Source organism: Duganella sp. 1224, from assembly GCF_013408245.1.
In the GTDB taxonomy this organism is placed as follows: domain Bacteria; phylum Pseudomonadota; class Gammaproteobacteria; order Burkholderiales; family Burkholderiaceae_D; genus Rugamonas.
The window spans coordinates 169520-282130 of the sequence record NZ_JACBYS010000004.1 but is presented as its reverse complement, the minus strand read 5'-3'; the positions used below and the strand labels follow the sequence as shown (position 1 = coordinate 282130).

General features: G+C 65.5%; 99 protein-coding genes, 2 tRNA genes and 1 riboswitch (2 of these 102 only partly in view). Of the genes, 34 read left to right on the top strand and 67 right to left on the bottom strand.

Annotation, left to right across the window (positions count from 1 at the left end; all coding sequences use genetic code 11):
* The 5 genes in view from FHW58_RS19860 to FHW58_RS19840 are tightly spaced (at most 28 nt apart) and all read left to right on the top strand, a layout consistent with a single transcriptional unit that may run on beyond the window.
* A protein-coding gene (locus tag FHW58_RS19860) for an epoxide hydrolase family protein (protein WP_179674901.1) crosses the window boundary here: on the top strand, window positions 1-920 show its 3' portion. It extends 319 nt beyond the left edge of the window; the window shows 920 of its 1239 coding nt (coding positions 320-1239); its start codon lies off the left edge, out of view; it ends in the stop codon at window positions 918-920.
* Window positions 921-931: 11 nt separating this feature from the next.
* A complete protein-coding gene (locus tag FHW58_RS19855; RefSeq protein WP_179674900.1) occupies window positions 932-1939 on the top strand; it encodes a zinc-binding dehydrogenase in 1008 nt (335 codons plus the stop codon).
* 28 nt (window positions 1940-1967) lie between these two features.
* Window positions 1968-2663, top strand: coding sequence for a pirin family protein (locus FHW58_RS19850; protein ID WP_179674899.1), 696 nt, complete (start codon window positions 1968-1970; stop codon window positions 2661-2663).
* The gene (locus tag FHW58_RS19845) at window positions 2660-4711 is read left to right on the top strand and encodes a M13 family metallopeptidase (protein WP_373996709.1); all 2052 of its coding nucleotides are present in this window, start codon (window positions 2660-2662) and stop codon (window positions 4709-4711) included. Before FHW58_RS19850 ends, FHW58_RS19845 begins: the two co-directional genes overlap by 4 nt.
* Window positions 4712-4714: 3 nt before the next feature.
* Window positions 4715-5416 carry a heavy metal response regulator transcription factor gene (locus FHW58_RS19840; protein WP_179674898.1) on the top strand — a complete coding sequence of 234 codons (702 nt, stop codon included), beginning with the start codon at window positions 4715-4717 and terminating at the stop codon, window positions 5414-5416.
* On the opposite strand, the gene FHW58_RS19835 is transcribed toward FHW58_RS19840, so the two are convergent.
* Both FHW58_RS19835 and FHW58_RS19830 read right to left on the bottom strand, forming a co-directional pair.
* Window positions 5385-6779 (bottom strand): heavy metal sensor histidine kinase, encoded by a 1395-nt coding sequence (locus FHW58_RS19835; protein ID WP_179674897.1) that lies wholly within the window; start codon window positions 6777-6779, stop codon window positions 5385-5387. The two genes, FHW58_RS19840 and FHW58_RS19835, sit on opposite strands and share 32 nt — an antisense overlap.
* Window positions 6776-7450, bottom strand: coding sequence for a heavy metal response regulator transcription factor (locus tag FHW58_RS19830; RefSeq protein WP_179674896.1), 675 nt, complete (start codon window positions 7448-7450; stop codon window positions 6776-6778). Before FHW58_RS19830 ends, FHW58_RS19835 begins: the two co-directional genes overlap by 4 nt.
* A gap of 203 nt (window positions 7451-7653) precedes the next feature.
* Here FHW58_RS19830 and FHW58_RS19825 point away from each other — a divergent pair, with 203 nt between their 5' ends.
* Window positions 7654-7971 (top strand): CzcE family metal-binding protein, encoded by a 318-nt coding sequence (locus FHW58_RS19825; RefSeq protein ID WP_179674895.1) that lies wholly within the window; start codon window positions 7654-7656, stop codon window positions 7969-7971.
* 12 nt (window positions 7972-7983) lie between these two features.
* Window positions 7984-9066, top strand: a complete 1083-nt coding sequence (locus FHW58_RS19820) for a porin (protein WP_179674894.1) — start codon at window positions 7984-7986, stop codon at window positions 9064-9066.
* Here the strand turns inward: FHW58_RS19820 and FHW58_RS19815 are convergent, their stop codons facing one another.
* The 3 genes from FHW58_RS19815 to FHW58_RS19805 all read right to left on the bottom strand — a co-directional run bounded on the left by FHW58_RS19815 (window position 9067) and on the right by FHW58_RS19805 (window position 11434).
* Window positions 9067-9849 (bottom strand): 3-hydroxybutyrate dehydrogenase, encoded by a 783-nt coding sequence (locus FHW58_RS19815; protein ID WP_179674949.1) that lies wholly within the window; start codon window positions 9847-9849, stop codon window positions 9067-9069.
* A gap of 66 nt (window positions 9850-9915) precedes the next feature.
* Window positions 9916-10482, bottom strand: a complete 567-nt coding sequence (locus FHW58_RS19810; RefSeq protein WP_179674893.1) for a carboxymuconolactone decarboxylase family protein — start codon at window positions 10480-10482, stop codon at window positions 9916-9918.
* A gap of 175 nt (window positions 10483-10657) precedes the next feature.
* Window positions 10658-11434, bottom strand: coding sequence for an SDR family NAD(P)-dependent oxidoreductase (locus tag FHW58_RS19805; RefSeq protein ID WP_179674892.1), 777 nt, complete (start codon window positions 11432-11434; stop codon window positions 10658-10660).
* A gap of 98 nt (window positions 11435-11532) precedes the next feature.
* Here FHW58_RS19805 and FHW58_RS19800 point away from each other — a divergent pair, with 98 nt between their 5' ends.
* A complete protein-coding gene (locus FHW58_RS19800) occupies window positions 11533-12435 on the top strand; it encodes a LysR family transcriptional regulator (protein WP_179674891.1) in 903 nt (300 codons plus the stop codon).
* A gap of 64 nt (window positions 12436-12499) precedes the next feature.
* Here FHW58_RS19800 and ssb read toward each other — a convergent pair whose 3' ends face one another.
* The 15 genes from ssb to FHW58_RS19725 all read right to left on the bottom strand — a co-directional run bounded on the left by ssb (window position 12500) and on the right by FHW58_RS19725 (window position 23924).
* Window positions 12500-13018, bottom strand: a complete 519-nt coding sequence (ssb, locus tag FHW58_RS19795; protein ID WP_179674890.1) for a single-stranded DNA-binding protein — start codon at window positions 13016-13018, stop codon at window positions 12500-12502.
* 87 nt (window positions 13019-13105) lie between these two features.
* Window positions 13106-13459, bottom strand: coding sequence for a ferredoxin (locus FHW58_RS19790; RefSeq protein ID WP_179674889.1), 354 nt, complete (start codon window positions 13457-13459; stop codon window positions 13106-13108).
* Window positions 13456-14433, bottom strand: coding sequence for a precorrin-3B C(17)-methyltransferase (cobJ, locus tag FHW58_RS19785; RefSeq protein ID WP_179674888.1), 978 nt, complete (start codon window positions 14431-14433; stop codon window positions 13456-13458). The genes FHW58_RS19790 and cobJ overlap by 4 nt, the downstream gene beginning before the upstream one ends.
* Window positions 14430-14837 (bottom strand): cobalamin biosynthesis protein, encoded by a 408-nt coding sequence (locus FHW58_RS19780; RefSeq protein ID WP_179674887.1) that lies wholly within the window; start codon window positions 14835-14837, stop codon window positions 14430-14432. The genes cobJ and FHW58_RS19780 overlap by 4 nt, the downstream gene beginning before the upstream one ends.
* On the bottom strand, window positions 14834-15580 hold the full coding sequence (locus FHW58_RS19775) for a cobalamin biosynthesis central domain-containing protein (RefSeq protein WP_179674886.1): 747 nt from the start codon (window positions 15578-15580) through the stop codon (window positions 14834-14836). Before FHW58_RS19775 ends, FHW58_RS19780 begins: the two co-directional genes overlap by 4 nt.
* Window positions 15577-16350: a precorrin-2 C(20)-methyltransferase gene (cobI, locus tag FHW58_RS19770; RefSeq protein ID WP_179674885.1), complete on the bottom strand. Its 774-nt coding sequence runs from the start codon at window positions 16348-16350 to the stop codon at window positions 15577-15579. The genes FHW58_RS19775 and cobI overlap by 4 nt, the downstream gene beginning before the upstream one ends.
* Complete coding sequence (cbiE, locus tag FHW58_RS19765) at window positions 16343-17647, bottom strand: precorrin-6y C5,15-methyltransferase (decarboxylating) subunit CbiE (protein ID WP_179674884.1); 1305 nt, start codon at window positions 17645-17647, stop codon at window positions 16343-16345. Before cbiE ends, cobI begins: the two co-directional genes overlap by 8 nt.
* The gene (locus tag FHW58_RS19760) at window positions 17648-18838 is read right to left on the bottom strand and encodes a cobalt-precorrin-5B (C(1))-methyltransferase (protein WP_179674883.1); all 1191 of its coding nucleotides are present in this window, start codon (window positions 18836-18838) and stop codon (window positions 17648-17650) included.
* Window positions 18835-19512 carry a precorrin-8X methylmutase gene (locus FHW58_RS19755; RefSeq protein ID WP_179674882.1) on the bottom strand — a complete coding sequence of 226 codons (678 nt, stop codon included), beginning with the start codon at window positions 19510-19512 and terminating at the stop codon, window positions 18835-18837. Before FHW58_RS19755 ends, FHW58_RS19760 begins: the two co-directional genes overlap by 4 nt.
* Window positions 19509-20519 carry a sirohydrochlorin chelatase gene (locus FHW58_RS19750; protein ID WP_179674881.1) on the bottom strand — a complete coding sequence of 337 codons (1011 nt, stop codon included), beginning with the start codon at window positions 20517-20519 and terminating at the stop codon, window positions 19509-19511. The genes FHW58_RS19755 and FHW58_RS19750 overlap by 4 nt, the downstream gene beginning before the upstream one ends.
* Window positions 20516-21301, bottom strand: coding sequence for a precorrin-4 C(11)-methyltransferase (cobM, locus tag FHW58_RS19745; protein ID WP_179674880.1), 786 nt, complete (start codon window positions 21299-21301; stop codon window positions 20516-20518). Before cobM ends, FHW58_RS19750 begins: the two co-directional genes overlap by 4 nt.
* Window positions 21298-22155 (bottom strand): ABC transporter ATP-binding protein, encoded by an 858-nt coding sequence (locus FHW58_RS19740; RefSeq protein WP_179674879.1) that lies wholly within the window; start codon window positions 22153-22155, stop codon window positions 21298-21300. Before FHW58_RS19740 ends, cobM begins: the two co-directional genes overlap by 4 nt.
* Window positions 22152-22886, bottom strand: coding sequence for a cobalt ECF transporter T component CbiQ (gene cbiQ / locus FHW58_RS19735; RefSeq protein WP_179674878.1), 735 nt, complete (start codon window positions 22884-22886; stop codon window positions 22152-22154). The genes FHW58_RS19740 and cbiQ overlap by 4 nt, the downstream gene beginning before the upstream one ends.
* Window positions 22876-23229, bottom strand: coding sequence for an energy-coupling factor ABC transporter substrate-binding protein (locus tag FHW58_RS19730; RefSeq protein WP_373996708.1), 354 nt, complete (start codon window positions 23227-23229; stop codon window positions 22876-22878). Before FHW58_RS19730 ends, cbiQ begins: the two co-directional genes overlap by 11 nt.
* An 11-nt stretch (window positions 23230-23240) precedes the next feature.
* A complete protein-coding gene (locus FHW58_RS19725; RefSeq protein ID WP_179674876.1) occupies window positions 23241-23924 on the bottom strand; it encodes an energy-coupling factor ABC transporter permease in 684 nt (227 codons plus the stop codon).
* 115 nt (window positions 23925-24039) lie between these two features.
* Window positions 24040-24233: riboswitch (cobalamin riboswitch) on the bottom strand.
* A gap of 84 nt (window positions 24234-24317) precedes the next feature.
* Between FHW58_RS19725 and cobA the strand changes: the two genes are divergently transcribed.
* The 4 genes from cobA to FHW58_RS19705 all read left to right on the top strand — a co-directional run bounded on the left by cobA (window position 24318) and on the right by FHW58_RS19705 (window position 29784).
* Window positions 24318-25037: a uroporphyrinogen-III C-methyltransferase gene (cobA, locus tag FHW58_RS19720; protein ID WP_179674875.1), complete on the top strand. Its 720-nt coding sequence runs from the start codon at window positions 24318-24320 to the stop codon at window positions 25035-25037.
* 127 nt (window positions 25038-25164) lie between these two features.
* Window positions 25165-28011 (top strand): excinuclease ABC subunit UvrA, encoded by a 2847-nt coding sequence (gene uvrA, locus FHW58_RS19715; RefSeq protein WP_179674874.1) that lies wholly within the window; start codon window positions 25165-25167, stop codon window positions 28009-28011.
* A 7-nt stretch (window positions 28012-28018) separates the two neighbouring features.
* Window positions 28019-28921 (top strand): AraC family transcriptional regulator, encoded by a 903-nt coding sequence (locus FHW58_RS19710; protein WP_179674873.1) that lies wholly within the window; start codon window positions 28019-28021, stop codon window positions 28919-28921.
* Window positions 28918-29784, top strand: coding sequence for a hypothetical protein (locus FHW58_RS19705; RefSeq protein WP_179674872.1), 867 nt, complete (start codon window positions 28918-28920; stop codon window positions 29782-29784). Before FHW58_RS19710 ends, FHW58_RS19705 begins: the two co-directional genes overlap by 4 nt.
* A 115-nt stretch (window positions 29785-29899) precedes the next feature.
* On the opposite strand, the gene FHW58_RS19700 is transcribed toward FHW58_RS19705, so the two are convergent.
* Window positions 29900-31684 (bottom strand): DUF885 family protein, encoded by a 1785-nt coding sequence (locus FHW58_RS19700; RefSeq protein WP_179674871.1) that lies wholly within the window; start codon window positions 31682-31684, stop codon window positions 29900-29902.
* A 190-nt stretch (window positions 31685-31874) separates the two neighbouring features.
* Between FHW58_RS19700 and FHW58_RS19695 the strand changes: the two genes are divergently transcribed.
* Window positions 31875-33308, top strand: coding sequence for an aldehyde dehydrogenase family protein (locus FHW58_RS19695; protein ID WP_179674870.1), 1434 nt, complete (start codon window positions 31875-31877; stop codon window positions 33306-33308).
* A 162-nt stretch (window positions 33309-33470) separates the two neighbouring features.
* On the opposite strand, the gene FHW58_RS19690 is transcribed toward FHW58_RS19695, so the two are convergent.
* Both FHW58_RS19690 and FHW58_RS19685 read right to left on the bottom strand, forming a co-directional pair.
* Complete coding sequence (locus FHW58_RS19690) at window positions 33471-34088, bottom strand: TetR/AcrR family transcriptional regulator (protein WP_179674869.1); 618 nt, start codon at window positions 34086-34088, stop codon at window positions 33471-33473.
* A gap of 105 nt (window positions 34089-34193) precedes the next feature.
* The gene (locus tag FHW58_RS19685; protein ID WP_179674868.1) at window positions 34194-36059 is read right to left on the bottom strand and encodes a phosphoenolpyruvate carboxykinase (GTP); all 1866 of its coding nucleotides are present in this window, start codon (window positions 36057-36059) and stop codon (window positions 34194-34196) included.
* 283 nt (window positions 36060-36342) lie between these two features.
* Between FHW58_RS19685 and FHW58_RS19680 the strand changes: the two genes are divergently transcribed.
* Window positions 36343-37341 (top strand): D-2-hydroxyacid dehydrogenase family protein, encoded by a 999-nt coding sequence (locus FHW58_RS19680; protein ID WP_179674867.1) that lies wholly within the window; start codon window positions 36343-36345, stop codon window positions 37339-37341.
* Here the strand turns inward: FHW58_RS19680 and FHW58_RS19675 are convergent.
* On the bottom strand, window positions 37304-38071 hold the full coding sequence (locus tag FHW58_RS19675) for an L-asparaginase (RefSeq protein WP_179674866.1): 768 nt from the start codon (window positions 38069-38071) through the stop codon (window positions 37304-37306). The two genes, FHW58_RS19680 and FHW58_RS19675, sit on opposite strands and share 38 nt — an antisense overlap.
* Before the next feature lie 104 nt (window positions 38072-38175).
* Between FHW58_RS19675 and FHW58_RS19670 the strand changes: the two genes are divergently transcribed.
* Window positions 38176-38661 (top strand): asparaginase domain-containing protein, encoded by a 486-nt coding sequence (locus FHW58_RS19670; protein WP_179674865.1) that lies wholly within the window; start codon window positions 38176-38178, stop codon window positions 38659-38661.
* A gap of 15 nt (window positions 38662-38676) precedes the next feature.
* Here the strand turns inward: FHW58_RS19670 and FHW58_RS19665 are convergent, their stop codons facing one another.
* From FHW58_RS19665 to dinB, 4 genes are all read right to left on the bottom strand, one after another.
* The gene (locus FHW58_RS19665) at window positions 38677-41103 is read right to left on the bottom strand and encodes a hypothetical protein (protein ID WP_179674864.1); all 2427 of its coding nucleotides are present in this window, start codon (window positions 41101-41103) and stop codon (window positions 38677-38679) included.
* 176 nt (window positions 41104-41279) lie between these two features.
* Window positions 41280-48008 carry an S-layer family protein gene (locus FHW58_RS19660; protein WP_179674863.1) on the bottom strand — a complete coding sequence of 2243 codons (6729 nt, stop codon included), beginning with the start codon at window positions 48006-48008 and terminating at the stop codon, window positions 41280-41282.
* A gap of 155 nt (window positions 48009-48163) precedes the next feature.
* Window positions 48164-49060 carry a recombination-associated protein RdgC gene (locus tag FHW58_RS19655; RefSeq protein ID WP_179674862.1) on the bottom strand — a complete coding sequence of 299 codons (897 nt, stop codon included), beginning with the start codon at window positions 49058-49060 and terminating at the stop codon, window positions 48164-48166.
* A gap of 73 nt (window positions 49061-49133) precedes the next feature.
* A complete protein-coding gene (gene dinB, locus FHW58_RS19650; protein WP_179674861.1) occupies window positions 49134-50282 on the bottom strand; it encodes a DNA polymerase IV in 1149 nt (382 codons plus the stop codon).
* Window positions 50283-50363: 81 nt separating this feature from the next.
* Between dinB and FHW58_RS19645 the strand changes: the two genes are divergently transcribed.
* The 5 genes from FHW58_RS19645 (at window position 50364) to FHW58_RS19625 (ending at window position 53257) form a co-directional block, all read left to right on the top strand.
* The gene (locus tag FHW58_RS19645; RefSeq protein ID WP_179674860.1) at window positions 50364-51197 is read left to right on the top strand and encodes an ABC transporter substrate-binding protein; all 834 of its coding nucleotides are present in this window, start codon (window positions 50364-50366) and stop codon (window positions 51195-51197) included.
* Between the two features lie 114 nt (window positions 51198-51311).
* A tRNA-Val gene (locus FHW58_RS19640) sits at window positions 51312-51387 on the top strand.
* Window positions 51388-51407: 20 nt separating this feature from the next.
* A tRNA-Asp gene (locus tag FHW58_RS19635) sits at window positions 51408-51484 on the top strand.
* 91 nt (window positions 51485-51575) lie between these two features.
* Entirely contained in the window at window positions 51576-52661 is a 1086-nt protein-coding gene (locus FHW58_RS19630; protein WP_179674859.1) for a hypothetical protein, read from the top strand.
* Window positions 52652-53257: an ATP-binding cassette domain-containing protein gene (locus tag FHW58_RS19625; protein ID WP_179674858.1), complete on the top strand. Its 606-nt coding sequence runs from the start codon at window positions 52652-52654 to the stop codon at window positions 53255-53257. Before FHW58_RS19630 ends, FHW58_RS19625 begins: the two co-directional genes overlap by 10 nt.
* Window positions 53258-53325: 68 nt before the next feature.
* Here FHW58_RS19625 and FHW58_RS19620 read toward each other — a convergent pair whose 3' ends face one another.
* Both FHW58_RS19620 and FHW58_RS19615 read right to left on the bottom strand, forming a co-directional pair.
* Window positions 53326-54603, bottom strand: a complete 1278-nt coding sequence (locus FHW58_RS19620) for an aminotransferase class V-fold PLP-dependent enzyme (protein WP_218892814.1) — start codon at window positions 54601-54603, stop codon at window positions 53326-53328.
* Window positions 54600-56975 (bottom strand): TonB-dependent siderophore receptor, encoded by a 2376-nt coding sequence (locus tag FHW58_RS19615; RefSeq protein ID WP_218892813.1) that lies wholly within the window; start codon window positions 56973-56975, stop codon window positions 54600-54602. The genes FHW58_RS19620 and FHW58_RS19615 overlap by 4 nt, the downstream gene beginning before the upstream one ends.
* 195 nt (window positions 56976-57170) lie before the next feature.
* Here FHW58_RS19615 and FHW58_RS19610 point away from each other — a divergent pair, with 195 nt between their 5' ends.
* Both FHW58_RS19610 and FHW58_RS19605 read left to right on the top strand, forming a co-directional pair.
* Window positions 57171-57650, top strand: a complete 480-nt coding sequence (locus FHW58_RS19610) for a cyclic nucleotide-binding domain-containing protein (protein ID WP_179674856.1) — start codon at window positions 57171-57173, stop codon at window positions 57648-57650.
* Entirely contained in the window at window positions 57647-58774 is a 1128-nt protein-coding gene (locus tag FHW58_RS19605; RefSeq protein WP_179674855.1) for an AI-2E family transporter, read from the top strand. The genes FHW58_RS19610 and FHW58_RS19605 overlap by 4 nt, the downstream gene beginning before the upstream one ends.
* A 163-nt stretch (window positions 58775-58937) precedes the next feature.
* On the opposite strand, the gene ahpF is transcribed toward FHW58_RS19605, so the two are convergent.
* The 7 genes from ahpF to FHW58_RS19570 all read right to left on the bottom strand — a co-directional run bounded on the left by ahpF (window position 58938) and on the right by FHW58_RS19570 (window position 68908).
* Complete coding sequence (ahpF, locus tag FHW58_RS19600; RefSeq protein WP_179674854.1) at window positions 58938-60536, bottom strand: alkyl hydroperoxide reductase subunit F; 1599 nt, start codon at window positions 60534-60536, stop codon at window positions 58938-58940.
* Window positions 60537-60645: 109 nt separating this feature from the next.
* Window positions 60646-61209: an alkyl hydroperoxide reductase subunit C gene (gene ahpC, locus FHW58_RS19595; protein ID WP_179674853.1), complete on the bottom strand. Its 564-nt coding sequence runs from the start codon at window positions 61207-61209 to the stop codon at window positions 60646-60648.
* 86 nt (window positions 61210-61295) lie between these two features.
* Complete coding sequence (locus tag FHW58_RS19590; protein WP_373996707.1) at window positions 61296-64103, bottom strand: EAL domain-containing protein; 2808 nt, start codon at window positions 64101-64103, stop codon at window positions 61296-61298.
* A gap of 140 nt (window positions 64104-64243) precedes the next feature.
* Entirely contained in the window at window positions 64244-65728 is a 1485-nt protein-coding gene (locus FHW58_RS19585; protein WP_179674852.1) for an RCC1 domain-containing protein, read from the bottom strand.
* A gap of 181 nt (window positions 65729-65909) precedes the next feature.
* Window positions 65910-68243 (bottom strand): YgiQ family radical SAM protein, encoded by a 2334-nt coding sequence (locus FHW58_RS19580; RefSeq protein ID WP_218892821.1) that lies wholly within the window; start codon window positions 68241-68243, stop codon window positions 65910-65912.
* 163 nt (window positions 68244-68406) lie between these two features.
* Complete coding sequence (locus FHW58_RS19575; RefSeq protein ID WP_179674850.1) at window positions 68407-68682, bottom strand: DUF4404 family protein; 276 nt, start codon at window positions 68680-68682, stop codon at window positions 68407-68409.
* Between the two features lie 13 nt (window positions 68683-68695).
* Entirely contained in the window at window positions 68696-68908 is a 213-nt protein-coding gene (locus FHW58_RS19570) for a VF530 family DNA-binding protein (RefSeq protein WP_179674849.1), read from the bottom strand.
* 123 nt (window positions 68909-69031) lie between these two features.
* Here FHW58_RS19570 and FHW58_RS19565 point away from each other — a divergent pair, with 123 nt between their 5' ends.
* The 4 genes from FHW58_RS19565 to FHW58_RS19550 all read left to right on the top strand — a co-directional run bounded on the left by FHW58_RS19565 (window position 69032) and on the right by FHW58_RS19550 (window position 72538).
* A complete protein-coding gene (locus tag FHW58_RS19565; RefSeq protein WP_179674848.1) occupies window positions 69032-69565 on the top strand; it encodes a PAAR domain-containing protein in 534 nt (177 codons plus the stop codon).
* On the top strand, window positions 69558-70760 hold the full coding sequence (locus FHW58_RS19560) for a hypothetical protein (RefSeq protein WP_179674847.1): 1203 nt from the start codon (window positions 69558-69560) through the stop codon (window positions 70758-70760). Before FHW58_RS19565 ends, FHW58_RS19560 begins: the two co-directional genes overlap by 8 nt.
* Window positions 70753-71556, top strand: coding sequence for a hypothetical protein (locus tag FHW58_RS19555; RefSeq protein WP_179674846.1), 804 nt, complete (start codon window positions 70753-70755; stop codon window positions 71554-71556). Before FHW58_RS19560 ends, FHW58_RS19555 begins: the two co-directional genes overlap by 8 nt.
* 295 nt (window positions 71557-71851) lie before the next feature.
* Complete coding sequence (locus FHW58_RS19550) at window positions 71852-72538, top strand: hypothetical protein (protein ID WP_179674845.1); 687 nt, start codon at window positions 71852-71854, stop codon at window positions 72536-72538.
* 35 nt (window positions 72539-72573) lie between these two features.
* Here the strand turns inward: FHW58_RS19550 and FHW58_RS19545 are convergent, their stop codons facing one another.
* The 3 genes from FHW58_RS19545 to FHW58_RS19535 form a co-directional block, all read right to left on the bottom strand.
* Window positions 72574-74700: a M3 family metallopeptidase gene (locus FHW58_RS19545; protein WP_179674844.1), complete on the bottom strand. Its 2127-nt coding sequence runs from the start codon at window positions 74698-74700 to the stop codon at window positions 72574-72576.
* A gap of 15 nt (window positions 74701-74715) precedes the next feature.
* Window positions 74716-76827 carry a M3 family metallopeptidase gene (locus FHW58_RS19540; RefSeq protein WP_179674946.1) on the bottom strand — a complete coding sequence of 704 codons (2112 nt, stop codon included), beginning with the start codon at window positions 76825-76827 and terminating at the stop codon, window positions 74716-74718.
* Window positions 76828-76977: 150 nt separating this feature from the next.
* Window positions 76978-77553, bottom strand: a complete 576-nt coding sequence (locus FHW58_RS19535) for a TMEM175 family protein (RefSeq protein ID WP_179674843.1) — start codon at window positions 77551-77553, stop codon at window positions 76978-76980.
* 184 nt (window positions 77554-77737) lie between these two features.
* Between FHW58_RS19535 and FHW58_RS19530 the strand changes: the two genes are divergently transcribed.
* Window positions 77738-78499, top strand: coding sequence for a M48 family metalloprotease (locus FHW58_RS19530; RefSeq protein WP_179674842.1), 762 nt, complete (start codon window positions 77738-77740; stop codon window positions 78497-78499).
* A 144-nt stretch (window positions 78500-78643) separates the two neighbouring features.
* Here the strand turns inward: FHW58_RS19530 and FHW58_RS19525 are convergent, their stop codons facing one another.
* Window positions 78644-79090 (bottom strand): SRPBCC family protein, encoded by a 447-nt coding sequence (locus FHW58_RS19525; protein WP_179674841.1) that lies wholly within the window; start codon window positions 79088-79090, stop codon window positions 78644-78646.
* A 114-nt stretch (window positions 79091-79204) separates the two neighbouring features.
* Between FHW58_RS19525 and FHW58_RS19520 the strand changes: the two genes are divergently transcribed.
* Entirely contained in the window at window positions 79205-79672 is a 468-nt protein-coding gene (locus tag FHW58_RS19520; RefSeq protein WP_179674840.1) for a heme-degrading domain-containing protein, read from the top strand.
* On the opposite strand, the gene FHW58_RS19515 is transcribed toward FHW58_RS19520, so the two are convergent.
* Both FHW58_RS19515 and FHW58_RS19510 read right to left on the bottom strand, forming a co-directional pair.
* Window positions 79673-79882, bottom strand: a complete 210-nt coding sequence (locus tag FHW58_RS19515) for a SlyX family protein (RefSeq protein WP_179674839.1) — start codon at window positions 79880-79882, stop codon at window positions 79673-79675.
* Window positions 79879-81957: a UvrD-helicase domain-containing protein gene (locus FHW58_RS19510; RefSeq protein WP_179674838.1), complete on the bottom strand. Its 2079-nt coding sequence runs from the start codon at window positions 81955-81957 to the stop codon at window positions 79879-79881. Before FHW58_RS19510 ends, FHW58_RS19515 begins: the two co-directional genes overlap by 4 nt.
* A 146-nt stretch (window positions 81958-82103) precedes the next feature.
* On the opposite strand from FHW58_RS19510, the gene FHW58_RS19505 reads away from it, so the two are divergent.
* Window positions 82104-82586 carry an SRPBCC family protein gene (locus FHW58_RS19505; RefSeq protein ID WP_179674837.1) on the top strand — a complete coding sequence of 161 codons (483 nt, stop codon included), beginning with the start codon at window positions 82104-82106 and terminating at the stop codon, window positions 82584-82586.
* Here FHW58_RS19505 and FHW58_RS19500 read toward each other — a convergent pair.
* Together FHW58_RS19500 and FHW58_RS19495 are read right to left on the bottom strand one after the other, a co-directional pair.
* On the bottom strand, window positions 82583-83716 hold the full coding sequence (locus FHW58_RS19500; RefSeq protein ID WP_229265406.1) for an HD-GYP domain-containing protein: 1134 nt from the start codon (window positions 83714-83716) through the stop codon (window positions 82583-82585). The genes FHW58_RS19505 and FHW58_RS19500 overlap by 4 nt on opposite strands.
* A gap of 90 nt (window positions 83717-83806) precedes the next feature.
* On the bottom strand, window positions 83807-85249 hold the full coding sequence (locus FHW58_RS19495) for a dihydrolipoyl dehydrogenase (protein ID WP_179674836.1): 1443 nt from the start codon (window positions 85247-85249) through the stop codon (window positions 83807-83809).
* Between the two features lie 96 nt (window positions 85250-85345).
* On the opposite strand from FHW58_RS19495, the gene FHW58_RS19490 reads away from it, so the two are divergent.
* A complete protein-coding gene (locus FHW58_RS19490; protein WP_179674835.1) occupies window positions 85346-86233 on the top strand; it encodes an ArgP/LysG family DNA-binding transcriptional regulator in 888 nt (295 codons plus the stop codon).
* Window positions 86234-86313: 80 nt separating this feature from the next.
* On the opposite strand, the gene FHW58_RS19485 is transcribed toward FHW58_RS19490, so the two are convergent.
* The gene (locus FHW58_RS19485) at window positions 86314-88329 is read right to left on the bottom strand and encodes a primosomal protein N' (RefSeq protein WP_179674834.1); all 2016 of its coding nucleotides are present in this window, start codon (window positions 88327-88329) and stop codon (window positions 86314-86316) included.
* 721 nt (window positions 88330-89050) lie between these two features.
* Entirely contained in the window at window positions 89051-90136 is a 1086-nt protein-coding gene (gene hemE / locus FHW58_RS19480) for a uroporphyrinogen decarboxylase (protein ID WP_179674833.1), read from the bottom strand.
* 199 nt (window positions 90137-90335) lie between these two features.
* Here hemE and FHW58_RS19475 point away from each other — a divergent pair, with 199 nt between their 5' ends.
* From FHW58_RS19475 to FHW58_RS19460, 4 genes are all read left to right on the top strand, one after another.
* Window positions 90336-92255 (top strand): S9 family peptidase, encoded by a 1920-nt coding sequence (locus tag FHW58_RS19475; RefSeq protein ID WP_179674832.1) that lies wholly within the window; start codon window positions 90336-90338, stop codon window positions 92253-92255.
* Complete coding sequence (locus FHW58_RS19470; RefSeq protein ID WP_179674831.1) at window positions 92252-96412, top strand: DEAD/DEAH box helicase; 4161 nt, start codon at window positions 92252-92254, stop codon at window positions 96410-96412. Before FHW58_RS19475 ends, FHW58_RS19470 begins: the two co-directional genes overlap by 4 nt.
* Window positions 96413-96484: 72 nt before the next feature.
* On the top strand, window positions 96485-96625 hold the full coding sequence (locus FHW58_RS19465; RefSeq protein ID WP_179674830.1) for a CBS domain-containing protein: 141 nt from the start codon (window positions 96485-96487) through the stop codon (window positions 96623-96625).
* A gap of 196 nt (window positions 96626-96821) precedes the next feature.
* Entirely contained in the window at window positions 96822-98756 is a 1935-nt protein-coding gene (locus tag FHW58_RS19460) for a DUF885 domain-containing protein (protein ID WP_179674944.1), read from the top strand.
* A 303-nt stretch (window positions 98757-99059) separates the two neighbouring features.
* Here the strand turns inward: FHW58_RS19460 and tatC are convergent, their stop codons facing one another.
* The 20 genes from tatC to FHW58_RS19360 all read right to left on the bottom strand — a co-directional run.
* A complete protein-coding gene (tatC, locus tag FHW58_RS19455; protein ID WP_179674829.1) occupies window positions 99060-99818 on the bottom strand; it encodes a twin-arginine translocase subunit TatC in 759 nt (252 codons plus the stop codon).
* On the bottom strand, window positions 99819-100352 hold the full coding sequence (tatB, locus tag FHW58_RS19450; RefSeq protein ID WP_179674828.1) for a Sec-independent protein translocase protein TatB: 534 nt from the start codon (window positions 100350-100352) through the stop codon (window positions 99819-99821).
* Window positions 100353-100364: 12 nt separating this feature from the next.
* Window positions 100365-100568, bottom strand: coding sequence for a Sec-independent protein translocase subunit TatA (gene tatA / locus FHW58_RS19445; RefSeq protein ID WP_179674827.1), 204 nt, complete (start codon window positions 100566-100568; stop codon window positions 100365-100367).
* Window positions 100569-100683: 115 nt separating this feature from the next.
* Window positions 100684-101052 carry a histidine triad nucleotide-binding protein gene (locus FHW58_RS19440; protein WP_179674826.1) on the bottom strand — a complete coding sequence of 123 codons (369 nt, stop codon included), beginning with the start codon at window positions 101050-101052 and terminating at the stop codon, window positions 100684-100686.
* 12 nt (window positions 101053-101064) lie between these two features.
* On the bottom strand, window positions 101065-101403 hold the full coding sequence (locus FHW58_RS19435) for a phosphoribosyl-ATP diphosphatase (protein WP_179674825.1): 339 nt from the start codon (window positions 101401-101403) through the stop codon (window positions 101065-101067).
* Window positions 101400-101825: a phosphoribosyl-AMP cyclohydrolase gene (gene hisI / locus FHW58_RS19430; protein ID WP_179674824.1), complete on the bottom strand. Its 426-nt coding sequence runs from the start codon at window positions 101823-101825 to the stop codon at window positions 101400-101402. The genes FHW58_RS19435 and hisI overlap by 4 nt, the downstream gene beginning before the upstream one ends.
* Window positions 101822-102595 carry an imidazole glycerol phosphate synthase subunit HisF gene (gene hisF / locus FHW58_RS19425; protein WP_179674823.1) on the bottom strand — a complete coding sequence of 258 codons (774 nt, stop codon included), beginning with the start codon at window positions 102593-102595 and terminating at the stop codon, window positions 101822-101824. The genes hisI and hisF overlap by 4 nt, the downstream gene beginning before the upstream one ends.
* Window position 102596: 1 nt before the next feature.
* Window positions 102597-103385 carry a 1-(5-phosphoribosyl)-5-[(5-phosphoribosylamino)methylideneamino]imidazole-4-carboxamide isomerase gene (gene hisA / locus FHW58_RS19420; RefSeq protein WP_179674822.1) on the bottom strand — a complete coding sequence of 263 codons (789 nt, stop codon included), beginning with the start codon at window positions 103383-103385 and terminating at the stop codon, window positions 102597-102599.
* A gap of 29 nt (window positions 103386-103414) precedes the next feature.
* A complete protein-coding gene (hisH, locus tag FHW58_RS19415; protein ID WP_179674821.1) occupies window positions 103415-104053 on the bottom strand; it encodes an imidazole glycerol phosphate synthase subunit HisH in 639 nt (212 codons plus the stop codon).
* A 7-nt stretch (window positions 104054-104060) separates the two neighbouring features.
* Window positions 104061-104651, bottom strand: coding sequence for an imidazoleglycerol-phosphate dehydratase HisB (gene hisB, locus FHW58_RS19410; protein ID WP_092280997.1), 591 nt, complete (start codon window positions 104649-104651; stop codon window positions 104061-104063).
* A gap of 18 nt (window positions 104652-104669) precedes the next feature.
* Entirely contained in the window at window positions 104670-105764 is a 1095-nt protein-coding gene (gene hisC / locus FHW58_RS19405) for a histidinol-phosphate transaminase (protein WP_179674820.1), read from the bottom strand.
* Window positions 105765-105777: 13 nt separating this feature from the next.
* A complete protein-coding gene (locus FHW58_RS19400) occupies window positions 105778-106572 on the bottom strand; it encodes a site-specific DNA-methyltransferase (protein WP_179674819.1) in 795 nt (264 codons plus the stop codon).
* Window positions 106569-107885 carry a histidinol dehydrogenase gene (hisD, locus tag FHW58_RS19395; RefSeq protein WP_179674818.1) on the bottom strand — a complete coding sequence of 439 codons (1317 nt, stop codon included), beginning with the start codon at window positions 107883-107885 and terminating at the stop codon, window positions 106569-106571. The genes FHW58_RS19400 and hisD overlap by 4 nt, the downstream gene beginning before the upstream one ends.
* Complete coding sequence (gene hisG, locus FHW58_RS19390) at window positions 107882-108547, bottom strand: ATP phosphoribosyltransferase (protein ID WP_090190679.1); 666 nt, start codon at window positions 108545-108547, stop codon at window positions 107882-107884. Before hisG ends, hisD begins: the two co-directional genes overlap by 4 nt.
* A gap of 112 nt (window positions 108548-108659) precedes the next feature.
* Window positions 108660-109910 carry a UDP-N-acetylglucosamine 1-carboxyvinyltransferase gene (murA, locus tag FHW58_RS19385; protein WP_179674817.1) on the bottom strand — a complete coding sequence of 417 codons (1251 nt, stop codon included), beginning with the start codon at window positions 109908-109910 and terminating at the stop codon, window positions 108660-108662.
* Window positions 109911-109912: 2 nt separating this feature from the next.
* Complete coding sequence (locus FHW58_RS19380; RefSeq protein ID WP_179674816.1) at window positions 109913-110149, bottom strand: BolA family protein; 237 nt, start codon at window positions 110147-110149, stop codon at window positions 109913-109915.
* A 13-nt stretch (window positions 110150-110162) separates the two neighbouring features.
* Window positions 110163-110930 (bottom strand): ABC transporter permease, encoded by a 768-nt coding sequence (locus FHW58_RS19375; protein WP_179674815.1) that lies wholly within the window; start codon window positions 110928-110930, stop codon window positions 110163-110165.
* Window positions 110927-111841, bottom strand: coding sequence for an ABC transporter ATP-binding protein (locus tag FHW58_RS19370; RefSeq protein ID WP_179674814.1), 915 nt, complete (start codon window positions 111839-111841; stop codon window positions 110927-110929). The genes FHW58_RS19375 and FHW58_RS19370 overlap by 4 nt, the downstream gene beginning before the upstream one ends.
* Window positions 111842-112012: 171 nt before the next feature.
* Window positions 112013-112438 (bottom strand): lipid asymmetry maintenance protein MlaB, encoded by a 426-nt coding sequence (locus FHW58_RS19365; protein WP_179674813.1) that lies wholly within the window; start codon window positions 112436-112438, stop codon window positions 112013-112015.
* Window positions 112439-112447: 9 nt separating this feature from the next.
* Window positions 112448-112611 carry the 3' portion of a phospholipid-binding protein MlaC gene (locus FHW58_RS19360; protein ID WP_179674812.1) on the bottom strand. The gene runs 478 nt beyond the window's last position, so the window shows 164 of its 642 coding nt (coding positions 479-642); its start codon lies beyond the right edge, outside the window; the stop codon is at window positions 112448-112450.

Sequence of the window (112611 nt, the reverse complement as noted above, 5' to 3'; positions counted from 1 at the left end):
GCACCGAGATCGACGGCGTCGGCATCCACTTCCTGCACGTGCGCTCGAAACACGAAAACGCGCTGCCGCTGATCCTGACCCACGGCTGGCCCGGCTCGATCTTCGAATTCCTCAAGGTGATCGGCCCGCTGACCGATCCGACCGCGCACGGCGGCAAGGCCGAGGACGCCTTCCACGTGGTGGTGCCGTCGCTGCCCGGCTTCGGCTTCTCCGACAAGCCCAGGGACAAGGGCTGGAACGTGGTGCGCATCGCCCAGGCCTGGGGCACGCTGATGGCGCGCCTCGGCTACAGCAAGTGGGTGGCGCAGGGCGGCGACTGGGGCGCCGGCGTCACCACCGCGCTCGGCCACGTCAAGCCGGCCGGCCTGGCCGGCATCCACCTGAACTGGCAGTTTGTGTTCCCGGAAAAAATGCCGGCCACGCTGTCGGCCGACGAGCAGCGCGCGGTGGACGGCGTCGGCCGCTTCCTCAGCGGCGAATACGGCTACTTCAACGAGCAGGCGACGCGGCCGCAAACCGTGGGCGAGGTGCTGAGTTCGACGCCGGTCGGCCAGGCCGCCTGGATCTACGAGAAATTCCAGGCCTGGAGCGACAACGGCGGCGACGTCGAGAATGTGCTGACGCGCGATGAAATGCTGGACGACATCTCGCTGTACTGGCTGACCAACACCTCGGCCTCCTCGGCCCGCATCTACTGGGAAAACTCGCCATCGAGTTTCTCCGGCGGCCGGCTCGACCTGCCGGTGGCGGTCAGCGTGTTCCCGAAGGAGATCTACCGCGCGCCGCGCTCGTGGGCCGAGCAGAGCTACCCGCACATGATCTACTGGAACGAGGTCGAGCGCGGTGGCCACTTCGCGGCGTTTGAACAACCGGCGCTGTTCGTGCGCGAACTGCGCGCCGGCTTCGCCAAGCTGCGCTAAGGAGACGGCCCATGCGCAGCATCATCTACCACCAGTACGGCGAGCCGGCCGAGGTCCTGCACCTGACCGAGGCGCCGGAACTGCCGCCGCCGTCGCAGGGCGAGGTGCTGATCCGCGTAACGCACCGGCCCATCCACCCCGGCGACCTGCTGGGCGTGCGCGGCCGCTACCGCGCGCCGGGCAACACCGCGCCGGTCGGCGTGGACGGCGCCCGGCCCGGTTTTGAGGGCGCCGGCGTCATCGAGGCGGTTGGCGCCGGCGTCGATCCGGCGCTGGCGCCGGGCGCGCGCGTGGCCTTCTTCCCGGCCCGCTGGGCCTGGAGCGACAAGGTGATCGCGCCGGCCCGCTTCGTCACGGTCACCCCGGACGACGTCGCCGATGCCGCCGCCGCCCAGCTGCACGTGGCGCCGCTGACCGCCGCGCTGCTGTTCCGCGCGGTGCAGGACGCCGGCGCCCGTCGCGGCGACGTGGTGGCGCTGTCGGCCGCCGGCGGCGCGGTCGCCCGCCTGACCGCCCAGCTGCTGCACGAAGCCGGCTACCGCGCGGTGGGCGTGGTGCGCTCGGCCGCGGCCGTCGCCGCGCTGCAGGAACAGGCGCCCTACATGGGCATTGTCAGCACCGACCAGGCCGACTGGAGCAAGCGCATCTACGCCGTCACCCAGGGCATGCCGCTCAGGGTGGCGCTGGACCCGGTCGGCGGCGCGGTGGCCAGCACGCTGGCGGCATTGCTGGACGGCGGCGGCACGCTGGTGTCCTACGGCGACCTGTCGGGCCAGCCGCTGAGCGTGCCGGCGCTGGCGTTTTCCACCCGCGACCTGCGCATCGGCGGCGTCTCGGTCGGCCGCTGGCCGGCGCTGCCGGATGCCCAGCGCGACGCCGACCGCGCCACCGCGCTGCGGCTGGCGCGCACCGCGCCGGCGCTGTTCCGCGTGGCCGCCGAATATCCGCTGGACGCCATCGCCGCCGCCGTCCTCCACGCCGAGCAGCCGGGCAAGGACGGCGCCGTGCTGCTGCGTTAAGTCGCTTTACCTGATCAGACAGACCATCATGCTTTTACATCGACGCGCGAAATCACTGGACCGTAACAACCTGCCCTGGCTGCGCGCCAGCTATCACTTCAAGGTGGACGCCACCGGCAACCCCGAGCATAGCCCGCTGGGCCCGCTCTACGTGTGGAACGACGACGAGGTGGCGGTTGGCGCCGGCTTCCCGATGCATGGCCACCGGGCGGTGGAAATCGTCAGCTACGTGCGGCACGGCCTACTGCAGCACCGCGACAGCCTCGGCTCGGTCGGCCAGTTGCAAGGCGGCGAGGTGCAGGTGATGAGCGCCGGCACCGGCATCCGCCACTCGGAAGCCAACCACGGCAAGGTGCCGCTGCGGCTGTACCAGATCTGGCTGCAGCCGCGCGTGCCGGACGCGCCGCCGCGCTGGGAAACCCGGCCGATTCCGCGCGCGCCGGGCGCCGGCTTCACCGTGCTGGCCAGCGGCCTGCCCGGCGACGAGCAGGCGCTGCCGATTGACGCCGACGCCCGCGTGCTGAACGCCATGCTCAAGGCCGGCGACCAGGTCAGCCATGCGCTGGGGCGCGGCCGCCAGGCCTACCTGGTGGTGGCCGCCGGCCAGATCGGCATCGACGGCGAAACCATGGCCAGCGGCGACGGCGCGGTGATCCTGAACGTCGAGACCACCCACATCACCGCGCTGGAGGATGCCGAGCTGGTCATGGTGGAAGTTGCGTGAAGCGCCGCCGCATGACGCCACGCCTGCTGCCCCTGCTGCGCCTGCTGCCCCTGGTGCCCCTGCTATTCGCCGCCGGCGCCCGCGGCGCGCCGCCGCCGACGGCCGGCATCGACCGCGCGGCCATCGATCCCGCCGTGCGCAGCCAGGACGATTTTTTCCAGCACATGAACGGCCGCTGGCTGGCCACCACCGCCATCCCGCCTGACCGGCCGAGCTGGGGCGCCTACCAGCAACTGGCCGACCAGGTGCTGCCGCAGTTGCGCACCCTGCTCGACAACGCCATCGCCCAGCCGGACGCCACACCAGACAGCCGCCGGCTGGCCGACTTTTACGCCAGCTACATGGACGAAGACCGGCTGGAGCAACTCGGCCTGACGCCGCTGCGGGAAGAACTGGCGCGGGTGGACGCGCTGTCCACCCGCCAGCAACTGCCGCAACTGATCGCCCACCTGCAACAACTCGGCATCAGCGCGCTGTACAGCGTGACGGTCGACCAGGACAGCCACCAGGCCACCCGCTACGCGCTGCTGCTGGACCAGGACGGCCTGGGCCTGCCGGACCGCGACGACTATCTGCGCCCGGACGATGCCCGCGCCGCCGACCTGCTGCAGCGCTACCAGCGGCACGTGGCGCAGATGCTGACGCTGGCCGGCGTGGCCGACGCCGACGCCAACGCGCGCGCCGTGCTGGCCTTCGAACAGCAACTGGCGCGCCTGCAATGGACGGCGGAGCAGCTGCGCGACCCGGCAGCCAGCTACAACCCGCGCACCCCGGCCCAGCTGGCCGCGCTGACGCCCAGCTACGACTGGCGCGCCTACCTGCGCGCGGCCGGCCTGCAAGACACTGTCGCGCCGCTGATCATCGGCCAGCCCGGCTATTTCCAGGGCATGGCCGCGCTGCTGGACCGCACGCCGCTGTCCACGCTGCAAGCGTACTTCAAGTGGCAGCTGCTGCACGCCTGCGCGCCCTACCTGAACCGGGCGGCGGCCGACGCCAATTTCGCGTTTTATGGCCAGGCCCTGAGCGGCACCGCGGCCCAGCCGCCGCGCTGGAAACGCGGCGTACGCCTGATCAACGACACGCTGGGCGAAGCGCTCGGCCAGCTCTATGTGCGGCAGTACTTCCCGCCCGAGCGCAAGCAGCGCATGGCGGCGCTGGTGCGCAACCTGCTCGACGCCTACCGCGCCGACATCGACCAGCTCGACTGGATGGGGCCGGACACCAAACGCGCGGCGCAGGCCAAGCTGGCCAAGCTGACGGTCAAGATCGGCTACCCGGACCGCTGGCGCGACGACAGCGCGCTGCTGGTGCGCCGCGACGACCTGCTGGGCAACGTGCTGCGCTGGCGCCAGTCCGACTACGCGCGCAGGATCGGCAAGCTGGACGGGCCGGTCGACCGCGCCGAATGGGGCCTGCCGCCGCAAACCGTCAATGCCTACTACAACCCGCAGCTGAACGAGGTGGTGTTCCCGGCCGCCATGCTGCAAGCGCCATTCTTCGACGCCGATGCCGACGACGCCGTCAACTATGGCGCCATCGGCGCCGTCATCGGCCATGAAATCAGCCATGCCTTCGACGATCACGGCGCCCGCTACGACGGCGACGGCAACCTGCGCGACTGGTGGCGCACGGCCGACCACCAGGCCTTCGAAGACCGCATCGCGCGCCTGACCGCCCAATACGACCAGTTCAGCCCGCTGCCCGGCCAGCACGTCAACGGCGCCCTGACGCGCGACGAGAACATCGCCGACAACAGCGGCCTGGCGATCGCCTACCAGGCCTGGACGCGCTCGCTGCACGGCGCGCCGGCGCCGGTCATCGACGGCCTCAGCGGCGAGCAGCGCTTCTACATGGGCTACGCGCAGTCGCGCCGCGTCAAGATGCTGGACGCCGAGCTGATCCGCCGGCTGAAGACCGACGTCCACGCGCCCGGCGCCGCCCGCACCAACATCCCGCTGCGCAACCAGCCCGACTTCTACCGCGCCTTCGACGTCCAGCCCGGCGACCGGATGTACCTGCCGCCGGCGCAGCGCGTACGCATCTGGTGACGCATGAAAATCCTGGTCATCGAAAACGACGCCAAGACCGGCGACTACCTGCACGACGGCCTGGAGGAATCCGGCTACGTGGTGGACCTGGCGCGCAACGGCCCGGATGGCCTGCACCTGGCCACCTCGCTGGAGTACGACCTGATCCTGCTCGACGTCAGCATGCCCGGCATGGACGGCTGGGAGGTGATGCGCCAGCTCGGCCCGGCGCCGGCCACGCCGGTGATCTTCCTGTCGGCGCGCGACGCGCTGGCCGACCGCCTGAAGGGCCTGGAACTGGGCGCCGAGGATTACCTCGGCAAGCCGTTCTCGTTCGCCGAGCTGCTGGCGCGCATCCGCGTGGCGCTGCGCCGCGGCCACCACGAGCGGCGCGACGACAGCCTGCGCGTGGGCGACCTGCTGATCGACGTGGCGACGCGCCGCGTGACGCGCGCCGGCCAGCGCCTGACGCTGACCAACCAGGAATTCGTGCTGCTGGAATTCTTCGTCCAGCACCAGGGCATGGCGCTGTCGCGCTCGCTGATCGCCTCGCGCGTGTGGGACATGAACTTCGACAGCGACACCAATGTCGTCGACGTCGCCGTGCGGCGCCTGCGCAAGAAGGTCGACCTGCCGTTCGCCACCCAGCTGATCCACACGGTGCACGGCGTCGGCTACCGCTGCGAGGCCGAGGTCAGCGAGGCTGCGGCGGAAAGCCCAGCGTGAAGCGGGTCAGGCCGTCGTTGCTGCTGGCCTGCCAGCGGCCCTGGTGCAGGGTCATGATGCTGCGCACGATCGACAAGCCCAGGCCGCTCGACGAGGCCGAGTCGGCGCGTGCCGGGTCGGCGCGGTAAAAGCGGTCGAAGATGCGCGCCAGGTGCTGCGGCGGGATGGTCGGGCCGCGGTTCTCGACGCTGATCTCGACCCCGGCCGTGTGCGCGGTGGCGGTCAGCACGATGACCGAGCCGGCGTCGGCGTAGCGCACCGCGTTGGCCAGCAGATTGCCCAGCGCGCGCCGCAGCAGCGTCTGGTCGGCCCAGACCTGGCCATCGCCGCTGACCGCGATGCGCACCTCGCGCTCCTCGGCCACGCCCTCGAAATAATCGACCATGCGCTGCAGCTCGTCGGCCAGCGGCAGCAGCTTGCGCTCGATGGCGTTGTCGGCGTTGTCGGCGCGCGCCAGGAACAGCATGTTGTCGGTCATCTTGGACAGCCGCTGCAGCTCCTCGAAATTCGATCCCAGCAGTTTTTCGTAGTAGGCGACGTCGCGCCGCTGGCCCAGCGCCACCTCGGTCTGGCCCAGCAGGTTGCCGATCGGCGTGCGCAGGTCGTGCGCCATGTCGGCCGACACCTGGCTCAGTTGCGTGAAGCTGCGCTCCAGCCGCTCCAGCATGCCGTTGACGCCGTCGATCAGCGGCGCCAGCTCGCGCGGCGCGCCGCGCTGCTCGATGCGGGTGGACAGGTTGCGCACGCCGATGCTGGCGGTCTGCCGCGCCAGCGCGCGCAACGGCGACAGGCCGCGGCGCGCGCCCCACCACGCCAGGAAGGCCAGCAGGCAGGCGCCGCTGGACGCCACCAGCAGGATCTCGTTGCGGTAGGCCCGCAGCACCCGGCTGCGCTCGCTCATCAGGCGGCCGGCGACGATTTCCAGGTCCTGCGGCGCGCCGGAAATCGGCGTCGTCACGGCCAGCACGGAAAACGGAATATCGCCGTGCTCGGCCGCGTGGCGCACGTCGTCCAGCCCCAGCGGCGCGTTGGTGCGCAGCGGCATGACGCGCGGTACCGGCGTGTGGCTGGGATTGACCTCGATCAGCGGCGCCTGGCCGGGAAAGCGCAGCACCAGCAGGGCTTCGCGGTTGCCCAGCATATTGGAGAACAGGCGCGGCTTCTGGTGGATCAGCGCGATCAGGTCGGTATCCTGCAGCAGCGCGCGGATCTGCTCGACGCGCGCCACCAGCGCCGCATCGTCGCGGTCGGCCAGTTGCCGCGCCAGCGACTGGTACAGCACCGCGCCCACCGCCGCCAGCACCGCGAACGACAGGCAGGCGAACAGCAGCGCCAGCCGCGCCGCCAGCGAACGCCGCGTCACGCCTCGGCCTCGCAGCGGTAGCCGACGCCGTGCACCGTGTGGATCAGGCGCGTGGCGAACGGCTCGTCGATCTTCTGCCGCAGGCGGCGCACGGCGACGTCGACCACGTTGGTGTCGCTGTCGAAGTTCATGTCCCACACGCGCGAGGCGATCAGCGAGCGCGACAGCACCTGGCCCTGGTTCTGCACGAAGAACTGCAGCAGCGCGAATTCCTTGTTGGTCAGCGTCAGGCGCTGCTCGCCGCGCTGCACGCGGCGCCGCGGCGGGTCGATTTCCAGGTCGGCGATGCGCAGCACGTCGTCCGCGCGCTGCTGGGCGCCGCGGCGCAGCGCCACGCGGATGCGCGCCAGCAGCTCGGCGAACGAGAACGGCTTGACCAGATAGTCCTCGGCGCCCAGGTCCAGTCCCTTGAGCTTGTCCTCCAGCGTGCCGCGCGCGGTCAGGAACAGCACCGGCACGCCGGCCGACTTGTCCAGCTGGCGCATGACTTCCCAGCCGTCCATATGCGGCATCATCACGTCCAGCAGGATCAGGTCGTAACGGAATTCGCTGGCCATGTGCAGGCCGTCCTTGCCATTGCGCGCCAGATCGACCACATAGCCCGATTCGGTCAGGCCGGTGCGCAGGTAGTCGCCGGCCTTGGGCTCGTCTTCCATCACTAAGATTCTCATGGCTCCATCCTTGGTAGCAGTCCAGGGCCCGACTTTAAGCCCGGCGCGGCGACAGGAATCTGACAGAGAAATGACAAAGCGGTCATTTTTTCCGGCTGACAGATTTGCGCAATGATTACGTCATGTTTTTGTAATCCCCGCGTCATGCTGGCGTCAGCGCCGGTTTTCTACACTGGCTCCATCACTCACCGAAAGGAGTCATCATGAAAACCCTGAACCACACCCTGTTTGCCCTGACCATCGCCACCGCCACGCTGGGCGCCGCCCACGCGGCCGACTTCGGCCAGACCGTCGACCAGCGCTTCAGCCAGCGCACCGTCAACCTCGACGCCGGCACCAGGTATGTCAACGTCACCGACGGCGAAACCGTGGACTTCGTCCAGAACGGCAAGCACTTCACCTTCCACTTCGACACCTACCCGAACGTGACCGAAGTCGACCTGAAGAACATCGCCCCCGCCGGTTTCGACGCTGGCGCGGTGGAAGTGTATGTGGCCAGCAACCCGCTGTACCGCGGCTGATCGCGCCACACCATGCGCAAACCACTATTGAGTGTCATGGCGCTGGGCGCCATCACCGCCGGCGCCCACGCCCAGTCGAACGTCGCGCTGTACGGCATCGTCGATGCCGGCGTGGTGGCCGAGCGCGGCGGCGCGGCCGGCAACCTGACCAAGGTCACCAGCGGCGTCGGCTCGGTGTCGCGCCTCGGCCTCAAGGGGAACGAGGATCTTGGCGGCGGACTGAGCGCGCTGTTCGTGCTGGAATCCGGCTTCAAGGTGGACAGCGGCGAATCCGATGTGGCCGGCGCCCTCTTCAACCGCCAGGCCTTCGTCGGCCTGAGCAGCCGCGACGCCGGCACGCTGACGCTGGGCCGCCAGAAGACCACGCTGTACAAGGCGCTCGCCGAGGTCGGCGACCCGTTTGGCCTCGGCTATGCCGGCAGCGCCAAGAACCTGTTCCCGATCGGCGGGTCCAACACCCGCACCAGCAACACCATCGCCTACGCCACGCCGCAGGTGGCGGGCTGGTCGGGCGAGGCCACGTATAGCCTGGGTGAACAGCCGGGCAACCAGGCCGCCGGCCGCCAGTACGGCGCCGCCGTGGCCTACCAGAACGGCGACCTCAACACGCGGCTGGTCTACAACAGCCGCAACAGCGACAACGCGCTGCCGGGCACGGCGCCGGCGTCGCACGATCTCGGCCGCAACGTGCTGTTGGTCGCCAACTACGACTTCCACGTGGTGAAAGCCTTCTTCGCCTACGGCCAGGACAAGGGCTACAACAGCGCGGTGCTGCCGGTGGCCAACGCCTACGGTGACGCCACCCCGCCCAAGCCGACCACCGACAGCCGCGACCTGCTGATCGGCGCCAGCATCCCGGTCGGCGCGCGCGGCACTGTCATGACGTCCTACCTGCACAAGGACGACCGCCAGTGGCGCCAGGACGCCAGCCAGTACGCCGTCGGCTACAGCTATGCCTGGTCACGGCGCACCAGCACCTACGCGGCCTATGCACGGATCAACAACCGCAACGGCGCCGGCTACACGGTCGGCAATGACGGCGAGGCCGGCAGCGGCAACGCCGCCTTCAACCTCGGCGTGCGGCATTCCTTCTGATTACTGCATGAACCAGCCGTGGCTGACCACGATCGACTGGCCGGTCAGGGCATTGGACGGGAAAGCGGCCAGGAACAGCGCGGTCTGCGCGACATCGTCGACGGTGGTGAACTCGCCGTCCACGGTTTCCTTCAGCATCACCTTCTTGACCACGTCCTCTTCCGAGATGCCCAGCTCCTTGGCCTGCTCGGGAATCTGCTTTTCCACCAGCGGCGTGCGCACGAAGCCGGGGCAGATGACGTTGGCGCGCACGCCATGCGCCGCGCCCTCCTTGGCCACCGTCTTGCACAGGCCGATCAGGCCATGCTTGGCGGTCACGTACGGCGCCTTCAGCACCGACGCCTCCTTCGAGTGTACCGAACCCATGTAGATGACGCTGCCGCCGCGCTTTTGCGCGTACATCAGCTTGAGGGCAGCGCGCGTGGTCAGGAAAGCGCCGTCGAGGTGGATCGCCAGCATCTTCTTCCAGTCGGCGAACGAGAACGAATCGACCGGCGCGACGATCTGGATGCCGGCATTGGACACCAGCACATCGATGCCGCCCAGCTTGTCGGCGGCGGCCTGGATGCCGGCATCCACCTGCTCCTCATTGGTGACGTCCATCGCCACCGCGATGGCGCGCTGGCCGGACGGATCGAGCTCGGTGGCGGTGGCCTGCGCCGACTGCAGGTTAAGGTCGGCGATGACGACCTTGGCGCCATTCTTGAAAAATACCGTGGCGATTTCCTTGCCGATGCCGCTGGCAGCGCCGGTCACGACTGCAACTTTGTCTTGTATGCTCATCATGGTTCCTTCAAAGTAGAGAGTTGCTAGATTACTGGATCTGGTGCGCGCGTGTAGCCAGCCACGCTACTCGCGCTCGGGCACCGGCACGTTGAAACCGTTCAGCGTGGTCGACACCAGCGCGTACAGGCCGACCAGATAAATCAGTTCGCTGGCGCCCTGCTGGCCGAAGGTGTCGACCGCCAGCCGGTACAGCGGCTCCGGCAGCACGCCGCCGCGCGCCAGCGCGTAGGAGAAATCGAAGGCGGCGTTTTCCGCCTTCGACAAATCGGTGGGCTTGAGGCCGGCCACCAGCGCCGCCACGCGCTCGGCCGACATGCCCTCCTTCTCCGCCACCGCCACGTGGGCGTACAGCTCGTAGGCAGCGTTGTAGCGGGCGCCGACCACCAGGATGGCGATCTGCCGCACGTTGTCCGGCAAGACGGCGTTGGCGGTCATGGCCAGCGTCAGATCCCAGATCGCCTTGCCGATGCCGGGCGAATGCAGCCACGGATTCCACGGCCCCATCAGGGCACCGTCCTCGCGCTCGACCTGGAAGGCGTTGAAATTGCTGGCGATGCCTTGACGCATGCTGTCGTACAGGGATTTTTGCTCGGGGGTCAATTCTGCGGGGTGGATCAGGGGCAATCGCATGGTGTCCTCGCGTAAGTGGATGAGTCCATCCAGTTTAATGATGAATTCGCCACACGGTTCACGCCCCTGACCTAAGTCCAGTATTAAATATTTACTATTTTCTTATCGGCGTCACCAAACCACCCCGAGCTGTGCATTTTTTACAACATCGAAGTGATCTGATGGCGCGCCGGCTTCAGCGCTGGCCGGGGATATTGAAGCCGCCGTCCGCCAGGATGCTCTGGCCGGTGACGAAGCGGGCGCCCTCGCCGGCCAGCCACACCGCGACGTCCGCCACGTCCTCCGGCGCGCCGATGCGCTTGAGCGGCGTGTGCGCGGCCACCGCGTCCAGCATCGCCTGCGGCATGCTCTCGGTCATCGGCGTGGCGGTCAGGCCGGGGCTGACATTGTTGATGCGGATGCCCTCGCCGCCGACCTCCACCGCCAGCGCCCGCACCATGGCGTCAAGCGCGCCCTTGCTGGCCGCATACAGCGACAAGCCGGCGGTGCCGCCGGTGGCGGCGATCGACGAGGTGTTGACGATCGCCCCGCCCTGCCCCAACGCGCGCATCGCCTGGATTTCGTGCTTGACCAGCAACCACACGCCCTTGAGATTGGTGGCGATGACGTTATCGAAATCGGCCGCGGTCAGCGACGTGACCGGACCGTACGACGAGACGCCGGCATTGTTGAAGGCGACGTCCAGCCGGCCAAAGCCATCCACGGCGGCCTTGACCAGCGCGGCCACCTCGCCCTCCTGCTGGACATCGGTCGGCACCACAATCGCGCGCCCGTCCGCCGCCAGAATCTCGTCCCGCACGGCCTCCAGCGCGGCGCGGCGGCGTCCCGCCAGCACCACCGCCGCGCCATGGGCGGCAAACGCCAGCGCGGCAGCGCGGCCGATGCCCGATCCGGCACCCGTCACCAGGGCAACCTTGCCCGACAAATTGAACGCTACAGTACGTGTTTGCATGATGCTTTCCTTTCAGAGAAAAGCCCATGGTAAATATGCGCGCCCTGCTCAACAATACCCCATAATTTGGATGACTTGATGAGCCATACTCAACTATTATGCGCGGCAATGAATACACCGAATTGCTGTCGTTTGTCGAAGTTGCCCGGCAGCGCAGCTTTCGCCAGGCGGCCGCCAAACTGGGGCTGACGCCGTCCGCCCTCAGCCACACCATCCGCGCGCTGGAGCAGCGCCTGCAAGTCAAGCTGCTGAACCGCACCACGCGCAGCGTCGCGCCCACCGAGGCCGGCAGCCTGCTGCTGGAACGGATCGCGCCGGCGTTCGAGGAAGTGTCGTCCGCCGTGCTGGCGGTGCAGGCCTTGCAGGGCCGGCCCGCCGGCAGCGTGCGCCTGAACGTGCCCAGCGTGGCGGCGCACATGGTGCTGGCGCCGCTGCTCGCGGATTTCTGCCGGCGCTATCCCGACATCCGGCTCGACATCACCGTGGAAGACAGCCTGGTCGACATCGTTGACGGCGGCTTCGACGTCGGCATCCGTCCCGGCGAGCGCCTGCACCGCGACATGGTGGCGCTGCGTCTGACGCCGGCACTGACCACCGCCGTGGTGTGCGCGCCGACCTACCTCGCGGGCCGCACACCACCGCGCACGCCGCAGGAACTCGGCGGCCATGCCTGCCTGATGTATCGCTGGCGCGGCAGCCAGCAGGTATATCCGTGGCCGTTGCGGCGCGACAGCGAAGCGGTTGACATCCAGTTCGACGGCGCCGTGTCGAGCAACGATATTGGGGTGCTGCTGTCGGCCTGCCTGAACGGCGCCGGCATCGCCTGCCTGGCGCGGGAACTGGTCGCGCCGTATCTCGCCAGCGGCGCGCTGGTCAGCCTGCTGGAAGACTGGTGCGCCACCACGCCCGGTTTCTACCTTTACTACCCCGGCCGCCAGACCTCGGCCGCCGTGCGCGTCTTCATCGACTTCATGCGCGAGCAGGCCAGCCTCGTCCCATAAGCAAAAAGCCCCATCACTGCAACAAGTGATGGGGCTTTTTCAAACCGCGTTCCGAACGAACCGCTTAGAACGGGATGTCGTCATCCATATCCGAGAAGTTCGGCGCTGGGCGTGGAGCCGGGCGTGGGGCTGGGGCCGGTGCTGCCATTTGTGGGCGCGGCGCTGGGGCCGGCCGCGGGGCCGGTGCCTCGTAGCCGCCGCCACCGCCGTAGCCGCCGTCGTCCATGCCGTCGCCGCCGCCCATGCCGGAACGGCCGCCCAGCATCTGCATGTTTTCAGCGATGATGTCGGTCGCGTATTTCTCGACGCCGTCCTTGTCGGTGTATTTACGGGTCTGCAGGCGGCCTTCGACGTAGACCGACGAGCCTTTTTTCAGGTACTGGCCGACGATTTCCGCCAGGCGGCCGAAGAACGAAATGCGGTGCCACTCGGTCTGCTCTTTCTGCTCGCCGGTGTTGCGGTCTTTCGAACGGTACGAGGTCGCCACTGCGATGTTGGCGATCGCATCACCGCTAGGCATGTAGCGAATTTCCGGATCGCGACCCAGGTTGCCGACGATGATGACTTTGTTGACTGATGCCATTTTATTAAAACTCCAATGTGTTCGACCAAACTAGAAGTTTAGCTCACTTTTGACCCGTCCCCCGACTTTCCGTGCGCACCGGCTTTGTCATGGCTCAAAATCCGTTGCGCCGGCCTGATGGAAGACCAGGTCCTCCACCGCTTTGCCCTTGCACAGGTGGCTGTCGATGATGCGGTCCATGTTTTCCGGCGTGACGTTGTAGTACCACGTGCCATCCGGCTGCACGCACATGATCGGGCCGCCCTTGCAGGCCGCGAAACAGCTGACGCGGCTGCGCTTGACGCGCAATTCGCCCTCGTTCAGCCCGGCCGCCTTGAACTTGTCGCCCAGGCTGTCGAACAGCGCCTGCGAGGCGCCGTCCTGGCTGCAGCGCGGCCCGGTGCAGATCAGGATGTGGCGGTAGTAATTGCCGATTTTTGGCTTGATCACTGGTTCAGTCATGCTTCGCTCTCCTCGCCGGCGACGGCGTCTTCTTCCACCGGCTCAGCCAGCGTATCGCGGATGTAGTCGGCCGGCAGGCGGTGGCGCGCGGCCAGCGTGTCGATGCTGTCGCCGGCCGCGTGTTCGGCCTGTAGCGTTTCCAGCCAGCCTAGCAGACCGGTGGACAGCGAACGACCCGCCTTTTCGCCCTCGCGCGTGGCGCCGCCATCTTCCATGTCGTACTTGTTGGCGTAGCCGCGCGGCGTGACCATCAAACCGTGGCGCACGAAGGTGTTGCTGTTGCCGATCAGGACGGTGCTGAGCATGCCGATGTCGGCTTCGGCCATCGCATCCAGCGTGATGAAGACGATGTTCTGGCGGCGGCGGTAGCCGCTCTTGACGATGGCGACCGGCGTGTCCGGCCGGCGGTGGCGCAGGAACAGGCGCTGCGCCTCGACGATCTGGCGCGTGCGGCGGCCGCTTTTCGGGTTGTACAGCGCGACGACGAAATCGGCCATGGCCACCGCGTCCAGCCGGCGCGCGATGGTCGGCCAGGGCGTCAGCAGGTCGGACAGCGAGATGGCGCAGAAATCGTGCGTCAGCGGCGCGCCGACCAGCGCGGCGCAGCTGTTCAGCGCCGAGGCGCCGGGGATGATTTCCACCTGCACCGCGTCGTCCGGCGTCCAGCCGGCCTGGAACAGCACCTCGTAGGTGGGGCCGGCCATGCCATACACGCCGGCGTCGCCCGACGAAATCAGCGCCACCTTCTTGCCGGCGCGCGCCGCTTCCAGCGCGCTGACGGCGCGGTCCAGTTCCTCGGTCATCGATTTGCGGATGATCTCCTTGCCCTCGATGAGGTCCGCCACCAGCTTGATGTAGGTGACGTAGCCGATCACCACATCCGATTCGGCGATGGCGTCGCGCGCCCGCTGCGTCATGTGTTCGACCGCGCCGGGGCCGATCCCGACCAGCATGATTTTTCCTGCCTCGCTCATGGTGTTTTCCTTGCGATGGAGACGGTGGCGTTGCGGCCGTCCTCTCCTTTGTGTTTATGTTTTTCGACGACCAGTGCGGTCATCGGCGTATCGGGTCCGGCGGCCAGCAGCGCCGCCGCTTCGCTGACCGACGGCGTGCCGGTGTACTTGCGCACGGTCTCGGACGGATGCGGCACCTCGACCACGGCCAGTTGCTCCGCTTCGTAGAAGTACAGCGGCCAGCCGTTTTCCTCGGCCAGCGCCAGCAGCGCGGCTTCGTCTTTTTTCAGCGTGATGCTGGCGGCGGCCACCACTTGATCGGCGCGCGCGTTCGCCGCCGCCAGCGCCGCCCGCACGGCGTCGCGCACGGTTTCCAGCGGCACGCCGCGGTCGCAGCCGAGGCCGATGGTGAATTTCCCGTTCATGATTCCTGCGGCGGGCGGTAGACCACCAGGCGCTCGTTCAAGGCGGTCCAGCGTTCTTGCGGCACGTGGGCGTGCGTCACCCACAGCATGGCGGCGTAACGGTCCATCGGCACTTCGTCAAAGCGCTTGTAGCGGTGGATGTTCTCCGGCAGCGGCGTCGGGCGTGTCCACCAATCCGGGCTGCCGGCTTCCTGCACAAAGGCGATTGGTTCGCCGTTGACCACGTGCGCGGAAACGCGCGTGATGTTGATCTTGGGCGCCTCCACCTTCCAGCCCAGGTGGCGGCCGAGGATGTCGACCGGGATCGTGCGGCCGACGTCGGACGCGGTGGTCAGCACCGGCGCGGCGCCCAGCAGGTCGGCCACGCGCTCGCTCCATTCATTGGCGCCGCCAACGTGGCCGGACAGCACCGGAATCACGTACTGGCCGGCGTCGTCCACCACGATGATGCCCGGGTCTTCGTCCTTGCTGCGCAGGTGCGGCGCGATCAGGCGCACCACGGCGCCAAGCGAGACGAAGAAGATGATCTGGTCGTAGCCTTCAAACAGCGGGCCAATTTCGTCGCGCAGCGCGCCGTCGTAGGCGCGCACGGTGTTGCCCACGTCCGCAAAGGCAGCGGCGAATTTGGCGGAGGTGCAGATCTCCGCTTCCGGCAGATCGACTGCCAGGCGCGCGGCCTGCGCGGCGCCATGCTTGGTAATGGCCACGAGGCACAGGCGCGGGGCGATGGTGGGATTGGTCATACAGTCTCCTTCTTCAGACAGCCTTTGATGCGTTCACCGCGAATGCGGTGCGCGTGTTTGATGATCAGCAGCGACAGGTAGCTCACCTTGGTGCCGCGCAGTTCCAGAATGGCGTTGCCGCTGTAGCGGCGTTCGTCCGGCGCGCCAACGCGTTCGATGAAGTGGGCGCCGGCCAGCAGGCCGCGGCGCTGCATCCAGTCGATGAGGTCATCGAGGATGGGCTTCACCTTCATCAGCACCAGCGTGTCGAAGTCCGGCAGCAGGCGGTCCACCGCGCTGACGCCGTACGCGGCCGGCACGATGGCGACCGTGTCGTCCTGCTCGGAGAACGGCACCGGCACCTGCGCGCAGGCGGCGGTGAACGAGTTGACGCCGGCGATGATCTGCACCGGCACCTCCTCGCTGATCGCCTTGACGGTGCGGGCGAGGTGGCCGAAGGTGGCGTAGGTGCTGGCGTCTCCTTCAACCAGGAACAGCACGTCGCGGCCTTCGTTCAGCCATGGCAGCACGGTTTCGGCAGCCTTGAGCCATGCGCGGCCCAGCTTTTCGCCGTCGTGCGTCATCGGGAAGAGGAGCTGCGTGTGATCGGCGGGCGGCGCCAGACCGGCCCGCTGCACGATGTCGAAGGCGTAGCTTGGTGTCTTGCCGCTGCGCGCCGGGTAGACCCAGATGGTGTCGCGGCGTTGCAACGCGTCCCAGGCGGCGCGCGTGATCAGGCCCGGGTCGCCGGGACCGAGCGAGATACCCCACAAGGTGCCCGGCTTACGCATTGCCGGCCTCCCGCCGCGCGCAGACGATCCACACCGGATTCTCGGCGGCCATGCGGTGCATGTGCAGGATAGGCTTGCTGCGCGCGGCTTGCAGTTGCAGCACGTCCCAGTTGACGCCTTCCATCGCTTGCAGCGTGGCAGTGGCGGTGGCGAGGTTTTCCAACGTGACGAAGTTCATCACCAGCGTGCCGTCGGGGCGCAGGCGCTTGATGATGCCTTCGATGAGGCCAGCCAGTTCGCCGCCGGAGCCGCCGATGAATACCGCGTCGGGATCCGGCCATGCGTCCAGTCCCTCGGGTGCCTTGCCGAGATACAGGCTATAGTTGCTGACGCCGAAGGCGGCGTGATTCTGGCCGGCGATGGCGTAGTCGACGTCGTTCTTTTCGGTGGCGTAGACGTGGCCTTGTGGGCACAGGCGCGCGGCTTCCAGACCCACCGAGCCTGAGCCGGCGCCGATGTCCCACACCACGCTGTCGGCGCGCAGCTGCATGCGCGCCAGGCTGACAGCGCGCACTTCCTGCTTGGTGATCAGGCCTTTCTCCGGCTGGCGTTGTACGAATTCGGCATCGGCCAGGCCGAAGCGCACCGGGCGCGCAGCCGGCGTCACGCGCCACAGCAGCACCACGTTGAGCGCAGCGAATGTCATCTCCGCCGCTTGCTGCGGCGTGAGTTCGGCCAGCACGCGTTCTTCCGGTTGCAGCAGGTTTTCCGCCACCGCCATCAGGAAATCGTCGCCCAGGCCTTCCGCCAGCAGCAGCCGCGCGATGCGGTCGGGCGAATTGTCCGGACTGGTGAGGATCAGCAGGCGCGCGTGCTGCCGCGTGGCTTGCGCCAGCGCGTACAGGCCATGTTCCGGCGTGGCGCCGCGTTGCCATTCGCCGGCATCCTTGGCGTGGACGGAAACGATGCGCGCGTCCTGCCATGCGAGGCCGATGCGGGCGCACGCGAGCTGCAAGGTGGACAGGTTGGGCAGAATGTCCAGCGCATCCACGCACAGGTGCTGCGCCAGGAAGGGCGCGATGCCGTGGCACAGCGGGTCGCCGGTGGCCAGCACCACGCAGGCCAGATTATCCGCGCGCGCGGCGCGTACCCATTCCGGCACTTCTTTCAGCTTGCCGGTGAGGTCATGGCGCACAGCGCCGGTTTTGAATTCGCGCTCAAACAGCGCCAGCGTGCGGGCGCCGCCGATGATGACGTCTGCATTGCGCAGCAGCGCCAGCGCGGTGCCGCTCAAGCTGGCGATGCCGTCATCGAGTACGCCGATGACGCGGCAGGGATTGGGATCTTTGATATTCATTCAGGCCTCAGGAAGATGATCGATGCCGATGCGGCCAGCACTGGCGGGACGTTCTTGCGGATCGGCCGGCGCGGACCACACGTCCGCCACCTGCACGCCGCTGAAATCGCACACCAGCACGCGCAGCTGGAACTTGCGGCCGTAGCGGTCCGGCGCGGTCAGCGTGTCGATGGCGGCTTGTGCCAGCGCGTGGTGGAAGGCGTCGCCGAGGCCGCGCTCCACCATCAGCTCGGCGCCGAAGCGTGCGGTTTCGGCGGCGGCCATGGCGGCGCAGTCTTCTTCCGTCGCGCCGATGCGGCGGCCGATGTCCGCCACCAGGTCGGTATCGACTTCGCTGCGGTTGGCGTGGGTGATGGTTTCGCCCTGCGCGATCTTGGTCAGCTTGCCGACCATAACGGCCAGCACCACGAGGCCGATGCCCTGCGCGACCACTTCATCCAGCGCGTAGCGCAGGAAGTCGCCCATCTGCACGAAGCAGGCGGCCGGCAGTTCGGGACGTTCCGCGCGCAGCGCGGTCATCGCGAAGGTTTCGGTGCGGCCGCCGGTGGTCAGCGCGACCATGTTGTGGCCCGAGGTGGCGGCGACCTGGATGCCCTGCACCACGCTGGCACGCCACGCGGCCGTCGAATACGGCTTGACGATGCCGGTGGTACCGAGGATGCTAATGCCGCCCAAAATGCCAAGGCGCGCGTTGGTGGTTTTCTTGGCCATGACCTGGCCGTCCGGCACGCTGACGGTGACTTCGATGCCATGTTGCGCCATCAGTTCCGGCGCGGCCTCGTGCAGGTTTTCAGCGATGTTCTTGCGCGGGACCGGGTTGATGGCCGGGCCGCCGACTTCCAGGCCAAGGCCCGGCATGGTGACAGTGCCGACGCCATCGCCGGCCACGTACGTGACCGTGCCGGCCTGGCCGGGCAGCAGGCGCAGGTCGACGGTCATGTGGGCGCCGTCGGTGCAATCGGGGTCGTCGCCGGCGAATTTGATCACCATGGCGTGCGCTCGTTCGCCATCGCAACTGCCGTCATGGATGGCGAACGTGATCCGGCTGCCGTTGGGCAGCAAGCTTTCGATTTCTTCCGGCACCCGTCCATGGGCGAGGCCCATCACGGCCGCGCGCGCGGCGGCGGCGGTGCAGGCGCCGGTGGTGAAACCGGTACGGGTGCCTTTTTCGGCAGCCGTTTTTTCCTTCATGGCTGGGCCTTTTGACGGGCTTCGGCCAGCGAAAGCAGCGCGTGCAGCGCGGCCACCACCAGCGTGGAGCCGCCTTTGCGGCCCCGGATGATGATCCAGGGGACTGCGTTTACTTCGGCCATCAGGTCCTTGGATTCGGCGGCGGAGACGAAGCCGACCGGCATGCCGACCACCAGCGCGGGCTTGGCGCCTTCTTCGCGGATCAGGCGTACCAGCTCGATCAATGCGGTGGGGGCGTTGCCGATGCCGACGATGGCGCCGTTCAGCAGGCCTTTGCGGTGGGCCTTGAGCATCGCTTGCACGGCGCGCGTGGTGTCTTCGGCCTTGGCGGTTTCGATGACGTCGGCGTCGCTGATGAACTGGTGGGTCTTCATGCCGAAGTGGCCCAGGCGCGGTTGCGACAGGCCGGAACAGATCATTTCGACGTCCGCTACCACGGGCGTGCCGCCTTTCAGCATGGCGGTGATGCCGGCTTCGACGGCGTCTGCATGGAAGGCGGTCAGGCCATTGAAGTCGAAGTCCGCGTTGGCGTGGATCATGCGGCGCACGATGGGCCATTGGGCGTCGGTGTAGGCGTGGGGGCCGACTTCGGCGTCGATGATGGCGAAGCTGTCGTGCTCAATCGCCTGGCCGGCGCGCGTGAGCTGCTCGGTGACGGTGTTCACGGTGCTCATGCTGGCTGGCCTTTCGCGTGCTCGTGATGGTGGCCGTGTTCATGGGCGTGCCCGTCGTGTGCGTGTGCATGCGCGTTTTCGTGTCCGTGTGCGTGCTCATGGCCGTGATCGTGGCCATGCTCATGCGCGTGGCCGTGATCGTGCGGCGCGTGGTCGTGCGTGTGCGCGTGCGAATGGCCGTGGCCCATGTCGTGAGCGATTTCGCGGTAGCTGCAACCGTCGCAAGGCAGGCGGCTATCCGGCACGCCGGCGCGGAGGTCTTCCACGCGCTGATCCATCAGCTCGAAGATCTCCTTCTCAAAGCCGAAATGCTCGCCGCAGGCAAAGCGGATCTGCGGATACTGCACGCGCAAATGCGCCACCTGGCGATGGATGCGCTGCATCAGCGTACCGGTGTACAGGTAGTACGGCAGCACCACGATCTGTCGCATGCCCAGCAGCACCTGGCGTTGCACGACTTTCTCCAGGCGCGGCCACGTAATGCCGGTGAACGCCAGATCAACCAGCTCATGGTCGCCCTCCTCCTGCAGCCAGCGCACCATCTTGGCCATCTCGCCATTGGCGCCGCGGTCGGACGAGCCGCGGCCCAGCACCACCACGCCGGTGGTGCTGGGATCCGGCATGTCCAGCGCGTTCATGGCCTTGCGCAGGCGGCGCTTCAAGATCGCCAGAATCGGATCGCAGGCCGTCAGGTGCGGCGCCAGCAGGATGTCGGTTTGCGGGCAAGCCAGGCGCGCCTGCTCGATCGCTTCCGGAATCTCCATCTTCACGTGGCCGGCCGCGTTCAGGATCAGCGGCACCACCAGCACGCGGCTGGAGGTGCGCGCGGCTTTCAGCAGGGCGGCGTTCATCTCCGGCGGCGCGAATTCGATGAAGCACAACTCGATGCGCCAGTCCGGCCGGCGCGCACGCCACTGCTCCGTGAATTCGCGGATCTCCTGGTTACCGGAGTCCTCGCGGGAACCGTGGCCGACGATCAAAATGGTGTCGAGGTGAGCTGGGTTCATGCGGTGGCCTTTCTGAAACGATGGGTAAATGTGGGGTCATACAACTTGGAGCGCGTCAGGGTTTCCCAGTGCAGCGCGCCCAGTGTGGGGCTGGCGACGATCATCGCCTGGCTTGCGATGCCGGCCTCCCGGCATTTCTGCTTGATGTCAGCCAGCGTGCCGCGAACGATTTTCTGTTCGCCCGGCCAGCTGGCCTTGTGCACCACCAGCATGGGCGAATCCTCGGCCCAGCCGGCGGCGCGCAAGGCGCTTTCCACCTTGTGCATCAGGGTGATCGACAGGAAGATGCAAATGGTGGTGCGGTGCGCTGCCAGGCTGGCGAGGTCTTCACCATCCGGCATCGGCGTGCGGCCTTCCACACGCGTGAGGATGACGGTTTGCGTCACTTCCGGCAGCGTCATGGATTCGCCGGCGGCGGCCATCGACGCCATTGCCGACGACACGCCCGGCACCACCGACCATTCGATGCCGGCGTCGGTCAGCGGACGCGCCAGTTCGATCAACGCGCCGTACAGCGCCGGGTCGCCGGTTTGCAGGCGCACCACGGTGGCGTGGCGGCTGGCCTGGTCGATCAGCCATGCTGTCATGTCTTCCAGCGTCATGTCCTTGGAGTCGCGGATGGCGCAATCGGCCGGCGCGTACAGGGTGACGGCGCGGTCCACCAGCGAGCCGGCGAACAGCACCGCGCCAGCCTGCGACAGCAGCTTCTGGCCTTTGACGGTGATGAGTTCCGGGTCGCCGGGGCCGGCGCCGACGAACCAGATTTTTCCGAAGGTGGTCATGCGGTGCTTACTCCTGATGGGTTGAGGGCGCGCAGCGTGGCGAGCAGGGCGTCGACGCTGCGTGGCGCCGGGCCTTGCGGCAGCACGCCGAGGGCGACCAGTTCCGCGTGCAGCGCCAGCGCGGCGGGCGGCTTCTGGCCGGCGGCGCGCAGCACGTCGGTCTGCGCGGCCAGTTGCTGCGCAGGGCCGGAGGCCATGCAGCGGCCTTCGGCCATCACATGGATGTCGTCGGCCCAGCGCAGGGCGAAGTCGATGTCGTGGGTGGACAGCAGCACGGTGACGCCCTGCTGCGCCAGGCGGTCCAGCAGGGCGGTCAACTCGGCTTGCATCGGCGCGTCGAGGCCGGCCATAGGTTCGTCCAGCAGCAGCACGTGCGGCTCCATGGCGAGGACGCCGGCGATGCAGACGCGCTTCTTCTGGCCAAAGCTCAGTTGGTGCACGGCGCGGCGCGCGTGGGCAAGCAGGCCGACGGCATCCAGCGCGGCCTTTACGCGGTGGCGTACTTCGTACTCGTGCAGGCCAAGGTTGAGGGGGCCGAAGGAGACGTCTTCTTCCACCAGCGCGGAGAACAGTTGGCGGTCCGGGTTCTGGAACACCAGGCCAACGCGGGTGCGCAGCGCGGTCAGGCCCTTGCGGCTGTAGTCGAACGCCTGGCCGTTGTAGCGCAGGGTGCCGGTGGTCGGGCGCAGCAAGCCGTTCAGGTGTTGCAGCACGGTGGTCTTGCCGGCGCCATTGGCGCCGAGCAGCGCGTAGCGGCGGCCGCGATGCAGCGTCAGCGTGCAGCCGTTCAGGCCTTTGCTGCCGTCCGGGTAGACGTGGCTGACGGCTTGCAGTTCCAGCAGCGGCGCGCTCACAGGCGCTCTCCGAGGGCGATGGCCAGCATCACGGCGCCGGCCAGCGCGGCGCGTGTCACCTGGCGCGCGGCTTGCGGGTAGGTGGCGGGCATGAAGCGCAAGGTGCCCTGGTAGGCGCGGGCGTCGGCGGCGGTTTGCAGTGCGGCGGCGCGTTGCCAAACCTGGACTGCCATCTGGCCCGCCAGCAGGCCGGTGGAGCGCCAGGCCTGGCGCCAGTTGCGGTAGCCGAGACGCGCGGTTTGTGCGGTGATGCTTTCGTCCCATGCCTGGCGCAGCACGAACAGCATGCGGTAGCACAGGACCATCAGATCGAGCAGCAGTTCCGGCGTGCGCAGTGTGCGCAGCAGCGCGAGCAGGTCGGGCATGGGCGTGGTCAGGACGAGGCCGAGCAGCGCGGCCAGCATCGCCAGCGAGCGCAGGGCCGTGTGCTGGATGGTGGGCAGCATGGCGGTGGTCAGGTGCCAGTGGCCATTGCTGTCCGGTCCGACCAGCATGGTGAGGCAGGAGAGCAGCAGGAATCCCAGCGGCGGCAGGGCGACGGCGAGGTAGGCGCGCAAGGGCACACGCGCGGCCAGAAGGCTGGTCAGCATCAGGATGGCGGTCAGCGCGGCCAGCGCGGCCGGGCTTTGCGCCAGCCAGGACGCAATGACACCGGCCAGCGCAAACAGCGCCTTGGCCGACGGCGCCACATCGCGCCAGCGGCTCGCGTAGGCCGACGACTCAATCAGCACGGGCAGCCTGTGACGATGTGGCCGACGCGGGCGCGGCAGCCTGGCTGTCGCGGGCGGCACGCTCGCGGGCGACGGAGAGGCCGAGCCAGTAGCCGATGAAGCCCGCGCCAATGGCCGCCTGCAGCGCAAACAGCAGCGACGCGATTTCCTCGCTGGCCGGCTCGAACACCGGCGCGAACCACGGCTTGTAGCCCGGCGCGATGTCGCCGATGGCGCGTTGCGCGCGGTCGTCGGCGCCGGCAAACAGCGCAGGCGCTTCGCCCCCCGGCGCAGCCGCCGGCGGCGCGCTCACCAGCCACAATGGCAGCACCGTCAGCGCAACGATGGCCGCACATAACAACACGGTACGCGCCTTCATGCGCCACCCTTCCGCGCGCCGAGCGCCATCACCGGCAACGCGCGCAGTTCATGCGCGTTGAAACGCACCATGGCGTTCACCACCAGCACCGTCAGCAGCCCCTCGCTGATGGCGATCGGCACCTGCGTCAGCGCGAAGATGCCGGCAAACTTGAAGAACGACACACTGAAGCCGCCCACCGCCGCCGGAAACGCCAGCGCCAGTTGCACCGACGTGGTCACATACGTCGCCAGATCGCCCAGGCACGCCGCCATGAACACCGCCACCGAACGCGAAAAGCCCAGCGCCGCCACGCCACGCAGCACGCCGTACGACACGAACGGCCCCACAATCGCCATCGAAAACACATTCGCGCCCAGCGTGGTCAGGCCGCCATGCGCCATCAACAGTGCCTGGAACAGCAGCACGACAAAGCCCACCGGCACCATCGCGGCGGGGCCGAACAAGGCCGCACCGAGGCCGATGCCGGTCGGATGCGAGCAGCTGCCCGTCACCGACGGCAGCTTCAGCGCCGACAGCAGGAACGCGAACGCCGCCGCCACGCCCAGCAGCATGCGCCGCTCGGGATGCGCCCGCAGGTCGCGGTCGATGGCGCGCAGGCCCCAGGCCAGAAAAGGTAAGGAAGCGGCTGCCCAGCCCAGCGCGTGCGCCGGCGGCAAAAAGCCTTCCATGATGTGCATTCGAAACCTCCCGTCGAATGGGCTGGATGGACACCAAGGCGGGAGCGGAAAGGACGGTCGACGGAAAGCGGGCGGCGGAGAGCCGGTCGACAGCGGCTTCCCGTAACCCCGGGGAATGGTGCTGGACTTTTTGGGCCGGTATTCTGGCTCGCCTTCATCCTTCTCCGTGTCTTCCCGCGTGTTACGGCAGTGACGTGATGACGGAGTCGTCTGGCTTACAGCAGCGGGGGCTGCACCGGATTCACACCGGTTTCCCGTTTAACGCCGTGACAAACATGCCAACGGCGCACCCAAGGATCGCATCTTACACTAGCGGCCGGAGCCGTGCCAAGCGAAACCCAAACCGCCCCGCAGCCGGTATCATTCGTCCTGACACGTTAAAAAAGGATCGCAATGTCAGCGCTGGGGAAAGTCTATTTGATCGGAGCGGGACCGGGTGCCGCCGACCTGATTACGGTGCGCGGCGCGCGGCTGCTGGCGCAGGCCGAGGTGGTGCTGTACGACGCGCTGGTCACGCCGGAGATGCTGGCCCTGTGCGCCCAGGCGAAGCTGATGTCGGTCGGCAAACGCTCCGGCCAGCGCTCGACCGCGCAGACGGTCATCAACCAGCAACTGGTGGACTGCGCCCGCCAGTACCAGATGGTGGTGCGCCTCAAGGGCGGCGATCCGATGCTGTTCGGCCGCGCCGACGAGGAGCTGCGCGCGCTGGAGGCGGAGGGCATCGAGGTCGAGGTGGTGCCCGGCATCACCACCGCGCTGGCCGCGTCCGCCGCCACCAAGCAGCCGCTGACCCGCCGCGGCGTCGCCCGCAGCGTTGCCTTCTTTACATCCAGCACCGCGCCGGACGAGCCCGATCATCCCGCATTGCCGGAAACTGATACTCTGGTGCAATACATGGGCGGGCGCGAGGCGGCCGCCACCGCCGCCCGCCTGCTGGCCGAGGGCCGCCGGCCGGATCTGCCGGTGGTGGTGGTGGAAAACTGCAGCCGCGCCGACCAGCGCATCCTGCGCCTGACGCTGGACGGCCTGGCCAACGGGCTGGACGCGGCTCAGGGACCGGTGCTGGTGATGATCGGCGAAGCGCTGCAACAACGCCCGCATCAGCCAAGTTGAACGAACGCAAGAAAATACTGGTATTATGTACAGTGTTAGCTTGCGTACGCACAAACCGACGTGCGCCCGGCGCAAGTAATCAAACCCGGCTATAGTGACGGGTTGACTCGAAAGGCCAAAAAATCCCATGGAACAGATCCGCATCCGCGGCGCACGCACGCACAACCTGAAAAACATCAATCTTGACCTGCCACGCAACAAGCTGATTGTGATTACCGGCTTGTCCGGTTCCGGCAAGTCCTCGCTGGCGTTCGATACGCTGTACGCCGAGGGCCAGCGCCGCTACGTGGAATCGCTGTCGGCCTACGCGCGCCAGTTCCTGCAGCTGATGGAAAAGCCGGATGTGGACCTGATCGAGGGCCTGTCGCCGGCCATCTCGATCGAGCAGAAAGCCACCTCGCACAACCCGCGTTCGACCGTCGGCACCGTGACCGAGATCCACGACTATCTGCGCCTGCTGTACGCGCGCGTCGGCACGCCGTACTGCATCAACCACCCGGACCAGGCGCTGGCTGCGCAGACCGTGTCGCAGATGGTGGACGCGGTGCTGGCCCTGCCGGCCGACACCAAGCTGATGATCCTGGCGCCGGTGGTGGCCAACCGCAAGGGCGAGCACTCGGACCTGTTCGAGCAGATGCAGGCGCAGGGCTTCATCCGCTTCCGCGTGCAGAGCGGCACGCACGACGCCAAGATCTACGAAGTGGACGACCTGCCGAAGCTGAAGAAAACCGAGAAGCACACCATCGACGTGGTGATCGATCGCGTCAAGGTCACCCCGGACATCAAGCAGCGCCTGGCCGAAAGCTTCGAGACCGCGCTGCGCCTGGCCGATGGCCGCGCCGTGGCGCTGGAAATGGACAGCGGCACGGAGCACGTCTACTCCAACAAGTTCGCCTGCAATATCTGCGGCTACTCGCTGCAGGAGCTGGAGCCGCGCCTGTTCTCCTTCAATAACCCGATGGGCGCCTGCCCGGAGTGCGACGGCCTCGGTCACATCGAGTTCTTCGATCCGAAGCGCATTGTCGCCTTCCCCAACCTGTCGCTGGCTTCCGGCGCGGTGAAGGGGTGGGACCGCCGCAACCAGTTCTACTTCTCGATGCTGTCCAACCTGGCGGCGTTCTACGATTTCGACCTGGATGTGCCGTTCGAGAAGCTGCCGAAGGCGGCGCAGGACGCGGTGCTGAATGGCTCGGGCAAGACCTCGATCCCGTTCACCTACATCAATGAGCGCGGCCGCACCGTGGTCAAGGAACATACGTTCGAAGGTGTGGTCAACAACCTGGCGCGCCGCTACCGCGAAACCGATTCGATGGCGGTGAAAGAGGAACTGGCGAAGTTCATCAACGAGAAGAAGTGCCCGTCCTGCGAAGGCGCGCGCCTGCGCGTGGAAGCGCGCTACGTCAAGGTCGGCACCGGCAAGCAGGAAAAGGCCATCTACGAGATCGCCGAGAAGCCGCTGCGCGAAACGCTGTCGTTCTTCGAGCAGCTGAAGCTGCGCGGCGCCAAGAAGGACATCGCCGACCGCGTCGTGAAAGAGATCATCTCGCGCCTGCAGTTCCTGAACAACGTGGGCCTCGACTATCTGTCGCTGGACCGCAGCGCCGACACGCTGTCGGGCGGCGAGGCGCAGCGTATCCGCCTGGCGTCGCAGATCGGTTCCGGCCTGACCGGCGTGATGTACGTGCTGGATGAGCCGTCGATCGGCCTGCACCAGCGCGACAACGACCGCCTGATCGACACGCTGAAGCACTTGCGCGACATCGGCAACAGCGTGCTGGTGGTGGAGCACGACGAGGACGCGATCCGCACCGCCGACTACATCGTCGACATGGGCCCGGGCGCCGGCGTGCATGGCGGCGACGTCATCGCGGCCGGTTCGCTGAAGGACATCCTCAAAAATAAAAAATCGCTGACCGCGCAGTACCTGAGCGGCACGCGCAAGATCGAAGTGCCGAAGAAGCGCCACGTGGCCGATCCGGACAAGCAGCTGGTGATCACCGGCGCCACCGGCAACAACCTGAAGAAGGTCAACCTGAAGCTGCCAGTGGGCCTGATGACCTGCGTGACCGGCGTCTCCGGCTCTGGCAAATCGACGCTGATCAACGACACGCTGTTCCCGGCGCTGTCGCGCCACCTGTATGGTTCGCAGACCGAGCCGGCGCCGCACGACACCATCTCCGGCCTGGAACACTTCGACAAGGTGATCTCGGTCGACCAGGCGCCGATCGGCCGCACGCCGCGTTCGAATCCGGCCACCTACACCGGTTTGTTCACGCCGATCCGCGACCTGTTCGCCACCGTGCCGACCGCCAAGGAACGCGGCTACAGCGCCGGCCGCTTCTCGTTCAACGTCAAGGGCGGCCGCTGCGAGGCCTGCCAGGGCGATGGCGTGATCAAGGTCGAGATGCACTTCCTGCCGGACGTGTACGTGCCGTGCGACGTCTGCCACGGCAAGCGCTATAACCGCGAAACGCTGGAAGTCCAGTACAAGGGCAAGAACATCACCGAGATCCTCGACATGACGGTGGAGGACGCGCACGAGTTCTTCAAGCCGGTGCCGCTGATCGCGCGCAAGCTGCATACGCTGCTGGACGTGGGCCTGGGCTACATCAAGCTGGGTCAGAGCGCGACCACGCTGTCCGGCGGCGAGGCACAGCGCGTCAAGCTGTCGCTGGAGCTGTCCAAGCGCGACACCGGCCGCACGCTGTACATCCTGGACGAGCCGACCACCGGCCTGCACTTCCACGATATCGACCTGCTGCTGAAGGTGATTCACCGCCTGCGCGACCAGGGCAACACCTTGGTCATCATCGAGCACAATCTCGACGTGATCAAGACCGCCGACTGGATCGTCGACCTGGGGCCGGAAGGCGGCGCCGGCGGCGGCCAGATCATCGCCAGCGGCGCGCCGGAAGACGTGGCCAAGAACCCCGCCAGCGTGACCGGCAAATACCTGGTGCCGCTGCTGAGGTAAGTACGCCATGAAGCGCGACATCGCCCTCACCCGCCTCGATCACATGATCGACATCGTCCAGCAGCACGCGGTGGACGAGCGGCAGGTGGCGACGGCGATACCGTTCCTGTCCCTGCTGCGCTCCTCGCACCCGACGCCGGTGGCGAAGGGCGTGCTCAAACCGTCGTGCTGCGTGATTCTGCAAGGCCTCAAGCGCGTGCACCTGGCCGACGACATTCTCGATTACGGCCCCGGCGAATACCTGGTAGTGACGGTCGACATGCCGGCCTCCGGCCACATCATCCGCGCCACCGCGAACGCGCCGTACCTGCTGCTGAACATCGAGCTCGATCCGCAGGAGATCGCGGCGATCGTGCTGGAAGCGAACATCGCCATCGATTCGGAGCAGCCGGTGCGCGGCGCCTTCATCGGCAAGACCGACGAGACATTGCAGGAGTCCTTGTACCAGCTGGTGCGCCTGCTGCAGGCGCCGGCGTCGGAAGCGGCGTTCCTGTCGGTGGGCCTGAAGCGTGAAATCATCTACCGCATGCTGAACGGCCCTTACGGCCGCCAGCTATACCAGAACGTGGTGCTGGACCAGCAGGACCGCGGCATCAGCAAGGCCATCGCCTGGCTCAAGGACCACTACGACCAGCCGATCAAGGTGGAGGACCTGGCGCAGGCCACCAATATGAGCGTCTCCAGCCTGCACCACCGTTTCAAGGCAGTGACCAATATCGGGCCGATGCAATACCAGAAGCAGTTGCGCCTGCAGCAGGCGCGCGCGCTGCTGCTCAACGGCGACGTGGACGCCACCACCGCCGCCTACAAGGTCGGCTACGAAAGCCCTTCGCAGTTTAGCCGCGAATACCGCCGCCTGTTCGGCGCGCCGCCCATGCAGGACATCAAGAAATTACGGATCGCACCATGAAGATCAATAAGAAGCGCCTGCTGCCGGTGGGCATAGGCCTGTTTGTGTTTGCCATGGTGGTGCTGCAGGCGGACAAGGCGTGGTCCGAGAAGCAGCAGCAACTGGACCTGATCACCGATTTCTATCGCGACCATCTGGCGCGGCCGGACAAGCGGCAACCGAGCCAGGTGCCGCCGGGCTTCTACTCCAAGGATCTGGAAGCGCTGGTGGATGCCAACATCCAGCTTTGCTACAGCCTGTCGCGCAGCGACGATGTGTGCGGCTACGGCGCCGATGGCGACGTGTTCCTCGACGCGCAGGACGTCTCGCCCAGCCTGGACTTCGACCGCTCCAGCTTCAAGATCAGCCGCGTGGATGACAACGTGGTGGAAGCCACCTTCAACGTCTATCCGGACATGGGCACGGCCTACGACCGCCAGATCCGCTATGTGCTGGTGCAGGAAGACGACGGCTGGCGCGTGAACGATATGCTGTTCTCGCAGAACCGCTCGATGCGGGTGGAGCTGCAGCAGGAGAACGACGCCATCCTGGCCCGCGCGCGCGACCTTGGCGACACCGCCGGCTGGGTGTTCAACTATCTGCGCAACGACGACATGCTGGACCGCGCGGTGCGCTTCATCGCCTTTCCGGTGCAGGTGTGCGACCAGTATGGCATCTGCACCGCCATGAAGCGCGATGATCCGCGCCTGATGCAGGCGCTGGACTACCTGGCCGACAACAAGGGCGACAACGACCAGTTGCCGCGTCCCGGCGAGGTGCAGGCCAGCGACGGCAAGGTGGTGCCCATCGGCGCGCTGGACTTCACGTTCCAGAACCGCGCCTGGTGGGTCACCAAAATAGATCTGCGGCGCCTGGCACCGTAAATAATGCCGTCGCCCCGTCATTCCGGCGCAGGCCGGAATCCATGCGTCGCATGCGTTGTGCCATGCATACGTTCTATGGGTTCCGGCCTGCGCCGGAACGACGAGGTTAAGTTAATTAGGCCTTCTTCTGCTCGGCCACCCACTGCTTGATGTGGGTCTCCAGCACATCCATCGGCAGCGCGCCGGCGCCCAGCACCTGGTCGTGGAAGGCGCGGATGTCGAAGCGCTCGCCCAGTTCCTTGCGGGCGTAGTCGCGCAGTTCGAGGATCTTCAGCTGGCCGATCTTGTAGCCCAGCGCCTGGCCCGGCCAGACGATGTAGCGGTCCGTCTCGCTCTGCACTTCCACTTCCTCGATGCCCGAGTGGGCGTGGAAGAAGTCCACCACCTGCTGGCGGTCCCAGTGCTTGTAGTGCAGGCCCGTGTCCACCACCAGGCGGATCGCGCGCAGCATCTCGTCCTGCAGGTGGCCGTAGTAGCTGTAAGGGTCCTTGTAGAAGCCCAGTTCCTCGCCCAGGCGTTCCGAGTACAGCGCCCAGCCTTCGGCGTAGGCGGTGTAATTGCCCTGCTGGCGGAAGTCCGGCAGGCCCTTGATCTCCTGCGCCACGGTCAGCTGCATGTGGTGGCCGGGCACGCCTTCGTGCAGCGCGGTGGTTTCGATGTCGATGGTGGAGCGGTGCGCGAAGTCGCCGGTGTTGACCATCACGCGGCCAGGACGCTTGCCGTCCGGGGAGCCCGGCATGTAGGCCGCGGCGGACGCGCCCTTCTCGCGGAATTCCTCCACCGGCTTGATTTCCACCTTATTCTTCGGCAGCACGCCGAACAGGTTAGGCAGCTGCACGTACATCTGGTCGGTGTATTTCTGATACAGGTCAATGATCTCCTGGCGCGATTTCGGGTGCAGCGCGGGATTGTCCGCGACCGCCTTGTTGAAGGTCTTCAGGTCGCTGTAGCCCAGCTTCTGCGCGGTGGCCAGCATCTGCGCTTCGATGCGCGCCACTTCCGACAGGCCCAGTTGGTGAATCTCTTCCGGCGTCATGTCCGTGGTGGTGGACGATTTGGCCTTGAAGGCGTAGCGCGCGGCGCCCTCCGGCAGCGACCACATGCCCACGTCCTTGCGGCCGTAAGGCAGGTATTTGGTCTTGGTGTACACCGCCAGCTTCTTGTAGGCGGGCGCCACGTCGTTCTTCACCGCCGCCAGGATCTCCTTGCTCAGGCGCGCCTTGTCGGCGGCCGAGAAGTCTTTCGGGAATTTCTTCAGCGGCTCCGCGTACGGCGAATCGGCCGGCTTCATGGCCGCCACGTCCTCGCACTGCTTGACGATTTTCGGGATCAGGAACTTTGGCGGCATCAGGTGATCGCGCACGCCTTTTTCCATCTGCACGCGGGTTTCGTCGAACAGCTTGGGCAAGGTGTGCAGGCGCTTGATGTAGTCGTCGTAGTCCTTCACCGTTTCAAAGTTCAGCGCCGAGATGATCATCGGGGTGTCGATATGCACGCCGGAGTTCTGCGCCAGCGGCATCTCCCAGTCCTTGAAGCGGGCGCCGTCGAGGTTCTGGCGCAGCTGGCGCACCATCAGCTCGCGGTTCAGCTGCTCCTGCAGCGGGAAGCCGGTGGTGTCCAGCGCTTCGAAGCGCTTGAGGAAATCGGCGCTGGCCTGGAGGTCGGCATCGATGCCGGCCTGCGAAAAGTCGGACCATTTATCGTTATAGCGCTTGTCGCCCAGCAGCGAGGCCCATTCGGGGCTGGTGCGCAGGGTGTATTGCCACTGCTCGTCGAGCAGGCTTTTGAGGGCTGCGCGGCGCGCTTCCAGGTCGGGAGCGGCGTTGTCGGCGTGGGCCACGCCCAGGATCAGGGAAAACAACAGGGCGCTGGCGGCGCCGATGCGGGTGGTGGTTGTCATGTCGGCCTATCGTGAAGAAGTTTGAGCGTGCACTGTAGTCCCGCCGCCGGCCAGGCGCTGTGCAATTGTGACGGAATGCCAAAACACCGGCATGGATTGCAGAATCAGGCAACCATGCGGCAGGAATCCCACTGATGCGGCGGCGCGCGAATTCCTAGAATGGCTCCATCAACCTAGCAAAGGAGCTGTCATGAACACCATCGATCAAATCTATATCAACGGCCAGTTCGTCACGCCTCACGGCACCGAGATGTTCGATCTTATCAATCCCACCACCGGCCAGCGGGACGGCCAGGTGCGCCTGGGCGACGTCGAGGACACGCGCCGCGCCATCGCTGCCGCCAAGGCGGCCTTCCCGGCCTTCTCGCGTACCACCAAGGCGGAACGCGGCGCCATGCTGGAACGCCTGCACGCCGCCGTGCTGGCGCGCGCCGAGGACTCGGCCATCGCCCAGGTGGAGGAATACGGCGGGCCGATGAATACCAGCGTCAACCGCGCGCGCTATACCGCCAAGATGTTTTTGGATGTGAAAAAAGTCATGGAGGACCACGCGTTCGTGAAGACCGTGAACACCTCGAAGGTGGTGCTGGAGCCGGTGGGCGTGGTCGGCATCATCACGCCGTGGAATTCGAGCGCCTGGTTCATCGCCAACAAGGTGGCCACCGCCATCGCGGCCGGCTGCGCGGTGGTGGTCAAGCCGAGCGAATTGAGCGCGCGCCAGAACCAGGTGCTGATCGAAGCCTTCCACGCGGCGCAACTGCCGGCGGGCGTGGTCAACTTCGTCAACGGCCGCGGCGACGTGGTTGGCGCGGAGCTGAGCGTGCACCCGGACATCAACAAGATTTCGTTCACCGGTTCGACGCCGGTCGGCAAGCAGATCGCCCGACTCGGCGTGGACACCATGAAGCGCGTGACGCTGGAACTGGGCGGCAAGAGCGCCAACGTGATCCTGGACGACGCCGACTTCAGCAAGGCGATCCCGAACGCGGTGGCGGCCTGCTACATGAACAACGGCCAGGCCTGCATCGCCGGTTCGCGCCTGCTGGTGCCGGCGCATCGGCTGGAGGAAGTGAAGGCGCTGGCCAAGGCGGCGGCGGAAGCCATGGTGGTCGGCGATCCGCATGATGCCACCGTGGCGCTGGGCCCCATCGTCACGCAGAAGCAGTTCGACCGTGTGCAGCATTACATCGGCGTCGGCATCGAGGAGGGCGCGGAACTGGTGACCGGCGGCCTGGGCAAGCCGGCCGGGCTGGAGGCGGGCTACTTCGTCAAGCCGACCGTGTTTGCCGGCGTCACGCCATCGATGACCATCGCCAAGGAGGAAATCTTTGGGCCGGTACTGTCGATCATGACCTACGACACCGAAGAGGAAGCCATCGCCATCGCCAACGATACACCGTACGGCCTGCAAGCCTACGTCAGCTCGACCGATCTGGCGCGCGCCAACCGCGTGGCGGACCAGTTGGTGGCCGGCCGGGTGCACATCAACGGCATCCACGACGATCTGCTGGCGCCGTTCGGCGGCTTCAAGCAGTCGGGCATCGGCCGCGAGTTTGGCCCGTATGGCCTGGAGGCATACCTGGAGCCGAAAGCCATCCTGGGCGAGCGCGCGCAATACCGTTAAAACAGGACGAAGTCGTCGTTGCGGTCCGGGAGCGACCGCAACGTGCGGCCCAGTCGCGGCCACAGCAGGCAAAGCAGGACAAGCAACATCAGCAGAAAGGTTTTCATGGTGGGCTCCGTTTCGCACAGATGTGCGAAATGTGGTCAAAAAAAGGGCGTGGCGCTATCCGATGTCGTTAAAGCTCTTGTAGGTGGAAATCAGCCGGCTGAAGGCGCGCTGCATGTGGCGCAGCGCCTGGCCGTCGTGGAGGAAACGGGTATCGTGGATCAGGCCGACGATCAGGCTGTAGATTTCGTAGACCAGTTGGCCAGGATCGGTATCCGGCCGCAGGTGGCCCAGCTCCATCGCCTGCAGAATGGTCTTGCGCAGCGAGGCGCGCCAGGCTTCGGCGCCCTGTTGCAGGCGGTCGCGCAACGGGCCGTGCTGGTCGTCGAACTCGAAGGCACCGGCGCTGTACAGGCAGGAATTGCGCAAGCCCTCGTCCGCCACGCGGCGCGACCAGGCGTCGACCTGGGCGATCAGGCGCGGCAGGCCCTTCGGCTGTTGCAGCGACGGCAGGAAAATCTCCGCGCCGAAGCGGCGGTCATATTCATCCAGCACGGCGGCCTGCAAGGCCTCCAGCGAGCCGACGCGCGAAAACACGCCGCTCTTGCTGATGCCGGTGCGCTTAGCCAGTTCGCCCAGCGACAGCTTGCCGATGCCATCCGTGGCGGCCATGTCCAGCGCCGCCTCCAGAATGGCGGCGTAAGTGGCCTCGCTTTTTGCTGTCAACGTATCCATGTGCGGAACTTTAGCACACCTGTGCGAAACAGCAAGCAAAAAAGTTCGGGGTCAGAGCCGACATTCGGACAAATGTCCGAATGTCGGCTCTGACCCCGACTTGGGTTAGCGTGCCAGACGTTTTTCCAGGTCAGCTTTCACCGCCTTGAGTTCTTCCGGCAGGCGGTAGGCCAGCTTGGTGAACAGTTCATCATGCAGCTTCAGCTCTTCGCGCCAGGCGTCCTTGTCGATCGAGGTGATCATTTCGAACTCTTCCGGCGAGAACGGGCTGCCGTCCCACTTCAGGTCGCCGAAGCGCGGGGTGGTGCCGAAGATGTTTTCGATGCCGCCCGCTTCGCCTTCGATGCGTTCCAGCATCCACTTCAGCACGCGCATGTTGTCGCCAAAGCCAGGCCAGACGAAGTGGCCCTGCTCGTCGGTGCGGAACCAGTTGACGCAGAAGATCTTCGGCAGCACGGCGCCGTCGATCTGCTGCACTTTCTTGCCCAGGTCCAGCCAGTGCTGGAAGTAGTCGCTCATGTTGTAGCCGATGAACGGCAGCATGGCGAACGGGTCGCGGCGCACCACGCCCATCTGGCCGGCGGCGGCGGCGGTGGTTTCCGAGCCCATGGTCGCGGCCATGTACACGCCTTCCACCCAGTCGCGCGCCTCGGTCACCAGCGGCACCGTGGTCGAGCGGCGGCCGCCGAAGATGAAGGCCGAGATCGGCACGCCGGCCGGATCGTCCCACGCCGGGTCGATCACCGGGTTCTGCGTGGCCGGCACGGTGAAGCGGGCGTTCGGGTGCGCAGCCTTGGTGGCCGATTCCGGCGTCCAGTCCTTGCCCTGCCAGTCGATCAGGTGGCTCGGCGCCGGCTTGCTCAGGCCTTCCCACCAGACGTCGCCGTCATCGGTCAGCGCCACGTTGGTGAAGATGGTGTTCTCGCGCAGCGAGGCCATGCAGTTGTAGTTGGTCTTTTCGTTGGTGCCCGGGGCCACGCCGAAGTAGCCGGCTTCCGGGTTGATGGCGTACAGCTTGCCATCGGCGCCCGGCTTGATCCAGGCGATGTCGTCGCCGATGGTGGTGATCTTCCAGCCGTTGAAGGTGCCCGGCGGGATCAGCATGGCGAAGTTGGTCTTGCCGCAGGCCGACGGGAAGGCCGCCGCCACGTAGTGCTTTTTGCCCTCAGGCGATTCCACGCCGAGGATCAGCATGTGCTCGGCCAACCAGCCGGGACCGCCGTTCTGCGCGTCCTGGTAGCCCATGTTGGAGGCGATGCGCAGCGCGAAGCACTTCTTGCCCAGCAGCGCGTTGCCGCCGTAGCCGGAACCGAAGGACCAGATTTCGCGGGTTTCAGGGTAGTGCACGATGTACTTGGTGGCGTTGCATGGCCAGGCCACGTCTTTCTGGCCGGCCTTCAGCGGCGCGCCGACGGTGTGCACGCATGGCACGAACTCGCCATTGGTGCCCAGCACGTCGTAGACGGCCTTGCCCATGCGGGTCATGGTGCGCATGTTGACCGCCACGTACGGCGAGTCCGACAGTTCGACGCCGATGTGGGCGATCGGCGAGCCCAGCGGGCCCATCGAGAACGGCACCACGTACATGGTGCGGCCGACCATGCAGCCGTCGAACAGCGGGTGCAGCGTGGCGCGCATTTCCGCCGGGTCCATCCAGTTGTTGGTCGGGCCTGCCTGTTCCCGGGTGGCCGAGCAGATGAAGGTGCGGTCTTCGACGCGGGCGACGTCGCTCGGGTCCGAGCAGGCCAGGTAGGAATTCGGACGCTTTTCCGGGTTGAGCTTTTTCATGGTGCCGGCGGCAACCATTTCCGCGCACAGGCGGTCGTACTCTTCCTGCGAGCCGTCGCACCAGTAGATGCGGTCCGGCTTGGTCAGGGCGGCGATTTCGGCCACCCAATTGATGAGCTTTTGCTGTTTGATGTAAGCTGGGGCGTTCAATGGTGCAACGCCACCCATCACGGGCTGATTCATGATACCTCCAATGCTAATAAAGAATTCGGTGGCGGCAGATCGTCGTCAGCTTGTGGCTAGGCGCTCAGAGGTCCATTCGAAATGGGTCGGCGGTCGTTACGGCGGTCGTGGCGCAGCCCGGATCAGGTCGCCGGGCTTGTGATTTTTGGCCGATTGTACACCCGTCAACAGGGGTTCCATACAAAAATGTAGGAGAATTGGTTGAGTAAAGTAGTAAGCTATTCGGCTGATCTCCGAGGGTGTTATTTCCCTACGAAATTTCTTAAAACATCGTTCATCTTCCATGAAAATCGCAATTCTTGACGATTACCAGAATGCAACTCCGAGCCTGAAATGCTTCGAGTTGTTGGCCGACCACGACGTCAAAGTGTTCAACAGTAGCACCCGGGGGCTGGGCCAGCTGGCGATCCGGCTGGCGCCCTACGACGCGCTGGTGCTGATCCGCGAACGCACCGCTTTCAACCGCGCGCTGCTGGCCAGATTGCCCAACCTGAAGCTGATTTCGCAGACCGGCAGGCTGTCCGGCCACGTCGACGTCGCCGCCGCCACCGAATTGGGGATCGCGATTGCCGAGGGCGTCGGCTCGCCGACCGCGCCGTCCGAGCTGACGTGGGCGTTGATCATGGCGGCCGCGCGCAAGATCGTGCCGTACGCGAACAATCTGCGGGACGGGCTGTGGCAGACGGCGTCGATCAATCCCGAACTGAACGGGCTGGGCTTCGCCCTCAAGGGCCGCACGCTGGGCATCTGGGGCTACGGCAAGATCGGCCAGACCGTGGCCGGCTACGGCCGCGCCTTCGGCATGCGGGTGCTGGCGTGGGGCAGCCAGGCCAGCCGCGACCAGGCCGTGGCCGATGGCCATCAGGCGGCGGCGTCGCGCGCGGCCTTCTTCGAGCAGGCCGATGTATTGAGCCTGCATCTGCGGCTGCACGACGCCACCCGCGGCATCGTCACGGCCGAGGATCTGGCGCGCATGCGGTCGGACGCGCTGTTCGTCAACACCAGCCGCGCCGAGCTGGTGCAGCCGGACGCGCTGGAGCAGGCCTTACAGAAGGGACGGCCGGGCCACGCGGCGCTGGACGTGTTCAGCTCGGAGCCGCTGGCGGCCGATTCGCCGCTGCTGCGCATCCCCACCGTGCTGGCGACGCCACACCTGGGCTACGTCGAGCGGGACAGCTACGAGCTGTACTTCCGCCACGCCTTCCAGAACGTGGTGGATTTCGCCAACGGCGTTGCCGCCAACCTCAATAATCCAGACTACGCTCGTCAGGCACGCCGGTGAGGTTGACGCGCGGCGTCGGCATCACGTGGACCTTGCTCCACAGGCCGGCCCAACCGGGCGGCCAGGCGAGGTCCGGGCCGGCGTAGGGCGGCAGCGAGGCGCGCACCGGGATCACCGGCACCGGCGGCATCTCGGTCAGCGGGCCGCCGTTGGGACGCTGCATGTCCAGGCTGTACATATAGCCGGGCAGCAGCGCATCGCACACGCTGGCGAACCAGGCGGTGTGATCCTCATCGCGGCCCAGCGCCTGCGCCAGCCCCTGCGGATCGAATTTCGCCAGCGCGTGGATCAGCTCCTCGGTGGTGGCGCCCGGCGTATCGCCCCAGCCCATGACCGGATTGCTGTTGTAGTCGGCGCCCGAGCCGTACCAGCCCTCGCGCCACGAGCGCTGCATCCAGTCGCGCTGGCCGGTGAACAGGTGCCAGCGCCAGTGCAGGCCGGACGGCTTGGGCCACGAATACAGATAGAGCTTCTGATAACCGGCCTGGTGCAGTTCGCGCACCACCGCCATCAGACGCGCGTGCGGCATGCGGTCGGGCGGCGCGCGGCGGAACAGGATGGCCTCGCCGTCGGCAAACTGCACCTCGTCGGTGGACAGGTTCAGATCCAGCGTGCGCGACTCGCTGCCGAAGCGGGCGGAGATCCAGCCGGTCAGCAGATTGACCGTGGTGATCACCCCGTAGCCACGGTGGCGGTGAAAAATAACAGTGCCGGGAGCGAGCGCTTTCATGATGACCTGAGCGAACAAAGAAATCAGTGTAGACATAGTCGACCCAAGTTTCCAGTCCCGCTTGAGTTATGATGCGGATCTTTTAGTTAGCTTGGATTTTTATCATGACCCTGCGTATCCTGGCCACCGGCGGCACTTTCGACAAACATTACAACGAACTGAACGGCACCCTCGGCTTCGCCGACAGCCACGTGCCGGACCTGCTGAAACGTTGCCGTCTGACCATTGATGTGGCGCTGGAGCAGCTGCCGCTGATGGATTCGCTGGACATGGTGGACGCCGACCGCCAGCGCATCCTGGCCGCGTGCCAGGCGGCCGCCGAAAACGCCATCGTCATCATCCACGGCACCGACACCATGCCGCAGACGGCGCAGGTGCTGGGTCCGGCCAACCTCGGCAAGACCATCGTGCTGACCGGCGCCATGATTCCTTACGAAATCGCCAATTCCGACGCGCTGTTCAACCTCGGCTTCGCGGCCGGCGTGGCGCAGACCCTGCCGCCTGGCGTGTACGTGGCCATGAACGGCAAGATCTTCGCCTGGGACAACGTGCAGAAGAACAAAGCGGCCGGCGTGTTCCAGCCGCTGTAATCCTGCCGTGACGCGCTAGGCGCGCGGCGCCGCCAAGTGCTGGGGCGTCTCCGGCGCGTAGATATTCAGCTGCAAGTGGCTGGCGGCCTGCTGGCGTTGCGGTTCCAGCGCGGCCGGCGCCGCCTCTCCGCCGTAGGACGCCATGGCCTGCACCAGGTCGCGCACCCGCATGCTCATCGCGGCGGCGGTGGTTTGCTGGGCGGCCCGGGCGGCGTTCAGCACCGCCAGTTGCGCCGTGCTCAGGCCGGCCATCTGCGCGGTGGTGAATACATTCGCCTGCGCCGCCGTGAACGCGCTCAATTGCGCGGTCGACAGCACTTTCAATTGCGCGCTGCCGAGCGCGTGCAAATCCTCGGTTTCCATCACCGCCAGATCTTCCGTTTCCAGCGCCGCCAGCACCGACTTGCTGAGCATGGCCACCTGGGCGGTGGTCAGCGCCACCACCTGCTCCGTGGTCAGGGCCGCCGCCTGCGCCGTGGTCAGGCTGGCGATCACCTGCGTCGACAGGCCGCCAAACTGCGCGGCGTTGAGCGCGGCCATGTCATGCGTGGACAGGCTTTGATACTGGCGCGACGTCAGCCCGGCCAGTTGCTGCGCGCTCAGCAGGGCGAACTGCTCGTCGCTGAGCGCGGCCAGCGCGTCGCTGGACAAGGCCGCCACCTGGCGCGCCCCGAGGGCCGCGAGCTGTGCGCTGCTCAGCGCGGCCACGGCGCCGTTGGACAGCGTGCCGATCACGCTGGCGTTCAACGCCGCCACGTCCTGCGTTTCCAGGCTGGCCACCATCTCGGTGTGCAGCGCGCGGAACTGCGTGCTGGTCAGCGCGGCGAACTGGGTGGTGCTCAGCGCGCGCAACTGGTCGCTGGACAGCGCCTGCATCTGGAACATGCCCAGCCCGGCCAGCGCGGCCGGTTTCAGCGCGGCGATTTCCTCCGCGCGCATCTGGCGCAGTACATCGGTGGCCAGCGCGGCGAGATGGACGCTGCCCAGTCCAGCGGCTTGGGCCGTGGTCAGGCCGAGGATCTGGTCGCTGCGCAGCACGGCAAACTGCCTGGCGCTGAGGCCGGAAATGGCAGCGCCGCTGAGGGCGCCAAAGTCCTGCGACTCCAGCGCCGCGATCACCTGCGTCGACAGGGCCGAGGCCTGGGTCGCGTTCAGCAGCGCGGCCTGGTCGGTGGTGAGCGCCAGCGCCTGGTCGGTGGTCATGCCGGACAGCGCGGCCGTGAGCAGCTGCATGATCTGGCTGCTGGTCAGCGTGCCGATGTCGTGCGCGGCGCCGCCCAGCGCGGCAAACTGCGCCGCGTTCAGCGAGGCGATCAACGACAGCGGCAGCGCGGCCAGCTGGTCGCCGTCGAGGGCGGCCAGGTTGGCGGGCGACAGGCCGCCCAGCTGGAGCGGGCTCAGGCTGGCGACCTGCGCCGTGTTGAGCGCCAGGAACTGGTCGCTGCGCAAGGCCGCCAGGCTGGCCGTGCTCAGCGCGGCGATCTGGCGCGTGGTCAGCGCGCCGATGCGTTCGCCATCCAGCAGCGCCAGCAGGCGGGTGCCGATGCCGGCGATGGCGAAGGTGCTCAGGCGCGCCAGGTCCTGCTTGTCCAGCGCGGCGAAGGTGTCGTCGGACAGCGCGTTCAGCTGGCGGGCGCTGATGCCGGCCAGCGCGGTGGTATTCAGCGCGTGCAGGCGGTTGGCGTCCAGCGCCTGGAATTGCGCCGTGCCGAGCGCGCCGATCTGGCGGCTGCCGAGCGCGTACAACTGGGTGTCGCTCAGGGCCAGCACCTGCCGCGCGTTCAGCGCGCCCAACTGGGACGCGGTCAGCGCGGCGATGTCGGCGGTTTCGATCGCCGCCAGCTCGGTGGCGCTGAGGCTGGCCACAAAAGCAGTGCTGAGCGCCGCCACCTGGCGGGTGCTGAAGGCCGCGATCTGGTCGCTGCGGAAAGCGTCGACGCCATCGGCGTGGCTCACCCGCAGATAGGGTAGTTGGGCCGGCGTCAGCGCGGCGATCTGGGCGGTGGTGAGTGTGCGCAGCTGGTCGGCGGTCAGCGCCTGCAACTGCATCTGGCGCAGCGAGGCCAGATGCTGGGTCCGCATGGCGGCCAGCGCCTGCGGCTGCAGGCCGGACAAGCCCTTGGCGCTCAGCACCAGCACCTCCGCCGCGGACAGCGACGCCACCTGGCTGGTGCTCAGCGCGGCCATGAAACGGGTGGACTGCGAGGCCACGGTCAGCGCGGCCAGGCCGAGGGCGGCGACGTCGGCCTCCTCCAGCGCGCCGATGCTGGCGTCGGACAGGGCCGACAACTGCGCGGCGTTTAGCGCGTGGGCCTGGGAGGTGGTCATGGCGACCAGATAGTCGGTAGACAGCGCGGCGAGATCGGCGGTGGTCAGGCGGCTGATCAGGCGGGTGCCGCCGGCCGCGAACTGCGCGGTGGTCATGCTGGGATCAAAGCTCATGGATTTTCCTTTTTATCGAACGCTGAGTGGATCGGCGGACGAACCCAGCCCGCCGCACTCGCGGCTAGCCGGGGGCAAAGGAAATCCGGGGTCAGGTCCTCCATTTCTACACGGCCTCTGCCGTACGCGCGCGTACGGCAGAGGCCGTGTAGAAATGGAGGACCTGACCCCGGAGTTTAGCGCGGGGCCGCCAGCAGGGCTGGCGGGGCGCTGGCGTGCAGGGCTTTGAGGCGCTGCGTGTCGTGCTCGGTGTGCACGGCGTCGCCAATGCCGAGGCCGGACGCGCCGTAGTGCTGCAACGCGTCCGCCAGCCGCGCGCTGTGCTGCGTCAGCTGGCCGCTGGCCGGGGCCGGCGTTGGCGTCGCGCTGGTGCTGTCATAGGACGAGAGCGCTTGCGCCATGCCGCTGACCTTGCCGCTCAGGCCTTGCGCGAACCAGACGTCGGCCGTGGCGTGCGTCTGGCCGTCGGCGGTGCTGTAGGTCGCGCTCATGCCGATCAGGTTGCCGTGGTCGGTGGCGTCGCCGCGCTGCGCGTCCAGCGCCAGGCGGGTGATGTGCAGCGCGTCCAGCGTCTTCAGTTCGCCGGCCTGGCTGACGCCGTCGGCGTTGGCGTCCACCCACACGCGCAGGTCGCCGAACTGGGCGTCGTGCGCGTCGATCACGCCATCGCCGTTGCTGTCCAGCGATGCCAGCGCCTGGTAGCCGTTGCCGGCCGTGCGGCCGTCGCCCAGCGCCGTCGCCGAGCCGAACAGCTCGCCGCCGTCATTGATGCGGCCGTCGTGGTTGCGGTCCAGCGCCAGCAGGCCGTCGCCCGGACCGACCCAGCCGGTGGCGCGCGAAACGCCGCTGGCGGCCAGGTCGAATTGCACGCCGGCTTCCAGCCCCAGCGTGCGGATGCCGTTGCCGTCCAGGTCCAACACCAGCGGCGTGACGAACGGCATCGCCGCTTTCTGCTCGGGCGTGAACACCGCCTGCTGCGCGGCCGACAAGGTGTTGTACTGGTTGGCGGTCATGGCGCGTGCCTGCACCACCGTCAGCTGTGACAGCTGGGTGTTGCTCAGCGCCGCCATCTGGAACGGCGTCAGCGCGCGGATCTGGCGCGTGCCGAGGCTGGCGATGTCGCCGACTTCGATCGCGCGCAGGTTGTCCGGGCTGAGGTCGGCGATCAGCGCGGTGCTCATCGCGCCGATCTGGGCGCCGGAGAAGGCGGCCATTTGCGCGGCGGTGAATTGCTGCGCGCTGTCGCGCGGCGTGATGGCGGCGATCTGTTGCAGCGTCAGCGCCGATACCTGGCGCGCCGTCAGCGCCAGCAACTGGGCGTCGCTGAGCGCGCCGATGACGCCGGTGCTGAGCGCGGCGATGTCGAGCGCTTCCACCGCCGCCAGCGATGCCGGCAGCAGGCGCGCGATGGCCGACGAGTTCAGCGCGGCGAATTGCTGCGCCGTCATCGCCTGCAGCTGGTCGGTGTTGAGCGCGGCCAGCAGGTTGCCGTCGCGCGCGGCGGCGTTCAGCAGCAGCGGGTTGATCACGGCGACGTCGTTCGGGGCGAGGTAGCGCACTTGCGAGGCCGCCAGCGCGGTCAACTGCGCGCTGGTCAGCGCGGCCACCTGGTCGGCGCTCAGCGCGGCCACCTGGTCGCTCTTCAGCGCCAGCAACTGCTCGGTCTTCAGCGTGGCCACCACCGCCGGCCTCAGCACGGCGATCTCGTCGGCGTTGAGCGCGCCCACCACGGTCAGCGGCAGCGCGCCCACCTGGGCCGCCGTCAGCGCCGCCACCTGGCCCACGGTCAGCACCGCCGCCTGCGCAGTGGTCATGGCGGCGAAGGTTTTGGTGCTCAGCGCGGCGATCTGCGCCGTGCCCAGCGCGGCGATGCCGAGGCCTTTGCCGCCCAGCACGTTCAGCTGTTCCGGCGTCAGGCTGGCAATGGCGCCGATGCTGATCGCGGCCAGCGCGTCGGTGCTCAGCGCGGCGATGTCGTCCACCGTCAGGCTGGCGAACTGGGCGGCGGTGAGCGCGTGTACCTGGGCCGCGCTCAGCGCGCCGAACTGGCTCGGCATCAGGCCGCCCAGCTGGGCGGTGCTGAGGGCCGCCACCTGCACCGTGCTGAGGCCGCCCAGCTGGGGCGCGCTCAGGCCGTGCAGGAAGGCCGGCGACACCGACTTGATCTGTGCCACGCTGAGCGCGGTGATCTGGTCGCTGGCGAAGGCGCGTAGCTGCGCCGCCGTCAGGAATTGCAGCGCGCTGGTGGTGATGGCGGCGATCTGCGCCGTGCTGAGCAGCGCGAAGGTGACCGCCTGGCCGTTGCCGTCCGTGCCGAGCACGCCAATCTGGGTGGCGTTCAGCGCCGCCACCGCCTGCGTGCTCAGCGCCACCACGTCGCTGTCCAGCGCCACCACGTCGGCTGCCGACAAGCCGGGCACCTGGCGCGCGCCCAGCGCCGCCACCTGCTCGGCGCTGAGCGCGGAGATTTGCGCCGGCAGCAGCGCGCCGACCTGGCGCGAGCTCAGGCTGGCGATCTGGCGCGTGGTGAAACTGAGGATCTGCTCGGCGCTGAGCTGCGCCAGCCCGGCCGTGTTGAGCGCGGCCACCGCGGCCGTGCCGAGCGCGGCCAGGTTGTCGCCCGAGAGGCTGGCAACGGCGGCGGCCGACAGCGCGCCGATCTGCGCACTGTTCAGCACGGCGACCTGGGCGGTCGACAGCGCGGCCAGCTGGGCTGCCGTCACCGCCGTCATCTGCGCTGACGTCAGGCCGACGATGGCGCTGGTGCGCAGTGCCGCCATGTCCTCGGCGTCCAGCTGGCCGATGGCGGCCAGCGACAGGCCCACCAGTTGCGCGCTGGTCATCACGCCGGCCTGGTCGACCGTAATGGCGGCCGCCTGGGCGCCGCTCAGGCCGCTCAGCGCGCCGCTGCCGAGGGCGGCGAACTGGCTGGTGTTGAGCACGGCGAACTGGTCGCCGCTGAGGCTGGCCAACTGGCCAGAGGTCAGGCCGCGCAGGGTGGCGGTGCGTAGCGCGGCGATGTCTTCCAGGTCAAAGGCGCCGACGTCGGCGTTGGCCAGCGCCGCCAGTTGCGCGCTGTTGAGCGCGGCTACCTGGTCGGAACGCAGCGCGGCGGCCTGCTGCACCCGCAGGCCCAGCAGCGCGGCGGTGCGCAGCGCGGCGATCTGCGCGGTGGTGAGCAGGGCGATGGCGGTGGCGTCGCTGCCGTAGGGATCGTTGCCCAGCACGCTTAGCTGCGCCGAGTTCAGCGCGGCGATCGCCGCCGTCTTTAGCGCGCCCAGCTGGTCGCTGCCGATGGCGCCGATTTCGCGCAGCGACAACCCGCCCACCTGGGCCGAACTGAGCGCGGCGATCTGCGCCGACTGCAGGTTGAGCATCTGGTCGCTGGTCAGCGCGTTCAGCTGGGCCGTGCCGAGCGCGGCGATCTGGCGCGTGGCCAGCGCCGCCACCTGGTCGGTGCTGAGCGCGGCCAGCGCGCGCGTGGCCAGGCCGGCGATGACACCGGTGTTGAGCACCGGAATATCGGCCAGTTCCAGGCCCTGCACGCCGTCCGCGCTGAGCGCCGAGAACTGCGCGGCATTCAGCGTGGCGATCTGCTGGCTGGTCAGCGCGGCCACCTGGTCGCTGCTCAGCGCCGCCGCCTGCAGCGTGCTCAGGCCGCTCAGGGTGGCGGTGCGCAGCGCCGCCAGGTCGGCCGTTTCCAGCGCCGCGATGTCGGCTGCGCTCAGCGCGCGCAGCTGCGCGCTGCTCAGCGCGGCGGCCTGCGTGGTGCTCAGCGCCACGATCTGGTCGGTGGTCAGCGCGCCCAGCGCGCGCGTGCCGAAGGCGGCGATCTGCGCGGTGGTCAGGCTGCCGAACAGGTTGCCGTTCGGGTCGGCGCCGAGCGCCGCCAGCTGGGCGGTGCTGAGTGCCTGCAACATGGCCGTGCTGAGGCCGCGCAGGCCGTCGCTGCTGAGGGCGGCAATGTCGGCGGCGGACAGGCCCGGCAGATTGCGCGTGGTCAGGCCGGCCAGCTGGCGCGTGCCCAGCCAGCCCACCTGCTCGGCGCTCAGCGCCGTCAGCTGGGCGCTGCTGAACACCGCGAATTGCTGCGAACTCAGCGTGCCCAGTTGCGCCGCGTTGAGGCTGGCGATGGTTTCGGCCGACAGCGTGGCGATGAAGGCCGGGCCAAGCGCGGCCAGGCTGTCGGTCGAGAAGCCGGCGATGGCGTCGGTCGGCAGCGCCGCCAGTTGTTGCGAGCTGAGCGCGGCAAACTGCGCGGCCGTCATCGCGGTCAGTTGGTCGCTGGTCAGCGCCAGCATCTGCGTGGTGGTCAGCGCGGCGATGGCGGCGGTGCGCAGCGCGGCGAAGTCGGCGGTTTCGAGCGCGTGGATGACGTCGGTCTGCAAGGCGCGCACCTGGGCGCTGCTGAGCGCGGCGGCCTGGCGCGTGGTCAGCGCCACCGCCTCGTCGGTGGTCAGACCCAGCAGCGCGGCGGTGCGCAGCGCGCCGATCTGCAGCGTGCTGAGCGCCTGCACATCAAGCTCCAGCGCGCCCAGTTGCTGGGCGCTGAGGGTGGCGACGGCGGCGGTGCTGAGCGCGGCCACGCCGGCGCTGCTGAGGGCGGCGAGGGCATCGGTGCCGAGGCCGCTAATCTGGCGCGAATTGAGCGCGCCGATCTGCGCCGAACGCAGGCTGGCGATCTGGTCGGTGGTGAGCGCGTTCAGCTGGGCGTTGCCCAGCACGGCCAGCTGGCGCGTGGCCAGGCCGGCCAGTTGCTCGGTGCGCAGCGCGGCCAGCGCGTCCGTACCAAGGCCGGCGACGGCGGCGGTGGCCAGCGCGCCAAGGTCGGCGCTTTGCAGGCCGGCCAGGCTGTCCAGCGTCAGCGCCGCCAGCTGGCGCGAACTGAGAACGCTGGCTTGGAGCGTGCTCAGCGCCGTCACCTGGTCGCTGCCCAGCAGCGCCAGTTGCGCGGTGCCGAGGCTGGCGACCACGCTGGTGCCGAGCGCGGCAAAGTCGGCGGTTTCCAGCGCCGCCAGCAGCGCGACCGGAATGGCCGCCACCTGGTTGCTGTTCAGCGCAGCCGCCTGGGCGGTGGTCAGCGCGAGCAGTTGGTCGTGGGTCAGCGCGCTCAGCGCGGCGCTGCGCAAGGCGGCGATTTGCGCCGTGCTCAGCGCCGCGATGGCGGCGCCATTGTCGAAGGCGCCGATGGCTGCCAGCTGGTGGCCGTTGAGCGCGGCCACCGCGCTGGTGGTCAGCGCCCGCAGCGCGCGCGTGCCGAGCGCGGCCAGGTCGTCATCGCTGAGCGCGCTGACCTGCAGCGTGCCGAGGCCGGCGATTTGCGCCGTGCCCAGCGACGCCACCTGCGACGCGTCCAGCGCCGCCACCTGGGCGGTGCCGAGCACGGCCAGCTGGCGCGAACCGAAGCCGGCCAGTTGGGTGACGCTGAGCGCCGCCAGCAATGCCGGGCTCAACTGCATGACCGCGCTGGTCGACAGCGCCGACAGCGCGGCGCTGGACAGGCCGACGATGGTGTCGCTGCTGATGGCCGCCAGCTGGCGGCTGCTCAGCGCCGAGAATTGCGCGGTGGTGAACGCACCCAATTGGTCGCTGGTCAGCGCCGCCAGTTGCTGGGTCGACAGCGCCGCCACCGCGTTGGTGCGCAGCGCGCCAAGGTCGGCGGTCGGCAGCGCCTGCACGGCCGCGGCCGACAGCACGCTGACTTGGGCGCTGCTCAACGCCGCCACCTGGCGGCTGCTCAGCGCGGCGGCCTGGGCGGCGTTCAGCGCCGCCAGCGTGGCGGTGCGCAAGGCACCGATCTGCAGCGTGGTCAGACCGGCGATGGCGCTGAAGTCGGCGCCGCCCAGCATGCTGAATTGCGCCGACGTCAGCGCGGCGATCGCCGCCGTGCTCAGCCAGGGCAGGTCGCCGGTGTCGAGCGCGGCGATATCGTCGCCGGACAGGCCGGCCACCTGGCGCGACGTCAGCGCGGCCAGCTGCGCCGTGCGCAGATTGGCGACCTGGTCGGGACTGAAGGCGGCGAACTGCGCGCTGCCGAGGGCGGCCAGTTGCTGCGTGGTCAGCGCCCTGATTTGATCGGTGTCGAGTTGCGCCAGCACGGCCGTGCCCAGCTGGGCGACGGCGGCGGTGCTCAGCGCGGCGATGTCGGCGGTCGGCAGGCCGGCCAACAGGCTGTTGCCGATGGCCGCCACCTGGCTGGTGTTGAGCGCGGCGAATTGCGCGCTGCTCATGCCGGCCAGTTGCGCGGCCGACAGCTGCGCCACCTGGCGCGTCGACAGGCCGGCGATGGCGGCAGTTTTCATGGCGCCCAGATCGGCCGCCTCCAGCGCGGCCAGGTTCGCGCTCGACAGCGCTGCCAGTTGGGCCGAGCTCCAGGCGGCGGCCTGGCGCGTGGTCAGCGCCACCGTCTGGCTGGCGGTCAGCGCGGCGATCTGCGCGCTGCCCAGCGCCGCGATGGCCTGCGTGGTCAGCAGCGCGAAACCGGTGTCGTCGATGGCCTGGATGTCGGCGCTGGAAAAGGTGGCCAGCTGGGCGCCGGTCAGCGCGCCGAACTGCGGCGCCTGCATCAGCGCGATGTCGGCCGACTGCAGCGTGGCAATGTTGGCGGTGCTCAGCGCGGCAATGTCGGCGGTTTCAAAAGAGGCGATCGCGCCCGGCGCCAGGCTGGCGAAGGCGCGCGTGCCCAGCGCCGCCACCTGGGCGGTGCTCAGCGCGGCAATCTGGTCGGCGGACAGCACTGCCATCAGCGCGGTGTTGGCACCGCCGGCGGCGTTCAGCACGGCCGGCTTGAGCGCCGGCACCTGCGCCAGCGTCAGCGCCTGGATGTCATCACTGGTCCAGGCGGCAAGCTGCTGCGAGGTCAGATTGGCGATCTGCTGGGTGGTCAGTCCGACGGGGCCGCTCATAGGAAGTTCCTCTTTTGATAAGACTTTTCACTATAGCAGAGTTTTGGTTACTTTCTCGAAAGCAACGCATAAATTTTTCGATTTTTCAACGAAAAAATGCCGCGAAATCAACGACTTCGCGGCATTCTTACTTGAAAAGCAATGGATGGCAGGGTTTACGCCTTGGCTTCGCCGCCCAGCGCTTCCACCACGTCGGCCATCAGCTTCGCCAGCTCGCCGGTCATCAGCATGAAGTCGCCGTCGAAGCGCTCGTCGTCGTTGCGCACGCCGGCATCTTTTTCGTCCAGCACGTCCAGCGGCTTGATGCCCTTGATCGCCAGCGACTCGGTCAGCACGAAGGAAATCTTGCTGTCCCAGGTCATCGCCAGGCGGGTGCACTGCTTGCCGGCCGCGATGTGGCGGCGGATCTCTTCCGGGTCCAGCGAGTGCTTGACGTAGCGCACCGCCGCCTTGCTCTCGCCGGTGGCGCGCAGCTCGGTGTCCATGTCGACCGTGAAACCGGCCGGCGCCTCGTCGGTCTGCAGCCACTCGGTCATCACGCCCACCGGCGAGCGCTGCACGCGCAGGCTTTCCAGCGGCATGCGGTCGACCGCCTTCAGCAGCAGCTTGATGACTTCGTCGGCCTTGGCCGGCGAGGCGGCATCCACCACCAGCCAGCCGTTGACCGGGTCGATCCAGGTCCACACATTGCTGCGGATCGAGAAGGCGCGCGGCAGCAGCTCGTCGGCCACGCGTTCCTTCAGTTCCTTCATCGCCTTCTTGCCCGGCGCGAAGCCCTGGGCTTCCTCCATCTCGGCGGCGCGCGCCTTGGCGACCTGGTTGATCACCGAGTTCGGCAGCAGTTTCTTCTCGGTGCCCAGCACGATCAGCATCTGCTTGTTGACCACGTGCACCAGGCCGCCGTTAGGGCGCGGCTTGTCCCAGCCCTGGCGCAGCAGTTCGTTGCTGCTGGCCGGCGTGAACGCCTGGCTGGACAGCGCTTCTTCCAGTTGTTCGGGGGTGTAGGCCCAAGGGGCCGGCAGACGGTAAATCTGTAGATTCTTGAACCACATAAAGTTGACAGGCCTTGTTTCTGAAAAGTGTGCAAAAAAGAGCGCCATTCTACACGCTGGCGACCACCCGGTCTCAGGCAAACAGCTCGCCCTGCACCGGCTGTGGCGTCCGCGCCATGGCGCCCGGCGGTTCGAGCGTGCTGGCGCGCACGCCCAGCAGGCGCAGCTTGCGTTGCAGCGGCACCCGCTTCAGGCATTCGCGCGCCGCCTGCAAAATCGCCGCCGGCTCGGCCACCGGCTGCGGCAGCGTCACGTTGCGGCTGACGATCTGGAAATCGTCATAGCGCAGCTTGATGCTGATGGTGCGGCTGACGTAGCCCTTGCGCTTGAGGTCGTCCGCCAGCCGCTCGCACAGCGTGGTCAGGATGGCGGACAGCGCGGCGCGGTCGTGGCGCGCGTGCAGGTCGCGCTCGAAGGTGGTCTCGCGCGACATCGACTTGCTCTCGCGGCTGGTGGAAATGCCGCGCTCGTCGATGCCCTGCGCCACCCGCGCCAGCCACGCCGCATAGTGCGCGCCGAAATAATCCTGCAACAGCCCCTGGTCGGCCTGCGCCAGCTGGCCCACCGTCTCGATGCCCAGCGCAGCCAGCTTGGCGGTGGCCTTGGGGCCGATGCCGTTGACCTTGCGCACCCCCAGCGGCCAGATGCGCGATGGAATGTCCTCGAAGCCCAGCACCGTCAGCCCGTTCGGCTTTTCCAGGTCCGAGCAGATTTTCGACAGCAGCTTGTTGGGCGTGATGCCGATCGAGCAGGTCAGGCCGGTGGCGTCCTGCACCGCCTGCTTGATGCGCATCCCCAGCGCGCGCGTTTCGCCGTCGACATGCGTCAGGTCGACGAAGATTTCATCGATGCCGCGGTCCTCGATGTCCGGCGCGATGCCGGCCACCGCCTCCTTGAACAGGCGCGAATAATGGCGGTAGGCGTCGAAGTTGGCCGGCAGCAGGATCGCGTCCGGCGCCAGCTTGGCCGCCTTCATCATGCCCATCGCCGAACCGACGCCGAACGCGCGCGCCTCGTAGGTGGCCGTGGTAATCACGCCACGGCCGACATAATCGCGCAGGCGCTTGAACACGTACGAGCCATCCTCCTTTTGCTCGGGCGCGTAGCCGCGGCCGCCGATCACCACCGGCTGCCCGCGCAGCTGCGGGTAGCGCAGCAGTTCGACCGACGCGAAAAACGCGTCCATGTCGATGTGGGCGATGCGGCGCGCGGTGTCGGCCATGGTGCACAAACATTACTGTAAATACATACAGTATCCATCGAAAGTCGTCGGGATGCAAGTTGCCGGTGCTACACTCGTCGCATGACCAGACATCTGCTCGCCGTGTTGTTGGCTGTGTGGCTGCCCTGCGCCAGCGTGCGGGCGGCGGCGCAGGCTTGCCCGCCGGCGCGGGTGGGCGTCAGCGATCTCGGTTACTCGTCCTATCTCGACGGCACCGTTATGCGCGGCAGCAACATCGACATGCTGACCGAAATCCAGAAGCGCAGCGGCTGCCCGCTCGCCATCCGCTGGTATCCGCGCAGCCGCCTGTACGCGATGTTCTTCAACCGCAGCCTGGAGATGACCGGCGCCTCGCTGCGATCCGAAGAGCGCGACCGCTACGGCACCTGGCTGCCCTACACCTATACCCGCTTTGAACTGGTGTTGATGGGCAAGGACGCCGCCAGCTTCCGCAGCCTGGAAGACTTTGTCGACCGCGGCACGGCGCGCCTCAACATCACGCGCGGCGTCTTCTACAGCGCCGCCACCCAGCGCCAGCTGGACCGGCTGGAACAGCGTGGCCGGCTGGAATACGTCAGCGACTTCGGCGTGGTGTTCCGCAAGATCAAGGCCGGTCGCGCCGAGGGCACGCTGGCGCCGGCCACCATCCACTTGCTGAACCAGCGCCAGTTCGGCCTGTACGGCAAGATGAGCGCGACCCCGGTGGCCGAGTCGCCGCGCATGATGGTGGGCCTGTACGTGTCCAACCAGGTGCCGCCGCACGTGCTGCAACGCTACGCCGACGCGCTGCGCTCGATCGTGGCCGACGGCACGATGGAGACCTTCTACGAACGCTACCTCGGCGCCGAGATCGCCCACCGGCTGACGGCCGACGGCACGCGCGCGCTGCTGGCGGCGCTGCCGCCGCCTCGCTGAACAATTTTCCAAATAATTTTTAAAACCCCTTGCGGAATCGAATCAGCGCCCTGTAGAATACGGCCTCGTTCAGCAGTTGCAGCAGTTAAGTGACGCAACGCTGATAAGTTTTCTGGGTGCTTAGCTCAGTTGGTAGAGCGGCGCCCTTACAAGGCGTAGGTCGGGAGTTCGACCCTCTCAGCACCCACCAGAAAATTTAAAAAACGAATTGGAGCGGTAGTTCAGTTGGTTAGAATACCGGCCTGTCACGCCGGGGGTCGCGGGTTCGAGCCCCGTCCGCTCCGCCAATATTCCGAAGAAGGCCCGATGTTCGCATCGGGCCTTTTTCATTTCCGCTTTTCATTTCGACTTCAGGATTACGATGTAAGCTGATCGGCAATGAAAAATTCCTATCTCCACTTCCGGCTCCGGCTGGCGCGGCACGCGCTGCTGCAGTTCGCCCTCAGCCTGCAAAGCTCGCTTGAATACATCCTGCTTGGATTCGCGCCAGTGCTGCTGGGGCTGCTGGCCGTGATCGCCCTGCCGGGATTGTTCGCGGCCGCGCGGCCCTGGCCCGAAGCGCTTGGCCTGTTCCTCGGACAAACGCTGCTGGCCAGCGCGCCGGTATGGCTGCTGCGCAAGCGCCTGCTGCCGGCGGCGGTGGCGCTGTGGAGCCACCCACTGCCGATCACGCCGCGCGACAAGTGGCGGGCCGACGCCGCCGTCGCCGGCCTTCTCGTCGGGCCGCTGGGCCTGGTCTACGCCGTCTCCACCGCGATCTGGCTGTACCAATGGCCGGACTGGCTGCGCCCGGTCGCGCCGCAAGCACTGCTGCTGACGGCGGCCTCGCTGCTGCTGGCCTGGCTGCTGTCGGCGCTGACGCTGCAGCATCGCGGCCGCATGCCACCGGCACGCAAGCCCGGCCGATCACGGCCCGCGCCCACGCATTACGCGCCACAACGCGGCGGCATGGCGCACTACTGGTATCGGCTGTTCTGGCTGCCATTCTGGCGCGCGGAAAACGTCATCGGTATCCAGCAGACGCTGTTGCTGTCGGGCGCGCTGCTCAGCATCGGCGCCTGGATGGCGCGGCCGCCGCTGGTGCCGCCGGCCGTGTGGGGCGCCTGCGCCGCGCTGATGATCATGCTGCTGACCGACCGCGGCGACAAGGCCGTGGCCGAACAGATCGCGCTGCTGCGGCCGGTCGCCGCCGGCTGGCCGCTGCGCGCCGAGCGCTTGTATCGCCTGGCCGCGCTGGCCACGCTGCTGCCGGCGCTGCTGGTGCTGGCCTGTTTTGCCGCGCTGACGCTGGGCCGCGACGCCGGCGGTTACAGTCACACCGTGGCCATCGTCTGGCTGTGCGCCGCCGCCCTCGCCCAACTGGCGGTGGTGGCGCTGCGCAAGCTCAGCGTGCGCGGCCGCGTCGGCCTTGTCCTCATCGCCATTGCCCTCCTCACCGCCATTGGAAGCGAATTATGGAATTAAGAATCGAGCAGCTCAGCTTTGAGTACGCCGGCCATCCGCTGTTCAGTCAGTTCAACCTGACGCTGGGTGCGGGCATCACCTGGCTGCGCGGCGAAAACGGCGCCGGCAAGACCACGCTGATGAAACTGGCCGGCGGCGCGCTGACGCCGCACAGCGGCCACATCTGGTTGAACGGGATGGAACTGCGGGCGCAGCCGCTGGCCTACCGTTTGCAGTGCTACTACTGCGGCGGCGACACGCCGGCCCTGCCGTGGCTGACGGTGCGCGAGATGCTGGATATGCACGTGTCGCTGTACACCGGCGCCGATCCGGCCTTGCTCAATGCCGAACTGGCCGCCTTCCATTTGCTGCCGGTGCTGGACCAGCCGGTCACCACCTTGTCGCTGGGGCAGCACAAGAAGATGCAGCTGGCGCTGGCCTTGGCGCTGCCGGTCGGGTTGCTGCTGATTGATGAACCGTTCAATGGCTTGGATGTGGATGCGGTGGCGTACCTGCGCCAGCAGCTGGCCGCGCCGGAACGCCTGGCGCGCCAGTGCATTCTGCTGACCAGCCACGTGGCGCCGCAACTGCCGCTGGCGCGCACCGTGGATCTCTGAACCGTCGTTCCGCCCATTGGGCGAAACGACCTCCGGCGAAAGCCGGAATGACGGGGTGGGTGGGGAGGCTAGGCCACGCGGCGTAGCGCCTCGCTGAGCTTGTCCACCTGCGCTTCCGAGGTGAAGATCGACGGCGCGGCGCGGATGCAGGCGCCGCCCGCCAGGCCGTCGCGCGGCACGGTGAACACGCCATGCTCCTTCAATAGCCGGCGCGCCAGCGCGTTGTTGTCCGCCATCGACACGCGGCCGCGCAGACGGAACGAGGCGATCGCGCTGCTCAGGCGCGGATCGTCGGACGCCAGCAGCTCCAGCCCCGGCACATCGCGCACCGCGTCCAGCCAGCGGTTGCGCAGCCGCGCCAGGCGCGCCTGCTTGTACGCCACGCCCACCTGCTCGTGCAGGTCGAGCGCCAGCGGCAGCGTGGTGTAGGCGGCAAAGTTGAGCGTGCCGGTGTGCACGCGGGTGCGCACATCGCCGCGGTCGTCCTCGCCCATGTAGGGATCGATGTCGCGCACCCGGCCGCGACGAATATAGATCGCCCCCACGCCCACCGGCGCGCCGATCCACTTGTGCAGGTTGATGCCGGCGAAGTCCGCCTTCAGGTCGGGGATGCGCATGTCCAGTTGGCCGAAGCCGTGCGCCGTGTCGACGATGGCGTCGATGCCGCGCTCGCGCGCCATGCGGCTGATCTCGGCCACCGGCAGCACCATGCCATTGCGGTGGTTGACGTGCGTGAGCAGCAGCATCTTCAGGCGCGGGGTGCGCGCCATCGCCTGCGCGTAGGCGTCGATGACCGCGTCGTGGGTGAACGGCGCCGGCATGGCGATCGACACCACCTCCACCCCGCGCCGCTGCCGCAGCCAGTGCATGGTGGTGATCATGTTGTCGTAGTCGATGTCGGCGCACAGCACGGCGTCGCCCGGCCGCAGGCGGTTGTAGCCGGCGATGAGGATCTGCAGCGCCTCGGTGGCCCCGCGCGTGAAGGCGATCTCGTCGGCCGAGACGCCCAGCGCCAGCGCCGCCCGCTGCCGCGCCGATTCAAACTCGGCCGGAAACTGCAGCCGGCCGTAGTAGGAATTGCCGTGATTGGCCTCGGCCACGCGGCGCTGATACGCTTCCATCACCGGCCGCGCCATCGAGCCCCAGTAGGCGTTGTCCATCATCGCCACATCCTGCTTGATGTCGTACTGCGCGGCCACCGACTGCCAATAGCCTTCGTCGGCCGCCAGGTCCTGCGGCGACACGGCCGGCCGCGCCGGCATCGGCGTTGCCGCCAGCGCCGCCGGTGACGCCAGCAGGGCGCCGGCCTTCAGCCAGGTGCGGCGCGTGGGGCTGCGCAGGCTCAAAATTTCACCGTATAGTCGACGTACAGGTTGCGGCCGTCAGTATCGTACGGCGCGTTGCGCGAGTAGATCAGGCCACGGCTGGCCTGGAACACGGCTTCGTCCGGATACTTGTTGAGTACGTTGTCAACACCGAAGCGCAGCGACTGTCGCGCGCTCAGCTTGTAGGTCGCCGCCAGGTCGAGGAAGCGCATGGCGCCGAAGCGCTGGAAGATGTCGCCGGTGGCGTTGCCGGTGCTGTCGGTCCAGCTGCCGTAGTAACGGGCACGGGCCAGCGCGCTCCAGCCGCCCTGGTCGTAGGTGGCGCTGAAGGTCGCCTTCTGGCGTGGCAGGCGCTCTTCAAACACCACGCGCTGGCTTTCGTTGGTGGCCACGCTGGACTTGCCGCCATCGATCCTGGTCTGGTTGTAGTTCCACGCGGCGGTCAGGTTCAGCTTGCCGGCGCCGAGGCGGCGCAGATAGCTGCCGACCACGTCGACGCCCTTGGTGGTGGTGTCGAAGTCGTTGGTGAAATAAGTGACCGAGGTGTAGCGCAGCGGATTGGGCACGCCGGCCGGCACGGCAAACGAGGCCGAGGTGCTGAAGCGGTCGCGCAGCTTGATGTCATACAGGTCCACCGAGCCGGAAAGGCCGCCGGCGTCCTTCCACGTCAGGCCCAGCGACAGGTTCTTCGACTTCTCCGGCTGCAGCGGCTTGGCGCCCAGCGCTACCGCCAGCGGATCGTTGTTGGCCAGGCGGCCGCTGGTGAACACCAGCAGCGTCTTGGTGTCCAGGCCCTGGCTGGTGCTGTTGGTGTTGAGCTGGCCCGGCGTCGGCGCGCGGAAGCCGGTCGACCAGGAGCCACGCAGCGCGAAGTCCGGCGTCAGCTCGAAGCGCGCCGACAGCTTGCCATTGACGGTGTTGCCGAACTCGGAGAAATCCTCATAGCGCACGGCCGCGCCGATGGTGGCCTGCTTGCTCAGCGGGACTTCGACGTCGGCATAGGCGGCGTAGCTGTCCTGGTCCCACTTGCCGGACTGCAAGGCGCTGAAGCCCGGCGCGCCGTTGGAGTTGGCGTCCAGGCCGGCCGCCGCGCCCGGCCCCACCGCGTAGGAGGCCGGATCGCCGGCCTTGACCGCGTAGCGCTCGTTGCGGTACTCGGCGCCAAAGGCGAGGTTGACCGGCTGCGCCAGGCCGGCCACGCGCCACTCGTAGTTGAAGTTGGCGTTGAGCAGTTTTTCTTCCTGCGTCAGGCGGCCGAGGTAGAACGCGGTCGGGCTGGCCGGACCGAGCGAGGCGTTGATCGAGTTGTGCAGGCCGTAGTCGATGCCGTTGCGGCCGTAGGACGCGCTGACGTCCCAGCCCAGCGCCGCGCTCAGGCGGCCGCGCAGGCCGGCCAGCACTTGCGCGTCGTTCTGCTTGTTGGTGTACTGCGGGCTGAAGCCGACCGGATAGATGCTGCGCACGTCCCAGCCGGGGAAGATGGTGGTCAGCTTGTAGACCGAGGTGCTGGTGTCCGGATTGCGCCAGTTGAAGTCCGAGGTGCCGTTGCTGTGCGCGAACAGGGCGTAGCTGTAGGCTTCCAGGTCGTCGCCCAGGTCCAGCGTGGCGTTGTAGCCGAGGTGCTGGCTTTCCAGGTCGGGCTGGCCCCAGCGCTGCACCGGATTCGGCACCGCCAGGTTCGGATGCGCGGCCTGGAAGGCGATCGCGTCCGGGCGCTGGCGCGTGCGCGAGGTGGGATCGGACTGCGCCGCCTCGGCAAACAGCGTCACGCGGGCGCGTTCGCCGAGCATGAAGCCATATTTGGCGTGCAGCTCGTTGGCCTTGCCGTCGCCCTCGCTGTACTGCGCGTGCTGGGCGGTCAGCTCGCCGCCGACGCTGTCGTCCAGGATGATGTTGATGACGCCGGCGATGGCGTCCGAGCCGTACTGCGCCGAGGCGCCATCACGCAGCACCTCGATGCGCTTGATGGCGCTGGTCGGGATCTGCGCCAGGTCCGGCGCCTGCGCGCCGCGCGCGCCCAGCAGCGCGCTGCGGTGGAAGCGGCGGCCGTTGACCAGCACCAGCGTCTGGTCCGGCGACAGGCCGCGCAGGGTGGCGGGGCGGACGAACACCTGGCCGTCGGCCATCGGCAGGCGCTGCACCACGTACGAGGGCACCAGCTGCGCCAGCACGTCGTTGAGGTCGTTCGATTCGACGGCGGCGATGTCCTCGCGGCTGAACACGTCGACCGGGGCCAGCGTGTCGAACTGGGTGCGGTGGCTGGCGCGGGTGCCGGTGACGATGACGGCTTGCTGGCCATCCTCGGCGGCGGCGCTGACGGTCTCGGCGGATGCGGCGCTCATCGCCTGCAGGGCGCACAGCGCGGCGGCGCCCGCGATTTGACTACGTTTCATATTCATCTCTGCTGGTTGTGGGGAAGTGGCGGGCGCCAGCATAGCGGCCGAGTATGTCAAGGGTATGACCTTGCAAGTGACGTCGGCGCGGCAAAAATGTGATTGTTTAACAACAAGCCCCTTTGGATGGAGGCAGGCGCGGCAAAACCGGCGACAATGGTTGCTGATCCGTTTTCTCCGCAGGAGTTTCACTTCATGTTTGGCCTGTTCAAGTCCCCCGCCCTGTCGCCCCGCCTGCTGCGCCTGAAGGATTCGGCGCTGTTCGACTCGCTGACGCCGCTCGAACTGAAGATCATCGACGGCCTGATGCACGAACGCCGCTACCTGGCCGACGAAATCATCTTCGACGAGGGCGAGGAAGGCCAGGCGCTGTACCTGGTGATGTCGGGCCGGGTGATCATCAGCCGCCAGTTCGGCGCCGGGCGCGAGATCGTGGCCGAGCTGTCGGCCGGCTCCTTCTTCGGCGACCTGGCGCTGCTGGACAACGCGCCGCGCAACGCCCAGACGCGGGCGCTGGACAACTGCGAGCTGGCGGTGTTCTTCCGCGCCGACTTCATGGGCCTGATGGAAACCGATCCGGTGATCGGCTACAAGATCTCGCTGGCCCTGGCGCGCCACATCGGCCGCCGCCTGCGTGACTGGATGACCGGCAAGCCGCAACTGGAGGCGCTATGAACCTGCTGCCGAGCCAGCAGCGCGGCGGGCCGGTGGTGTGGAGCGGCATCATCGCCGCCACCTGCGTGCTGCTGTTCCTGCTGCAGCAGATGCTGTTCCTGGCCGTGCCCTTCCTGCTCGGCATCGTGCTGTACTACATCCTGCAGCCGCCGACGCAGCGGCTGGTGCGCATGGGCTTCAGCCAGAACGCCGCCACCTTCCTGGTCGGCACGGTATTCCTGGCGCTGGTGGCGCTGGCGGTGATGGCGGCGGTGTACTGGAAATCGGCGCCGACCACGTCGTGGCAGGAGCAACTGGGCATCTACCTGGCCGGCGGACTGGAGTTCGTGCGCCACACGCTGGCGGCGCTGGAGCAGCAGTTCCCGCTGCTGCGGCAGGTGTCGCTGGCCGACACCGTCAACCAGCGCATGAGCGAATTCACGGGCGACTTCATCCAGGCGCACCTGACCGACATCCTGGTGTCGGTGGTGGGCTGGCTGCCGTCGCTGCTGCTGGCGCCGTTCCTGACCTTCTTCTTTTTGCGTGACGGCCTGCGCTTCAAGAAATTCCTCGCGCGCGCGGTGCCCAATGCCTTCTTTGAACGGACGCTGTGCCTGCTGCACGAGGTCGACCAGACCGCGCACCGCTACTTCCAGGGCCTGATCCGCCTGACCATCCTCGACACGGCGGTGCTGGCGCTGGGACTGTGGGTGATTGGCGTGTCGTCGCCGCTGGTGCTGGGGCTGATCGCGGCCTTGCTGGCGTGGGTGCCGTATGTCGGCTCGATCGTCGGCTGCATGCTGGTGGTGATGGTGGCCTCAACCGACGCCCCGGCCGATCCGTCGGTGGCCTACCTGGCGATTGGCGTGTTCATCCTGGTGCGCCTGCTGGACGACTTCGTGTTCATGCCGCTGACGCTGGGGCGCAGCCTGCACATCCATCCGCTGATCACGGTGCTGATGATCTTCATCGGCGGCTCGGTGGCCGGCGTGGCCGGGCTGATGCTGGTGCTGCCGCTGCTGGGGGTGGTGATGGTGATCGGCGAAACGCTGGGCCGGCTGATCACCGACCCGCGCCTGCGCGCCCGCCACCGCAACGCCATCGCCCTGCGCACCCGCCAGGCCAGCCACGACCTGAGCGCCTAGCGCCACATCAACGTGCGCTGGGCGGGGCTGCCGCAGAAACCAGCGTTAGCGCTAGATTGGTCATTCCGGCGCAGGCCGGAATCCATGGACAGCCTGCGTCCTGACTGGCATTCCATGGACTCCGGCTTTCGCCGGAGCGACACGGGCTTGACTTAACGGCGTATTACGCGGTCATCGCATGCTTCTCGGCCGATTCGGTGACGACTTCGTCGTCGTCCGAGCGGATCAGGTGGTCGAAGGCGGACAGGGCAGCCTTGGCACCTTCGCCGGTGGCGATGATGATCTGCTTGTACGGCACCGTGGTGACGTCGCCGGCGGCAAACACGCCTGGCAGCGAGGTCTGGCCGCGCGCATCCACCTCGATCTCGCCGTGACGCGACAGCGCCAGCGTGCCCTTCAGCCACTCGCTGTTCGGCACCAGGCCGATCTGCACGAACACGCCTTCCAGTTCGACCTTGTGCGACACGTTGGTGTTGCGGTCCGTGTAGCTCAGGCCGTTGACGATCTTGCCGTCGCCGTGGATCTCGGTGGTTTGCGCCGAGGTGATCACGGTAACGTTCGGCAGGCTGCGCAGCTTGCGTTGCAGCACCGCGTCAGCGCGCAGTTCGGCGCCAAACTCGATCAGCGTCACATGCTTGACCAGGCCGGCCAGGTCGATCGCCGCTTCCACGCCGGAGTTGCCGCCGCCGATCACCGACACGCGCTTGCCCTTGAACAGCGGACCGTCGCAGTGCGGGCAGTAGGCCACGCCGTGGTTGCGGTATTCCTTCTCGCCCGGCACGTTGATCTCGCGCCAGCGGGCGCCGGTCGCCAGGATCACCGACTTGGCTTTCAGCACGGCGCCGGAGGCGGTGTGCACCTCGGTCACCTTGCCCACCTGCACCAGCTTGCTGGCGCGCTGGGTGTTCATGATGTCGACGTCGTATTCACGGACGTGCTGTTCCAGCGCCACCGCGAATTTCGGGCCTTCGGTTTCCTTGACCGAGATGAAGTTCTCGATCGCCAGCGTGTCCAGCACCTGGCCGCCGAAACGCTCGGCCAGCACGCCGGTGCGGATGCCTTTGCGGGCCGCGTAGATCGCCGCCGCCGCGCCGGCCGGGCCACCGCCGACCACCAGCACGTCGAACACGTCTTTCTTGCTGATCTCGGCTGCCTGGCGCACGCCGGCGTTGGTGTCCAGCTTGGCCAGGATTTCCTCGACCGAGGTGCGGCCCTGGCCGAAATGCTGGCCGTTCAGGAACATCATCGGCACGGCCAGGATCTGGCGGTCTTCCACTTCCTTGGCGAACAGGCCGCCGTCAATGGTGGTGACCTTGATGCGCGGGTTGATCACCGACATGGCGTTGAGCGCCTGCACCACGTCCGGGCAGTTATGGCAGGTCAGCGACATGAAGGTTTCGAATTCGTAATCGCCTTCCAGGTTGCGGATCTGGTCGATGACGGCTTCGTCGAATTTGATGGTGTGGCCGCCGACTTGCAGCAGCGCCAGCACCAGCGAGGTGAATTCGTGGCCCATCGGAATCGCGGCGAAACGCACGCCGATGTCCGTGCCGGCACGGTTGATGCTGAACGACGGCGTACGCACGCCAGCTTCGGTGCGCTCCACCAGCGAGATCTTGTCGCTCAACTCGGCAATGTCGAGGAGCAGTTCTTTCATCTCACGGGCTTTGGCGCTGTCATCGAGCGAAGCGACCAGTTCCAGTGGGTGAACCACTTTCTCGAGGTAGGCTTTCAACTGGGTTTTGAGGGTAGCGTCCAACATGATGTTCTTCCTTTTCACAAATATTTAGGCGTATGCCGGGCCGGACGCCCGGTCCGGCATCGCGGTAACTACTTGTTTGCTGCGGTCTTGATCAAAACGCGATCAAGAATTAGATCTTGCCGACCAGGTCCAGCGATGGGGTCAGGGTAGCGGCACCCTCGGTCCACTTGGCTGGGCACACCTGGCCTGGGTGCTCGGCAACGTACTTGGCTGCCTTGACTTTGCGCAGCAGTTCGGTAGCGTCGCGGCCGATGCCGTTGTCGTGCACTTCCATCACTTTGATCTGGCCTTCCGGATTGATGACGAAGGTGCCGCGCAGTGCCAGGCCTTCTTCTTCGATCATCACTTCGAAGTTGCGCGACAGGGTGCCGGTTGGGTCGCCGATCAGCGGGTAGTTCACTTTTTTGATGGCATCCGAGGTGTCGTGCCATGCCTTGTGGGCGAAGTGGGTGTCGGTCGAGACGCCGTACACTTCCACGCCCAGTTTGGCGAATTCAGGTTGCTGCTCGGCCAGGTCTTCCAGTTCGGTTGGGCACACGAAGGTGAAGTCGGCTGGGTAGAACATCAGAACGGACCACTTGCCTTTCAGGGTCTCTTCGCTCACGTCGATGAATTTGCCGGCGTGGTATGCGGTGGCCTTGAATGGTTTGATTTGGGTGTTGATCAGGGACATTGTGGTTTCCTCGTTGGGTTGTGAATCATTGAGACGCCAGTTTAAGCGTTTTTATCCCATTTGCAAAATTGATTGTTCCAATAGTTTCAATTGGATTTGACTATCGCATCTGCGGTGGACATAGCATTATCCCGCAGGAAGGCGTCGAATTGTTCGGCCGGCAGCGGCTTGGCGAACAGATAACCCTGGCCGTAGTCGCAGCCGGCCGCCGCCAGCAGGTCGCGCTGTTCCGGCGTCTCCACGCCCTCGGCGATCACCTTCAGGTCCAGCTTGTGCGCCATGACGATGATGGCTTCGGACAGCGCCATGTCGCTGGACTCCGGCGCCAGGTTGCGGGTGAAGGAGCGGTCGATCTTCAGGTAATCGATGTCGAACTTCTTCAGGTAGGACAGCGACGAGTAGCCGGTGCCGAAGTCGTCCAGCGCCACCTGGATGCCGGCGTCGCGCAATTGCAGCAGGCGGTTGCTGACCGCCTGGCTGGCGTCCAGCAGCAGCCCCTCGGTGATTTCCACCACCAGCGACTGGCCGGGCAGCGCCAGCGATTGCAGGTGCTGCAGCCAGCCCTGGTAGGACTGGCCCTCGCGCTGGAACTCGGCCGGCGACTGGTTCAGGCTGATCTGGAAGTCGCCATACACCTGCTGGCGCCAGCGCCGCACCCAGCGCGCCGACTCGCGGAACACCCATTCGCCGATGTCGACGATCAGCCCGCTCGACTCGGCCAGCGGAATGAATTCCAGCGGACTGACCAGGCCGCGCTGCGGATGGTTCCAGCGGATCAGCGCCTCGGCCTTGTGGATGGCGCCGCTCTGCAGGTGGACGATGGGCTGGAAGTACAGCGCGAACTGCTCGCCCTTGAGCGCGCCGCGCAGGTCGTTGGTCAGGCGCATGCGGTTCAGCGCCGCCACCTGCAGGGTCGGCGTGAAATAGCTGTAGCGGTTGCGGCCGGCGCCCTTGGCGGCGTACATCGCCTGGTCGGCGTGCTTGAGCAGGTCGTCGATGTCGAGCGCGTCGTCCGGATACAGCGTGATGCCGATGCTGGCCGAGACGAAGGCCTGCTCCTCGCCCAGGTCGAACGGCTGCAGCAGGCGGTTGAGGATGTCCTGGGCGATGCGCTCCACCTGCTCGCCCGACTCCAGCTCGGTCAGGATGACGGTGAACTCGTCGCCGCCCAGCCGCGCCACCGTGTCCGACTTGCGCACGCAGGCGCCGATGCGGCGCGCGGCGTCGACCAGCAGCACGTCACCCTGCTGGTGGCCGAGCGTGTCGTTGACCTCCTTGAAGTGGTCGAGGTCGATGAACAGCAGGGCGATGCGCGACTGCGCGCGCTGGCTCTTCAGCATGTCGTGCGCCAGCCGGTCGAGGAACATGCGGCGGTTGGGCAGCTGGGTCAGCGTGTCGAAGTTGGCCTGCTGCCAGATCAGCGTCTCGCTCTGCTTCTTGGCGGTGACGTCCTCGATCATGCACAAATGGTGCGGATGGCTGCCGGCCTCGGGCGCGATGGCGTTGACCGAGACGTCGATCCACGCCACCGAGCCATCCGGCCGGAACAGCCGGCTGAGGGCCTTGAAGCTGCTGATCTGCTGCGTGGTCAGCAGCGCCATCTGCGCCTTGATCGCCACCACGTCGTCCGGGTGGCCCACCTCCAGCCACCGCAGCGCGCGCAGCTCGTGCTGCGAACGTCCCAGTATCTCCTGGTAACGCGCATTGATATCGCGGTATTCATACGTGATCGAATCGATCAGCGCGATGCCCAGCGGGGACGCCTCGAACATCGTGCGAAAGCGCTGCTCGCCGTGGCGGATGGTTTCCAGCGCGCGCTTGCGCTCGCGCGCCAGTTGGCTGAAGTGGATGGCCGCGCCCAGCACCAGCAGCAACCCCACGCCGGCCAGCGCGCGGTACAGCCAGACCAGGCTGAAGCCGGGACGGGCGCCATCGGCCTGGTACACGAAGCCGTCGAAGCGGGCGCGCCGGTCCATCATGCCCAGGCCGGCGTAGACCTCGGCAATGTGCTGCCAGCGCTCCGGGTTCATGTAGCCGATTTCCACCAGCACCGGCTGTACCAGCGGCACCATCTGGTGCGCCTCGTACAGCAGGTGCTGGCGGTCGCTGCGGCGCGAGTACTTGCTCAGGATCATATCGACCGCTTCTTCCTGGTGGCTCATCGCCCATTGCCAGCCGCGCATGCTGGCGGCGCGGAACGCCTTGACCCGCTCCGGATGGTTGATCAGCTCCTGCTCGGTGGTGAACAGGTTGTCGCCGTAAAAATCGATGCCGACCGCGCGCGGGCTGTAGATATCGTACGGAAAGCCCAGGCGGTCGAGAGTGTCCGGCTCGTTGGTGGTGTAGATCGCCATGGCGTCCACCTTGCCGTTGATCAGGTCGTCGGGATTGAAGCTGTGCTCGACCCGCTGGAAGCTACTCGGCGGCACGCCCTCCTTGGTCAGATAGGCCAGCAGCTCGTCGGCGTTGCCGAGATCGTCGCTGAGGGAGCCGATCATCGCGCGCTTGCCGATCAGGCGGCGGATGTCGGGATCGCCGCCGGTCTGGCGCATCGCCAGCGCGTACGGCGAATGCTGGAAGATCACTCCCAGCACCACCACCGGCTTGCCGGCCATGCGCGCCAGCAGCAGGCTGCTGCTGCCGGTGCCGTACTCGGCCTTGCCGGCGATGACGTCGCGCTCGGGCGCGTTGCCGTCCAGCCCTTCGAGGATGCGCACGTCGAGGCCGGCCTCGCGGTAATAGCCCAGCTCGCGGGCGGCATAGTAGCCGGCGAACTGGAACTGGTGGACGTGCTTGAGCTGCAGCGTGACTTTTTCCAGCGCCGAGGCCGGCGCGGCCGCCAGCAGCAGGGCGGCGGCGCACAGCGAGGCGAGGGCGGAGCGGCATCCAGTCACAGTGATTCCGGGGCAAACGAGAGTGACTCTAGTGTAGCCGCTTCGCCCGGCGCCACGCTGCTTTATGCCAACGTGACGGTACAAAAAGCAACGGACGGCCAGGCTGGCGCCGGCCGTCCGTCGCTGCGGATGACAACCGCTTAGTTCGGGTTAGAGATGCTGACCGGCACCGCCGAGATCACCGTCTTGCCGTTGCCCAGCTGGCCATCGGCGTTGCGGCCCCAGGTCCACAGCGAGTTGTCGGCTTTGAGGCCGGCGCTGTGGCCGGCGCCGGCGCTGATGCTGACCCAGGTGCGGTCGGCGCCGACCTGGATCGGCGAGATCTGGTCGATGCCGCTGCCGTCGCCCAGCTGGCCGTCGCTGTTGGCGCCCCAGGCCCACAGCGTGCCGTTGCTGCGCACCGCCAGCGTGTGGGCGCCGCCGGCGGCGATGATGGTCCAGTCGCTGTCGGTGGTGATCTGGGCCGGCGCGCTGACGGTGCCGCTGCCGGCGTTGTTGCCCACCTGGCCCGAGCCGTTGTTACCCCAGGCCCACAGCTTGCCGGTCGAATCGATCGCCACCGAGTGGGTGGCGCCGGCCGCGACCGCGTTATAGGTCAGGCTGCCGATCTTGGCCGGGGTCGGCACCGGCGTGGTACTGACCGCGGCGTTGCCCAGCTGGCCGTAGGTGTTGTCGCCCCAGGTCCACAGCGAACCGTCCTTGGCGATCGCCATGGTGTGGGTGCCGCCGGCGCTGGCCGCCGTGTAGGTGGCGGTGTTGGTCTTGTCGGTGCCGCCGACCTTGACCGGCGCGGTGCGCACCTGCAGCGTCAGGTCACCCAGCTGGCCTTCCGAGTTGCGGCCCCAGGCCCACAGCGTGCCGTCCGATTTCAGCGCCACCACGTGGTATTTGCCGGCCCAGACGCCGACCCAGTTGGTGTCCTTGCCGATCAGCGTCGGCACCGAGCGGTTGACCTGGTCGCCCAGGCCCAGCTGGCCGTTGCTGTTCAGGCCCCAGGCCCACAGCGTGCCGCCGGCGGTGGTCGAGGAACCGCTGTTGGCGCGCAGGCCGATGGCGAACTGGTCGCCGACAGCGATCTTGGTCCAGGCGGTGGCGGCAGCGCCGTTGCTGACCACCACCGGCGACAGGCGCTGGGTGGTGCTGCTGTCGCCCAGCTGGCCCCAGTTGTTCTGGCCCCACGCGTACAGCTTGCCGTCGGCGCGGCGGGCGATGGTCTGGAAGCCGCCGGCCGACACGTCCTTCCACGGCGCGATGACGGTGATGGTGACCGAGCCGGTCACGCCGTCCTGGGTGGCGTTGATGGTTTCGGTGCCGACCGCGACGCCGGTGACCACGCCGGTGGCGCTGGCCACCGAGGCGATGGTGGCGTTGCCGCTCTTGGTCGACCAGGCCAGGCCGCCGGCCACGGTCAGCGCCTTGGTGGTGCCGTCCGAATAAGTGCCGGTGGCGGTGGCGGTCTGGGTGGTGGTGACCGGCAGGGTGGTGGAATTCAGGCTGACGGCGATGCTTTTCAGCGTCACGGGGCCGGACGAGCCGCCACCGCCGCCGCCACCACCACCGCCGCATGCGGCCAGCACGGCAAACAGCGGTACCAGCAAGAGGGAGGAGAGTTTAAATTTAGTCATGATCTTCCAGTTCACAGAATAAGGCCTGCGGTGCACACAGTGTAGGCCGGCAGCGCGGCGACAGATCGCACGAGCAGAACTGGATTATCCACGTTATTAAGCCGCTACGCTAACTTAACAACATTTCTTTTGAGAATTTATGCAAAAAAAAGCACCCCGGAGGGTGCTTTCGTGGTGCGGCTTACTTGCGCCCGCGCGGCGGCGGCGCGCCGCGTCCGCCCTTGGCCGGTGCCGCTGCCGGCGCCGCCTTCTTGACCTTGATGGTATCCAGGATCGACGGCTTGGCCTTGGTCTCGACGGTGGCGCGCGCGGTCAGCGAGCCGGTCAGCGCGTTCGGGCGGCCGCGGTGGCCGGCGGCCGGCTGCGGCGCGCGCGGGTTGCGCTTGCCCTCGCCCGGCGCCAGCATCGGCATCGCCCGCTTGCCCTGCGAAGCCTTGAAGTTTTCTTCGCCCACCACGTACGGCGGAATCAGGTGGCGCTCGCCGGTGCCGATCAGGTCGCCCCGGCCCATGCCGCGCAGCGCCTCGCGCAGGATCGGCCAGTTCTTCGGATCGTAGTAGCGCAAGAAGGCCTTGTGCGCGCGCCGCTGCTTGAGGCTGCGCGGCGTGAACACTTCCTCCGAATCCTCGGTGACCTTGTGCAGCGGATTGCGGCGCGAGTGGTACATGGCGCTGGCCATGGCCATCGGCGTCGGCATGAAGGTCTGCACCTGGTCGAGGCGGAAGTTGTTCTTTTTCAGCCACAGCGCCAGGTTCAGCATGTCCTCGTCGGTCGCGCCCGGGTGGGCGGCGATGAAGTACGGAATCAGGTACTGCTTCTTGCCCGCCTCCAGCGAATACTTCTCGAACAGCGCCTTGAACTCGTCGTAGGCGCCGATGCCCGGCTTCATCATCTTGCTCAGCACATTCGATTCGGTGTGCTCGGGCGCGATCTTCAGCAGGCCGCCGACGTGGTGGGTCACCAGCTCCTTGACGTACTCGGGCGAACGCACCGCCAGGTCGTAGCGCAGCCCGGACTGGATCAGGATCTTCTTGATGCCCGGGATTTCGCGCGCGCGGCGGTACAGCTTGATCAGCGGATTGTGGTTGGTGCCGAGGTTGACACAGATCGACGGATACACGCACGACAGGCGGCGGCAGGTCTTCTCGATTTCCTTGTCCTTGCACGACAGACGGTACATATTGGCGGTCGGGCCGCCGAGGTCGGAGATGATGCCGGTGAAGCCCTTGGTCTTGTCGCGGATGTGCTCGATCTCGCGCAGGATCGACGGTTCCGAGCGGCTCTGGATGATGCGGCCCTCATGCTCGGTGATCGAGCAGAACGTGCAGCCGCCGAAGCAGCCGCGCATGATGTTGACCGAGAAGCGTATCATTTCCCACGCCGGGATGTTGGCGTTGCCATAGCTCGGGTGCGGGGCGCGCGCGTAATTCATGTCGTAGACGTTGTCCATCTCGTCCATCTGCAGCGGCAGCGGCGGCGGGTTCATCCAGACGTCGCGGTCGCCGTGGCCCTGCACCAGCGCGCGCGCGTTGCCAGGGTTGGACTCCAGGTGGAACACGCGCGAGGCGTGCGCGTACATCACCGGGTCGTTGGCCACGGTCTCGAACGACGGCAGGCGCACCACGGTCTTGTGGTGCTTTTCCAGCTCCATCGCGCGCCGCTCCTCGCGGCTCATGATGCGGATCGGCTTGTATTCGGACGGCGGCGGCGCCGGCGGCGCGGCTTCGATCACGGCCCTGGTCGGCTCGACCATGGCGGGATTCGTTTCCTCGGCCGGCTTGGCGTTCGGATCGCTGCTGGTAGCGCAGGTCGGCGAATTCGGCTCGACCATCAGATAAGGATCGATATGCTTGTCGACCTTGCCTGGCGTATCGACGCGGGTGCTGTTGTGCACGCCCCACTCCTCGCCCGGCATCCAGCCGGCCGGCACCAGGAAGGCGGTGCCGCGCAGGTCGCGGATGCTCTTGATGTTCTCGCCCTCGGCCATGCGGCGCGTGAGGTCGACCAGCGCGCGTTCGGCGTTACCGAAGATCAGCATGTCGGCCTTGGACTCGAACAGCACCGAGCGGCGCACCTTGTCCGACCAGTAATCGTAGTGGGCGATGCGGCGCAGCGACGCCTCGATCGAGCCGATCACCACCGGCGTGCCGGGGAAGGCCTCGCGGCAGCGCTGGGCGTAGACGGTGACGGCGCGGTCGGGACGCTTGTTCGGCTCGCCGTTCGGGGTGTAGGCGTCGTCCGAACGCGGCTTGCGGTCGGCCGTGTAGCGGTTGACCATCGAATCCATATTGCCGGCCGTGACGCCGTAGTACAGGCGTGGCTTGCCCAGCGCGCGGAAGGCGTCGGCCGACTGCCAGTCCGGCTGGGCGATGATGCCGACGCGGTAGCCATTGGCTTCCAGCAGGCGACCGACCAACGCCATGCCGAAGCTCGGATGGTCGATATAGGCGTCGCCGGTCACCAGGATGACGTCGCACTCGTCCCAGCCGAGCTGGTCCATCTCCGCGCGCGACATCGGCAGGAAAGGCGCGACGGGAGCGCGTTCAGACCGCTTCGGGACGGCCGCAAATAAATTGGTAGGGGGATTCATGGGGCCGTATTGTACCGGAATTGGCCCCGTTCCGCGCACGCGGCGAAGAATTTCCTTTTACTTTTCAAACACTTGTGCGAAAACGCTATCAAATGCCCATGTTTGACAGGATGGTACCGAGCTCGCGCAGGCCCGACTCCAGCGTCGGATGCTTGGCGGCGAACTTGGCCGACAGCTCCTGCGAGCGCTCGGCCAGGCCATAGGTGGTGGACTCGCCGGGAGCCGGCGCGGCGCCGCGTTCCAGCAGCGCCTGGATATCGCCATTCAGCTGGCGCAGCAGGTCCAGCAGTTCCTCATCGACCGGACCGGCATTGGCCAGATTGGCGTGCAGGCTCTTGAGCGAAGTTTTCAGATTGCTGTCCATAATCGTTCCCTGTTTAGAATTTGGTGGCCAGATACAGTTCTTCGACCTGCGCCCTGGCCCACGGCGTCTTGCGCAAGAACTTCAGGCTGGACTTGATGCTGGGATCGCTGATGAAACAGTTGATATCGATCCGCTGCGCCAGTTGTTCCCAGCCATAGTATGCCTGCAGACGGGTCACAATCGCTTCCAGCGTCACGCCGTGTAATTGGTTGTTCGGGGTATTCATGAAGTGATTGTACACAAACTGACTGTGGCGCCGGTGTGATGCTTAACGCAAGCTTTTGCGCCAGATCAGCACCGGCCACGCAGCGGCGCTCTAGAGTGGCTTCTTTTTCCCCCGGAGAAGCTCATGATGCGCGCAGTCATCTGCAAAGGCGACCCGACCTCGCACGGCGGCAAAGTCCTGGAAGGCAACGAGCTGATCACGACCAACGGCCGCGCCGTCGCGCAACTGGGGCATAAAACCTTCTGTCCGCAGTGCAAAGGGACATTTCCCATCATTGAAGGGCTGGACTTCCACACCTACGCCGGCATCGGCACGGCGGTCGACGGCATGCAAACCGCCTGCGGCGCCAAACTGATCGCCACCCAGCAGCAGATGGTGATCGACGATGGCGGCGGCGGCGGTGGCGCGACCGACAGCGCGTCCGCATCGGCCAACAGCGCCATGCCCAGCGAAAGCCGCAGGCCATACAGCGGCGCCTTCCGCGCTGTTGACGACACCACCGGCCAACCGGTCGCCGGCCTGCCCTACCGCATCGAACTGCCCGACGGCCGCACCGTGCGCGGCGTGACCGATGAAGACGGCCACACCCGGCACGTCAGCAGCGACAACCCGGACACCGTCAAGCTCTACTGGGAAAGCGAGGCGAGCGATGAGTGATGCCGCCGCCACCCTGGACACCAACGCCAGCGTCAAAGCCGTCCCCGTGAGCGCCAGACGAACAGTCTGCTACCAATTTGACACCACAGCTTCTAAAGCCAAAACCTTGGCGCTGCCTTATCTGGTGGTCATCGACGGCAAAATACAAAACGGAGGCAAAGCACGGACACTAGATATCTCTCGACAGATCAAGCTCAACGTGGCGACTGGCAGCAAAGTCGCACTCTATCTGAACAGCGACGTCCATCCTAATTCTCGGCAATACCCCGTTTATGAAGTTGAGGTAGGTGAGCATGACGTTTTAGTCAACATCGTGGAAAAAAAAGGTCAGTTTAGCGATCTCAAACCTGTTGTTGGAAAACCCGAGTTTCGTCCCTCAAATAGCCGTGTCGCCTGTTACCAGGCTAGCCTGACAGGAAATATCTGGCAGATGGTCTCCCATCGATATACAGAAGCCGAGGCTAATTCATTAATGCCGGATGAGACTCCAGCTGTTGTCCGCGATGCTGTGTGTAGCATTTATCGCGGACTACCCGGAGCCATGCTGAAGATAGCTAATCACAAGAACAAAGACACGGGTGCGCTAGTCGTTCAGTTTCAGAGGTCCGGTAATGCCGAAGAGAACATTAAAAACTGTTCTCTTATGAAAGATGTGCTGCCGCGAACACATCCATGTGCGTTCGCCGCCCTTTTCAGCGCTGCCTGCACGGTCGGCATCGACGAAATACTGGTTACCTCGACATGGCGGCCGATGCATGGCTCGATTTTGCACAGAGCTGGTCTCGGCCTCGATATAACCACTATCCGCGATGCCGACGGTAAGGTCCAGATAAATCGAGAAGGACTTACTGAGCCGGGACAATCAAAAAATCCAAATGTTAGTGATCTGGAGAAGGATCTTTACACCCAATCGCAAAAGGCATCCAAGGCTAAAGACAATAAATCCTCTAACGACTCTTCAGAGTTGCTAAACAAGTGGAAAGCTCAAGTTGAAAAATCCGATCCGAAACTTATGCGCAAGCTTCGTGAGGCATTGGGCAAGGAAAAATCAATCAAGCAAATATTCGACCCCTGGTATATGGAGGTTAATACTAACAACGGACAAATCGTCGCAAATGCACAAATAACTAGCAATGAGAAAATACATGACAACCATCTTCATCTAACTATTTGGGAGCACAATATCTATGAATAAGTTAGCCATTATTCATTCAACTTGGTTCGCCTTGATGCTGACTTCCGCATCACACGCGCAGACCCTCGAGCAAATGATGCTGGAGATAAGCCAGAGCAGCAGCAAGCCGTGGGAAATTCAATACGTGATTTTTGTGGCGCCAGAAAAAGACATACGTCAGCAAAGGACTTACGCACAACGGATTAATCAGAAAATGGCTCCAAATAAAAATTTACTTTACCTTAATGCAAAAGAATTACTTTCCCCTTCTTACCTCATCGGTCCACTTGCTGTTGTGATGGTCCGCTTTACTCCAAGTGCTCAGGTGGTCAATCCAGCTGCGCCACTTTCGCATTTTACCGCGCGAAGAACTAATTTTGATCGCATGGTATTTGTTAAGACAAGTGGCAAAAAAGATCGCCACCTTTACCACTTTGCAAATTGGTATGACGAAGATCTGGAATTTCCTGCGCTCTGCACATCCGATGACTCGGCGTATTACGAAAAGGGTGAGGATAATAAATCAGGGGTAGGTTATTTTGGCTGTGTTGAATGGGCAAGCCAACTCTACAATCCAAATCAGCCTTACATTGACGTCACCACCTACACTGATGAAGGGGGCTTTATCAGGCACTTCATGGGATGGTCAAGATTTACTGATAAGAAAAAGCCAATCATCGGCCAGCATAATGGTATTTGGATGTGTCTGCTCGATTGTCCCCACGGTGACAGACCCGGAATCATTACAGATATTGCGGCATGGTCGATACAACATGAACTGCCTGTTCCTAAAGAGAAAATTAATTACGAAGACTAGTGAGCATGAATAAAAAAGAGGAGATGAAACGGTCCAAACCTGAATATTCCAAAAAACTACAGAGACGATATTAACGAGCATAACCACTATAAGCAAACTTGGTAAGGAGAACACCGTGTATAGAATCAAAGTCCAGTTGGCGGGCGTGTTGGCTTGTTTGATGACGTTGTCACACGCGGAGGATCTCAGTGAGGCAGAGCAACACGACTGGCTCGAACGCGACTGGGAAATTCGCTACTTGCTGTTTATCTCGCCAGCATAGGACCGGGCAAAAGACTATCGTGAAGCGCAGCAAATGAATTCTAAAGACAGCAGGAGAGGCTCTGCTTCTCCCCTCCGTCATGGTGGAATACTGATGCGAAACGCTACGACTTTTTCGGCACCAAACAGTCAGGCTATTGCCACGACCCTGATTTCTTTCGATGCTAAAGGCAATGTAACCGGCGGCGACAACGATCTGCGAGGATTTACGGGAAGGCGGTCACTCAACGACCTTATCATGCTCGTCCCGCCCGATTATCCGGCGACCCAACCGTATGCGCTTCCTTATCTCAGGTGGTCGCAGGGCATTCCAGGCAATCTCAGTTTTGGTCCCAGCCCATGTACTTTCCTCGATCGCGCGCGATACGAGAAAGGGTGGAAAAGCGGAAGACATTTTGGTGACGTCGGTTGCAGAGAATGGACGGCGCAACTGTTTGACGAAGAACGCCCTTATATCGATGTCACCACCTACACAAAGCGCGGCAACTTCATCGGCCAACTCGTCGGGTGGGCCCGACTGAAAGACGCACCCAAGCCTGTCATCGGCATGCATGGCAATACCTGGCTATGTCTCCATGACTGCCCAGCGGACGAACGGCCAGGCGTCATCCCCGACATCGAGGCATGGACCAGCAGACATGGCTATCCCATGCCAGAGCGCCCTGACTATCAGCCGCAATATCCGGACAAAAACTACTACCGCGATATCGCATGCGAGTAGCACTGGCGAAGGGCCGGCGCTACTCGCCATGCAGATTACTTCTCGGTCAGACCACGGCGCTCCAGCAGGGGTTCGATCTGGGCGTCGCGGCCGCGGAAGTTGCGGTACATCTGCATCGCATCCATGGTGCCGCCCTTCGACAGCAGCATCTTGCGGAAGTAGTCGCCGTTCTTGCGCAGCATGCCGCCGTTTTCGGTGAACCAGTTCACCGTGTCGGCGTCCAGCTTTTCCGACCACAGGTAGCCGTAGTAGCCGGCCGAGTAGCCACCCGCGAACACGTGCGAGAAGTAGGTGGTGCGGTAGCGCGGCGGCACCGGCGCGTAATCGACGCCGGCGTCCTTCAGCGATTGCGCCTCAAAGCTCAGCACATCCGACGGCATCTGCGACACGCCCAGCTGGTGCCATTTCTGGTCCAGGATCGACGCCGCCAGGTACTCGGTGGTGCGGAAGCCTTCGTTGAATTTCTTCGACGCGATCACCTTGTCCAGCAGTTCCTGCGGCATCGGCGCGCCGGTCTGGTAATGCTTGGCGTAGTTGGCCAGCACTTCCGGCCACACCGACCACATTTCGTTGACCTGCGACGGGAATTCGACGAAGTCGCGCGGCACGCGGGTGCCGGCGAAACGCGGGTACTTCACGTTGGAGAACATGCCGTGCAGCGCGTGGCCGAATTCGTGGAAGGTGGTGCGCACCTCGTCGTAGGTGAGCAGCGTTGGCTCGCCCGGATTCGGCTTCGGAATATTCAGGTGGTTGGCCACCACAGGATGGGTGCCCATCAGCGACGATTGCGACACGTAGGCGTTCATCCACGCGCCACCGCGCTTGTTGGAGCGCGCGTAGTAGTCGCCGATGAAGATGGCCAGTTGCTTGCCGTTGGCGTCGAACACGTCCCACACGCGCACGTCCGGGTCGTACACCGGCAAGTCCTTGCGCTCCTTGAAGGTCAGGCCATACACCTTGTTGGCGGCGTAGAACACGCCGTTGGTGATGACGCTATTCAGCTCGAAGTAGGGACGCAGCTGGTTCTGGTCGAAGTTGAAGCGCTCGGCGCGCACCTTGTCGCTGTAAAAGGCCCAGTCCTGCGCGGCCAGCTGGAAACCGCCTTTTTCCTTGTCGATCACCTGCTGGATCTCGGCGCCTTCCTTCTTGGCGTTGGCGACGGCGGGGCGGGCGAATTCGGACAGCATCTTGTTGACGGCGTCCGGGTCATGCGCGGTCTGGTCTTCCAGCGCGTAGGCGGCGTAGCTTGGATAGCCCAGCAGCGCGGCCTTCTCGGCACGCAGCTTGGCCAGCGACAGCACCACTTGCGTGTTGTCGTACTTGCCGCCATGGCTGCCGCGCGCCAGCGACAACGCCATCAGCTTCTCACGCACCGCGCGGTTGGTCAGCACCGACAGGCTGGCCTGGCCGGTGGTGTTCACGACCGGGATCAGGAACTTGCCGTCCATGCCCTTGGCCTTGGCGGCGGCAGCGGCGGCGTCGATCGCCTTGTCCGACAGGCCGGCCAGTTCTTCACGCGTGTCCACCACCAGCGCCGAGGCGTTGGCTTCTTCCAGCACGTTCTGCGCGAAGGTGGTTTGCAGCTTGGCCAGTTCCGCGTTCATCGCTTTCAGCTTGGCCTTGTCGGCATCGGACAGCTGCGCGCCGGCGCGCACGAAGTCGGTGTGGTAGCGCTCCAGCAGGTACTTCGATTCCGCGTCCAGGTGCAGCTTGTCGCGCTTGTCGTACAGCGTTTTGATGCGCGCGTACAGCTTGCTGTTCAGGCGAATGGCGTCGCTGTGGGCGGCCAGTTTCGGCGACAGCTCGCGTTCCAGCGCCTTGAAGGTGTCGTTGGTGTTGGCGCCGGACAGGTTGCCGAACACGCTCGATACGCGCGACAGCAGCTGGCCGGATTTTTCCATCGCCACGATGGTGTTGTCGAACGTCGGCGCGGCCTTGTTGTTGGCGATGGCCTCGATTTCGGCGGCGTTCTGGCGCATGCCTTCCTCGAACGCCGGCGCATAGTCCTCGTTCTTGATCTTGTCGAAGGCCGGGTAGCCGAACGGCAGGGTGCTCGGCTTGGCGAACGGGTTCGACGCGGGCAGCAGCGAAGCCGGTTCCGCGTGGGCGATGCTGAACACTGCCGCTACGCTGGCGGCGATGATAACGTTGGTGCGATTCATGGAGGTCCCTTTACATTATTTGCCGGTCAGGCCACGGCGTTCCAGCAGCGGCTCGATCACCGGATCGCGGCCGCGGAAGTTGCGGAACAAATTCATCGCATCGTCCGTGCCGCCGCGCGACAGCAGCTTGGCACGGAACCAGTCGCCGTTCTTGCGTTGCAGGCCGCCGTTTTCCTTGAACCATTCGACGGTGTCGGCGTCCAGCTTTTCCGACCACAGGTAGGCGTAGTAGCCGGCCGAGTAACCGCCGGAGAAGCTGTGCGAGAAGTAGGTGGTGCGGTAGCGCGGCGGCACCGGCGCGAAGTCGACGCCCATGTCCTTCAGCGATTGGGCTTCAAACGCCAGCACGTCGGTCGGGATCTGGGCGGGCGTCAGTTGATGCCAGCGCTGGTCGAGCAGCGACGCGGACAGATATTCCGTGGTCAGGAAGCCCTGGTTGAATTTCTTCGACGCGATCACCTTGTCCAGCAGCTCCTTCGGCATCGGCTCGCCGGTCTTGTAATGCTTGGCGTAGTTGGCCAGCACTTCCGGCCACACGGCCCACATCTCGTTGACCTGCGATGGATACTCGACAAAGTCGCGCGGCACGCTGGTGCCCGAGAAGCGAGGATACTTCACGTTGGAGAACATGCCATGCAGCGCGTGGCCGAATTCGTGGAAGGCGGTCTTCACTTCATCGTAGGTCAGCAGCGTCGGCTCGCCGGCCGGCGGCTTCGGAATGTTGAGGTGATTAGCCACCACCGAATGGGTGCCCAACAGCGACGATTGCGACACGTACTCGTTCATCCATGCGCCGCCCTGCTTGTTGGAGCGGGCGTACATGTCGGCGATAAAGATGGCCAGCTGCTTGCCGTCGGCGTCGAACACGTCGAACACGCGCACGTCCGGGTTGTACACCGGCAGATCCTTGCGCTCCTTGAACGACAGGCCATACAGCTTATTGGCGGCGTAGAACACGCCATTGGTCAGCACGTTGTTGAGTTCAAAATAAGGCTTGAGCTGATTCTCGTCGAAGGCGAAGCGCTGCGCGCGCACCTTGTCGGTGTAGTAGGCCCAGTCGGCGGCGCCGATCTTGAAGCCGCCCTTGTCGGCGTCCACCACCGCCTGCAGGTCGGCCGCTTCCTTCTTCGCGTTGTTGACGGCCGGCTTGGCGAGTTCGCCCAGCAGCTTGTTGACCGACGCGGTGTCGTGCGCGGTCTGGTCTTCCAGCGAGTAGGCGGCGAAGTTCTCGTAACCCAGCAGCGTGGCCTTTTCGGCGCGCGCCTTGGCGATCTTCAGCACCACCTCGCGGTTGTCGAACTCACCGCCATGGCTGCCGCGCGCCAGCGACAGCGCCATCAGCTTCTCGCGCACCGCGCGATTGGTCAGCACTGCCAGCGGCGGCTGGCCGGAGGTGTTGACCAGGGCGACGAAGAATTTGCCGTCCATGCCCTTGGCCTTGGCGGCGGCAGCGGCAGAGTCGATGGCGGCGGGGCTCATGCCGGCCAGCTCTTCACGCGTGTCCACCACCAGGCCGGAGGCATTGGTTTCCTTCAGCACGTTCTGGGTGAAGGTGGTTTGCAGCTTGGCGATGGTGCCGTTGATGGCCTTTAGCTTTTCCTTGTCGGCGGCCGACAGCTTGGCGCCGGCGCGCACGAAGTCGGTGTGGTAGCGCTCCAGCAGGTGTTCGGATTCCGGGTCCAGCTTCAGCGAGGCGCGCTTGTCGTACAGCGCTTTCACGCGGGCGTACAGCCTGGCGTTGAGGTAGATGGCGTCGTTGTGCGCGGCCAGCTTGGGCGACATTTCGCTGTCGATGGCGTCCAGCTTGTCGTTGGTGTTGGCGCCCTGCAGGTTGCCGAAGATGGTCTGCACGCGGGTCAGCAGCGCGCCGGATTTTTCCATCGCCACGATGGTGTTGTCGAAGCTCGGCGCGGCCTTGTTGTTGGCGATGGCGTCGATTTCCTTCAGGTGCTGGCGCATGCCTTCGTTGAAGGCGGGGATGAAGTGCTCGTCCTTGATCTTGTCAAACGCCGGATAGTGGAACGGCAGCGTGCTTTCAACGGCCAGCGGATTGCCAGCCAAAACTGCCGGCGCGGCCAAAACGGTTTGCGAAAACGCCAGGCCGAGGGCGGCCGCGACAACGAGCATTTGAGGACGGGACATAATCATCTTTCAAAAAACGCCAGGGAAAATGCTGACAAAGTAGCAATGCAGCACGTTAAGCATCAGATCATAGCAGCGCGCCATGGCGGCCGTCACTGGCAAACCATGCTGCACTGCACATGAAATCGACAAACGCTAATCCCTGAGGCGCGCCTCGATGCGGCGGTCGGGAATAAACCACAGCAGCGCCACCAGTGCGTACAGGGCGAACGAGATCCACACGTGCAGGTAGGCGGCCGGAATGGCCAACAGATACAGCACCACCGAGGCGATGCCCTTGACTTCCTTGCCCACCGCCTGGCCCAACACGGCGTCGTGCCGGTTAATGGCGATCAGCGACTTTTCCAGGAGGGTGTAGGCCGCCGCGCACATGAACAGCATGGCGCCATACAGCGCCACCGGCAGCGGCGCGAACTCGTTCTCGCCCATCCAGCCGGTGGCGAACGGCAGCAGCGACAGCCAGAACAGCAAATGCAGATTGGCCCACAGCACCCGGCCATTGACCACGGACGAGGCGTGCAGCATGTGGTGATGGTTGTTCCAGAAGATGCCCACGTAGATGAAGCTCAGCACATAGCTGCCAAACACCGGCACCAGCTCCTTCAGCGCCGCCCAGTCGGCGCCATGCGGCACCTTCAGTTCCAGCACCATGATCGTAATGATGATCGCGATTACGCCATCGCTGAATGCTTCCAATCTCCCTTTACCCACGCTTGCCTCCTTCGATAAGACAGGCATTGTGGTCCAAATCAACTGTGGCGACAACTGCAGCAAGATCAGTCCGGCTGATTGACCTGGGTTAAAACGCCGCCGGGGAAAGCTTTCTATGATTTCTTTTAGGAAATGAAACCGCCTGCCCCGGCCCGGGGCAAAATCGATCTTGAAGGAGTGCCGCATGAAATATCTTTCTTCCTTGCTGTGTAGCTGCGCGCTGTTGCTGCCGCTGACCCCGTCCATGGCCGCGCCCATCGATCTGGGCGGCTTGGCCAACTCGGCCAGCCTGGCGATCAAGGCCGCCACCCTGAGCGACGCCGAGGTCATCGATCTGGCCACGCGCTCCTGCGCCGAAATGGACCGCACCAACAAGGTGGCGGCGCCCGGCAGCAAGTACGCCAAGCGCCTGGCGGCGGCGCTCAAGCCGCTCAAGCTGAACACCTTCAACGGCAAACGGCTCGACGCCAAGGTCTACCTAGTGACCGACGTCAACGCCTTCGCCATGGACAATGGCTGCATCCGCGTGTTCGCCGGCCTGATGGACATCATGAACGACGACGAGATCCGCGCCGTGGTCGGCCATGAAATCGGCCACGTGCTGCTGGGCCACTCGAAGAAATCGATGCAGACCGCCTACTCGCTGCAGGCGGCGCGCGGGGCGGCCGGCGCGGTCAGCGGCGCCGCCGCGACGCTGAGCCAGTCGGAGCTGGCCGACCTGGGGCAGAAGTTCCTGCAGGCGCAATTCTCGCAGGCGCAGGAAACCGATGCCGATGACCAGTCCTACGGCATCTTGTTGAAGGAGAGGCTGTCCCGCCAGGGCCTGGTGACGCTGTTCCAGAAGCTGGCCAGGCTGGAAGGGCCCGGGCATGATATGTTCAGCTCCCACCCATCGTCGCCGGACCGGGCGCGGCACATTCAGTCGCGTATCGATAAGGACGGCTAAGGGGGCGGCTAGCTTTCCGTTAGCGTTTGATTTGTCATTCCGGCGCAGGCCGGAATCCATACGCCGCATGCGTCCATGTCATGCAAACGTTCTATGGGTTCCGGCCTGGGCCGGAACGACATCGGCATGAGCTTTGGTGGGCGGCTATTCGCGGATTTCCGGCTCGGTTAGCTGCGCCAGCAGCACCAGCGATTCCTGCCAGCCGAGGTAGCAGGCTTCGACCGGGATCACGGCCGGAATGCCTTCCTGTACCACCTTCATTTCAACGCCGCAGAACACCTCGCGCAGCGTGACGGTGGTCTGCATCTGGCCGGGCAGGTTGGGATCGTCAAACGTGGCAGTGTAGCGCAGCTTCTGGCCCGGCACCAGTTCCAGGTACTCGCCGCCAAACGCGTGGCTGTCGCCGGTGGTGAAATTGGTGAACGACATGCGGTAGGCACCGCCCACCCGCGCGTCCAGCTGGTGCACCTTGCCGATGAAGCCATGCGGCGGCAGCCACTTGGCCAGCGCGTCCGGGTCGAGAAAGGCGCGGTAGACGCGGTCCGGCGTCGCTTTCAGCACGCGTTGCAGTTGTACGGTATTGATGGTCATGATCGATTCCCCTCAAAAAAAGTCAGTGTACCCGGACGACGGACGAGCATAGCGCAAATCGACAGCGCATCGGCTACACTGCTGGCTGAACATAGCCACCAACGGGAAAGAAGCATGGAAAACTACGCGGAATTGCTGGATACGCTGACGCAGCAGGAAAAGGAATTGCAGTTCACCGCCTTCAGCAGCGATACCGCGCTGGCGCTGGGCCTGAAGATCGTGGAGCTGGCCAAGGCGCGGGCCAAGGTCATCACGGTCAACATCACCATCAACGGCAAGGTGCTGTTCCACCACGCGATGCAGGGCGCCTCGGCCGACCAGGCCGACTGGATACGACGCAAGAATAACGTGGTGGCGCGCTTCGGCCGCTGCTCGTTCTACGTCGGCATCGACCACAAGCACCGTGGCGTGTCGTTCGAGGACATCAAATACCTGCCGCCGGTCGATTACGCGGCCAATGGCGGCGCCTTCCCGATCACCATCAAGGACACCGGCATCATCGGCACCGTCACCGTCTCCGGCCTGCGTCAGGCGGAAGACCACGCGCTGGCCATCGAGGCCCTGCGCGCCGTGCTGGCCTGATCAATAGTGCGGTGGGCGCTCGTGCGGAAGCTGGCTGCCGCCGTTGTTCTGCGCCAGGTTGCGCACGTGCTGGGCCAGTGAGGCGCACAACTGCTCCAGCTTGTCGATCTGCTGCTGTTGCTCGTGGATGCGCTGGTTGAGCGAGTCCACCATGTCTTCGGCGTAGGCCAGTTTGATTTCGATGTTGACGAAGCGGTCTTCGGTGTTCATGGTTGTTCCTTGTCGGGTTTGGGCGTGGACAGCAGTTCCTTCATGCGCGCCAGGCGTTCCTTCGGCGTCAGCACTTCGGATTCCTGCGGCACGGCGGTGCCCTCATCCAACTTCATTTCCTTGATAAAGCGCGACGGGTCGCAATGCACCTGCTCGCCCGCGCGCTTGCGTTTCTTGCACCAGGTGATCTTCAGCGTGCGCTGCGCGCGCGTGATGCCGACGTACATCAGGCGCCGCTCCTCCTGCACCCGCGCGGCGATCGATTCGGCCGGCGCGTCGGCGTCGCCCTTGTGCGGCAGGATGCCTTCCTCGCAGCCGACCAGGAACACGTGCGGATACTCCAGCCCCTTCGAGGCGTGCAGCGTCGACATGCGCACCGCGTCCGGGTCCTCATCCTGACCTTCCAGCATCGACATCAACGCCACCATCTGCGTCAGCTCCAATACGTTCTTCTCTTCGCCGTCGCGGTCCTTGCCGCCACGGCCGCGATCCTTCAGCCAGTTGACGAATTCCAGCACGTTCTGCCACTTGCTCTGGGCCGCGCGCTCGTCGAACATATCGTATAAATAGTTTTCATAATTAATCGCCTCCAGCAGGTCATCCAGCACCTGGGCGGCATTGTCGCCACTGCCGGACGGGCCGGGACGGCTGGCACGCGACTCCAGGTTGTTGATGAAGTTGCAGAAGTCGCGCAGCGGCGTCAGTTGGCGCTCGTTCAGCAGCGCCTCGATGCCGCCCTTGAACACCGCCTCGAACAGCGAGCATTGCCACTGGCCCGAGAAGGTGCCCAGCGTTTCCATGGTCGACTGGCCGACGCCGCGGCGCGGCGTGGTCACCGCGCGGATGAAGGCCGGGTCGTCGTCGGTGTTGGCCAGCAGCCGCAGGTAGCTGATGATGTCCTTGATCTCGGCCTTGTCGAAGAACGACTGGCCGCCGGAAATCGTGTACGGAATGCGCTCCTTGCGCAAGGCCTGCTCGATGATGCGCGCCTGGTGGTTGCCGCGATACAGGATCGCGTAGTCCGACCACTTGTTCTTGCGCTCGAAGTGGTCGGCCGAGATCATGATCGCCACCTGGTCGGCCTCGGCATCGTCGTTGGGCATCGACATCACCTGGATCGGCTCGCCCAGCCCGTGCTCGGACCACAGCGATTTCTCGAACAGCTTGGGATTGTTGCCGATGACCGCGTTGGCCGCCTGCAGGATGCGCGTGGTGGAGCGGTAGTTCTGCTCCAGCTTGATCACCTCCAGGTCGGGGAAATCGGTCTGCAGCGTCTTCAGGTTTTCCACCGAGGCGCCGCGCCAGGCGTAGATGGCCTGGTCGTCGTCGCCCACGGCGGTGAACATCGGCTTCTTGCCGATGCCGGTCACCATCAGCTTGACCAGCTCGTACTGGCAGGTGTTGGTGTCCTGGTACTCGTCCATCAGCAGGTAGCGCAGGCGGCGCTGCCACTTGTCGCGGATATTGTCGTTGTTGCGGAACAGCTCCACCGGCAGGCGGATCAGGTCGTCGAAGTCGACCGCCTGGTAGGCCGACAGCGTGGCCACATAGCTGGCGTAGACGCGCGCCGACTGTGCCTCGTCCTCGTCCTTGGCCTGGTTGAGCGCCACCATGGGGTCGACCAGGCCGTTCTTCCACAGCGAGATGTCGGTCTGGATGCGCCGCACCACCTGTTTATCGGTGGTAATGGCCAGGTCCTGGATCAGCGAGCCGCAGTCGTCGCTGTCCATGATGGAGAAGCGGTCCTTGAGGCCGACGCCGTTGGCCTCCTGGCGCAGAATCTTCACGCCCAGCGAGTGGAAGGTCGACACCGTCAGCTGTTTGGCCTGCTTGGGCTGCTTGAGCAGCTTGGCGATGCGCTCCTGCATCTCCAGCGCCGCCTTGTTGGTGAAGGTCAGCGCGGCGATGGTGCGCGGGTCGTAGCCGCGATCCTCGATCAGGTGGGCGATTTTCTGGGTGATCACGCGCGTTTTGCCCGAGCCGGCGCCCGCCAGCACCAGGCAGGGACCATCCAGGTAGGTAACAGCCTGGCTCTGAGGCAAATTAAGGCCGAAAACGGGGACTTTGGTGGACATCGGACGAGGGCTAGTAAAACGGACAAACAGCCCCACATTGTATCAGTCACAGCGGCCGCCACTGATATGCCGCAGGTAGCATAGCTAACAATACGCTAACATGCGGGAATTCCCGGCCACCGCCCCACCTTATATTGGTTGCAATTATGAAATTTGAACACTTAATCGAAGTCAACGACCCGCTGAATCCCCTGATCGACACGCTGAGCGTCAAGCAGGTCTGGGCCGGCCTGGTGCTGCGCGCCGAGTCGCCCAAGCTGTTCGTGCCGCATCTGGACGAGGCCATCATCGACCAGCGCACCGACAACGGCTTCCGCCGCCGCCTGCGCTACGGCGAACTGGTGGTGGAGGACCGGGTGGAGCTGGAGCCGATGCGCCAGGTGCGCTACCGCGTGGCCGCGCAGCAGGACATCGCCGAGTCCAGCCTGACCATGACCATCGAGCAGCCGAACGAGAACGCGCTGTTCGTGCGCTTCCAGTACGAGGACAGCCACGACGCCGCCACCGACGAGGCCAACGCCATGTACGACGAGTTCCGCCGCTCGGCCTACGTCGAGTCGGACATCGACACCATCGGCATGCTGCGCGAGCTGGCGCAGCAGGGCCGGCTGGACGCGATGCTGAACTAAACCACCGCCGCCCGCCCCCACACCTGCGCCATGCGCAGCGGCGGGGCGGCCAGCGCCAGCACCTGGGCGTTGGTCAATACTTCCCGTATCGTATGCAGTTCGTTGCGCGTGTCGCGCTGGAGGAACACGTCCAGCGGCGCGCCGCGCGGCCCCAGCACCGACTCCACGTGCGGCGTGGTCGATTGCAGGCCGCGGCGCGACACCACGCCCACCTCGCCATTGATCATGCGCACCCAGGTGCCGATCGGATAAATGCCCAGCTCGCGGATCACCAGCGACACCAGGTTGGTGTCCAGCGTGGTGCGCGCTTCCAGCAGCATGTCGCGCAGCGCGCCGTTGGCGGTCATCACCGGCTGGTAGTGGCGTTCGGACACGCGGGCGCAGTAGCGGTCGGCCAGCGCCACCAGCTTGGACAGCAGCGGAATCTGCGCGCCGACCTTGCCGTGCGGGTAGCCGGTGCCGTCCTCGTTTTCGTGGTGGTGCAGCACGCAGTCCAGCCAGGCCTCGTCGTTGACGCCGGCGGCGCGCAGCAGTTGCACGCTAAGCGCCGGATGGGCCAGCATGCGGGCGCGGTCGGCCTCGTCCAGCACGGCGCTGCTGTCGTGCCAGCGCTGATGGTGTTCCAGCATGCCGGTGTTCATGGTCAGGGCGGCCAGCGTTACCGTCATGACGTCGTTGCGCGAACGCTGGCGGGCCCGCGCCAGCAACACCGCCACCACGGCCGTGTTGACGCTGTGGCGCGCCGCGTACGGCGCCGCCTGCTGGTTGTGCAAGATGCTGGCGGTGGCGATGTCGGCATTCAGGTCGACGGCGGCGTGCACCAGCAGCGCGATGTCGTCCAGACGGCGGCGGAAGTCGGGCGGCGCCATGCCTTGTGATGCCGCCTGCAGCAGCGTGTGCAGTTCGAGATAGGCCGCGTTGAGCTTGCGCAGCACGGAAGGCGGCTCGGGCGCGGCCTCCGGCGCTTCGCCGTCTTCAAAGACACCGCGCTCGACCAGATACTGGATCTGGTTGGCGCTGGCGATCATATGTCCCTTGCGGACCAGCAAAGCGCCATTTTCACCGTAGACATCCCACGGCAGCAGCATGCCCAGCTTTAAATCGGCCGCTGTCACTTTGCGTATGTTCATTGCTTGATCAAGATACTATCGACGCGGCAGCATACGGTTTTTACGGCCGAGTGTGTAAAATTTTTTGTATCGTTGATTTAACAATAACAATCACGGCGCAGGTGTGCAATCCACGCAAGGACAATCGTGCGCCGGCTCGTTTTTGAGGTGGTGCGCGAGGTCGCGCAGCGCGGTGCGCACGCCTTCCTCCACCACCGGGTGGTAGAACGGCATGTCCAGCATGGCGTCCACCGTCAACCCGGCCTGGACCGCCCACGACAGCAGGTGGCCGAGGTTTTCCGCGCGCGGGCCGATCATTTCGGCGCCGAGGAAGCGGCCGCTCTGGTATTCCGCGTACACGCGCAGCAAGCCCTTGTTTTGCAGCATCACGCGGCTGCGGCCCTGGTTGTGAAACGACACCTGGCCGACGGCGAAGCGGCCGGCGTGCGTGACGCACAGGTCGCTGTAGCTGCTGCCCATGGTGGCGATCTGCGGTTCGGTGAAGGTGATGGCCAGCGGCGTGCGGCGCAGGCCGGGCTGGACGTCCGGGTAGCGCGCGGCATTGTCGCCAGCGATGCGGCCGTGGTCAGCGGCTTCCGGCAATTGCGGACGCTCGTCGTTGGCGTCGCCGGCGATGAAGATGGCGCTGTCGCCACATTGCATCGTTTGCGGGTTGTACAGCGGAATGCCGTGGTGGTCGCGCTGCAGGCCGGTATTTTCCAGCCCCAGCTGGTGCACGTTCGGACGGCGGCCGATGGCCGACAGCAGGTACTCGAAGTGCTCGGTCTGCTGGTCGCCGTTGGCGTCCTCGCTGGTGATGGCCAGGCCGTCACCCTGCGGCTCCACCTTGACGATGCGGGTCTTGAAGCGCACGTCCAGTTCCTCGCGCAGCGCGCTGTGCGCCACGTCCAGCACCGCCGGATCGCTCAGCTGGGCGACACTGACCCCACGGCCAAAGATGGTCACGCGCACGCCGAGGCGGTGCAGCGCCTGCCCCAGTTCCAGTCCGATCACGCCGGTGCCGGCCACCGCCACGGACTGCGGCAGGTCGTCCCAGTCAAACACGGCGTCGCTGTTGATCACGCGCGGACCGGCGGCGCGCCACTCGTCCGGCACGATGGGCGTGGAGCCGGTGGCGATGACGAAGCGTTCAGCCTCGACCAGCGTGTGCTCGTCGACTTGCAGTTGCGTCGGGCTGAGAAAGCGGGCGTGGCCGTGCAGCTTGTCCTCGGCCGGATAGCCGTCGACGCTCTCGACCACGAAGCCGACAAAGCGGTCGCGCTCGCTGCGCACGCGCGCCATCACCGCCTTGCCGTCGATGCGGACCTGGCCGGCATGGACGCCGAAGCCGGACGCCGCCTGCAGCATGTGCGCCGCGTCCGCCGCCGAAATCAGCAGCTTGCTGGGCATGCAGCCCACGCGCGCGCAGGTGGTGCCGTAGACGTTGCCTTCGATCAGCAGCGTCTGTTTGCCGCCGGTCTTGGCGGCGCGATAGCCGGTCATGCCGGCGGTGCCTGCGCCGATGACGGCGACTTCGGTGCGTAGGGTTTTCATGCCGCCAAGTCTACTCCGGATTGCCAATCGTGTTTTACTTCGAAGCAAAACGGTATTAGTATGACTTATCCTTTTCCAATTTTATAAGCCTGACTTATGAACAATCTGGATTATCGGGCGCTGGCCGTGCTGGATGCCGTGGTCAGCCAGGGCAGCTTTGAAAAGGCGGCGCTGGCGCTCGGCATCAGCCAATCGGCCGTGTCCCAGCGCATCAAGGCGCTGGAAGACGCGGCGGGCCGCCTGTTGATCGTGCGCGGCCAGCCGGCGCTGCCGACCGGCTTGGGCCAGCGGCTGGTGTCCCATCACCGCAACGTCAAGCTGATGGAAGCGTCGCTCGATATCGACCTGGGCAACAAGATCAGCATGCCGGAGATTTCTCTGGCGGTGGACGCCGCCAGTCTGGCGACGTGGTTCCCGCTGAGTTTGCAGCCGCTGCTGTCGCCGCCGCGCTGCCAGTTGCACGTGCAGGTGGCGTCCACGGAGATGGCGCTGCACCTGGTGCGCGAGGGCAGCGTGTTTGGCTGCGTGGCGGCCGGCGCGGCGTCGGAGACGCCGGCCAATGGCCCGCAGGTGACGCCGCTGGGGCGCATGCGCTACGTGTGCGTGGCCACCAAGGCGTTTGCCAACCACTGGTTTGGCGATGGTTTTATCGCCGACGCGGTGCAGCTGGCGCCGGCCATGGTCACGGACCGGGACATGATGGGCGGGTTCCTGCACGAGGTGCTGGCGTGGCGCGGGGCTTATCCGCATCACACGCTGCCGCTGTCGGCGGCTTCAAGCGAATGCGTGTTCGGCAGCCTGGCGTATGGCTTGCTGCCGTTGCAGCAGATCGCGTCGGCGCTGGCCGACGAACGGCTGGTGGACCTGGCGCCCGGCCGTTTCGTCGATGTGGCGCTCAGCTGGCACGCGTGGAATCTCGACACGCCATTCACGCGCGCGCTGTCCGAACAAATCGTGGCAACCGCCAGGCGCCACCTGCTATAAGGTCGCACCGGCGAAGGCCGGTGCCCATAGAACGCATGCTCAGCATGGCACCGGCTTTCGCCGGTGCGACGATGCGATGGCTAGATGTCGAGCGGATCGACTTCCAGCGACCACTTCACGCGGCTCTTCATCTCGCGCAGCACCTGCATCCACTCCTTGAGGAACGCCTGCAACGCCGGGCGTGACGGCGACTCCACCAGCAACTGCGCCCGGTCGACGTTATGCACGCGCGTCATCGTCATCGGAATCGGATCATTGATGGTGATGCCCGGATGCTCCATGCAATCGCGCGCCATGCTCAGGAACTCGATCGCCATGGCCAGCTCGCGCGCCTCGGCCCGCAGCAGCGCCTGGAACAGATACGGCGGCAAATCCGCCTGCTCGCGCTCCTCCAGCAAGGCCGACGCAAAGTGATCGTAATCGTGATGCACCACCGCCCCATACAGCGGATGCTGCGGATAGCGCGTCTGAATCAGCACCTCGCTCGGAATGCCGGCCCGTCCGGCGCGGCCGGCCACCTGCATCAGCTGCGCGAACAACCGCTCGCTGGCGCGGTAGTCCTGCGAAAACAGCGCCGTATCCGGATTCATGATCCCCACCAGCGTCAGCTTTTTAAAATCGTGCCCCTTGGCGACCATCTGCGTGCCGACCAGGATATCCACCTCGCCGCGGTGCACGGTATCGAACGCTTCCTGCGCGCTGCCCTTCTTGCGGGTGGAATCGGCGTCAATGCGCAAGATGCGCGCCTCCGGGAACATCGCCTGCAAGCCCTCCTCCACGCGCTGCGTGCCGCGTCCCAGCGGCTGCAGGTCGACATTGCCGCAGGTCGGGCAATGGCGCGGGATGCGCATCTCCAGGCTGCAATGGTGGCAGCGCAGCCGGTGCTCCGGACGATGCAGCACCATGAACGACGTGCAGCGCGTGCACTCGCTGATCCAGCCGCACGACTCGCAGCAGATCACCGGCGCATACCCCCGGCGGTTGAGGAACAACAGCGACTGCTCGCCGCGCTCCAGCCGCTGTTTGATGGCCGCCACCAGTTGCGACGTCAGGCCATCCTTCGGCTTGTCGCGCTCCATGTCGATCAGCTTCACGGTCGGCAGCACGGCATTGCGCACCGCGCGCTCGCGCAGCTCCAGCCGGCGATAGCGGCCCGACTGCGCGTGGTGCCAGCTCTCCAGCGACGGCGTGGCCGATCCCAGCACGATGGGAATCTGCAGCTGCCAGGCGCGCCACACGGCCAGGTCGCGCGCCGAATAGCGCAGGCCTTCCTGCTGCTTGTACGATGGATCGTGCTCCTCGTCGATGACGATCAGCTTCAGATGCGGCAGCGACGACAGGATCGCCAGCCGCGTTCCCAGCACGATGCGCGCCTTGCCTTGGTGCGCCGCCAGCCAGTGCAGCATGCGCTCGCCCTCGGACAGGCTGCTGTGCAAGGTGGCCAGCATCACGCCGGGGAAGCGCGCGCGGATGTTGCCCTCCAGCTGGGGCGTCAGGTTAATCTCCGGCACCAGGATCAGGATCTGGCCATCCGGCTCGCGCGCCAGCACCTGGGCGCAGGCTTGCAGATAGACCTCGGTCTTGCCGCTGCCGGTCACGCCGTACAACAGTGTCGGCTTGAAGCCCTGGGCGCCGCCGATGGCATCAGCGGCTTCCTGCTGCTGCGGATTCAGCGCCGGCATGTTGGACGGCGTGGGATCGTGCGGCGCCTCCAGCTTGGCCAGCTTCTTCAGCGCCCGGTCCAGCGCCACCGTGGTCAGCACGCGCAGGTTCTTGGGCAGGCCGGGCAGGGCCACCTCGCCCAGCGGACGCTGGTAGTAATCGGCGGCAAAGCCGGCCAGCGCCAGCCACTGCGCCGACAAGGGCGACAACTGGCCGCGCACGGCCAGCGCGTCCTTCAACTTATCCACCGGCACATCCGACTCGTCCGCCACGCCGACGATCAGCCCCACCACCTCGCGCCGCGCGAATGGCACCAGCGCCAGTTGGCCCACCTGCGGGCGCTCGGCCGGATCGCCTTGCCAGCGGTAATCAAAAACCGCGTTGAGCGGCGTATCAATGACGATTTGCAGGTAGCAAGGGCGTGGATTATTCATGCTGCACCCTGCAAAAATATCGATGCTGTATGTATCCACAGTTTCTGTGGATAACTTTGTGGACAATGGAATCTTAACCCCCGGAAAGCACGGACATCCAAGTTGGCATCTTCCAAAACCGGGTAAAAATTCAAAATTTTTCCTCTTTAAAATCAGTGACTTGGAAAACGCTTCCTAGGGGAGGAAAATTCGCCATCGCTCGGCGCCAGCTGTGCATAAGTGAAGTATTTACGCGAGATTTTTTTCTGAAATCAAGCATTTTTTTGAACTTATCCACGGCATTGCGGCGCACAAGCGTACCAAATTTTATCCTTATGCTCACACCAAGCTTTGCGGCTTGATAACAAGCTTGGTCAGGGTGTCATTTTTGCCTAAAAATCGTGCAACGCAACATGATTCTCAGCCAAAACGACAATGTTAGGGCTAAGTCACGGTTTACTAAGCCATTTTATTTCTTGTCCACAGTTTTTGTGGATAACTTTGTGGAAAATGGCGAAATAAACTACGTGAAGCTTCATGACAGTGTTTACGGCTTGCTAAACATTGCCCCCTAGGCCATAAATTTTACCGAGTAAAATCAATCACTTACAGATACGCCAAGGGCATGGAAATATGCACTGCCTGTTATTTCCGCAGCAAAAAAAATTGTGCATAAGTCGCTCTGCACACAATAAAAAAGGGCACGCTCCCGAAGGAGACGTGCCCTCGTTCACCAGATCGATCAGGCAGCGCGCTGCGCCTTGCTGTAGCTATGTACCGCCTCCACCATGGCCGCGACGTTTTCCGGCGGCGTGAACTGCGAAATGCCGTGGCCCAGGTTGAATACGTGGCCACTGCCGCTGGCACCCGGCTTGCCGAAGGCGTCCAGCACCTTGTGGACCTCGGCGGTGATCTGGTCCGGGCTGGCGAACAGGATGGCCGGGTCCAGGTTGCCCTGCAGGGCAACCTTATGGCCCACCAGGCGGCGCGCCTCGGTCAGGTTGGCGGTCCAGTCCAGGCCCACGGCGTCGGCGCCGCAGGCGGCGATCTGTTCGATCCAGTGGCCGCCGCCCTTGGTGAAGACGATGGCCGGAATCTTGACGCCATCCTTCTCGCGCTGGAGCAGCGACACCACCTGCTGCATGTACTTGAGCGAGAACTCCTGGTAGGCGCCATCGGCCAGCGCCCCGCCCCAGGAGTCGAAGATCATCACGGCCTGCGCGCCGGCGTCGATCTGCGCGTTCAGGTATTCGGCCACCGCCTTGGCGTTGATGTCCAGGATGTGGCGCATCAGGTCCGGGCGGTTGTACAGCATCTTCTTGATGTTGTGGAATTCGCGCGAGCCTTCGCCTTCCACCATGTAGCAGGCCAGCGTCCACGGGCTGCCGGAGAAGCCGATCAGCGGCACGCGGCCATTCAGCTCGGTGCGGATCTGGGTCACGGCCTTGAACACGTAGTCCAGCGAGCCCGGTTCCGGCATGCGCAGCGCCAGCACATCGGCCTCGGTTTTCAGCGGGCGTTCGAATTTCGGGCCTTCGCCTTCAACAAAGTGCAGGCCCAGGCCCATCGCGTCCGGCACCGTCAGGATGTCGGAGAACAGGATGGCGGCGTCCAGCGGGAAGCGGTCCAGCGGCTGGATGGTGACTTCGGTGGCGTAATCGGGATTGGTGGCCAGGCCCATGAACGACCCGGCCTTGGCGCGGGTGGCGCGGTATTCCGGCAGATACCTTCCGGCCTGGCGCATCAGCCACACGGGAGTGTAGGTGGTGGGCTGGCGCAACAACGCGCGCAGGAAGGTGTCATTCTTGAGCGGAGCAAATTGTGGCATGGAAGGCAATAGTAAACAATCAAACCGGTATTATCGCATCCCACGCCATTTTGCGGATTTAATAAACCGGGGTCAGTGCCGACATTCGGACACGGACTCAGCCATGACATAGCTGAGTCCGTGTCCGAATGTCGGCACTGACCCCGGTTTTTAATCTATTATGCGGTGCACCCGCGCATTGATCTTTCTGGAGCTTTTTATGACTTCGCCTGTTTCTCCGAGCATTGCTGCCTATGGCACCTGGCCGTCGACCATCAGCGCGCAGCGCGTGGCGGCCGGGGCGACGCCGTTGTCGTCGCTGTTGCTGGGCGGGTCAGATGGCAGCGATATCTTCTGGCTGGCCGGCCGCGCGGCGGAGGCGGGCCGCACTACGCTGCTGCGCTACCACGGCGCTACCACCGAGGAGCTGACGCCGGCACCGTTCAATGTCCGCTCGCGGGTGCATGAATACGGCGGCGGCGCCTACGCTGTCGATGGCGAGACGGTGTATTTTTCGCATTTCAAGGACAATTGCGTCTATCAGGTCGCGCCGGGCGCCACGCCGGTGGCGGTAACGCAGGCGGGCATGCAGCGCTTTGCGGACTTGGTCGTGGACCGCGCGCGCCATCGCCTGATCGGCGTGCGTGAGCTGCATGGCGATGACGAACATGCGCAGCCGACCAACACCATCTGCGCGATCAGCCTCGGCGCGGGCGCCGAAACGGTGCTGGTGCAGGGCGCGGACTTTTATTCGTCGCCGCGCCTGTCGCCGGACGGCCGTTCGCTGGCCTGGCTGAGCTGGGACCATCCGCGCATGCCGTGGCAAGGCACCACGCTCTGGCTGGCCGACTTCAACGAAGACGGCACGCTGTCGACGCCGAAACGCATCGCCGGCGGCGCCGAGGAATCCATCTGCCAGCCCGAATGGTCGCCCGACAACCTGCTGCACTTCGTCTCCGACCGCAGCGGCTGGTGGAACCTGTACCGCCTGTGCGCCGACCGCCAGCGCACCGAGGGCCTGTGCCCGATGGAAGCCGAATTCGGCTCCCCGCACTGGACCTTCGGCAACAGCATGTACGGCTTCCGCTCCGCCAGCGAAATCATCTGCACCTACATCGACAAGGGCGTGAGCCGCCTGGCGCGCCTGCGTCCCGGCAGCGGCAAGCTGGAAGCCATCGCCAATCCCTACGAGGAAATCCGCGAACTGCGCGTCGGTAACGGCTACATCGCCATGCTGGCCGGCGGCCCGACCATTCCGATGGAACTGGCGCGCATCGACTTCACCGAAGAAGGCGTCGAAATCCTCGCGCAGTCGATTGAAGACCTGCCGGACGAAGCCAACCTGTCCATCCCCGCCAGCATCAGCTACCCGAGCGCCAACGGCCGCACCGCCCACGCCTTCTACTACGCCCCGCGCAACAAGGACGTGCAGGCGCCGGCGGGCACCAAGCCGCCGGTCATCGTCATCAGCCACGGCGGCCCGACCGGCATGACGGTCAATACGCTCAACCTGAAAACCCAATACTGGACCAGCCGCGGCTTCGGCGTGCTGGATGTGAACTACGGCGGCAGCACCGGCTTTGGCCGCGCCTACCGCGATCTGCTCAAGGGCCAGTGGGGCATCGTCGACGTGGAGGACTGCGTGGCCGGCGCCAAGGCGCTGGTGGAGCGCGGCCTGGTGGACGGCGAGCGCCTGATCATCCGCGGCGGCAGCGCCGGCGGCCTGACCACGCTGTGCGCGCTGACCTTCCACGACGTGTTCAAGGCCGGCGCCAGCTACTACGGCGTCTCCGACCTCAAAGGCCTGGACCAGGACTCGCACAAGTTCGAGTCGCACTACAACGAATACCTGATCGCGCCGAAAGCACAGGCAGACGCGATCTACGCCCAGCGCTCGCCGATCAACCACACCGACAAGCTGTCCCGCCCCATGATCTTCTTCCAGGGCCTGGACGACAAGGTGGTGCCGCCGCAGCAGTCGGAAATGATGGTCGACGCGCTGAAAAAGCGCAGCATTCCGGTCGAATACGTACCGCTGGAAGGCGAAGGCCATGGCTTCCGCAAGGCCGAAAACATCATCCGCACGCTGGAAGCGGAACTGCACTTCTATCAAAACATCTTTAAGCTGAACCACGCATGACCGATCCCAAGCTGCTCGCCGAATTCGACGCGCTGCCCTTCAACGAAAAAGCCATCCTCGCCCTGCTCGCGCTGGTGGGCGAGCCGATGGGCCGCACCGCCATCCTCGATCACCTGCACCACGCGCGCATCGAAGTCGACGAGGACCGTGGCACGCCATATTCCGTGGCCACGCTGGATGATGCGCTGTCCAAGCTGGAGCGGCTGGCCTTCATCAGCGTGGTGACGGGTCGCGGCTTCGTCTGCAATCCCAAGCTGCGCTGGCCGGCGATCCGCTCCGCCATCGGCACCCACGCGATGGAAGACCTGTGCGCGGCCTACGCCGAACTGGTGCCGATGCGCCAGACCTGGAACAGCATGGAGCCGCGCAGCTACCGCGCCGGCATGGCGCGCCTGCGCATGGGTCTTTTGCGCGGCCATGGTCCGCAACAGATCCAGCAGGTGCTGGCGTTCTGCTTGGGCAGCTACGAGGCGGCGCAGTTGCATCCGATCGTCGACATCTTCGGCCGGCCGTTCGAGCCGGGCATGATCGCGCTGGTCAGCCCCCTGCTGCAGGACGATGTGCTGGCGGTGCTGCTGCACAACGCCCAGCACGAACCGGCCGCCGCGCCGGTGATCCGCGAGTTCTGCGAGATGCACATGCAGCGCCGCCACGGCGACGTCAACGCCGAACTGCGCATGGCGATGGCGGAGGACGCGCTGCTGAGCGGCCGCCTGGACGACGCCAAGCGCTATCTGGATAAAACCGCCGGCCCGCAAAGCCAGTACCTCGCCAGCGCCGTCGTGCTGCTGCGCGGCGCCGCCAGCGCCGCCATCATCGGCTTTGACGCCGCACTCAAAACGCTGCGCCGCGACACCGGCAAACGCAAGCAGCTGTTCAGCGGCATGGGCGGCTACCTCTACCTGCTGTCGATGCTGCGCAGCGGCGACGCCAAACACCTGAAGGCGGCCGAGGCCTACCTGGAAATCGCCGTCAAGCAGCCGAAGAATCACGACAGCGCCGTGCACCAGCAGATCGACATGCTGCGTCAGATCCGCGCCGGCATCATGCAGGTGGATGCCATCGCCTCGCTGGCGTGGGAGCCTGGCCTGCAAACGCAGGTGTTCCAGTTCCTGCTGTACTTCTGGCTCTCGCTGCCGCAGCTACAGGAGCGCAAGGAGCAGTTGCAGGAACTGGTGAAGAACGCCGAACGTGCCGGCTACATGTTCATCGCCGGCCAGGCCGCCGCGCTGCTGGGCCAGATGGGCGACAACGACATGCAGACCCACGCGCAGGCGCTGCGCTCGCGCTACGGCTTTCCCGATCTGACCACGTGGTTCGAGCGGCAGGAAGGCTGGCAGCGCCAGCTCACCGCGTTGATGAACCTGCACCAGCCGACCACGCCGGATGCGGCGGGCAGTTCGCGCCTGGTGTGGCTGCTGACCTACGATCCGCGCCACGGCCTGACCGACATCGCGCCGCTGGAGCAGAAGCGCGATGCGCGCGGCCTGTGGAGCAAGGGCCGCGCCGTGGGCCTGAAGCGCCTGCGCTTCGAGTCCGAGCAGTTCGACTTCCTGACGCCGCAGGACATCCGCGCGGCGGAAGCCATCACGGTCGCCCATCGCGGCTACCAGTCCACCGGCCTGACGTACGAGATCGACCCGCAGCGGGCCGCGCCGATGCTGGTCAATCACCCGCTGCTGTTCTGGTCCGACCTGCCGGACATGCGGGTGGAGATGCTGTCCGGCGAGCCGGAACTGCTGGTCAAGCGCAGCCCCGGCAACCTGGAACTGCGCCTGCAGCCCCCCATCCCGGACGATAACTCGTCGGTGGTCATCAGCAAGGAGACGCCAACCCGCCTGCGCGTGGTGAACATCCTCGACGAGCACCGCAAGATCGCCGCCATCGTCGGCGATGCGCTCAACGTGCCGGCGCATGCGGAAGAACAGGTGCTGTCGGCCATCAGCGCCATCTCGTCGCTGGTGACGGTGCAGTCGGACATCGGCGGCGCCGCGCCGGACATGGAGCAGATGGACGCCGACACGCGCCTGCACCTGCACCTGCTGCCCTACCAGCACGGCCTGAAGATGCAGATCCTGGTGCGCCCGCTGGTCAACGGCGCCTACTACAAGCCGGGCGACGGCGCCGACAGCGTGCTCGCCGACATCGGCGGCAAGCCGGTGCAGGCGCGCCGCAAGCTGATCGACGAACGCGATGCGGAGCGCGACCTGATCTCGCGCTGCCCGGTGCTGGAATCGGCTGAACATGAACACGGCGAATGGTTGCTGGGCCAACCGGCGCTGTGCCTGCAACTGCTGGTCGAACTGCAGGCGCTGGACCCGGCCAGCATCGTCATCGCCTGGCCAGAGGGCGAGAGCTTCCGCGTGACCAACAAGGTGGAATCGAAGCATCTGCGCTTGGCCATCAAGAGCAACAAGGACTGGTTTGCCGCCAGCGGCGAGTTGCAGGTGGACGAGGGCAAGGTCATCGACCTGCGCACGCTGCTGGAGATGATGGAGAAGAGCCAGGGCCGCTTCGTCGAACTGGGCGAGAACCGCTACCTGGCGCTGACCGAGGAACTGTATCGCCGCCTGCAGGAGGTAACGGCCTACGGCGAGATCACCGCCGACGGCGTGCGCCTGCATCCGCTGGCGTCGTTCGCGCTGGAGGAACTGGCCGACGACGTGGGCGGCCTCAAATCCGACAAGCTGTGGAAAGAGCACCTGGCGCGCATGCAGGCGCAGACGACTTTCGAGCCGCAGCTGCCAAGCACCCTGCAGGCGGAGCTGCGCGACTATCAGGTGGAAGGCTACAACTGGCTGTCGCGCCTTGCGCATTGGGGCGTGGGCGCCTGCCTGGCCGACGACATGGGCCTCGGCAAAACGCTGCAGGCACTGGCGCTGATCCTGTCGCGCGCGCAGCAAGGACCAACGCTGGTGATCGCGCCAACCTCGGTCTGCATGAACTGGATGAGCGAAGCCGCGCGCTTCGCGCCGACGCTGAACATGCGGCTGTTCGGCCCCGGCGACCGCGCCGAACAACTCAACAACCTGCACGGCTACGACGTGGTGGTGACCAGCTACGGCCTGCTGCAACTGGAATCCGCCCTGTTCTCCAAGGTGCACTGGAACACCATCGTGCTGGACGAGGCGCAGGCCATCAAGAACGCTGCCACCAAGCGCTCCGCCGCCGTGATGGCGCTGAAGGGCGACTTCCGCATGGCCGTCACCGGCACGCCGCTGGAGAATCACCTGGGCGAGTTGTGGAACCTGTTCCGCTTCATCAATCCGGGCCTGCTGGGCAGCATCGAGCAATTCAACCTGCGCTTCGCCGCGCCGATCGAGAAGCCGCAGGACCACCGCGCCGAACTGGGGGCGCGCAAGCGGCTGCGCCGCCTGATCCAGCCGTTCATCCTGCGCCGGACCAAGTCGCAGGTGCTGACCGAGCTGCCGTCGCGCACCGAGATCACGCTGGAAGTCGACCTGTCGCCGGACGAAACGGCGCTGTACGAATCGCTGCGCCGCGCCGCGCTGGAAAACCTGGAAAAGGTCGAGGGACCGGCCGAGAAAAAGTCGATCCAGATCCTGGCCGAGATCATGAAGCTGCGCCGCGCCTGCTGCAATCCCAACCTGATCGCACCGGAGCTGGAGCTGGCCAGCAGCAAGCTGGCGGCTTTCGCGCACCTGCTGGAAGGGCTGCTGGAGAACAAGCACAAGGTGCTGGTATTCAGCCAGTTCGTCGACCACCTGGCGTTGATCCGCGAGCATCTGGACGAACAGGGCGTCAGCTACCAGTACCTCGACGGCTCGACCTCGATGGCCGACCGCAAGAAACGCGTCGACGCCTTCCAGGGCGGCGAGGGCGACGTGTTCCTGATTTCGCTGAAGGCCGGCGGCGTCGGCATCAACCTGACGGCGGCCGACTACGTGATCCACATGGACCCGTGGTGGAATCCGGCGGTGGAAGACCAGGCCTCGGACCGCGCGCACCGCATGGGCCAGCTGCGGCCGGTCACCATCTACCGCCTGGTGGCGCGCCACACCATCGAGGAGGGCATCGTCGACCTGCACCAGCACAAGCGCGACCTGGCCGACAGCCTGCTGGAGGGCAGCGATGTCAGCGGCCGCATGTCGGCGTCCGAGATGCTGGCCATGCTGCAGGAAGGCCTGAAAAAGTAGGCGGAACTTCATGCGGCCTGGCGCGTCTTAGTGTGAGGGCGCCAGCCGGCGTCCATCACCGGGAGAAGCCACATGAAAACCATTGCTGACGTGATGAGCCGCGACGTGACCAGCGTGTCGCCTGCCGACCCGATCCGCCGCGCCGCCGAACTGATGGACGACCTCGACGTCGGCGCGCTGCCGGTCACCGACGGCCAGCGCCTGGTCAACTGAAACGGACGACAGCAAGACCGCGCACACCTTGCTGGAAATTTCATCGCCGGTGCCGGTGGGGCAGGCGCCGACCTCGATTTGATTGACGATCAGGAAACCGAAATTCCTTTTGCTTAATGTTTTGTCTTGTATCGAGCGCTCTCAAGCGGTCGGATTAGTGATAATCTCCACCGCTTCAGACACAAGGCTGCACATGATGATCAAGACAACATTCGCACTGGCTGCGCTGATGGCGGCACTGGCCGCCGCGCCAGCCGGCGCCGCGACCCACCACCACAAAGCCGCGCCAACCAAGAAGAGCGGCGCCAAGGCCAGTACCTCCAAGGCCAAGAGCACCAAATCTGCCGTCAAGTCCGCCAAGGGCGGCAAGGGCAAGACCGCCAGCGCCAGGGCGACCGGCAAGACGCGCGGCGCGGTGGCCGCCGCTGCCGCCGTGCCGGCGCTGAAGGTGGCGTCGGACCGCTGGGCCGACCGCCAGTTCGACAACCTCAGCAACCAGTTCCTCAACGCGCTGTGGCGCATCGATTCGGAAAGCGCGATCTACGCCGGCAAGTACGACACCGCCGCCGTGCTGACCGTGCCCAGCAAGGACGAGCGCGACAAGGAACTGGCCTTCATCAACGACTGGCTGCAGCGCTTTGGCGCGGTCAAGACCAACCAGCTGTCGGCCAAGCAGCGCACCGACCTGGGCATGCTGGTCAACAAGCTGGAGGCCGACCGCTGGCGCCTGACCACGCTGCGCGAGTGGGAGTGGAATCCAGCCAGCTACAACGTCGCCGGGCCGATCGACCTGGTGCTGCATACCGAGTACGCGGCGCAGCCGCAGCGCCTGCGCACGCTGCTGAAGCGCATCGCCAGCATTCCGGCCTATTACGACGCGGCGCGCGCCAACATCGTCAATCCGACGCGCGAGCATACGCGCCTGGCCATCGCCCAGGCGCCCGGCGTGCAGGCGCTGCTGACCGAGGTCGACAAGGTGGCCCAGGCGTCGATCCTGACGCCGGTGGAGAAGCAACTGTACACGCAGCGCGTCAACGCGGCGCTGACGGCCATCGACAACTATGTCGCTTTCCTGACCGAGATGGACAAGCAGATGGATACCCGCGGCCGCCGCACTTTCCGTCTGGGCAAAGAGCTGTATGAGCAGAAGTTTGCCTACGATATCCAGTCGGGCAGCACCGCCGAGCAAACCTATCAAAAGGCGCTGGCGGCGCGCGAGGAATTGCTGGCGAATATGGACAAGCTGTCCGACGAACTGTGGGACAAGACCATGGGCAGCACCGCCAAGCCGAGCGACCGCTTTGCCAAGATCGGCATGGTGATCGACAAGCTGTCCGAGCGCCATGTGGCGCGCGAGGAGTTCGTCAACGAGATCAAGCGCCAGATTCCGGTGCTGCAGGATTGGGTGGTCAGCCATAACCTGCTGACGCTGGACCCGAACAAGCCGCTGGAGGTGCGCGCGACGCCGGCGTACGCGGCCGGCGTGGCCGGCGCCAGCATCGATGCGCCGGGGCCATATCGTCCGCAGGACCGCACCTTCTACAACGTGACGCCGCTGGATGGCGCGACGCCGGAAGCGGCCGAGAGCAGCCTGCGCGAGTACAACTACTGGATACTGCAGATCCTGAATATCCACGAGGCGATTCCGGGCCACTATGCGCAGCTGGTGTACGCCAACCGGTCGCCGTCGATCGTCAAGTCGATCTTTGGCAATGGCGCGATGGTGGAGGGCTGGGCGGTGTATGGCGAGCGCATGATGCTGGAGTCCGGCTATGGCGACAACGCGCCGGAGATGTGGCTGATGTGGTCGAAGTGGAATCTGCGCAGCGTGACCAATACCATCCTCGATTACAGCGTGCATGTGCTGGGCATGACGGAGGAGCAGGCCATTGATCTGCTGACGCGCCAGGCGTTCCAGACGCGCAGCGAGGCGGTGGAGAAGTGGCACCGGGTGCAGGTGTCGTCGGTGCAGCTGACCAGCTATTTCAGCGGCTACAGCGAGATCATGGAATTGCGCGAGCAGCGCAAGCAGCAACTGGGCGCCAGCTTCAACCTGAAGCAATTCCACGAGCAATTCCTCAGCTACGGCAGCGCGCCGGTGCGGGTGATCAAGGGTTTGATGACGCAGTAGTCTTGGGTTCGCTCAAACGGATGGGCAGGTGATTCGATACGACGGGGAACGGCTGTACGTCAGCCGTTTTCTGTTACGATCAAATCGGGGAGGTGCCATGAACATGCCGATCAAATTCGACACCCTGCAGTACACCAGAAGCCTGATTGAAGCAGGCATCCCACCAGACCAGGCCGAAGCGCAAGCCCAGGCGCTCACGCAGGCCATGGACGAAGCCACGGTCGCGCCAAGCGAGCTGGTGCTGCTGCGCACAGACATGATCGTCCGCATCGAAATGCTGCGTACAGACATGACTGCGCGTAATCAGGTTTTTTCTTCTTCCGGCGCGGTGGACATGCGCACGAACAGCGGCGCCACCAGCAGGCCCAGTTCAAACAGCAGGCACATCGGAATCGCCAGCGAGAACATCGACACCGCATCCGGCGGCGTCACAATCGCCGCCACCACGAAGGCGCCGACGATCGCGTAAGGACGGATCTCCTTCAGCTTGGCCACGCTCACCAGGCCCATGCGCACCAGGATCACCACCACCACCGGCACCTCGAACGTCGCGCCAAACGCCAGGCACATCGACATCACGAAATCCAGGTAGTTTTCAATGTCCGGCGTGACCGCGATCGACTGCGGCGAGAACTCGGAAATGAACTGGAACACCCGGCCAAACACCAGGAAATAGCAGAACGCCACGCCCGACATGAACAGCACCGACGACGAGATCACCAGCGGCGCGATCAGCCGCTTCTCATGCGCGTACAGGCCCGGCGCCACGAATGCCCACAGCTGATACAGCACCCACGGCAGCGAGATGATGATGGCGATCACCAGCGTCACCTTCATCGGCACCAGGAACGGCGAAATCACCCCGGTGGCGATCATCTTCGACCCGGTCGGCAGCGAGCGTATCATCGGCTCGGCGATGATGTCGTAGATGTGCGAAGGCCCCGGCCAGATCATCAAGCCGATGCAAACCAGCGCAATGCCGATCGACGCCTTGACCAAGCGGTCGCGCAGTTCGATCAGGTGAGAGATAAAGGTCTCTTCGCCCTGGGTAGGAGTAGTCATTTAATAAAACGAGCTGTTGGTGGTGCCACGCGGACGGAAACGCGCCACGCGCGCCGCGCCCGAGGTCACGTGCGTCTTGCCGCCATGGCGCTGCTTGTACCAGTTGGGAATGGCCGAATTGCGCACCAGCTTCTTGCGGCGGAACTCGCGCGCCTTGCGCGCCAGGTCATCGGTGGTGGCGCTGTTGAACGCGGCGGCGGCGGTGTACGACGAGCCGCTGTCCGTCACCGACGACAACAGGTCATCCGACGCCTCGCGGAACGCGCCCTCGACCTCGGCCACGTTTTGCGAAATCGAATTCTCCACGTCGGTCTTCATGGCCTGGGCGGCGTCCTGCACTTCCTTCTGCAGGTTGCGCAGCTCCTCCAGCTCGATTTCGCGCGTGACTTCGGACTTGACGTCATTCAGGTAGCGCTGCGCGCGGCCATACAGCGTGCCGGCCATGCGCGCCACCTTGGGCAGCTTCTCCGGACCGATCACGACCAGCGCAATCACGCCGATGACAGCAAGTTTGGTAAGACCGAGATCGATCATAAGAAGCGCGGATTACTTCTTCTCTTTTGCGTCGACGTCGATGGTGCCAGGCGCCGGGGCGGCTGGTTTCTCTTCGTCGGTGCCCTTCACGCCATCCTTGAAGCCCTTGACGGCCTTGCCGATGTCCGAGCCCATATTGCCCAGTTTCTTGGTGCCGAACACCAGCATGACGATTACCAGAACGATCAGCCAGTGCCAAATACTAAAAGAACCCATCATCTTCCCCTTGCGGAGCGCGTGCGCCCCAGATTTATTCGTTGATTCCCAGAACTACGGCGATAGTATACGCGAAGCGCAGTCTGTCAGGTAAATAAGGCCGGTCCGGCGCGATTCAACGCTGTCCGCGCCACGGATGCGGGCCGCCGATCACGTGCAGGTGCACATGGTACACCTCCTGGCCGCCATCCGGCCCACTGTTAATCAGCGTCTTGAAGCCACCCGACGGCTTACCCTCAGCATCATAGCTGACCGCGCAGCCGTTTTCCCCTGCCAGACGGGGTGCCAGCGCCAACATTTTGCCCAGCAGCGCCGGCTCCGCCGCCGCATCCTGCAGCGTCGAGAAATGTTTCTTCGGAATCACCAGCAGGTGCACCGGCGCGGCCGGGTTGATGTCCTTAAAGGCCAGCAACTCGTCGTCTTCGTACACGGTGGTGGAGGGGATTTTCTTTTCAGCTATTTTGCAAAAGATGCAGTTTTCCACGCGGGGCTCCGGTTAATCTGTGCGGGACGCTTTTTCCTCGATGCCGGACACGCCCTCGCGGCGCGCCAGTTCATCGAGCACCTGCTGCGGCTTCAGGTCGAACTGGGCCAGCAGCACCAGCGTATGGAACCACAAGTCGGCCACTTCGTACAGCACCTTGCCGCTGTCGCCGCCGGCGCGCGCATCCTTGGCGGCCATGACGGTCTCGGTGGCCTCCTCACCGATCTTTTTCAGGATGGCGTCGTCGCCCTTGCTGAACAGCTTGGAGGTGTAGGAGGTGGCGGGGTCGCCGCCGTTGGCCAGCTTGCGCGATTCGATCACGCCGGCCAAACGGTCCAGGATGGTGCTCATTTGCCTGCCTTGTAAATATCGGATGGATCTTTCAGCACTGGCTCGGTGTTCTGCCAGTCGCCTTCCTGGGCATCGCCCTCGAATTTCTGGAAGAAGCAGGAGTGGCGGCCGGTGTGGCAGGCGATGCCGCCGGCCTGCTCGATCTTCAGCAGGATTACGTCCTCGTCGCAGTCCAGCCGCACCTCCAGCACCTTCTGCACGTGGCCGGACTCCTCGCCCTTGTGCCACAGCTTCTTGCGCGAGCGGCTCCAGTACACGGCCTCGCCCAGCTCGACCGTCTTGGCCAGCGCCTCGCGGTTCATCCAGGCGAACATCAGCACGTCGTTGGTGCCGGCCTCCTGGGCGATCACCGGCACCAGGCCGTGCTCGTCCCATTTGACTTTCTTCAGCCACGCGGCCTTCGGTTGCACCGGTGCGTTCATGCCGCCACCCCATCCAGGCGCATCGGGATGCCCTGCTGCGCCATGAAGCGCTTGGCTTCCTGCACCGTGTGTTGGCCGTAGTGGAAGATGCTGGCCGCCAGCACCGCGTCGGCCTTGCCCAGCTTGACGCCGTCGGCCAGGTCCTGCAGGCCGCCGACGCCGCCCGAGGCGATCACCGGAATGCTGATGGCGTCGGACACGCCGCGCGTCAGGCCGAGGTCGAAGCCGGACTTGGTGCCGTCCCTGTCCATGCTGGTCAGCAGGATCTCGCCGGCGCCCAGCTGTTCCATTTTCTTTGCCCACTCGATGGCGTCGATGCCGGTGGCCTTGCGGCCGCCGTGGGTGAACACTTCCCACTTGCCGGGCGCGGTCTGCTTGGCGTCGATGGCCACCACGATGCACTGCGAGCCATGCTTTTGCGAGGCCTCGTACACCAGCTGCGGATTCGACACCGCCGACGAGTTCATGCTGACCTTGTCGGCGCCGGCGTTCAGCAGGCGGCGCACATCGGCCACCTCGCGCACGCCGCCGCCCACCGTCAGCGGAATGAACACCTGCGACGCCACCGCCTCGATGATGTCGAGGATCAGGCCGCGGTTGTCGCTGGTGGCGGTGATGTCGAGGAAGGTCAGTTCATCGGCGCCCTGCTCGTCGTAGCGGCGGGCGATTTCCACCGGGTCGCCGGCGTCGCGCAGCTCGGTGAAGTTGACGCCTTTGACGACGCGGCCGTCGGTCACGTCGAGGCAGGGGATGATGCGTTTGGCCAGCATATTATTCGTCTTCTTCCTCGATGAGGTCGCCGCTGAGCTCATCGGCGCGGTCCTGCGCCGAGGCCAGGTCGATGGTGCCTTCGTAGATCGAGCGGCCGCAGATCACGCCCTCGATGCCCTCGTCCTGCACCGCGCACAGCGCTTCCACGTCGGCCAGGTTGTGCAGGCCGCCGGAGGCGATCACCGGGATCTTGACCGCCTGCGCCAGCTTGACGGTGGCCTCGATGTTGACGCCGCCCATCATGCCGTCGCGGCCGATGTCGGTGTAGATGATCGATTCCACGCCATAGGCTTCGAATTTCTTGGCCAGGTCGATGACCTCGTGGCCGGACATCTTGCTCCAGCCGTCGGTGGCGACCTTGCCGTCCTTGGCGTCCAGGCCAACGATGATGTGGCCCGGGAAGGCGCCGCAGGCGTCGTGCAGGAAGCCCGGCTCCTTCACGGCGGCGGTGCCGATGATGACGTAGGTGATGCCGGCGTCCAGGTAGCGCTCGATGGTGTCGAGGTCGCGGATGCCGCCGCCCAGCTGCACCGGAATCTCGTCCAGGTCATGCTCTTCCGCGTATGCCTGCACGGTGCGCAGGATGGCCTTGATGGCGGCCTCGTTCTTCGGCTTGCCGGCAAAGGCGCCGTTCAGGTCCACCAGGTGCAGGCGGCGCGCGCCTTGCTTCAGCCAATGCAGGGCCATCTCGGCCGGATCTTCGGAGAATACGGTGGCGAGTTCCATATCGCCCTGTTTCAGGCGAACGCAGTGACCGTCTTTGAGGTCGATGGCAGGAATGAGCAGCATGATGGTTTAAATAAAGTGTGAAAGTGAAATCAAGGGTTCCAGTGAACAAAGTTTTTGTACAGCTGCAGTCCGGCCGCGGCGCTTTTCTCCGGGTGGAACTGGGTCGCAAAAATATTATCACGGGCCACGGCGCAACTGAACGGCGCACCGTAGACCGTTTGGCCTACCGTGTGCGCCGCCTGCTCCGGCTGCGCAAAATAGCTGTGCACGAAGTAGAACCAGGCGTTGTCCGGAATATCCTGCCACATCGGATGAGACGTCGTTTGCATCACTTGGTTCCATCCCATTTGCGGAACCTTGAAGCGCGAGCCGTCCTCCTGCGTCTGACCATCCAGCTGGAAGCGCACCACCTTGCCGGGTAACAGGCCCAGGCCGGCGGCATTGCCTTCCTCACTCATATCAAACAGCATTTGCTCGCCGATGCACACTCCCATAAGAGGTTTGTTCCTGGCCGCCGTCAGCAGGGCATCCTGCACGCCGGACTCGCGCAGGCTGCGCATGCAGTCCGGCATGGCGCCCTGGCCGGGCAGCACGATGCGGTCGGCCGATGCGATGTCCGCCACCGCGCCCGAGATCAGCACATGGGCTTCCGGCGCCACGGCGCGCAGCGCCTGCGCGACCGAGCGCAGATTACCCATGCCGTAATCAACTACTACGATTTTTTTCATGGTGTTTTTACAGGGTGCCTTTGGTCGACGGGATGGTGCCGGCGGCGCGCGGATCGAGCTCGGACGCCATGCGCAGCGCGCGGCCGAAGGCCTTGAAAACCGTCTCGCACTGGTGGTGGGCGTTGGTGCCGCGCAGGTTATCGATGTGCAGCGTCACCAGCGCGTGGTTGACGAAGCCGCGGAAGAATTCCAGCGTCAGGTCGACGTCGAAGGTGCCGATCATCGCGCGCGTGAACGGGATGTGGTACTCGATGCCCGGCCGGCCGGAGAAGTCCAGCACCACGCGCGACAGCGCCTCGTCCAGCGGCACGTACGAGTGGCCGTAACGGACGATGCCCTTGCGGTCGCCGATGGCCTTGGCCACCGCCATGCCGAGCGTGATGCCGACATCTTCCACCGTGTGGTGGTTGTCGATATGGATGTCGCCGGTGGCTTCGACTTCGAGGTCGAACAGGCCGTGGCGGGCGATCTGGTCCAGCATATGGTCAAGGAAAGGCACGCCGGTGTTCAGCTTTTGCTTGCCGGTGCCGTCCAGGTTGATGGAGACGCGGACTTGCGTCTCGTTGGTGTTGCGGATGATTTCTGCGGTGCGGTTCATGAAAGGCTCGCGATGGTCTCAGGCTGCCAGCGATGCGGCGAAAGCATCGAGGAAGGCGGAATTTTCTTCCGGGGTGCTGACGGTGATGCGTAAGCAATTGGCCAGCACACCATGCATTCTACTCACATTTTTAATTAAAACCTTGTGAGACAGGAGTTTCGCGTGGGCATCATCGGAATCGGGCACCCGGATCAAGATAAAATTCGCCGCCGACGGGAACACCTCCACGCCCGGCATACGGGCCAATGCAGCCGTCAGATCGGCGCGTGCGGCGCGCAACGCCGCCGCCTGCTGGTTCAAGACCTCCACGTGATCCAGCGCGAATTCGGCCGCCACCTGCGTCAGCACGTTGATGTTGTAAGGAGGCCGCACTTTGTCGAATTCCGCCAGCAATTGCGGCGCCGCCGACAGGTAGCCGAGGCGGATGCCGGCCAGGCCGAGCTTCGACACGGTGCGCATCACCACCAGGTTGGCAAATTCCGGCAGGCGGTGCATGAAGGTCTGCTGCGCGAACGGCTCGTAGGCCTCGTCCACCACGGCCAGGCCGAAACCGTCGAGCGCCCGGATGATGGCGACGATGTCCTCTGCGGCGAACAGGTTGCCGGTCGGGTTGTTCGGGTAGGACAGGAACACCAGCGACGGCTTGTGCTGTGCGATCGCCGCCAGCATGGCCGGCAGGTCCAGCGTCATGTCGGCCTTGAGCGGCACGCCGACATAGTCCATGCCGGCGAATTGCGCCGAGCGCTGGTACATGACGAAGGAGGGCGTGGGCGCCACCACGGTGGCGCGGCGGTCCTGCATGGCGCAGGCCATGCACAAAATCGAGATCAGCTCATCCGAGCCATTGCCGAGGATGACGTCATGGCCGGCCGGCACGCCCAGTTTGTCGACGATGCGCCGCTTGATGCTGGCGTACGACGCCACCGGGTAGCGGTTGAGCGCGACGTCGGCCAGCCGCTGCGCGAGGTCCTCGCGCAGATGATGCGGCAGGTGGTAAGGGTTCTCCATCGCATCCAGTTTAATGAAACCACTCGCGTCGGCGACGTGATAGCTTGCCACGGCTCTCACATCGGGACGGATGGTGCTGTTGACCAGCGTGTCGATGGGGGACATCTTACTTGGGCTCCTATGAGTTGACTAAGGTTCGTGATTTCTTGACGGGGACTTCCGGCGCCGCCAGCCGTTCGTTGATGATGGCGCAGTATTCGGGATTCAGTTCGAAGCCGACGTAATTCCTGCCGCAGCGCTTGGCCGCCACGGCCGTGGTGCCGCTGCCCATGAACAGGTCCAGCACCACGCCGTCCGGCGGGCACGAGGCCTTGACCATGCGCTCGATGATTTCCAGCGGCTTTTGCGTTGGATGGTCGGCGCGCTCCGGGTGCTCGCGGTGCAGGCGCGACACGCTCCACAAATCCTTGGGGTTGTAGCCGACTTCCAGCCACTTGGCGCCGATGAAGATGGAGCGCGAGCGCGCCTTCTTGGTTTCGGCGTCGTACGGAATGCGCACCGCATCCAGGTCGAAGTAATAATCCTTGCGGCGCACGAAGAAGCCGATGGTGTCGTGCACCGACGAAAAGCTGCGCACGCTGCCGCCCATCGACGGCACCCGGCGGTCCCAGATAATTTCATTCATCATCGTCATGCGCTTTTTCAGCATGACGAAAATCTCCGGCGAAAAGCGCCAGGTCAGGAAGATGTACAAGCTGCCGTTGGGCTTGAGCTTGGGCAGGGCGGCGTCTATCCACTGCTCGGTCCAGCGCAGGTATTCGTCCACCGTTTGCTGGTCGGAGCCGTTGCCGTAGTCCTTGCCCAGGTTGTAGGGCGGATCGGTCAGTATCAGATCGATGGAACCCTCCGGGATGCGCGCCAGGCCGGCCAGCGCATCCTCACAGAAGACCTGATTGATCCAGCTGGCGGTCATTTCAGGCGCAGCTCCGCGCTGCGGGCGTGCGCCTGCAGACCTTCGCCGTACGCCAGTTCGGCCGCGACCTTGCCCAGCGTTTGCGCGCCGGCTTCGCTGACCATGATGACCGACGAGCGTTTCTGGAAATCGTACACGCCCAGCGGCGACGAGAAGCGCGCGGTGCGCGAGGTCGGCAGCACGTGGTTCGGGCCGCAGCAGTAGTCGCCCAGCGACTCGGACGAGAAACGGCCGAGGAACATGGCGCCGGCGTGGCGGATCTTGTCGGCCCATTGCTGCGGCTCGGCGGCGGAGATTTCCAGGTGCTCGGCGGCGATGCTGTTGGCGATGGCGCAGGCCTCGTCCATGTCGCGCACCTTGACCAGCGCGCCGCGGTCGCCCAGCGAGGTCTTGATGACTTCCTGGCGCGGCATGGTCGGCAACAGCCTGGCGATGCTGGCTTCGACCTTGGCGAGGTAGTCCGCGTCCGGGCACAGCAGGATGGCTTGCGCCAGCTCGTCGTGCTCCGCCTGCGAGAACAGGTCCATGGCGACCCAGTCAGGATCGGTGCTGCCATCGGCCACGATCAGGATTTCCGACGGGCCGGCGATCATGTCGATGCCGACCACGCCGAACACGCGGCGCTTGGCCGACGCCACGTAGGCATTGCCCGGGCCGACGATCTTGTCGACCGGTTGTATGGTTTCAGTGCCGTAGGCCAGCGCGCCCACCGCCTGCGCGCCGCCGATGGTGATCACGCGGGTAACGCCGGCAATCGCGGCAGCGGCCAGCACCATCTGGTTCTTCACGCCGTCCGGCGTTGGCACCACCATGATGATTTCCTGGACGCCGGCGACGTGCGCGGGAATCGCGTTCATCAGCACCGACGACGGGTAGGCCGCCTTGCCGCCCGGGACGTAGATGCCCACCCGGTCCAGCGGCGTCACGCGCTGGCCCAGCACCGTGCCATCCGGCTCGGTGTAGGTGAAGCCATTCAGTTCCTGCTTCTGGCGTTCGTGGAACACGCGGATGCGCTGGGCGGCGACTTCCAGCGCGGCGCGTTGCGCGGCCGGGATCGCGGCCAGTGCGGCTTGCAGTTCCTCCTGCGAGACGTCCAGCGCGGCCATGCCGGTGGCGCCGCCGTTCGGCAGGCGGTCGAGCTTGTTGGTGTATTCGAGGACGGCGGCGTCGCCGCGCGCCTTGACGTCGGCGAGGATCTTGCCGACGGCCGATTCGATGGCGTCGTCGGTGCTGGCTTCAAACGCCAGCAGGGTGTCCAGGCGCTGTTTGAAATCGGCCTGGCTGGAATCGAGCTTGGTAATCATGGCGGTCATTTTTTGGATGCGCGTTCAAATGCTTCAATGATAGGCTGCAGGCGTTCGCGTTTCATCTTCAATGCGGCCTGGTTGACGATCAGGCGCGACGAAATATCCATGATGGCCTCGACCTCTTTCAGGTCGTTGGCGCGCAGCGTGTTGCCGGTGCTGACCACGTCGACGATGGCGTCCGACAGGCCGACCAGCGGCGCCAGCTCCATCGAGCCATACAGCTTGATCAGGTCGACGTGCACGCCCTTCTTGGCGAAGTGCGCGCGCGCGGTTTCCACGAACTTGGTGGCCACGCGCAGGCGCGCGCCCTGGCGCACAGCCGTTTCGTAGTCGAAGCCGTTGCGCACCGCGACCGACATGCGGCATTCGGCGATGTGCAGGTCGATCGGCTGGTACAGGCCTTCGCCGCCGTGCTCCAGCAGCACATCCTTGCCGGCCACGCCGAAGTCCGCCGCACCATGCTGCACGTAGGTCGGCACGTCGGTGGCGCGCACGATCAGCACGCGCACGTTGGGATCGTTGGTCGGCAGGATCAGCTTGCGCGAGGTCTCGGGGTTTTCGGTGACGGTGATGCCAGCCGCTTCCAGCAGCGGCAGGGTGTCCTCGAAAATGCGGCCCTTCGACAGCGCCAGTATCAGCTGCTGGGAGTCGGCTTGGAATGCACTCATAAAAATATATCCTAAGTTAGCCCCGTCACCCCGGCCAAAGCCGGGGCCCATAGAACACATGCGCCAACACAGCTCATGCGTTCTATGGGTTCCAGCTTTCGCTGGAACGACGTTACTTGATACGCTTGATGTTGGCGCCTACGGCGGAGAGTTTGACTTCCATCTGATCGTAGCCGCGGTCCAGGTGATAGATGCGGTCGATCAGCGTTTCACCGCGCGCCGCCAGGCCGGCGATCACCAGCGAAGCGGAGGCACGCAGGTCGGTCGCCATCACCGGCGCGCCGACCAGCTGTTCCACGCCCTTGATAAAGGCGGTGTTGCCATCGGTTTCAATCTGCGCGCCCAGGCGGTTCATCTCCTGCACGTGCATGAAGCGGTTTTCAAAAATGGTTTCCGTCACGCGGCTGGCGCCGTCGGCGATGGTGTTCACCGCCATGAACTGCGCCTGCATGTCGGTCGGGAAGCCCGGGTATTCGGTGGTGCGGAAAGTCACCGGCGCCGGACGCTTGTCCATCTGCGCGCGGATCCAATTGTCGCCGATGGTCAGCTGCAGGCCGATCTCGCGCAGCTTGTCCAGCGCCGCGTCCATGATGTCCACACGGGTGTTGCGGATGGTGATGTCGCCGCCGGTGGCCGCCACCGCGCACAGGAAGGTCGCGGCTTCGATGCGGTCCGAAATCACGGCATGCTTCGCGCCATGCAGTTCGCTGACGCCCTGGATCACCAGGCGGTTGGTGCCGATGCCCTCGATCTTCGCGCCCATGGCCACCAGCAGGTTGGCCAGGTCGGTCACTTCCGGTTCGCAGGCGGCGTTTTCGAGGATGGTTTCGCCCTCGGCCAGCGTGGCGGCCATCAGCAGGTTCTCGGTGCCGGTCACGGTGATCATGTCGGTGACGATGCGCGCGCCTTTCAGCTTGGCGCACTTGGCGTAGATGTAGCCGCCTTCGACGGTGATGTCGGCGCCCAGCGCCTGCAGACCCTTGATGTGCTGGTCCACCGGACGCGAACCGATGGCGCAGCCGCCCGGCAGCGATACCTTGGCTTCGCCGAAGCGCGCCAGCAGCGGACCCAGAACCAGGATCGAGGCGCGCATGGTTTTCACCAGGTCGTACGGCGCTTCCAGCTTGGTGATGGCGCTGCCGTTCAGCGTGACCTTGTCGTTGTCCTGCGTGACTTTGAGGCCGGTTTCGCCCAACAGCTTGAGGATGGTCGAGACGTCGTGCAGGTGCGGCACGTTGGACAGCTCGACGTCGCCCGACGTCAGCAGGCCGGCGCACAGGATAGGCAGCGCCGCGTTCTTGGCGCCGGAAATGGTGATGTCGCCTTGCAGGCGGTTACCGCCTTGAATCAGAAGCTTGTCCATGCTTATCCTTGGTATTCTTCAGGGGTGAGGGTTTTCATCGACAGCGCGTGGATCTCTTCGCGCATGCGGTCGCCCAGCGCCGCGTACACCAGCTGGTGGCGCTGGATCGGGCGCTTGCCGGCGAACGCCGGCGACACGATGATGGCCTGGAAGTGCTGGCCGTCGCCCTCCACTTCCAGGTGGGTGCATTCGAGACCGGCCGAGATGTAGCCGTGGATCAGTTCAGGAGTAGTGACCATGATATTTTCCTAATTAGTGGCGCAGGCGATAACCGCTGCGCAGCAAACGAATCGCCAGCAACGACAGCACCGCGAGGAAGCCGGCCACAATGCCCAGGCTTGCCAGCGGGTTGACGTCGGACTGGCCGAAGAAGCCATAACGGAAGCCGTCGATCATGTAGAAGAACGGATTCAGATGCGATACCGCCTGCCATACCGGCGGCAGCGAGTGGATCGAGTAGAACACGCCGGCCAAAAAGGTCAGCGGCACGATCAGGAAGTTCTGGAACGCGGCCAGCTGGTCGAACTTCTCGGCCCAGACGCCGGCGATCAACCCCATGGTGCCGAGGATGGCGGCGCCCAGCAGCGCAAACACGATGATCCACAGCGGCGCCGCGAACGACAGGTGGGCGAACCACGCGGTCACCAGGAACACGCCCAGGCCAACCACGATGCCGCGCACCATGGCGGCGATCACGTAGGCCGAGAAAATCTCCCAGTGCGACAGCGGCGTCAGCAGCACGAACACCAGGTTGCCGGTGATCTTGGACTGGATCAGCGACGACGACGAGTTGGCAAACGCGTTCTGCAGCACGCTCATCATCACCAGGCCGGGAATCAGGAACGAGGTGTAGCTGACGCCGTCGTAGACATTGACGCGGCCCTCCAGCACGTGGCCGAAGATCAGCAGGTACAGCATCGCCGTCAGGATGGGCGCGGCGATGGTCTGGGTGGCGACTTTCCAGAAGCGCAGGGTCTCCTTGTAGACCAGGGTGCGGAAGCCGGCGGAGAGGAAGTTCATACGGTACCTTTTTCCATGATCTGGATGAAGATGTCTTCCAGATCCGCTTGTTGCAGTTGCATTTCGTCGACGATGGCGCCCGACTCGCGCAGGCGGCGCAGGATCTGTTCGACTTCGGGGTATTCATTGATGCGCAGGCTGTACTTCTTGCCGTGCTCGGAGGTTTCCGGGTGCGTGATCAGCGCGCGCAGCTCGTCCGGCAGGTCGCCGTGCGTGAGGTTGACGATCAGCTGCGAGCCGGAGATGCGCCGCACCAGCGAGGCCATCGTGTCCAGCGTCACCACCTGGCCCAGCTTGAGCATGGCCACGCGCTTGCACATGGCCTGCGCCTCTTCCAGGTAGTGGGTGGTCAGCACCACGGTGTGGCCTTCGCGGTTGAGGCGGGTGATGAACTGCCACAGCGTCTGGCGCAGCTCGACGTCGACGCCGGCGGTCGGCTCGTCCAGCACGATCACCGGCGGCTTGTGCACCAGCGCCTGCGCCACCAGCACGCGCCGCTTCATGCCGCCGGACAGCGCGCGCATATTGGTGTCAGCCTTGTTGGTCAGGTTGAGGTTGTGCATCACCTCGTCGATCCAGGCGTCGTTATTCTTCAGGCCGAAGTAGCCCGATTGCAGGCGCAGCGTTTCGCGCACGGTGAAGAACGGGTCGAACACCAGTTCCTGCGGCACCACGCCCAGCTTCTTGCGCGCTGCGCGGAAATCGCTGACCACGTCGTGGCCGTGGATCTTGACCGCGCCGGCGTCCGGGCGGATCAGGCCGGCGATGATGGAGATCAGGGTGGTCTTGCCGGCGCCGTTCGGACCGAGCAGGCCGAAGAACTCGCCCTCTTCGATGCTGAGGGACACGCCGCCCAGTGCCTGGAGCGACTTGTAGCGCTTCTCGACATTGCTAATTTGGATTGCTGTCATGCTTGACTTATCGTTAAGGTTGCGGCGGCCGGGCCGGCACGCGCGTCAGTGCTGCGGGGGCCACGGCGCTGCGGCTGTGGCAACGTTCAATTATATTGGAATTTCAATCGGTCCGAGCCGGACCGGGGATTTACGCAGTTCTCACTGCGAAGCGGCGGGGTGGGGCGGAGGTCAATGGTGATGGTGCGAAGCGCTGTCGGCTTCCACCGCGGTCTTCGGGGCGAACACCGTGTCGGGCGCCTTCGCGGGCGCAAATTCATCGTGCGCCGGATTGCGCGGCGCGCCGGCGGCGTCCTGCTCCAGCTTGACGTCGGTCGGGAACACCAGCGAGCACACGCCGTACAGCTTGGTCAGGCTCTGCAGCGCCGGCGGCAGGTTTTTCAGTTGCAGCGTGACGCCGGCATCGTGGGCGGCGCGTTGCCACGCCAGCATCACCGACACCGCCACCGAATCCACCGTCAACACATGGCGCAGGTCGAACACGGTCTGGCCGGCCTTGAGGGCGGCATAGCCGCGCTCCAGCGCCGCCGAGGCGTTGAGCACGGTCAGGGACGTGAGCGACTGCAGGTTGTCGATGGGATCGGTAACGGCGTTCATGGCGTCAGTTTACTTCTTTGGGGCGGCGGTGTTAAGGGGCTTGCTGGCCAGTTTCTTGTTTTTCTCGGTCAGCGCCTTGATCAGGCCATCAATGCCGCCTTTCGAGATTTCCGAAGCGAACGTGCCCTTGTAGGTCTCGACCAGCCACGCGCCCAGCACGTTGATGTCGTAGA

What these genes read in the sequence shown, in the direction of transcription:
- cobJ (WP_179674888.1), bottom strand. Translation starts at nt 14,433, where the DNA reads ATGAGCGAGGCAGGAAAAATCATGCTGGTCGGGATCGGCCCCGGCGCG.
- FHW58_RS19690 (WP_179674869.1), bottom strand. Translation starts at nt 34,088, where the DNA reads ATGGATACGTTGACAGCAAAAAGCGAGGCCACTTACGCCGCCATTCTG.
- FHW58_RS19630 (WP_179674859.1), top strand. Translation starts at nt 51,576, where the DNA reads ATGAAAAATTCCTATCTCCACTTCCGGCTCCGGCTGGCGCGGCACGCG.
- FHW58_RS19815 (WP_179674949.1), bottom strand. Translation starts at nt 9,849, where the DNA reads ATGAGCATACAAGACAAAGTTGCAGTCGTGACCGGCGCTGCCAGCGGC.
- FHW58_RS19665 (WP_179674864.1), bottom strand. Translation starts at nt 41,103, where the DNA reads ATGAGCTTTGATCCCAGCATGACCACCGCGCAGTTCGCGGCCGGCGGC.
- FHW58_RS19585 (WP_179674852.1), bottom strand. Translation starts at nt 65,728, where the DNA reads ATGACTAAATTTAAACTCTCCTCCCTCTTGCTGGTACCGCTGTTTGCC.
- FHW58_RS19850 (WP_179674899.1), top strand. Translation starts at nt 1,968, where the DNA reads ATGCTTTTACATCGACGCGCGAAATCACTGGACCGTAACAACCTGCCC.
- hemE (WP_179674833.1), bottom strand. Translation starts at nt 90,136, where the DNA reads ATGCCACAATTTGCTCCGCTCAAGAATGACACCTTCCTGCGCGCGTTG.
- hisD (WP_179674818.1), bottom strand. Translation starts at nt 107,885, where the DNA reads ATGACCGCCATGATTACCAAGCTCGATTCCAGCCAGGCCGATTTCAAA.
- FHW58_RS19755 (WP_179674882.1), bottom strand. Translation starts at nt 19,512, where the DNA reads ATGAGCACCGTGAACACCGTCACCGAGCAGCTCACGCGCGCCGGCCAG.
- FHW58_RS19470 (WP_179674831.1), top strand. Translation starts at nt 92,252, where the DNA reads ATGACCGATCCCAAGCTGCTCGCCGAATTCGACGCGCTGCCCTTCAAC.
- FHW58_RS19465 (WP_179674830.1), top strand. Translation starts at nt 96,485, where the DNA reads ATGAAAACCATTGCTGACGTGATGAGCCGCGACGTGACCAGCGTGTCG.
- hisI (WP_179674824.1), bottom strand. Translation starts at nt 101,825, where the DNA reads ATGAACGCACCGGTGCAACCGAAGGCCGCGTGGCTGAAGAAAGTCAAA.
- FHW58_RS19670 (WP_179674865.1), top strand. Translation starts at nt 38,176, where the DNA reads ATGACCCTGCGTATCCTGGCCACCGGCGGCACTTTCGACAAACATTAC.
- FHW58_RS19610 (WP_179674856.1), top strand. Translation starts at nt 57,171, where the DNA reads ATGTTTGGCCTGTTCAAGTCCCCCGCCCTGTCGCCCCGCCTGCTGCGC.
- cobA (WP_179674875.1), top strand. Translation starts at nt 24,318, where the DNA reads ATGTCAGCGCTGGGGAAAGTCTATTTGATCGGAGCGGGACCGGGTGCC.
- FHW58_RS19555 (WP_179674846.1), top strand. Translation starts at nt 70,753, where the DNA reads ATGAATAAGTTAGCCATTATTCATTCAACTTGGTTCGCCTTGATGCTG.
- FHW58_RS19515 (WP_179674839.1), bottom strand. Translation starts at nt 79,882, where the DNA reads ATGAACACCGAAGACCGCTTCGTCAACATCGAAATCAAACTGGCCTAC.
- FHW58_RS19550 (WP_179674845.1), top strand. Translation starts at nt 71,852, where the DNA reads ATGAATTCTAAAGACAGCAGGAGAGGCTCTGCTTCTCCCCTCCGTCAT.
- hisA (WP_179674822.1), bottom strand. Translation starts at nt 103,385, where the DNA reads ATGCTGCTCATTCCTGCCATCGACCTCAAAGACGGTCACTGCGTTCGC.
- FHW58_RS19695 (WP_179674870.1), top strand. Translation starts at nt 31,875, where the DNA reads ATGAACACCATCGATCAAATCTATATCAACGGCCAGTTCGTCACGCCT.
- FHW58_RS19460 (WP_179674944.1), top strand. Translation starts at nt 96,822, where the DNA reads ATGATCAAGACAACATTCGCACTGGCTGCGCTGATGGCGGCACTGGCC.
- FHW58_RS19700 (WP_179674871.1), bottom strand. Translation starts at nt 31,684, where the DNA reads ATGACAACCACCACCCGCATCGGCGCCGCCAGCGCCCTGTTGTTTTCC.
- hisF (WP_179674823.1), bottom strand. Translation starts at nt 102,595, where the DNA reads ATGCTGGCCAAACGCATCATCCCCTGCCTCGACGTGACCGACGGCCGC.
- FHW58_RS19475 (WP_179674832.1), top strand. Translation starts at nt 90,336, where the DNA reads ATGACTTCGCCTGTTTCTCCGAGCATTGCTGCCTATGGCACCTGGCCG.
- FHW58_RS19790 (WP_179674889.1), bottom strand. Translation starts at nt 13,459, where the DNA reads ATGACTGAACCAGTGATCAAGCCAAAAATCGGCAATTACTACCGCCAC.
- FHW58_RS19400 (WP_179674819.1), bottom strand. Translation starts at nt 106,572, where the DNA reads ATGACCGCCAGCTGGATCAATCAGGTCTTCTGTGAGGATGCGCTGGCC.
- FHW58_RS19570 (WP_179674849.1), bottom strand. Translation starts at nt 68,908, where the DNA reads ATGAATACCCCGAACAACCAATTACACGGCGTGACGCTGGAAGCGATT.
- FHW58_RS19575 (WP_179674850.1), bottom strand. Translation starts at nt 68,682, where the DNA reads ATGGACAGCAATCTGAAAACTTCGCTCAAGAGCCTGCACGCCAATCTG.
- hisH (WP_179674821.1), bottom strand. Translation starts at nt 104,053, where the DNA reads ATGAAAAAAATCGTAGTAGTTGATTACGGCATGGGTAATCTGCGCTCG.
- FHW58_RS19530 (WP_179674842.1), top strand. Translation starts at nt 77,738, where the DNA reads ATGAAATATCTTTCTTCCTTGCTGTGTAGCTGCGCGCTGTTGCTGCCG.
- FHW58_RS19380 (WP_179674816.1), bottom strand. Translation starts at nt 110,149, where the DNA reads ATGGTCACTACTCCTGAACTGATCCACGGCTACATCTCGGCCGGTCTC.
- FHW58_RS19840 (WP_179674898.1), top strand. Translation starts at nt 4,715, where the DNA reads ATGAAAATCCTGGTCATCGAAAACGACGCCAAGACCGGCGACTACCTG.
- hisG (WP_090190679.1), bottom strand. Translation starts at nt 108,547, where the DNA reads ATGAGTGCATTCCAAGCCGACTCCCAGCAGCTGATACTGGCGCTGTCG.
- FHW58_RS19820 (WP_179674894.1), top strand. Translation starts at nt 7,984, where the DNA reads ATGCGCAAACCACTATTGAGTGTCATGGCGCTGGGCGCCATCACCGCC.
- FHW58_RS19485 (WP_179674834.1), bottom strand. Translation starts at nt 88,329, where the DNA reads ATGAATAATCCACGCCCTTGCTACCTGCAAATCGTCATTGATACGCCG.
- FHW58_RS19660 (WP_179674863.1), bottom strand. Translation starts at nt 48,008, where the DNA reads ATGAGCGGCCCCGTCGGACTGACCACCCAGCAGATCGCCAATCTGACC.
- FHW58_RS19655 (WP_179674862.1), bottom strand. Translation starts at nt 49,060, where the DNA reads ATGTGGTTCAAGAATCTACAGATTTACCGTCTGCCGGCCCCTTGGGCC.
- FHW58_RS19500 (WP_229265406.1), bottom strand. Translation starts at nt 83,716, where the DNA reads ATGAACATACGCAAAGTGACAGCGGCCGATTTAAAGCTGGGCATGCTG.
- FHW58_RS19760 (WP_179674883.1), bottom strand. Translation starts at nt 18,838, where the DNA reads ATGAAGGAAAAAACGGCTGCCGAAAAAGGCACCCGTACCGGTTTCACC.
- FHW58_RS19545 (WP_179674844.1), bottom strand. Translation starts at nt 74,700, where the DNA reads ATGAATCGCACCAACGTTATCATCGCCGCCAGCGTAGCGGCAGTGTTC.
- FHW58_RS19855 (WP_179674900.1), top strand. Translation starts at nt 932, where the DNA reads ATGCGCAGCATCATCTACCACCAGTACGGCGAGCCGGCCGAGGTCCTG.
- FHW58_RS19705 (WP_179674872.1), top strand. Translation starts at nt 28,918, where the DNA reads ATGAAGATCAATAAGAAGCGCCTGCTGCCGGTGGGCATAGGCCTGTTT.
- murA (WP_179674817.1), bottom strand. Translation starts at nt 109,910, where the DNA reads ATGGACAAGCTTCTGATTCAAGGCGGTAACCGCCTGCAAGGCGACATC.
- FHW58_RS19580 (WP_218892821.1), bottom strand. Translation starts at nt 68,243, where the DNA reads ATGTCGCGCGCGGAGATGGACCAGCTCGGCTGGGACGAGTGCGACGTC.
- FHW58_RS19725 (WP_179674876.1), bottom strand. Translation starts at nt 23,924, where the DNA reads ATGCACATCATGGAAGGCTTTTTGCCGCCGGCGCACGCGCTGGGCTGG.
- FHW58_RS19615 (WP_218892813.1), bottom strand. Translation starts at nt 56,975, where the DNA reads ATGAAACGTAGTCAAATCGCGGGCGCCGCCGCGCTGTGCGCCCTGCAG.
- FHW58_RS19710 (WP_179674873.1), top strand. Translation starts at nt 28,019, where the DNA reads ATGAAGCGCGACATCGCCCTCACCCGCCTCGATCACATGATCGACATC.
- tatB (WP_179674828.1), bottom strand. Translation starts at nt 100,352, where the DNA reads ATGATCGATCTCGGTCTTACCAAACTTGCTGTCATCGGCGTGATTGCG.
- ssb (WP_179674890.1), bottom strand. Translation starts at nt 13,018, where the DNA reads ATGGCATCAGTCAACAAAGTCATCATCGTCGGCAACCTGGGTCGCGAT.
- FHW58_RS19365 (WP_179674813.1), bottom strand. Translation starts at nt 112,438, where the DNA reads ATGAACGCCGTTACCGATCCCATCGACAACCTGCAGTCGCTCACGTCC.
- FHW58_RS19525 (WP_179674841.1), bottom strand. Translation starts at nt 79,090, where the DNA reads ATGACCATCAATACCGTACAACTGCAACGCGTGCTGAAAGCGACGCCG.
- FHW58_RS19805 (WP_179674892.1), bottom strand. Translation starts at nt 11,434, where the DNA reads ATGCAAACACGTACTGTAGCGTTCAATTTGTCGGGCAAGGTTGCCCTG.
- FHW58_RS19435 (WP_179674825.1), bottom strand. Translation starts at nt 101,403, where the DNA reads ATGAGCACCATCCTGGACCGTTTGGCCGGCGTGATCGAATCGCGCAAG.
- FHW58_RS19505 (WP_179674837.1), top strand. Translation starts at nt 82,104, where the DNA reads ATGAAATTTGAACACTTAATCGAAGTCAACGACCCGCTGAATCCCCTG.
- tatC (WP_179674829.1), bottom strand. Translation starts at nt 99,818, where the DNA reads ATGACTACTCCTACCCAGGGCGAAGAGACCTTTATCTCTCACCTGATC.
- FHW58_RS19825 (WP_179674895.1), top strand. Translation starts at nt 7,654, where the DNA reads ATGAAAACCCTGAACCACACCCTGTTTGCCCTGACCATCGCCACCGCC.
- FHW58_RS19495 (WP_179674836.1), bottom strand. Translation starts at nt 85,249, where the DNA reads ATGAAAACCCTACGCACCGAAGTCGCCGTCATCGGCGCAGGCACCGCC.
- FHW58_RS19520 (WP_179674840.1), top strand. Translation starts at nt 79,205, where the DNA reads ATGGAAAACTACGCGGAATTGCTGGATACGCTGACGCAGCAGGAAAAG.
- FHW58_RS19675 (WP_179674866.1), bottom strand. Translation starts at nt 38,071, where the DNA reads ATGAAAGCGCTCGCTCCCGGCACTGTTATTTTTCACCGCCACCGTGGC.
- tatA (WP_179674827.1), bottom strand. Translation starts at nt 100,568, where the DNA reads ATGGGTTCTTTTAGTATTTGGCACTGGCTGATCGTTCTGGTAATCGTC.
- FHW58_RS19810 (WP_179674893.1), bottom strand. Translation starts at nt 10,482, where the DNA reads ATGCGATTGCCCCTGATCCACCCCGCAGAATTGACCCCCGAGCAAAAA.
- FHW58_RS19510 (WP_179674838.1), bottom strand. Translation starts at nt 81,957, where the DNA reads ATGTCCACCAAAGTCCCCGTTTTCGGCCTTAATTTGCCTCAGAGCCAG.
- FHW58_RS19780 (WP_179674887.1), bottom strand. Translation starts at nt 14,837, where the DNA reads ATGAACGGGAAATTCACCATCGGCCTCGGCTGCGACCGCGGCGTGCCG.
- FHW58_RS19800 (WP_179674891.1), top strand. Translation starts at nt 11,533, where the DNA reads ATGCGCGGCAATGAATACACCGAATTGCTGTCGTTTGTCGAAGTTGCC.
- FHW58_RS19680 (WP_179674867.1), top strand. Translation starts at nt 36,343, where the DNA reads ATGAAAATCGCAATTCTTGACGATTACCAGAATGCAACTCCGAGCCTG.
- FHW58_RS19605 (WP_179674855.1), top strand. Translation starts at nt 57,647, where the DNA reads ATGAACCTGCTGCCGAGCCAGCAGCGCGGCGGGCCGGTGGTGTGGAGC.
- FHW58_RS19540 (WP_179674946.1), bottom strand. Translation starts at nt 76,827, where the DNA reads ATGCTCGTTGTCGCGGCCGCCCTCGGCCTGGCGTTTTCGCAAACCGTT.
- dinB (WP_179674861.1), bottom strand. Translation starts at nt 50,282, where the DNA reads ATGGCCGACACCGCGCGCCGCATCGCCCACATCGACATGGACGCGTTT.
- ahpC (WP_179674853.1), bottom strand. Translation starts at nt 61,209, where the DNA reads ATGTCCCTGATCAACACCCAAATCAAACCATTCAAGGCCACCGCATAC.
- FHW58_RS19625 (WP_179674858.1), top strand. Translation starts at nt 52,652, where the DNA reads ATGGAATTAAGAATCGAGCAGCTCAGCTTTGAGTACGCCGGCCATCCG.
- hisB (WP_092280997.1), bottom strand. Translation starts at nt 104,651, where the DNA reads ATGAACCGCACCGCAGAAATCATCCGCAACACCAACGAGACGCAAGTC.
- FHW58_RS19685 (WP_179674868.1), bottom strand. Translation starts at nt 36,059, where the DNA reads ATGAATCAGCCCGTGATGGGTGGCGTTGCACCATTGAACGCCCCAGCT.
- ahpF (WP_179674854.1), bottom strand. Translation starts at nt 60,536, where the DNA reads ATGTTGGACGCTACCCTCAAAACCCAGTTGAAAGCCTACCTCGAGAAA.
- FHW58_RS19750 (WP_179674881.1), bottom strand. Translation starts at nt 20,519, where the DNA reads ATGAACCCAGCTCACCTCGACACCATTTTGATCGTCGGCCACGGTTCC.
- cobM (WP_179674880.1), bottom strand. Translation starts at nt 21,301, where the DNA reads ATGACCACCTTCGGAAAAATCTGGTTCGTCGGCGCCGGCCCCGGCGAC.
- FHW58_RS19830 (WP_179674896.1), bottom strand. Translation starts at nt 7,450, where the DNA reads ATGAGAATCTTAGTGATGGAAGACGAGCCCAAGGCCGGCGACTACCTG.
- hisC (WP_179674820.1), bottom strand. Translation starts at nt 105,764, where the DNA reads ATGTCCCCCATCGACACGCTGGTCAACAGCACCATCCGTCCCGATGTG.
- FHW58_RS19490 (WP_179674835.1), top strand. Translation starts at nt 85,346, where the DNA reads ATGAACAATCTGGATTATCGGGCGCTGGCCGTGCTGGATGCCGTGGTC.
- cbiE (WP_179674884.1), bottom strand. Translation starts at nt 17,647, where the DNA reads ATGAATATCAAAGATCCCAATCCCTGCCGCGTCATCGGCGTACTCGAT.
- FHW58_RS19775 (WP_179674886.1), bottom strand. Translation starts at nt 15,580, where the DNA reads ATGACCAATCCCACCATCGCCCCGCGCCTGTGCCTCGTGGCCATTACC.
- uvrA (WP_179674874.1), top strand. Translation starts at nt 25,165, where the DNA reads ATGGAACAGATCCGCATCCGCGGCGCACGCACGCACAACCTGAAAAAC.
- FHW58_RS19560 (WP_179674847.1), top strand. Translation starts at nt 69,558, where the DNA reads ATGAGTGATGCCGCCGCCACCCTGGACACCAACGCCAGCGTCAAAGCC.
- FHW58_RS19565 (WP_179674848.1), top strand. Translation starts at nt 69,032, where the DNA reads ATGATGCGCGCAGTCATCTGCAAAGGCGACCCGACCTCGCACGGCGGC.
- FHW58_RS19370 (WP_179674814.1), bottom strand. Translation starts at nt 111,841, where the DNA reads ATGACAGCAATCCAAATTAGCAATGTCGAGAAGCGCTACAAGTCGCTC.
- FHW58_RS19375 (WP_179674815.1), bottom strand. Translation starts at nt 110,930, where the DNA reads ATGAACTTCCTCTCCGCCGGCTTCCGCACCCTGGTCTACAAGGAGACC.
- cobI (WP_179674885.1), bottom strand. Translation starts at nt 16,350, where the DNA reads ATGCGTAAGCCGGGCACCTTGTGGGGTATCTCGCTCGGTCCCGGCGAC.
- FHW58_RS19645 (WP_179674860.1), top strand. Translation starts at nt 50,364, where the DNA reads ATGACCAGACATCTGCTCGCCGTGTTGTTGGCTGTGTGGCTGCCCTGC.